Source organism: Sandarakinorhabdus glacialis (assembly GCF_014643455.1).
Lineage (GTDB): Bacteria > Pseudomonadota > Alphaproteobacteria > Sphingomonadales > Sphingomonadaceae > Sandarakinorhabdus > Sandarakinorhabdus glacialis.
Genome location: NZ_BMJM01000009.1, coordinates 1 through 110,810, shown reverse-complemented (window position 1 = coordinate 110,810; position 110,810 = coordinate 1). Strand labels below are relative to the sequence as shown.

The following is a 110,810-nucleotide window of genomic DNA, read 5'->3' as shown; positions in this document are numbered from 1 at the left end:
TGACCGAGCGCAGCGTAGAGTCATCCCGGGCTCGACCCGGGATCCAGGATCTGAGGAACTAGAATGGCCCGTCGTCGTCGCCCAGAAAAGCGTGAAATCCTGCCCGATCCCCGTTTCGGTGATGTGGTGCTCAGCAAGTTCATGAACCTCGTCATGTACGAAGGTAAGAAATCCGTTGCCGAATCGATCGTCTATTCGGCGCTCGAAACCATCGAGGCCAAAAGCCGCCGCGAACCCGTCGGCGTCTTCCACGATGCGCTCGCCAACGTTCGTCCCGGTATCGAAGTCCGTTCGCGCCGCGTCGGTGGTGCCACCTATCAGGTGCCTGTCGAAGTGCGCCCGGAACGGTCCCAGGCCCTCGCCATTCGCTGGCTGATCGGTGCCGCGCGCAAGCGCAGCGAGCACACGATGGCACAGCGCCTGTCGGGCGAACTCCTCGATGCCGCCAACAACCGCGGCGCCGCCGTCAAGAAGCGTGAAGATTCGCACCGGATGGCCGAAGCCAACCGTGCCTTCTCGCATTATCGCTGGTAGGCTGAAGGCACTCCGCTGGTAACAGCGGCGACTAAATGGGGGCGCCGCTTCGAAGCGGCGCCCCTGACCTCTCGCTGGTAGAAGAATCATGGCTCGCACAACCCCGCTCAATATGTACCGCAACATCGGGATCATGGCGCATATCGACGCCGGGAAGACGACGACCACCGAGCGGATTCTCTATTACACCGGCAAGTCCTACAAGATCGGCGAAGTGCACGAAGGCACCGCCACGATGGACTGGATGGAGCAGGAGCAGGAGCGCGGCATCACGATCACGTCCGCCGCGACGACCTGCTACTGGAACGATCACCGCATCAACATCATCGACACCCCGGGCCACGTCGACTTCACCATCGAAGTCGAACGCTCGCTGCGCGTCCTCGATGGTGCCGTTGCCTGTTTCGATGGCGTTGCCGGCGTCGAGCCGCAGTCCGAGACCGTCTGGCGCCAGGCCGACAAGTACAAAGTGCCGCGCATGTGCTTCATCAACAAGCTCGATCGCACCGGTGCCAACTTCATCCGCTGCGTCGAGATGATCAAGGACCGCCTCGGCGCCCGCCCGGCCGTGCTATACTTGCCGATCGGCCTCGAAGGTGACTTTATCGGCCTCGTCGATCTCGTCGAGAACCGCGCCATCGTCTGGCTCGAGGAATCGCTCGGCGCCAAGTTCGAATACAAGGACATTCCGGACCATCTCAAGGATGCCGCCGCCGTGGCGCGCTCCGAGCTGATCGAAATGGCCGTCGAGCAGGACGACGCACTGATGGAATCATACCTCGAAGGCACCGAGCCGACGACGGCCGAACTGAAGGCGCTGATCCGCAAGGGCACGCTGGCGTTCGCATTCGTCCCCGTGCTCTGCGGCTCGGCGTTCAAGAACAAGGGCGTCCAGCCTTTGCTCGACGCCGTTGTCGACTATCTGCCGAGCCCGCTCGACATTCCGCCGATGCACGGCATCAACTTGAAGGACGAGGACGAGATCCGCGAAGCGTCGGATGACGCGCCGTTCTCGGCCCTCGCGTTCAAGATCATGACCGATCCGTTCGTCGGCACGCTCACCTTCGCCCGCATCTATTCGGGCAAGATGGAAGCCGCCTCGACCGTGCTCAACTCGGTCAAGGACAAGCGCGAGAAGATCGGCCGCATGCTGCTCATGCATGCGAACAACCGGGAAGACATCAAGGAAGCCTTTGCCGGCGACATCGTCGCCCTCGTGGGTCTCAAGGACGTCACCACCGGCGACACGCTGTGCGCGCCGCTGAAGCCGATTATTCTTGAGCGCATGGAGTTCCCGGAGCCCGTCATCGAAGTCGCCGTGGAGCCAAAGACCAAGGCCGACCAGGAAAAGATGGGCATCGCGCTCAACCGCCTTGCCCAGGAAGATCCATCGTTCCGTGTCACCTCGGACCAGGAAAGCGGCCAGACCATCATCAAGGGCATGGGCGAGCTTCATCTCGAGATTCTCGTCGATCGCATGCGCCGCGAATTCAAGGTCGAAGCCAACGTCGGCGCGCCGCAGGTGGCCTACCGCGAATCGCTCGCCCGCAAGGTCGACGTCGATTACACCCATAAAAAGCAGTCGGGCGGCTCCGGCCAGTTCGGCCGCATCAAGTTCTCGGTCGAACCCGGCGAACGTGGCTCGGGCATCATCTTCCTCGACGAAGTCAAGGGCGGTAACATTCCCAAGGAATACATCCCGTCGGTCGAGAAGGGTATCCGCGAGGTCGCTGCCTCAGGCAGCCTGATCGGCTTCCCGATCATCGATTTCACCGCGCGGCTGTATGATGGCGCCTATCATGACGTCGATTCGTCGGCGCTGGCGTTCGAAATCACCGGTCGCGGCGGCATGCGTGAAGCAGCCACCAAGGCCGGCATCAAGCTGCTCGAGCCCGTGATGAAGGTCGAAGTCGTCACTCCGGAAGATTATCTGGGCGACGTCATCGGCGATCTCAACTCGCGCCGCGGCCAGATCCAGGGCACCGACACGCGCGGCAATGCCCAGGTCATCGAAGCTCAGGTGCCGCTCGCCAACATGTTCGGCTACGTCAACCAGCTGCGCTCGATGAGCCAGGGCCGGGCACAGTACAGCATGCAATTCAGCCATTATGACGAAGTGCCGTCGAACGTGGCAGAGGAGCTCAAGCTTAAACTGGCTTGATTTATTCCTGACGACCGCTAGTCAGCGCCCCTTCCGGTGGCGCTGATTCGGCCTATCGCGATCACTGACGAACGAAACAGATTTCACCAGAAAGAGGTTACGGCCATGGGTAAGGCAAAATTCGAGCGGAACAAGCCGCACTGCAACATCGGCACCATCGGTCACGTCGACCATGGCAAGACCTCGTTGACGGCTGCCATCACCAAGGTGCTCGCCGAAACCGGCGGCGCCACGTACACCAGCTACGCCAACATCGACAAGGCTCCCGAGGAGCGCGAGCGCGGCATCACCATTTCGACCGCACACGTCGAATATGAAACCGCTGCCCGTCACTACGCCCATGTCGATTGCCCAGGCCACGCCGATTATGTGAAGAACATGATCACCGGTGCCGCGCAGATGGATGGCGCGATCCTCGTCGTGTCGGCAACCGATGGCCCGATGCCACAGACCCGCGAGCACATCCTGCTCGCCAAGCAGGTCGGCGTCCCAGCCATGGTCGTCTTCATGAACAAGGTCGACCTCGTCGACGATGCCGAAATCCTCGAGCTCGTCGAAATGGAAATCCGCGAACTTCTTTCGAAGTATGATTTCCCAGGCGACGACATTCCGATCACCCAAGGTTCGGCTGTCTGTGCCCTCGATGGCAAGCGCGACGATATCGGTCATGACGCCGTCCTGGCGCTGATGAAGACCGTCGACGAATACATCCCGCAGCCAGAGCGTGCGCTCGATCGTCCGTTCCTGATGCCGATCGAGGACGTTTTCTCGATTTCGGGTCGCGGTACGGTCGTCACCGGCCGCGTCGAATCGGGTATCGTCAAGGTTGGCGAGGAAATCGAGATCGTCGGTATCCACGATACCCGCAAGTCGGTCTGCACCGGCGTTGAAATGTTCCGCAAGCTGCTCGACCAGGGCCAGGCGGGCGACAACATCGGCGCGCTGCTTCGCGGCGTTGGCCGTGAAGACGTCGAGCGTGGCCAGGTTCTCTGCAAGCCCGGCTCGATCAAGCCACACACCGAGTTCTCGGCCGAGGTCTATGTGCTGTCGAAGGACGAGGGCGGCCGTCACACGCCATTCTTCGCCAACTACCGCCCACAGTTCTACTTCCGCACCACGGACGTCACCGGCACCGTCGAGCTGCCCGAAGGCACCGAGATGGTCATGCCGGGCGACAACGTCCAGCTGAAGGTCAAGCTGATCGCTCCGATCGCCATGGATCCAGGCCTGCGCTTCGCGATTCGCGAAGGCGGCCGTACCGTTGGTGCCGGCGTGGTTGCAACGATCATCAAGTAAGGCTATAGGGCCGCTTCCTTCGGGACGCGGCCCGATTCGCCTGGGTTGCCGAATTAACGAAGTCACCGTTTTTCAGACCGGTGCATCCCGTCCGCGGGTAGTGCTGGTCTTGAGCCTTTTGAATAGAGTGTCATGGAAACGCAGAACATCCGCATCCGCCTGAAGGCGTTCGACCACCGGGTCCTCGACCTGGCCACGGGCGAGATCGCTGACACGGCCAAGCGCACCGGTGCTGCTATTCGTGGCCCGATCCCGTTGCCGACGCGTTTCGAAAAGTTCACCGTGAACCGCTCGCCGCACGTCGACAAGAAGAGCCGCGAACAGTTCGAAGTCCGGACCTACAAGCGTCTCCTCGACATCGTTGATCCTACGCCCCAGACGGTGGACGCGCTCATGAAGCTCGACCTGGCCGCTGGTGTCGATGTGGAAATCAAGCTCGGTAAATAATACTCGGGCAAAATACGCGGAGCGAATTTTGCAAGGGTCACGCCCACGATCAAGTGGGCCTCTGATGGAAAGGAATTGGTCATGCGCACAGGCGTGATCGCGAAGAAGATGGGAATGACGCGGGTATTCCGCGATGATGGCCGGCACGTTCCGGTCACCGTTCTCGCTCTCGAGAATAACCAGGTCATCTCGGTCCGCACCGCGGACAACGACGGTTACGTCGCTGTCCAGCTCGGTGCCGGCACGAAGAAGGCCAAGAACACCACCAAGCCGGAGCGCGGCCATTTCGGCAAAGCCGAAGTCGAGCCAAAAGCCAAGGTCGCCGAATTCCGCGTGTCGGAAGACGCGCTGCTGGAAACCGGCGCCACCATCTCTGCCGACCATTTTGTCCCCGGCCAGCTCGTCGACGTCACTGGCGTCACGCAGGGCAAGGGCTTCCAGGGCGGCATGAAGCGCTGGAACTTCGGCGGTTTGCGCGCCACCCACGGCGTCTCGGTCTCCCATCGCTCGCTCGGTTCAACCGGTCAGCGCCAGGATCCAGGCAAGGTCTTCAAAGGCAAGAAGATGGCCGGTCACATGGGTGACAAGCAGCGCACCCAGCAGAACCTCGAAATCGTTTCGACCGACATCGAGCGCGGTCTTCTTTTCGTCCACGGCTCGGTGCCGGGTTCGAAGGGTGGCTGGTTGCTGATCAAGGATGCAGTCAAGGTCGCGCGTCACGCCGATGCGCCTTATCCTGCGTCGTTGAAGACGGCAGCAAACGATGCCGGCAGCGATGCCGCAAACGATGCAGCGCCCGTCGAAGTGGCCGATGCCGCTTCGACCGATGTTGCCGCCGAAAACACGGAGGCCTGAGGCACATGAAAATTCAGGTCAAAACCCTGGCCGCGGCAGACGCCGGCGAAATCGAACTTTCGGATGCCGTTTTCGGCAAGGAACCGCGGCTCGACATTCTCCACCGCGTCGTCACCTGGCAGCTCGAAAAGCGTCGCGGCACGGCCCGCGGTGCCCGCGAGCGGTCGGACGTCCAGCGCACCGGCAAGAAGCTCGGTAACCAGAAGGGCGGCGGCGTCGCTCGTCACGGTAACCGCGCAGCTCCCCAGTTCACCGGCGGCGGCAAGGCCCACGGACCTCGCGTTCGTGATTTCAACCCCGGTCTCAACAAGAAGATCCGCACCCTCGGCCTCGCCACCGCTCTGTCGGTCAAGGCGTCCGAAGGCAAGCTGATGATCATCGAGGACTTTGCCCTTACCGAGGCCAAGACCAAGTCGATGATCGCCATCCTTGCCGGCTTGGGTGTCACCAACGGCCTGTTCATCGACGGCACCGAGGTCAACCTCGATTTCCGCATGGCGTCGGCCAATGTTCCACACATCGACGTGCTCCCCGCGATGGGCGCCAACGTCTATGACATTCTCAACCACGACACGCTGGTCCTGACCCGCGCTGCCGTCACGGCGCTGGAGGCGCGGGTCAATGGCTAAGCCGCAAACCAAGCCGATCGACCTGAAGCACTACGACATCGTGGTGAAGCCGGTGATCACCGAAAAATCCACCCTCGTCAGCGAATACAACCAGGTTGTGTTCAAGGTCGCCAACTCGGCTTCGAAGCCCGAGATCAAGGCCGCTGTCGAAGCGCTGTTCAGCGTCAAGGTGCTGAGCGTCAACACCCTCATCCAAAAGGGCAAGACCAAGCGCTGGAAGGGCAAGGAATACCGCCGCTCCGACGAAAAGAAGGCCATCGTCACGCTCGCCGACGGCGACCGTATCGATGTGACCACGGGGATCTGATCCGATGGCATTGAAGCATTATAATCCGACGAGCCCGGGCCGCCGCGGCCTGGTCCTCGTCGATCGTTCGGGCCTGTTCAAGGGTCGTCCCGTCAAGTCGCTGACCGAAGGTCTGCGCAAGTCGGGTGGCCGCAACAACATGGGTCATGCAACGGCCCGCGGCATCGCCGGCGGTCACAAGCAGCTCTATCGCATCGTCGATTTCAAGCGTCGCACCTGGGACGTCACGGCAACCGTCGAGCGCCTGGAATACGATCCTAACCGTTCGGCGTTCATCGCGCTCGTCACTTATCCGGACGGCAAGCAGACCTACATCATCGCGCCGCAGCGCCTCGCCGTCGGCGATGTCGTCACGGCCGGCAAGAAGGTCGACGTGAAGCCCGGCAATGCCATGGAAATCGGCTCGACCCCGGTCGGCACGATCGTCCACAACGTCGAACTGAAGCCAGGCAAGGGCGGGCAACTTGCGCGCGCCGCCGGCACGTTCGTCCAGGTGGTCGGCCGCGACAAGGGCATGGTCATCATCCGCCTCAACTCGGGTGAGCAGCGTTACGTGCGTTCGGATTGCATGGCCACCGTCGGTGCCGTGTCGAACCCGGACAACAGCAATCAGAACCTCGGCAAGGCCGGTCGTAACCGCTGGCTCGGCCATCGTCCGCTGACCCGCGGCGTCGCCAAGAACCCGGTCGACCATCCGCACGGCGGTGGTGAAGGCCGGACCTCGGGCGGTCGCCATCCGGTGACCCCATGGGGCAAGCCAACGAAGGGCGCCAAGACGCGTTCGAACAAGTCGACCGATCGGATGATCATCCGTTCGCGTCACGCCAAGAAGAAGAGGTAAGGCCAGATGAGCCGTTCCGTCTGGAAAGGTCCCTTCGTGGATCTGAACGTCCTGAAGAAGGCCGAAACAGCGCAGGCTGGCGGCGGTGGACGGGGTCCGATCAAGACCTGGTCGCGCCGTTCGACGATCCTGCCGCAGTTTGTTGGCCTTACCTTCAATGTCTATAATGGCAAGAAGTTCATCCCTGTCTCGGTCAACGAAGACATGGTGGGCATGAAGCTTGGTGAATTTGCGCCGACGCGCAACTTCCCCGGCCACGCTGCCGACAAGAAGGGCAAGCGCTGATGTCGAAGCCTAAATCCCCCCGCAAGGTCGGTGACCGTGAGGCGCTTGCTGTTGCAACCTCGATCCGTGGCTCGGCCTACAAGCTGAACCTCGTTGCCGGGCTCATCCGTGGCCGCAAGGTCGGTGACGCGCTCAACATCCTGACCTTCTCCAAGAAGGCCATGGCGATCGACGTTCGCAAGGTTCTCGCTTCGGCGGTCGCCAATGCCGAAAACAATCACAACCTCGATGTCGATGCTCTCGTCGTCAAGGAAGCCAGCGTCGGTAAGGCGTTGGTGATGAAGCGCTTCACGCCCCGCGCTCGTGGTCGTGCCGCGCGCATCGAAAAGCCATTCAGCCGCCTGCGTGTGGTCGTTCGCGAACTCGGCGACGACAGCGACAGCGCCGTTGGGAGTGATGCATAATGGGTCATAAAACCTCCCCGATCGGTCTGCGCCTGCAGATCAACCGTACCTGGGACAGCCGCTGGTTCGCCTCGGGTGACGATTACGGTCGTTTGCTTCTCGAAGATCTTCGCATCCGCGAATTCATCGTCAAGAACCACGCCCAGGCCGCGATCTCCAAGGTCGTCATCGAGCGTCCTGCCAAGCTTTGCCGCGTGTCGATCTATGCCGCCCGTCCAGGCGTCATCATCGGCAAAAAGGGTGCGGACATCGAGAAGCTGCGCAAGCAGATCGCTTCGATGACCCGTTCCGACGTGTCGCTGAACATCGTCGAGATCCGCAAGCCGGAAGTCGATTCCAAGCTTGTCGCCCAGGGCGTCGCCGACCAGCTCGAGCGCCGTATCGCCTTCCGCCGCGCCATGAAGCGTGCGGTCCAGTCGGCGTTGCGTCTCGGTGCCGAAGGCATCAAGATCACCTGCTCGGGTCGTCTCGGCGGCGCCGAAATCGCGCGCACCGAATGGTACCGCGAAGGCCGCGTGCCATTGCACACGCTGCGCGGCAACGTCGATTACGCCGAAGCCCAGGCCCACACCGCCTATGGCGTCTGCGGGATCAAGGTTTGGATCTTCAAGGGTGAAATCCTTGGCCACGACCCGATGGCGCAGGACCGTCTGATGATGGAATCGCAGACCTCCGGCGTGCGTCCGGCTCGCTAAGGGATATAGAAAATGTTGTCTCCCAAGCGGACCAAGTTCCGCAAGCAGTTCAAGGGCCGCATCCACGGTGATGCCAAGGGCGGCACCGCGCTGAACTTCGGCTCCTTCGGCCTCAAGGCCATGGAACCCGAGCGGATCACCGCGCGCCAGATCGAAGCCGCTCGCCGTGCCATCTCGCGCCACATCAAGCGCGCCGGCCGGTTGTGGATCCGTATCTTCCCCGACGTTCCCGTCACCTCCAAGCCTGCCGAAGTCCGCATGGGCAAGGGTAAGGGCAACCCGGAATTCTGGGTCGCCCGCGTCAAGCCAGGCCGGATCATGTTCGAGCTGGACGGTGTCCCGCACGATGTGGCCGTCGGCGCGTTCGAACGTGCGGCAGCCAAGCTGCCGATCAAGGTCAAGGTCGTCACTCGCCTCGGCGAACCGACCACGACACAGGACTGAGTATCATGGCACAGACCAAGCATTCGGACCTGATGGTCCAGACCGACGACCAGCTCGGCACGGCACTGCAGGAGCTCAAGCGCGAGCAGTTCAACCTGCGTTTCCAGTCGGCCACCGGCCAGCTGGAGAAGCCGGGTCGTATCCGCGAAGTGCGCCGCACTATCGCTCGTATCAAGACGCTTCAAGCCGGGCGTAGGCCCGCAACAGCAGCGCCCGGGCGCAAGCCTGTAACTGAAGCGCAGGGAGCCTAATATGCCCAAACGCGTCCTCCAGGGCACCGTCGTGTCCGACAAGGCCGACAAGACAGTGGTCGTGCTGATCGAGCGCAAGGTTGCGCATCCGGTCTATGGCAAGATCATTCGTCGGTCGAAGAAGTATCACGCCCACGACGAGGGCAACACGGTCAAGGCCGGCGATTTGGTCCGCATCGAGGAATGCGCCCCGATTTCCAAGCTGAAGACATGGAAAGTCATCGGTGCCGCTTCCGCAGCAGGCACCATTAAAGAAGAGGGATCGAACACATGATCCAGATGCAGACGAACCTTGATGTCGCTGACAACAGCGGCGCCAAAAGGGTGATGTGCATCAAGGTGCTGGGCGGATCGAAGCGTCGGTTCGCCGGCGTCGGCGATGTCATCGTCGTTTCGGTCAAGGAAGCGCAGCCCAAGGGCAAGGTCAAGAAGGGCGATGTGCACCGTGCCGTCGTTGTTCGCACCGCCAAGGACATCCGGCGCGCCGATGGCTCGGTCATCCGTTTCGACGGCAACGCCGCTGTGCTGATCAACAAGAACGAGGAGCCAATCGGCACCCGTATCTTTGGGCCAGTCGTTCGCGAGCTTCGCGCTTCGGGCCACATGAAGATCATCAGTCTTGCGCCGGAGGTGCTGTAATGAGCGCCGCAAAGATCAAGAAGGGCGACAAGGTCGTCGTCTTGTCCGGCAAGGACAAGGGCAAGCACGGCGAGGTCACCAAGGCGTTTCCGAAGGAAATGAAAATACTCGTCGGCGGCATCAACATGATGACCCGCCACAAGAAACCCTCGCAGACGAACCCCCAGGGTGGTCTTGAGCGCATCGAAGCGCCCATGCACATCTCCAAGGTCGCCATCGAGGACCCGAAGACCGGCAAGCCGACCCGCGTTGGCTTCAAGGTTCTTGAAGATGGTCGCAAGGTGCGAGTCGCCAAGCGGTCGGGAGAATTGATCGATGGCTGATTCAGCAAATCTGACCCGGATGCAGGCTCTGTACGTGGAAAAGATCCGCGCCCAGATGACCGAGCAGTTCGGCTACACCAACGTCATGCAGGTCCCCAAGATCGACAAGATCGTGATCAACATGGGTGTCGGCGAAGCGACGCAGGACAAGAAGAAGGTCGACAAGGCCGCCGAAGAAATGGCGCTGATCGCCGGGCAGAAGCCCGTCATCACGAAAGCCAAGAAGTCGGTTGCTTCCTTCAAACTCCGCGAAGGCATGCCGATCGGCTGCAAGGTTACCTTGCGCCGTGACAAGATGTACGAATTCCTCGACCGCCTGGTCACCGTGGCCCTGCCACGGGTTCGCGATTTCCGCGGGCTGAATCCCAAGTCGTTCGACGGCCGTGGCAATTATGCCATGGGCCTCAAGGAACAGATCATCTTCCCCGAGATCAACTATGACCGCATCGACAGCGTGCGCGGCATGGACGTGATCATCACGACGACGGCCAAGACCGACGACGAAGCCCGCGCGCTGCTCGCAGCATTCGGCCTGCCGTTCATCCAGCCTCCCGTTGAAACCAAGAAGGCAGCCTGACATGGCCAAGCTCTCCTCGATCAACAAGAACGAGCACCGCAAGGCACTCGTGGTGAAGTACGCCGGCAAGTTCGCCGTCCTCAAGGCCATCGCCAACGATGAAAGCCGCGACGACAACGAGCGTCTGATGGCGCGCCTGAAAATGGCCGAACTGCCACGCAATGCCAATCCGACGCGGGTACGCAACCGCTGCGAGCTTACCGGCCGCAGCCGCGCATACTACCGCAAGTTCAAGCTCTCGCGCATCATGCTCCGTGAATTGGCCAACAAAGGCCTGATTCCCGGCGTGACCAAGTCGAGCTGGTAGGACCGCAAGATGTCTTTGACCGACCCACTTGGTGACATGCTCACCCGCATCCGCAATGGCCAGCAGGCCAAGAAGGATTCGATCCTCACCCCGGCTTCCAAACTGCGCGCACGCGTTCTCGACGTGCTCCAGCGCGAAGGCTATATCCGCGGTTATTCCGAAGCCGATGGCGGCACTGCTGCGGCCGCACTTCGCATCGACCTGAAGTATTTCGAAGGCAAGCCGGCGATCCAGCACATCGCCCGCGTCTCGAAGCCAGGCCGCCGCGTCTATTCGGGTGCAACCGAACTGCCGCGGGTCCGCAACGGCCTCGGTATCGTCATTGTTTCGACGCCTAAGGGTGTTCTGTCCGACGCGGAAGCGCGTGAGCAGAATGCCGGCGGCGAAGTCCTCTGCCAGGTATTTTAAGCCATGTCGCGTATTGGGAAAAAGCCCGTGCCGGTGCCGGCCGGAGTTACCGCTTCCATCGGGGAGCGCACTCTGACCGTCAAAGGCCCTAAGGGCACGCTGACGATGCCGATGTCCGACGACATCAGCTATGCGATCGGCGAAGGCCAGATTGCCGTCACCCCGGCGAACGAAACCAAGCGGGCTCGCGCCTTCTGGGGCATGCAGCGCACGCTCGTTTCGAACCTCGTCGTCGGCGTCTCCGATGGTTTCACCAAGGTCCTCGAGATCACCGGCGTCGGTTACCGCGCCGCGGTGCAGGGATCGAACCTCAAGCTGCAGCTCGGCTACAGCCATGATGTCGATTTCACCATCCCCGAGGGCATCACCATCAAGACGCCCGACCAGACCACGGTTGAAATCACCGGCAGCGACAAGCAGGTCGTCGGCCAGATTGCCGCGGAAATCCGTCGCTGGCGCAAGCCCGAGCCTTACAAGGGCAAGGGTATCAAGTATCGCGGCGAGAAAATCTTCCGCAAGGAAGGGAAGAAGAAGTAATGGCCAGGCTCTCACTCTTCGATCAGCGCCGTCGGCGCGTCCGCACCTCGCTTCGCGCCAAGGGCGGCACGCGTCCCCGCCTGTCGATCCATCGCACGTCGCAGCACATCTACGCCCAGGTCATCGACGATGCCCGCGGCGTAACGGTGGCCTCGGCCTCGACGCTCGAAAAAGACGTCCGCGAAACCACTGGCGCCACCAAGGATGCAGCCGCATCCGTTGGCAAGCGCCTGGCCGAACGCGCCAAGGCTGCCGGCGTTTCCGCCGTGGTCTTCGATCGTGGCGGTTTCATCTTCCACGGCCGCGTCAAATCGCTGGCCGATGGTGCCCGCGAAGGCGGATTGGAGTTTTAATCGATGGCTGATGAAATCCAGAACGCCGGCACTCCCGGTGGCGGCGGACCCGGTGGTCCAGGCGGCCCAGGCGGCGATCGTCGTGGTCGCGGCGGTCCCGGTGGCCCTGGCGGCGGTCGTGGCCGCGGCCCCGGCGGGGGCAATGATCGTGATCGTGGTGGCCGTGGCCGCCGTGATGGCAACAATCCGATGGAGGCCGGCGGCGAAGAACTCGTCGAGAAACTGGTCCACATCAACCGCGTCTCCAAGACGGTAAAGGGCGGCAAGCGCTTCGGCTTTGCAGCACTCGTCGTCGTCGGCGATGCCAAGGGCCGCGTCGGCTTCGGCCACGGCAAGGCGCGCGAAGTGCCGGAAGCCATTCAAAAGGCAACCGCTGCTGCCAAGAAGGCAATGATCCGCGTGCCGCTGCGTGATGGCCGCACCCTGCATCATGATGGCTACGGCCATTTCGGCGCCGGCAAGGTCTATGTCCGCTCGGCCGCCCAGGGTACCGGCATCATCGCCGGCGGCCCGATGCGCGCCGTCTTCGAAGCTCTCGGCGTGGCCGATGTGGTGACCAAGTCGGTCGGCACCAACAATCCCTACAACATGATCCGGGCGACGTTCGCGGCGCTTGCGGAACAGACCAGCCCCAAGGCGGTAGCGCAGCGGCGCGGCAAGAAGATTGCCGATCTGATGGCGCGCCGCGGCGACGTTTCGGCCCGTGTGGCTGAAGCCGAAGCCGAAGCGGTCGCATAAGGACTAATCTGATGGCCAAAGTAAAAGATCCATCTGTATCCGGGGCGAAGGTCCGCGTGACGCAGACCGGTTCGCCGATCCGTCGTGCACCCGATCAGGAAGCAACCCTGATCGGCCTCGGACTCAACAAGATGAACCGTTCGCGCGAGCTCGAGGACACCCCCTCTGTTCGCGGCATGATCGCCAAGGTGGCGCACATGCTCAAGGTCGAAACGGTCGCCTGACCACCTGGCCCCGCTCCGGCGGGGTCACATCGTTGTCCCCGCTCCGGGGGGCCATTTCCCTATTCCTGCGCGCCCAAAGCGAAAGCGAGTGCATCTCATGACCAAGCTCAACGATCTCCACGACAATCCTGGTGCCCGCAAGTCACGCGTCCGCGTCGGCCGCGGCATCGGTTCCGGCTGCGGCAAGACCGGCGGCCGCGGTCAAAAGGGCCAGAAGTCCCGCTCGGGCGTCGCCATCAAGGGTTTCGAAGGCGGCCAGATGCCCCTTCACATGCGGCTGCCAAAGCGCGGCTTCAACAACATCTTCCGCAAGGACTATTCCGAGATCAACCTCGGCACTCTGCAGGCGATGATCGATGCCGGCCGCCTCGACGCCGGCAAGCTTATCGATCTCCAGGTTCTCGTCGACGCCGGCATCATCACCCACGGCCGTGACGGTCTCCGTCTCCTCGCCAAGGGCGTGCTGACCTCGAAGGTCACGCTCAAGATGGCCGGCGCCAGCGCCGCCGCCAAGGCCGCCGTCGAAGCCGCCGGTGGCAGCCTCGAACTCCCGGCACCAAAGCCCGAGCCGCTGACCCGCGACGAGCAGAAGGCGGCCCGTGCCGTCGCTCGCGAAGCCAAGGCTGCCAAGTTCAAGGCTGCAGCAACCGCTGCCAATTAAGCCAGTCTGCGGCATCAGCCGAAATGACTCATGGTAGAAACGCCGCGCACCGCCTATCTCAAGGCCTGTCGCGGCGTTTTGCCGTTTCGATGATCGGGTAATTAGATGGCGTCAGCCGCCGAACAGATGGCCGCGAACATCAGTTTCGCAAACTTTTCCAAGGCGACCGAGCTCAAGAAGCGCCTGTGGTTCACCCTCGGCGCGCTCATCGTGTTCCGCCTCGTCTCGTTCGTGCCGCTGCCCGGTATCGACCCGACTGCCCTCAACTCGCTGTTCCAGCAAACGCAGGGCGGCGTCCTCGATTTCTTCAACATGTTCTCCGGCGGCGCGCTCGAGCGCATGTCGCTGATTGCGCTCGGCGTCACTCCGTACATCACCGCATCGATCATCGTGCAGCTGCTTACCTCGCTGGTGCCCAGTTTCATCGCGCTGAAAAAGGAAGGCGACACCGGCCGCAAGACGCTCAACCAATATACCCGCTACGGCACCGTCTTCCTCACCGCGATCCAGGGCTATGGCATCGCCGTGGGTCTCGAAAGCTGGGGTTCGGGCCAGGGCGTCTCGGCGGTCATCGATCCGGGCGTGTTCTTCAGGGCCACGACCGTCATCAGCCTGATCGGCGGCACCATGTTCCTGATGTGGCTTGGCGAGCAGATCACCAGCCGCGGCATCGGCAACGGCATTTCGCTGATCATCATGGCCGGCATCGTCGCCAATCTGCCGCGCTCGATCGGCCAGCTATTCGAACAGGGTCGTACGGGCGCGCTTTCACCCGTCGCGCTGCTGCTGATCGTGATCGTCGCGCTCGCCACCATCGCCTTCATCTGCCTGATGGAGCGCGCCCAGCGCCGCATCCTGATCCAGTATCCCAAGCGCCAGGTCGGCACCCGCACTTTCCAGGGTGACAGCTCGCATCTGCCGCTGAAGCTCAACACCGCCGGCGTCATTCCGCCGATCTTCGCCTCGTCACTGCTGCTCATGCCGCTGACCGTCGCGCAGTTCGCAGCGCAGGGCAGCAGCAGCCCCGAATGGCTGCTGACAGTGACGACGGCGCTGCAACACGGCGCGCCGCTGTACATGCTCCTGTATGCAGCCGGCATCATCTTCTTCAGCTTCTTCTACACCGCGGTGGTCTTCAATCCCGAGGAAACCGCCGAAAACCTCAAGAAGTACGGCGGCTTTATCCCCGGCATCCGGCCCGGCGCGCGCACCTCCGATTATCTGGATTTCGTGCTCACTCGCATCACCGTCGTCGGCGCTGCCTATCTGACGCTGATCTGCCTGCTGCCCGAATTCCTGTCCGCCCGCCTCGGCACCGGCATGGCGCTGGGCGGCACTTCGATCCTCATCGTCGTCAACGTCACGATGGATACCGTCGCGCAAATTCAAAGTCACTTGCTCGCGCATCAGTATGAGGGTCTGATAAAGAAATCGAAATTGCGTGGGGGAGTGCGTCGTTGAACTTGATCTTGCTGGGTCCGCCCGGCGCGGGGAAGGGGACCCAGGCAAGCCGACTCGTCAAAGATCGAGCTCTTGTCCAGCTTTCCACGGGTGACATGCTCCGTGCCGCCGTCGCTGCCAAAACCGCCGTCGGCCTCCAGGCCCAGTCCGTGATGGCATCGGGCGGGCTCGTGTCCGACGATATCGTCAACGGTATCCTGTCGGATCGTCTCGACCACGACGACGCCCGCCGCGGCTTCATCCTCGATGGCTATCCGCGCACCAGCGTCCAGGCGCTGGCGCTCGACAAGATGCTCGCCGAAAAGGGCCTCGCCCTCGATCACGTCATCGAGCTCGAAGTCGACGAGGACGCGCTGGTCGATCGCATCACCGGCCGCTTCACCTGCGCCAAGTGCGGCGAAGGCTATCACAACCGCCACAAGCTGCCCAAGATCGCCGGCGTCTGCGATGTCTGCCGCTGCACCGAATTCAAGCGGCGTCCCGACGACAACGCCGAAACCGTCCGCACCCGCATGGCCGAATACCGTGCCAAGACCGCACCCATCCTGCCGCACTACGAAGCTCGGGGCCTGGTATCGCGTGTCGACGGCATGGCCGACATGGACGCTGTCGCCCGCAGCATCGACGCCATCCTCGACGCCTGACCGACGAACAAGGCTGTCATACCGGGCCTGATCCGGGACCCGGTTTCTTCTGCCGGCAAATTCTCCCCGACCTGTCATGCCAGCGCAGGCTGGCATCCAGCCTCCCCGCGCGATCACTCCCTCCGCGCCGAGCAACCTGATTGCCACCCACGCCATCACCGCGTAGCCACGCCGCCATGGTCCGCTACCTCTATCTCATCGCAGGGTTCGCATCGCTCGCGCTCGGCGCCGCCGGAGTCATCCTGCCACTCCTCCCCACCGTGCCCTTCGTGATCCTCGCCGCCTTCTGCTTCGCCCGCAGCAGCCCGCGCTTCGAGAACATGCTCCTCGAAAACCGCCATTTTGGCCCCCACATCGCCCGCTGGCGCGAACGCGGCGCAATCAGCCGCAAGGGCAAGAAGGCCGCGCTTTTCGCCTTCGCCATCTCGGCGATCATCGGGCTCCTGTTCGCCCCCTGGCCCTATGTCCTGTTTCCGCTCGCCGCCGCGGCCATCGGCGGCACCTGGATCTGGCGGCGTCCCGAGGCGTAGATATGCCGACGCCATCGCAGACTCGCGCGCGCTGCGCTAAACACCCGAAATCCAGCGCGCGACAAAGGATCATCCACCCATGAGGGCAATCTCCGGCCGCTACATCGCTTTCGCTATGTGCGTCGCCGTCCTTGTCGCCGGCCTGCTTCTCCAACCAAGCGGCACCGCCGGCCGCGGCGTCACCCTCGCCGCGTTTCTCCTCACCGCGCTTGGCATCCGCGACATGCTCCAGCCGCACCACTCGGTGCAGCGCAACTACCCCGTCATCGGCCACATCCGCTGGCTCATCGAAACCATCCGCCCCGAAATCCGCCAATACCTCCTCGAGGACGACAACGAGGCGCTGCCCTTCTCGCGCTCCCAGCGCAGCCTCGTCTATCGCCGCGCCAAGGGCGTCTCGTCCGAACACCCGTTCGGCACCATCATGGACGTCTATGCCGACGATTATGAGTTCATCCAGCACTCGATGCGTCCGGTCGCCGTCCCCGATCCCGCCGGCTTCCGCATCACCATCGGCAACGATCAATGCGCCCAGCCCTATTCCGCCAGCATCCTCAACATCTCGGCGATGAGCTTCGGCTCGCTGTCGGCCAACGCCATCCTCGCGCTCAACAAGGGCGCCGCGATGGGCAATTTCTACCACGACACCGGCGAGGGCAGCATCAGCCCCTATCACCGCGAAGGCGGCGGCGACATCGTCTGGGAAGTCGCCAGCGGCTATTTCGGCTGCCGCACGCCTGGCGGCTGCTTCGACCCCGACAAGTTCGCCGCCCAGGCCGTCTCGCCGCAGGTCAAGATGGTCGAGATCAAGCTCAGCCAGGGCGCCAAGCCCGGCCATGGCGGCATCCTGCCCGCCGCCAAGGTCACCCCCGAGATTGCCGCCACGCGCGGCGTCCCGCTCGGCCAGGACTGCATCTCGCCCGCCAGCCATTCGGCCTTCTCGACCCCGCTCGAGATGATGGATTTCATCACCCAGCTCCGCCGGCTATCGGGCGGCAAGCCCATCGGTTTCAAGCTTTGCGTCGGTCACCCCTGGGAATTCATGGCCATCGTCAAGGCCATGCTGAAAACCGGTGTCGTCCCCGATTTCATCGTTGTCGATGGCGGCGAAGGCGGCACCGGCGCCGCGCCGATGGAGTTCAGCGACCATGTCGGCACGCCGATGCGCGAGGGACTGCTCTTCGTCCACAACACCCTCGTCGGCGCCGGCCTGCGCGATCGCATCCGCATCGGCGTCGCCGGCCGGCTGATCAGCGCCTTCGACATCGCCGCTGTCCTCGCCATCGGCGCTGACTGGGCCAATTCGGCACGCGGCTTCATGTTCGCGCTCGGCTGCATCCAGTCGCTCAGCTGCAACACCAACAAATGCCCGACCGGCGTCGCCACCCAGGACCCCGGCCGCCAGCGCGCCCTCGTCGTCCCCGACAAGGCCACCCGCGTCCACCAGTTCCACGACCATACCGTCTCGGCCCTCGCCGACATGCTCGCCGCCGCAGGCATCTCGCACCCGGACGAGCTCCAGCCCCACCACGTCGCCCAGCGCGTCGACTCGAACCGCGTCCGCGGCCTCGATCAACTCCACCAGTTTCTGAAACCCGGCGAACTCATCGACCGCAGCTGCGCCTTCACCTTCTATAAGAGCAATTGGGACCGTGCGAGTGCCGACAGCTTTGGCCAGGTCATCGACATGAGCCAGCCGAATCGGATGGCGGATATGCCCGAGACGATCGGCAGGGCGGCGGAGTAGCTGTCCTACAGTGGGCGATTCTGCTACTCGTTGCTGGCTTCCAACCCGTACTTGACCTGCCCGCAAGAAAACGTGCGAAAGCGGAAAATGCGGAAAATGTTAACGATTGTAGGGAACCCCTTTTCGCTTCCCTCTCCCCCTGCGGGAGAGGGCGACTCGCACCCTTGTTCGAGCGGATGAGGGGTAGCAATCGCGCAGAAGAAGGAAGCCAGTAGGCAAGGGCATGGGCAAAGCCCATGCTGACGTCGGACGAGTTCAGCGCGCTTCGCCCGCGCTGCCTTACCGGCCGAGCTTGCGCCTGTCGGCGCGTAGCGAATTGCTACGCGCTCGCGGCCCTACGCCCTTGACTTATCCCCCTCATCCAGTTAGCAGCCCCTTTCCGACAACCGGAGAACTGACCCGGCGGCCGTCTCGGCTGTCCGGTTCTTGCTTTGAGATGGAATGCCTGCCCAGCGCATTCCGTGGAGCTTGGAAGGAAACAATCTGTGGCACGTATTGCGGGTGTTAACATCCCGACCAACAAGCGCGTTGAAATCGCTCTCACCTACATTCACGGCATCGGCCGGACCACCGCATCGCGGATCTCCAATGAATTGGGCTTCCCGATCGAGCGCCGCGTCCAGGACTTGACCGATTCGGAAGTCCTCTCGATCCGCGAAAAGATCGACAAGGAACTGACCGTCGAGGGTGATCTTCGTCGACAGACCGCGATGAACATCAAGCGCCTGATGGACCTCGCCTGCTATCGCGGCCTGCGTCATCGCCGTGGCCTCCCCGTTCGCGGCCAGCGGACCCACACCAACGCGCGTACCCGCAAGGGTAAGGCCAAGCCGATCGCCGGCAAGAAGAAGTAAGCCGCAAGGGCTCGCTTTTTCTCCAACGATCGACTGAAAGATTAGGATTTTTCGATGGCACGCGAAGTTGCACGCATCAAGCGCCGCGAGCGCAAGAACATTACCTCGGGCGTCGCTCATGTGAACGCCAGTTTCAACAACACCATGATCACCATCACCGATGCCCAGGGCAATGCGATTGCCTGGTCGTCGGCGGGCACCATGGGCTTCAAGGGCAGCCGCAAGTCGACGCCGTTCGCGGCGCAGATGGCCGCCGAAGACGCTGGCAAGAAGGCCGCCGAACACGGCGTCCGGACGCTCGAAGTCGAAGTCCGCGGTCCCGGTTCGGGTCGCGAATCGGCGCTCCGTGCGCTCCAGGCCGTTGGTTTCCAGATCACCGCGATCCGCGACGTTACGCCGATCCCGCACAATGGCGTGCGCCCTCCGAAGCGCCGCCGCGTCTGACGCCTCCGCGTTTTGGCGGCGTCTCGGCCGCGCTCTCCCCGGGCGCGGATTTCGAATTCAATAATGACGGGGACGGGCGGGTGACGATCCGCTCCTCTCCAATGATGAGGTGAGCCTGTGGCAGTGATCGCCAAGAACTGGACCGAACTGAAGAAGCCGAACCGGCTCGAAGCCCGGCCCAGCGCCGATAACCGCCGCAAGGCGAGCTTCGTCGCCGAGCCGCTCGAGCGTGGTTTCGGCCTGACGCTCGGCAATGCCCTGCGCCGCGTCCTGCTGTCGTCGCTGCAAGGCGCCGCGGTAACCGCCATCAAGATCGACGGCGTGCTGCACGAATTCTCGTCGCTCGCTGGCGTTCGCGAAGACGTGACCGACATCGTCCTCAACATCAAGCAGGTTGCCATCCGCATGCAGGGCGATCAGCCCAAGCGTGTGCATTTGACGGCGACCGGCCCGGGCGAAGTCACCGCCGGCCAGATCAACGTGTCGGGCGACATGGAGGTCCTCAACACGGACCTCGTCATCTGCACGCTCGATGAAGGCGCGACGCTCAACATGGAATTGACGGTCGAAGCCGGCAAGGGCTACGTCCCCGCCAGCGCCAACCGTCCGGCCGACGCACCGATCGGCCTCGTGCCCGTCGATGCGCTCTACTCGCCGATCCGCCAGGTCAGCTACAAAGTCGACAACACCCGCGTCGGGCAGGAACTCGATTACGACAAGCTGACCATCCAGGTCGAAACCGACGGCACCGTCACCCCGGACGACGCCCTGGCCTACGCCGCCAAGATTCTCCAGGACCAGCTCCAGCTGTTCGTCAATTTCGAGGATGTCGTGACAGCGGCTCCGGCACCGGCACCCGCTGGCGGTCCGATCGAAGTCGACGACAACACCGTCATCAACCGCTTCCTGCTGAAGAAGGTCGACGAGCTCGAATTGAGCGTGCGTTCGGCCAACTGCCTCAAGAACGACAACATCATCTACATCGGCGACTTGGTCCAGAAGACCGAGAGCGAGATGCTGCGGACCCCGAACTTCGGGCGCAAATCCTTGAACGAGATTAAGGAAGTGCTCGGCCACATGAACCTGCGCCTCGGCATGGAAATCAGTGGCTGGCCGCCCGAGAACATCGAGGAAATGGCGAAGAAGCTCGAACAGGAATTCTAGAGCTTCTTGACGACACGGTCGGGCAATTCTGCCCGACCTGATCCGGGGTACCTGACACGGCCCCCTTTCGAACGGAGTGAATATCATGCGTCACGGTAATGCCCATCGCAAACTTGGCCGGACCACCAGCCACCGCCTCGCCATGTTCCGCAACATGTCGGCCAGCCTCATCAAGCACGAGCAGATCAAGACGACCTTGCCAAAGGCGCGCGAAATCCGCCCGTACATGGAAAAGCTGATCACCCTCGCCAAGCATGGTGGCCTGTCGAACCGCCGTCTCGCTCACGCCCGCCTCGGCGACGATGTCCAGTTGATCAAGCTGTTCGACATCCTCGCCGCGCGCTATGCCGATCGTCCAGGCGGCTATGTCCGCATCATCAAGGCCGGCCTGCGTCGTTCGGACGCGACGCCGATGGCCTATGTCGAATTCGTCGACCGCGACACTTCGGCAAAGGGCCTCGATTCCGGCCCGGTCGAAGTCTTCGACGACGAAGGCTGATCTTCGACTGATTGCGCGCTTGCCGGCCCGGTGATAGCTGGCCCGGCAAATAGCGCTTCTCCCGAAATCTAGCGAAAGACGACCCGATCATGGCTGACGAATTCGACGTTGACGGCATCGACGCAGACGCCGGCGAAACCGGCCTCGACATGAGCGCCGAGCCGATGCCGCAGGTTTCGATCCTGACCCAGTACGTCAAGGACCTGTCGTTCGAGAACCCCAACGCCCCAGGTTCGCTCCAGTCGACCGAGCAGCCCCGCATCGAGATCAACGTCGCCGTCAACGCCAAGCGCGGCGGCGACAACGTCTATGAAGTCGAGCTCAAGATCAACGCGCGCGCCATGGCCGGCGACAGCCTCGCCTTCTCGATCGACCTGCTCTACGCCGGCCTCTTCGGCCTCGCCAACGTGCCCGAGGAGGCGCTCGAGCCGTTCCTGATCATCGAAGCGCCGCGGATCATCTTCCCCTTCGCCCGCCGCATCATCGCCGATTCGGTCCGCGACGGCGGCTTCCCGCCGCTCATGCTCGACCCCATCGATTTCGCGTCGCTCTACATGGCGCAGCAGCAAAGCGGCGCCGGCAACCAGGTCGGTAATGCCTAGTCTTCTTCCCTCTCCCCGTGCGGGAGAGGGCGACTCGCCAACGGCGAGCGGGGTGAGGGGCCCTGCCTCCGTCTCAACCCGATGAACCTCGTCCGCGCCACCGCCACGATCGGCGGCCTGACCCTCATCAGTCGCATCGCCGGTTTCGTCCGCGACATGCTGATGGCGCGCTTCGTCGGTGCCGGCATGGCCGCCGACGCCTTCCTCATCGCCTTCCGCCTGCCCAACCTCTTCCGCGCGCTGTTCGCCGAGGGCGCCTTCTCCGCCGCCTTCGTGCCCATGTTCAACCGCCAGGTCGGCGCCGACAACGGCGACCTTACCGGCGCCAAGCGCTTCGCCGAGGATGCCCTTGCCGTCCTCCTCCCCGTCCTCGTCATATTCACCATCATCATGGTCATCGCCGCCGGCCCGATCGTCTGGGGCCTGACCGGCGGCTTCCCCGAATCCGACCCGCGCAAGTTCGATCTCGCCGTCGATTTCACCCGGCTGACCTTCCCCTACCTCCTGCTCATCAGCCTCGTCTCGCTGATGGGCGGCATCCTCAATTCAATCGGCCGCTTCTGGGTCAACGCCGCCGCGCCAATCCTGCTCAACCTCGCCCTCATCGCCGGGCTGCTGCTGTTCCGCGGCGCCACCGACGTCGAGACCGCGCGCGTCCAGGCGGTCTGTGTCTCGATCGCCGGCATCCTGCAGTTCCTCTGGCTGCTCTGGTCGTGCCTGCGCGCCGACATCCGCCTCCGCCTCCGTCGCCCGCGCCTGACCCCCCAGGTCCGCCGCCTCATGTCCATCGCCGCCCCTGCCGCCATCGGTGCCGGCGCGATCCAGTTCAACATGTTGATCTCGACCGCCATCGCGGCGCGCTTCCTTCCCGAAGGCGCCATCAGCTTCCTCTACTATGCCGATCGCCTCAACCAGCTACCCCTCGGCCTGATCGGCATCGGCGTCGGTACCGCCATGCTCCCGGCCCTGTCGCGCCAGCTCGGCACCGGCAACGATGTCGCGGCCGCCCACACCCAGAACCGCGCCATCGAACTCGTCCTCCTGCTGACGCTGCCCGCTGCCGCCGCACTCACCGTCTCCGCCGCGCCGATCATCCGCGCCCTGCTCGAGCACGGCCGCTTCATGCCCTCGGATACCAGCGCCACAGCAACCGCACTCGCCGCCTTTTCGCTCGGCCTGCCGGCGTACGTCCTCATCAAGGTTCTCACCCCCGGCTTCTACGCCCGCCAGGACACCCGCATGCCGGTCCGCATCGCCATCGCCTCGATGCTGGTCAACCTCACCCTCAACCTCATCCTGATCTGGCCGATGGGCCATGTCGGCATTGCGCTGTCGACCGCCATCGCCGCCTGGGTCAACGCCATCGCGCTGTGGCTCGTCCTGCGCCGACGCGGGCATTTCGTCGTCGATCCGCGCCTCAAGCGCACCCTGCCGCGCCTGTTTGCCGCCGCCGCTCTGATGGTCGCCGCGCTGTTCTCCCTCAACCCGTTCCTTGCCCCCTTCACCGGCGGCAACCTTCTCGAACGTATCGTCTCGCTGTCGCTGCTGATCGGCGCTGGCAGCATCGTCTATCTCGTCGCCGCCCGGCTGCTCGGCGTCTTCACCCTTGCTGAACTCAAGTCCCAATTCTCGCGCAAAGGCACCGCCAAATGAGCCGCGTCTTCTCCGGAATCCAGCCGACCGGGAACCTCCATCTCGGCAACTACCTCGGGGCCATCCGCAACTGGGTGACGATGCAGGACGCGTACGAAGCGATCTTCTGCGTCGTCGACCTTCACGCCATCACCGTCCCGCAGGACCCCGCGGTCCTGCGCCGCGGCATCCGCGAGATGACCGCCGCGCTGCTCGCCAGCGGGCTGGACCCCGCCCGCTGCATCCTATTCCAGCAAAGCCAGGTCCGCGTCCACGCCGAGCTCGCCTGGGTGCTGTCGTGCAGCGCCCGCATGGGCTGGCTCGGCCGTATGACGCAGTTCAAGGAAAAATCCGGCAAGGATCGCGAAGGCGCCAGCGTCGGCCTGTTCACTTACCCGGTGCTCCAGGCCGCCGACATCCTCGCCTACAAGGCCACTCATGTTCCCGTCGGAGACGACCAGAAACAGCATCTCGAACTCGCCCGCGACATCGCCCAGAAATTCAACACCGACTACGGCGTCGACCTGTTCCCACTGCCCGAACCCGTCATCCAGGGTCCCGCTACTCGCATCATGAGCCTGCGTGACGGCAGCGCCAAGATGTCGAAATCGGACCCCAGCGACGCCGCCCGCATCAACATGACCGACGACGCCGACGCCATCGCCCAAAAGATCAAGCGCGCCCGCACCGACGACGACGCGCTTCCGTCCGAGCCAGCCGGGCTTGCCGGACGCCCCGAAGCTGCCAATCTCGTCGCCATCATGGCGGCGCTCGAGAATGTATCGGTTGCCGACGTGCTCACCCGCCATGGCGGCCAGGGCTTCGGGCAATTCAAGCCCGCCCTCGCCGATGTCATGGTCGCTGTCCTCGCGCCGATCACCGCGCGCTTCACCGAGCTGTGCAAAGACACTGCCTATCTCGACACAGTTCTCGCGGGCGGAGCTGTTCGCGCCCGCGCCATTGCGGAGCCTGTTCTTGCTCAGGTCCATCGCGCCATCGGTTTCACGTCCTGAGACCGTGTCAATCCGTGCCGGAGCCGAGTTCAGCAACAGTTAACTTGTAAATCATCATGTAAAGTCCATGTTTTCCGATAACAAAGCGTGTGCCGAGCACGGAAATATAAGGTTGCACCGATGATGTCGTCTGGTCGAGATGTCCTTCAAGGCCGCGCCCGCGTCCTTCTGCCCCTTGCAGGCCTGGCGCTTCTCGCGGGCTGCGCGCCGACTTTCGAAGCTCGGGTGGCGCGCTTTAATGCGCTGCCGCCACAGTCTGCCAAAAGCTTTGTCATCGAGGCCGGCAACCCCGACAAGGCCGGCAGCCTCGAGTTCGCAACCTACGCTGCCTTGGTTCGCCAGCAATTGCTGACCAACGGCTTTGTCGAGGCAGCGACGCCGTCGCAGGCTGCCGTTACTGTGCAGTTCGACTATAACGTCGGTCCACCGCGTGAACGTATTCAGACTCGGCCCGGCACTGGCTTCGGCGGCTGGGGCGGCGGTTGGGGAGGTGGCTGGGGCGGCGCCGGTTGGGGTGGTGCCGGTTGGGGCGGCGGCTGGGGTGGCCGTTACGGCGGCTACGGCTGGAATCCATATTGGGGCGGTGCCTGGGGTGGCGGCTGGGGCGCTCCCGAGGTTTATTCGGTTACGCAGTTCACCAGCCAGGTGGCGATGAAGATGTATCGCAGTGCCGACAAGGCCAGTGTCTTCGAAGGTCGCGCCGAGACTGTCAGCACCTCGAACAACCTGCCAAAGCTGGTACCAAACCTTGTCACTGCCATGTTTACAAAGTTCCCCGGGCAGAGCGGCGAAACCGTCCGTGTCCGTTTTGACCCGACCCGTCCGGACCGGCCGGCGACTGTCCGCCCAACGAGCTGACCGGCACGCCGGGTACGCCCCGACCGCTGTATAGCGTGCACCAAAAAGCCGCTGCCCCGGGGCAGCGGCTTTTTATTTGCCGGCAAATCCTACTGCGGCGGCACTTCTTCGCTCTGCCCCATGCGACCGGTCCGGTCCCGCGCCCAGGCGTCGATGTGATCCTGGTTGCAACCGCTTGCGCCGCCCGAACCGACAACCGAGCAGCTACCGATCGAACCGCCGGCGCCGCCGCTCGCATCACCGAGCAACAGGCTGCGGTTGGCCTGGAACGGGCTCGTGCGCTGGTCGTTGGCCGCGCGCAGCTGCTGTGGAATCCGGTAGATTTCCGAATCCGGCAGGCGGGCGCAGACGACGACCTCGTCGGGTGACGAAGGTTTGGGGCATTCCTCGGTGCCGAACACCGTCACCAGCCTCTCGCGCGGTTGGCTGGTATCACCGCCGGGCGCCGGAACCGGCTTCAACGTGCTGCGCGCCGGGGCGGGCGTCGCAGCTGGGGCGGGTGCCGCGGCCGGCGTTTCCTGTGCCGCTCTCCCCTGCTCCGGGCCGGCAACCAGTATGACCGCCGCCAAGGGCATCAGCATCAGCATCAGCATCGTTGCAGCCCGCATCGTCATCAACTCCCGTTATGGCGTCATCGCTTAAAGCCTTTATGCGATCCGTGTAACCATTGATTCCTGAACGGCCCCTGTTGGCGATATCCCGTGTTCTCGATGATCCGGACATTCGCTATCATCGACTTTTGACACCATCGACAGAAGTTGATCGGTGCCTCGAATATCCACAATATGTTGCTGCCGATGCGGCCGGGCACGGGGGATAGTGATGCACAATTTGACGATCGCCGAGATCCGCGCCGGTGACAGCGTGGCGATCACGGAGGCCTATATCGGGCGGATCGCCAATTTCAACGAAGAACTCAAGGCCTTCACGGCGTTGGACCTGGACAATGCGCGCGCCGCCGCCGCGGAATCGGCGATCCGCATCCGGCTAGGTGAAGCACGGCCGCTCGAAGGCGTTCCCTTTGGGATCAAAGCCAATATCGACGTGGAGGGACTCGCGACGACGGCTGGCCTGGCGGCACGCCGCGACGACATCGCCACCTCCGATGCCGCCGTCGTTGCCTTGCTCCGGAACGCGGGCGCCGTCATCCTCGGCCATCTCAACATGCATGAAGGCGCGCTTGGCGCGACGACCGACAACCCGGCATATGGTCGCACTGAAAACCCTCACAAATTAGGCCGGACGCCCGGCGGTTCGAGCGGCGGATCGGGTGCCGCCGTAGCGGCCGGGCTGTGTGCAGCGGCGCTGGGTACCGACACATTGGGCTCGGTCCGCATCCCGGCGGCATTCAACGGCGTCTATGGCTTGAAGCCGGGTACCGGCTTGATTTCCGACGATGGACTTGTGCCGTTGGCGCGTCGCCTCGACTGTATCGGACCCTTGGCACGGTCGATTGCCGACCTTGCTGCAGTGATGGCCGTCATTGCGCCATTGGCAGCGGAACGTCCGGTGACCCGGGCGGCGACGCTGCGCGCTGTGAATGAGGCGGACTGCGAACCTGCTGTAAAGCAATGCTTCCGGGCGGCGGTCGCTGCGCTAGAGGGGCTAGGGATCACCGTCGTCGAAGCAGCGACGCTGGGCCTCGATGTCAGGGCAGCCCGGCTCGGCGGCTATATCGAGTCATCGCGCGAGGCGGCCCTGACCTTTGCGGCGGATCGGCGTGCCGGCGGTATCAGCGCCGCGTTTGCCGCGGTGCTCGATTTTGGGGCCGAGGCATCGCCGGATACTGTCGCTGGCAGCCTCGCGGCCATGGCGTTGGCGCACAAGCTGTTGAACTCGCTACTGGAAACCTTCGACGTTCTGGTCACGCCGACAACGCCGCAGGTGGCTTTCGCGCACGGGCATGTGCCAAATACCCAGGGGCATTTTACCGCGCTGGCGAATATCGCCGGGGTGCCGGCGCTGTCGTTGCCGGCCGGGTTTGACGCGGATGGCATGCCGGTCGGGGTGCAGATCATCGGCCGGCGTGGATCCGAGGCGACCTTGCTGGCGTTGGGAGCAAGGCTGGATGCGGCGCTGGGTGGTTATCGGGCGCCGGCTGGCTTCCGCTAGAGGAAATACCGTATGAAAATCATAATGTTGTTCAATCTCAAGGTTGGTGTTTCGGCGGAGGATTACGAGGCTTGGGCCAAGGCGCGTGATATCCCCAGCGTGCGGGCCTTGCCTTCGGTGGATGATTTCCAGGTGTACCGGACGACCGGCGTGTTGGGAGGCAAGGGCGTGCCGCTTTATGCCTATGTCGAAGTGATCGATGTGCCTGATATGGAAGGCTTCGGGACCGATATGGCGAGTGCGGCGATCCAGGACGTGTTGAAAGAGTTCGAGGAATTTGCCGATACGCCGGCGTTTATCCTGACCGAACCGCTGAGCCTGGCGTGATTGCTGGATCGGGGCATTGCGGGATGATTTGCGGGCAGTTTCAGGCTGGTTGCCGGTAATTTTCGGGTATGTCGCGGGTTGTGGGCAGGGCTGTTTTGGCCTGAATTCGGGCGATTTGGGACGTTTTGTGATTTTCGTAGGCATTCGCCGGCATCGTCCGTAACAATCGCCGGGTGACATCCGCCACCGCTCCCTACCGCCTTGCCCTGCCGCTGCGGCCGCTATTCACGGCGACGATCATGCTGGGGTCGTTCCTGCTCTTCCTGATCCAGCCGATGTTCGGTCGGTCGGTGCTGCCGCTGCTCGGCGGTTCGCCGTCGGTGTGGAACACCGCGATGCTGTTCTACCAAGTGACGCTGCTGCTCGGCTATCTTTACGCCCATCTGATCCGGCGGCTGCCGTTGTCGCGGCAGTTGCTGCTCCACCTGCTGCTGTTCGGCGCCGCGGCGCTGACCCTGCCGGTCGGTGTGGCGCGCTGGGTTCCTGCCGCTGCCGACACGCCGCCGGCGCTGTGGCTGCTCGGGCTGCTGGCGGCGTCGATCGGGCCGGTGTTTTTCGTCGCGTCGGCGCAGTCACCTTTGATGCAGGCCTGGTTCGGCCGGTCGCAGCACCCCGATGCGTCGAATCCGTATTTTCTCTATGCCGCGTCGAACCTCGGCAGCTTTGCCGCGCTGATTGCCTATCCGCTGCTCGTCGAACCGACGCTGGCGCTGGGTACCCAGTCGCTGCTGTGGTCGCTGGGATTTGTCGTGCTGGCAGGCCTTGTAGCGCTGTGCGGGCTGTCGGTGATGCAGGGTGGCCCGGTAGCAGTGCAAGCCGCCGCCGCGCCGGGGGTGCAGGTCACCTGGGCCCGGCGCGGCCGCTGGACGTTGCTGGCGTTCGTCGCGTCCGGGTTGCTGCTGTCGACGACGACCCATTTGACCACCGATATCGCCGCGACGCCGCTGCTCTGGGTCATCCCGCTGGGTGTGTATCTGCTGAGCTTCGTGCTTGCCTTCGGCGCGTCGGGGGAGCGCTGGGCCAGATGGGCGCAGCTGATCGCCCCGGGGGCGTTGCTGGCGCTCGGCATATGGGTGTGCCTGCGTTCGGGGCCCGGAGCGGCGACGCTGTTCGCCGCGGCCGGCGTGGTGGTGCTGTTCATCGTCGCGCTGGCGCTGCACGGCACGCTGGCGATGGACAAGCCCGATGTCGGCGGGCTGACCGATTTCTATCTGTGGATCTCGGTCGGCGGTGCGCTCGGCGGCGTGCTGTGCGCGCTGGTCGCGCCGGTGCTGTTCGATTGGCCTTACGAGCATCCGCTGCTGCTTATACTCGCGGCGGTCGTCATCCCGGCGCCGCAACTGTCGCCGCGGCTGGGCGCGCTGTGGCAGGACCGGCGCATCCGGGTGCTGGTGATCGTCGTTGCAACGATCCTGGGTGTCGCCGCCGGCTTCAGGATCGCGCAGATGACACCCGGCAAGATGGTGCCCGACAGCCTGAGTTTCGAACTGTTTGCCGTCGCGGCGCTGTGGCTGCTGGCGGTGGTGGCGATCGGCCGGCGCGGGCTGTTCGCCTATGTCTTTGCCATGCTCCTGCTTGCATTCGGCGGTGTCGGCCAGCTCAAGGTATCGGCAACCGAAGGCGCGCGCGAGCGCAGCTTTTTCGGCGTCTATGCGATCTACAACGAGCCGGAGAATGTGCGGCGCACGCTGGTCCACGGCACGACCTTGCACGGGGTCCAGTCGCTCGATCCGCTGCGCTCGGCGATCCCGATGACCTATTATGCGCCCGAAAGCGGCGTCGGCATGGTGATGCGGCGCACTGACCGCTTCGGCGACGACGCGCATATCGCCTTCGTCGGCCTCGGGACCGGCACGCTCGCCTGTTACGCCGAGCCCGGGCAGCAATGGACCGCGTACGAGATCGACCCGGCGGTCGCAGCGATCGCCAAAAAGCGCTTCAGCTATATAGGGCAATGCCGGCCCGACCTGCCGATCGTGCTCGGCGATGCGCGGCTGACGCTGCTGAAGGCAAAGCCCGGCGACCTCGACATCCTCGCCGTCGATGCCTTCTCGTCGGATTCGATCCCGCTCCATCTCGTTACCCGCGAGGCGTTCCGCGTCTATGGCCGGGCGCTGCAACCGGAGGGCGTGCTGCTCATCCATGTCTCGAACCAGTTTCTCGACCTTGAACCGATGATCGCGGCGATCGGCGCTGCCGAAGGCTGGACGGTCAGGGTGCGCGACTATGCGCCCAAGGGCGACCAGCCTGCTGGCCAGCTGTTCACGCGGTCGGTCTGGATCGCGCTCACCCGGACGCCCGAAGCGATGGTGGCAATGACCGCGGAACTGCCGGCGGGAGCGTGGACGGCGCCGCGGCGGCAGGCGGGGCTGGTGGCGTGGACCGACGATTTTGCCAGCATCTTGCCGGTGGTGAAGGTGTTCCGGGGGAAGGAGAAGTAGCGCCTTCCGCGGCTGGGGCGTTGGCCACAGACCCCTCGGGCAGGGTAGAGGGGCGGCGCTTTTGTTTCTGCGGGGGACCACCCCCACCCGCCGTGCCAAACGGCACGAGTCGCCTCCCCCCTTGAGGGGGAGGACAAGCAGCTAATTGACGATGGCTGCCTGCATCGCTTCGAAACGTGCAATCGCGACTTCGTCCTTGGCGGCGCGGGCGGCGACGAGGTCGACGGCGATCCTGGCGGGGTCGAGGTCGGTGACGGGCGTCGCGCTTTCGGCGAGGATGGTCAGGCCCTTGTCGTTGACCTCGGCAAAGCCGCCGTCGACGAAGATGCGGCGGGTCAAGGTGTTGGAGTCGGCTTCGTAGATCGAGATCGCGCCGGGGCGGATGGTGCTCATCATCGGGGCGTGGCCGGGGAGGACGCCGAAGTCGCCCTCGGAGCCGGGGACGACGACCATGGCAACCTGGCCCGAGCTGAGCAGGCGTTCGGGGGAGACGAGTTCGAAGTTAAGGAGGTCGGCCATGGTTCGTCCTGTGCTGGTGGGGCGGGAGAGACCCCTCACCCCGCTCGCCAAGGGGCGAGTCGCCCTCTCCCGCAAGGGGAGAGGGGAAGAAGGTTACGCGGCTTCGGCTGCCAGGCGCTGGGCCTTGGCGACCGCGTCTTCGATGGTGCCGACGAGGTAGAAGGCGGCTTCGGGCAGGTGGTCGTATTCACCGGCGACGATGGCCTTGAAGCCTTTGATCGTGTCTTCGACCTTGACGAAGACACCGGGGGTGCCGGTGAAGATTTCGGCGACGTGGAAGGGCTGCGAGAGGAAGCGCTGGATCTTGCGGGCGCGCGAGACGGTCAGCTTGTCCTCCTCGGACAGCTCATCCATGCCGAGAATGGCGATGATGTCCTGAAGCGACTTGTACTTCTGCAGCACTTCCTGGACCGAGCGGGCCACGGCGTAATGCTCTTCGCCGACGGTGCGGGGTTCGAGAACGCGGCTGGTCGAATCGAGCGGATCGACGGCCGGGTAGATGCCGAGCTCGGCGATCGAGCGGCTGAGCGTCGTGGTCGCGTCCAAATGCGCGAACGAGGTGGCAGGCGCTGGATCGGTGAGATCGTCGGCGGGAACGTAGATCGCCTGAACGGACGTGATCGAACCCTTGTTGGTCGAGGTGATGCGCTCCTGCAGCTGGCCCATGTCGGTGGCAAGGGTTGGCTGGTAGCCCACGGCCGACGGGATGCGGCCCAGAAGTGCCGACACTTCGGAACCGGCCTGGGTGAAGCGGAAGATGTTGTCGACGAAGAACAGCACGTCCTGGCCTTCGACATCGCGGAAATATTCGGCGTTGGTCAGGCCGGACAGGGCGACGCGGGCGCGGGCGCCTGGCGGCTCGTTCATCTGGCCGAAGACGAGCGCGACCTTGGAGCCCTTGGAGGTGGCGTTGCCGTTCTCGTCCTTGGCGATGACGCCGGCTTCGAGGAATTCGTGGTAAAGATCATTGCCTTCGCGGGTGCGCTCGCCGACGCCGGCGAACACCGAGGTGCCGCCATGGCCCTTGGCGATGTTGTTGATCAGTTCCTGGATGAGCACGGTCTTGCCGACGCCGGCGCCGCCGAACAGCCCGATCTTGCCGCCCTTGGCGTAGGGGGCGATGAGATCGATGACCTTGATGCCGGTGACGAGGATCGAACTTTCAGTCGACTGGTCGACGAACAGCGGTGCCTCGGCGTGGATCGGCATGGTGGTTTCGGCGTTCACAGGCCCCATTTCGTCGATCGGCTCGCCGATGACGTTGAGGATGCGTCCGAGCGTGGCAGGACCGACGGGAACGCGGATCTGCGAGCCGGTGTCGGTAACTTCCTGCCCACGGACAAGCCCGTCGGTGGCATCCATGGCGATAGTGCGGACGGTGTTCTCGCCGAGATGCTGGGCGACTTCGAGGACCAGGCGGCGGTTCTCGATGCGGGTTTCCAGCGCGCTCAGGATGGCGGGCAGGTCGGTATCGAAATGGACGTCGACGACGGCGCCGATGACCTGCGAGACGCGGCCGACGTTATTGGTGGTGGGGGTGGTGGCCATGTGGCGTGCTCCTTAAAGCGCTTCGGCGCCCGAGATGATCTCGATCAATTCCTTGGTGATCGCGGCCTGTCTCGTGCGGTTGTAGGTTATGGTCAGCTTGTTGATCATGTCGCCGGCGTTGCGGGTCGCATTGTCCATCGCGGTCATGCGGCTGCCCTGTTCGGAGGCGGCGTTCTCGAGGAGGGCGCGGAAGACCTGGACGGCGAGGTTGCGCGGCAGGAGTTCGGCGAGGATGGCTTCCTCGTCGGGCTCGTATTCGACCGCGGCGGGGACGGCGTCCTTGGCGACTGCGACATCGGTGGTACCGAGTGCGGGCAGGGCGGCCGGGATGATCTGGATCTCGGTCGGTTCCTGGACGAGCGCAGAGCGGAAGCGCGCGAAGAACAGGTGGGCGACGTCGAATTCGCCGGCCTCGTAGCGGGTCGTGACCTCGTCGGCGATGACCTTGGCATCGGCGAAGGCGACGTTCTTGATGTGCGACTGGTCGAGGTAGCCGATGATCAGCTCCTTGTGGGTCCGCATGAACGGCGCGCGGGCCTTCTTGCCGACGAACAGCAGCTTGACGGTCTTGCCGGCGGCGAGGAGCGATTCCATCTTCTTGCGGGCAAGACGCGCGATGTTGGTGTTGAAACCACCCGCGAGGCCGCGCTCCGACGAGGCGATGACGAGCAGGTGGACCTGGTCCTTGCCTGTGCCCGCCAATAGCCGCGGCGATTCGGGGCCGACCTGAACGGTGGCGCCGAGGCTGGCCATCACCGATGCCATGCGCTCCGAATAGGGGCGCGCGGCTTCGGCGGCTTCCTGGGCACGGCGCAGCTTGGCCGCGGCGACCATCTTCATCGCCTTGGTGATCTTCTGCGTCGACTTCACCGAGGTGATGCGCATCTTGAGGGCTTTGAGGCTTGCCATCTACTCTCTCTTTGCCGTCACCGCCTGCGAAGGCGGGCCCATCTCCGTGATGTTGAGGAGATGGGCCCCGGACTTCGCCGGGGTGACGAGATCTGGTTTACGCAAACGTCTTGGCGAAAGCGGCGATCAGCGTCTTCAGGCTGGCGGTCGTATCGGCCGACAGGTCCTTGGAATCGCGGATGGCGGTCAGCACGCCGGCGTGGTCGGCGCGGACATGGGCCAGCAGCGATGCCTCGAAGCGGGTGACTTCCTTGGCGGGGATGGTGTCGAGATAGCCGTTAACGCCGGCGAAGATCGAAACGACCTGCTCCTCGAACGGCATCGGCTTGTACTGGCCCTGCTTGAGCAATTCGGTCAGCCGGGCGCCGCGGTTGAGCAGGCGCTGGGTCGAGGCATCGAGATCCGAGCCGAACTGGGCGAAGGCGGCCATCTCGCGGTACTGGGCGAGCTCGAGCTTGATCGTGCCGGCGACCTTCTTCATCGCCTTGGTCTGGGCTGCCGAACCGACGCGGCTGACCGACAGGCCGACGTTGATGGCCGGGCGGACGCCCTGGTAGAACAGCTCGGTTTCGAGGAAGATTTGGCCATCGGTGATCGAGATGACGTTGGTCGGGATGTACGCCGAGACGTCGCCGGCCTGGGTCTCGATGATCGGCAGGGCAGTGAGCGAACCGCCGCCATTGTCGTTGTTCATCTTGGCGGCACGCTCGAGCAGGCGCGAGTGGAGATAGAAGACGTCGCCGGGATAGGCTTCGCGGCCGGGAGGACGGCGCAAAAGAAGCGACATCTGGCGATAGGCGACGGCCTGCTTGGTGAGATCGTCATAGACGATGACGGCGTGCATGCCGTTGTCGCGGAAATATTCGCCCATGGTGCAGCCGGTGTACGGTGCGAGGAACTGCAGCGGCGCCGGCTCCGAAGCAGTCGCGGCGACGACGATGCTGTATTCCATCGCGCCGTTTTCCTCGAGCGCACGGACGATCTGGGCGACGGTCGAGCGCTTCTGGCCGACGGCGACGTAGATGCAATAAAGCTTCTTCGACTCGTCGGTGCCGGCGTTGGCGGCCTTCTGGTTGATGAAGGTGTCGATGGCGACGGCGGTCTTGCCGGTCTGGCGATCGCCGATGATCAGCTCGCGTTGGCCGCGGCCGACGGGGACGAGGGCATCGAGCGCCTTGAGGCCGGTCTGCATCGGTTCGTGGACCGAGGTACGCGGGATGATGCCGGGGGCCTTCACTTCGACGCGCGAGCGGGTGACGTCGGTCAGAGGGCCCTTGCCATCGATCGGGTTGCCGAGGCCGTCGACGACGCGGCCCAGAAGGCCCTTGCCGACGGGAACGTCGACGATGGTGCCGGTGCGCTTGACGGTGTCGCCTTCCTTGATGCCCGCATCCGAGCCGAAGATGACGATGCCGACGTTATCGGCTTCGAGGTTGAGCGCCATGCCCTTGATGCCGCCGGGGAATTCGACCATTTCACCGGCCTGGACGTTGTCGAGGCCATGGACGCGGGCGATGCCGTCGCCGACCGACAGCACCTGGCCGACTTCGGAAACTTCGGCGTCATTGCCGAAATTGGCGATCTGGTCCTTGATGACCCGCGAGATTTCAGCGGCGTTGATGTCCATGGATTAGCCCTTCAGTGCCTGGCCGAGCGAATCGAGCCGGGTTTTCAACGATGAATCGATCATGCGGCTGCCGACGCGGACGATGAGTCCGCCAAGGATCGCAGGGTCGACGGTGATATCGAGCGCCACATCGCGGCCGAGACCAGCCTTGAGCTTGGCGGCGAGCGCCTGCTGCTGGTCGGCGGATAGCGGGTGGGCAGCGGTGACGCGGGCGCTGATCTCGCCGCGGCGAGCGGCGGCGAGGGCGGTGAAATCGCGGATGATGGCGGACAATGTTCCCAGCCGCCGGTTGCCGGCCAGGACGCCGAGGAAAGCGGTGGTCAGCTTGTCGAGACCAAGCGAGCCGGCGACCGCGGCGATGCCGGCGGCCGCCTGCTTGCGCGATACCATCGGGCTGTTGGTCAGCGCCTTGAGGTCGTCGGAGCCGGCAAGGGCATCCTTCAACGTGGCAAGGCTGGTGCCGACGGTGTCGAGGCTGCCGGCATCGACGGCGAGGTCGAACAGCGCGGTCGCGTAACGGCCCGACAGGCCGAGCGCTACGCTCGAACGTCCCGCAGCATTTGCCGGGGCGATTGCAGAATTTGGTTCCAAGGGCCCTGTGTCCAGCGGCAAGAGTTACGATGACGAGCGCCTGGGGCAAAGGCCCGGCAGACGCGGCGGCGGCTAGCACGAGGCTGGGGATGTTGCAAGGCAGGAGGGTGGATTTGGAGTGATCTCGCCGCGGCGATGATGCGAATCGGGGCGGCGGTGCCAGTCACTCGTCGCCCTCATTCGTCGCCCATCGGGCCGGCGTCGGGGATCGCCGCGCACAGGGTGTCGATACTGTCGATGATGGCGCCGCTGTAATCGAGGAACGGGCGTTCGGCGGCAAGGATGGCGCGAAATGCCTGTTTCTTGAGGGCATCGATCGTGCCGGGCGCCAGCAGGGTGCCGGCATCGGGCAGCGCCGAGGCGACGATGTCGATCATGCGCTCGGCGCCGTGGAGGCGGCCCCAGAGATAGTCGTGCTCGCGAAAGCTGCGACTGAAGAACGCGCCAAAGGCGTTGAACTGGGCGCCCTTCAAGGCGCCGCCGCCCGCCACGCGCAGCGACAGGGAATCGTCGGGGGACAACCGGTCGACGAGGATCTCGTCGAACTCGTCGATGCCGTCGCCCTGCAGCAGGGGCAGCATGGCGATGTCGAAGAACGGGAAGCCGAGATAGGCGCTGAGCATGGCGCGGCGCAGCGGGCGCGGCAGCGGGGCACCGAACAGGGCGACGAGGCCGATGTCGCTGCGGGTGTCGAGATTCTTGAGGTCGAGCGCCGCCGCCAGCGCCGCCAGCGCCGCGTCGGGGTCGTCGCCCGCTGCGAGGGCGGCGGCGTGCATGTGCGGGCCGTAGAACACCGGCTGGCGGCGCAGCATATAGGGGCCAACGATTTCGTAGAGGCCGGTCTTCACCGCCTCGAGCGCGGTGCGGCTGGCGTCATCTGTGGCGGCCTCGCTAAGGGTGTTGGCGCGGCGGATGAGGAAGCGCAGCCGGCGGATGCGGAATTCGAGATCGAAGTTGCGCAGGAAGACGACATAGTCCGAATCCGCACCGCCGCGTGCAATCGCCTGTGCCGGCTGGTCGAGCCCGCGGGCGCCGACGGCGCCCCAGATCGCGGCGCGAATCCGCGCGGAGCCATTGGCACCTCCGCCGTCGCCATGCCCCTTCAGCGCCGCGTTGTCGGCGAGCTGGGTCAGCCGGGCGGCGATTCCCTCGACGAGCTGTGCGGTCTTCAGCTGGCCATAGGCGGCATAGGCGAAGCCGGCCTCGCGCGCCGCGGTGCTGTGGGTTCGCGAGCGCCATTCCGACAGCCGCAGCGGTGTGGGTTTCCACATGAAGACGCGGATGCCGACGGCGCGTTCGATGGCGGCGTCGACTTCGGGGGTCATGCCATCGACGACATAGCGCATCCGCCGGATGCGCACCGAGAGCGCGTCGATGGCCGCCAGATTGTCGTTGATCGGTTGCTGGCGCGGGATGTCGGCCAGGCTGCGCAGGACGGTCGCGAAAAAGCCCGGCAGGATCGCCGAACCGCGCGGCGTCATGTCGTGCATGCCGGGCTTTGGATCGACATAGACGAAGCGGCGGTCGACTTCGCGGTGCGCCGGGCGGCGGGCGAGCGCTTCGATGGCGGGGCCGAAGGGGCGGTTGTTGAGCACGGCGCCGTCGATGAGGGTGATGGTCTCGGGATTGCTGCGGCCGGGGAAGATGCGCGCCAGGAAGGCGGCGCGGCCGGGCCAGCCGGCCTTGCGATCGGCGACGATCCTGTCGATCTCGCCGATCCGCGCCGGGGGAAAGGCGCCGGGGAACGAGGCGGTGGCGCGGGCGGCGAAGCTGAGCTCGGCGATGTCGGCGAGGTGGCGATGGCCGTCGGACAGCGGGCCGGGATCGGAAAAGCCGATGACGAGGCGGTGCTCGTTCTCGATGATCTCGGGCGGCGAGTGGAGGTGGAGCTTTTCGGCGACGCCGTGATAGTCGGTGACGGTGACGAACAGGTCGAGGGGCTGCAGCGGCGGGATCAGCGGCGGCGTGCGGACGCCCGCCGCCATCGCCGCCATCGCGTCGTACAACAGCCCGGAAAAGACGACGCCCGAAAACGGCGGCTTGAACCAGCGCGACCGCATCAGGCGCGACAGCTTGCGCGACACTTCGCTGCGCGCGCCAGGATCGCGCATGTCGTCCATGACCAGGCCCTTCCGGCGTGCCCACCAGACCAGCGGCGTCGCCCACCATTTCGAATAGCGGGTCGAGGCGCCGGCGGGTTCGAGCAGCCGGTCGCTGTCGGCGCCTTCGAGCCACAGGTCGCGCAGCGGCTCCATGTCGGAGCCTTGCGAGATCGCCTGGGCGAGCAGGATGCCGTTGATGCCGCCCGCCGACGCCCCGGCGACGATATCGACGAGAACGCGAATATCGACGTGCGCGGCAAGCGTATCGAGCAGCCGGCCGTAGACGATCTCGCTGTCGTCAGCCGGGGGCAGGGCCGTGGCAGGTGAAGCATGGCGGCGCATCGAGGCGCGGCACAGCTTCCAGACTTCCTTGGTGGTGCCGTGCATGTAGACGGCGAGGCTGACGCCGCCATAGCAGACCAGCGCGAGCCGCAGTTCCTTTTCGCGCATCTGTGGCCCGCCTTTCAGCCACGCTTCTAAAGCGGGTTGCTGGCATTTGGAAAGTCGTGACCGGCGGCCGTTGCCGGAACCGATTGGCATCGTGTTCGGCGCAAGTCAGGGGATGAAGACGCGGCGCCGATCCGTCAGCGTAACCGACGGCAAGTCGATGAACAACAAGCTCACGGGCACCGTATAGGTCACCGCGATCTCTGTGTAGGGTGCGCCCTGGGAGACGCCATGGGTGACGACAGGATTTTCGAGCTGCGCCTGCACGATCCCGAAGGATTGGCTGCGCACAGCCGATGCGAGCGTTTCGTCGCTCCGTGCCGGCCACAGGGTCGCCGTGCGCGCCGCCTCGCCCAGCCCGTGCTTCAGCCCTGCATTGGCGAAGAACACGATGCCGATCTGGAAGATGCCGAATATCAGTACCAGCAGGATGGGGATGATCAGGGCGAATTCGGCAGCCATGGCGCCGCGCTTGTCGAGCCGACACCAACGGGAGGTGCCGCCGGTCACTGGATGCGCACCACGGCATCGCCGGTGGTGATGAAGCCGCCGTTCTCGCCGCCGCCATGCAGAAGGCCGCCGTAACCGAAGTGAGGGACATATTCGGCCGAGATGGCGACCGATACATAGCGGGAAATCTGTTGCCCAGCCGGGCAGATGGCGGTCCAGCTGCTAGCGCGCACGCCGTTGCATTCCAGCCAGTTATCCACGTTCGCCGCCCGGTAGGTGCGCCCATAGGCGGCGATGACCTCCTGGCGCAGATTGGCATAGGTGCCGGAGACGGTACCCGGTGCGGTGGCGAGTTCCGCCGCCCGGCCGGCAGCCTGTTCGAGATCGAGCTTCTGGGCATAGGCACTGCCAAGGTCGATGGCACTGAAGACCAACACCGAGACCATCGGCGCGATCAAGGCCAGCTCCACGGCGGCGGCGCCGCGGCAGTCGCGGCCGAGACGGGCGATGAGCGTGCGGATCATGCGACCAGTTTTACCCGCGTGCCGGAAAACGAGCCGGCGCCCGAGCCGGGCGGGCAGACATTGGTGATGTGGCTGTTGCCGATGAAGGTAACACGCCGCGTGACGATCTGGACGCATCTGACGTCCTGGCCGCTGGTGCCGGTGAATTCGACATGCTGGCCGGGAAAATAAAAGGTTCCTTGGTAGCGCGATGCGGAATTGCCGTTGATCTTGTTGTCCCCCTGGTCAAGGGCGCGACGATCCTGGTAGAATACTACACCGGCATAGGTGCCCGAGGTCGGCGCGGTCAGGTTGATCGTGGCACCGCCGTTGATGCTGACATGGGCTATCAGACCCGGGCTGGACTCGGCGCTGTGGTGGGTCAGGATTATGACCACGCCGGTGCCGCTGACCGTGGCCTGCGACCCGGCGCTGAAGCTGCCGCCATCGATGTAGTAGATGCCGGGCCGCAGTTCGACCTGGCCTTTCAGGTCCATCCCGCCCCGGTATACGCCGGGGTCGAGGATCGAATGCTGATTGGGGCCGACATTGCCGCCATTCCGGTTGGCCACGCCGGCCAGATTGGGGCTGGGCAGGTTGGCGAGCGGATCGAATTGCGGCACGGAATAGGGGATGAGCTGGGTCCCCGCAGCATAGTTGCTGGGCGCCGCCGGCACGCCGCCGACCGCAGCAACTGGCGTGGCGTTGATCCGGCTGCTGCCGCCGGCGGTGACCGAGACCGCCGATGGCGAGTTCGACATCATGCCGCAGCCGAGATCGACATTCGTATTGCCGCCCATGTTGATGCCGGTGACGTTGGTGTTTTCGAGCGACAGCACGCAATATTCGCCTTGGGACACGACCTTGGCGGTGGCCTCGGCCGGAATGCGGATTGCGCGCTGCATCAGGAAGGCGACGAACGGCAGCCGGAGATCGGTTGCGAGCGCGACGCGGACGGCGCGCGTATCGCCGGAAAAAGCCCCCGCCGTCGGAGGCGTCTGGATTACAGGGGCGATCGTCATCGCGACATTGTTGTTCCGCGAAAGGTCGGCAGTGACGGTCGCGGCGACGGTATTCTGCTGCGACTGCGACAGGGCAAAGGCGCCGGCCAGCGCGCCGCTGTCGGCCTGGCGCTGCATGGCGCGCTTGGTATAGCTCCATTGGATGGTATCGGCGGCAAGACCGGCGCCGCCGATAATTACCGGCATGCTGATTGCAGTGATCATAGCAAGAGCGCCGCGCCGGTCGCCCCACAGCTTCTGGACAATGGTTCCTATATGCATCGCATCAAGCCCTGCCTGCGACGGCCCCCCGTCATTCTGCTTAGCAATAAAACAGTAGAGTTGTGATTACAAACGCATTTTAACGCCCTATTATTTCTATTAATCTTAAACATGCATTAATTTATTGAATAAGTTGACACCGCACATGCGCCATCGAACTGGGATAATGTCAGGCGACGCCCTTCCTTGCGATGATCTGCAACTGCCAGGATGCTCGAGACCCCGGAAATAGTATCGGGCTCATCACCCTGGCAGATTTTGTGCGATCGTGGTTCGGCGGCCGGACGGCCTATGGCGGCACGCGGACAGTGCGACTTGCGCGAGGAGATATCGGTGCTATGTTCACTTTCCGTTCGCATTCTTGAAAGCTGCCCATGGCCCGTGCCGCTACGCGATATGTCTGCCAGGCGTGCGGATCGGTGAGCAGCCGCTGGCAAGGCCAGTGCGGCGATTGCGAGGCGTGGAACACCATCCAGGCCGAGGCGGCACCGGTGGTGACGGCGTTCACGGCGAAACACTCGCTGAGTGGTGGCGGGCGCAAGTTCGCGATGGCGTCGCTGGCGGATGATGTGGAGTTGCCGAAGCGGCTGTCGACGGGGATCGGCGAGCTCGATCGGGCGCTGGGTGGGGCGATTGGTGGGCCTGCAGCGAATGCAGGCGGACTGGTGCCGGGATCGGTGGTGCTGATCGGCGGCGATCCGGGGATCGGCAAGTCGACGTTGCTGTTGCAGGCTGCGGGGCGGATGGCGCGCGATGGTCATGTGGTGGCCTATGTGTCGGGCGAGGAGGCGGCGGACCAGGTGCGGCTGCGGGCGCGGCGGCTGGGGCTGGCGAAGGCCGACGTCCAGTTGGCGAGCGAGACATCGGTGCGCGATATCCTGACGACGCTGGGCGCGGGCAAGCCGCCGGCGATGCTGGTCATCGATTCGATCCAGACGATGCATTCGGACACGCTCGAGGGCGCGCCGGGGACGGTTTCGCAGGTCCGGGCGAGCGCGCAGGAACTCATCCGCTATGCCAAGACGACGGGATGTGCGCTGATTCTGGTCGGGCATGTGACGAAGGACGGCCAGTTGGCGGGGCCGCGCGTACTCGAGCATATGGTCGACACGGTGCTGTATTTCGAGGGCGAGCGCAGCCACCAGTACCGGATCCTGCGCCCGGTGAAGAACCGCTTTGGCGGCACCGACGAGATCGGCGTGTTTTCAATGGGCGCCGACGGGCTCGAGGAAGTCACCAACCCGTCGTCGCTATTCCTGACCGACCGCGATGGCTCGGTCAGCGGCGCGGTGGTGTTCCCGGCGATGGAGGGGACGCGGCCGGTGCTGTGCGAAATCCAGGCGCTGGTGGTCAAGGTCGCGTCGGGCGCAACGCCGCGGCGAGCGGTGGTGGGGTGGGATTCGGGGCGGCTGTCGATGCTGCTGGCGGTGCTCGAGGCGCGCTGCGGGCTGGGGTTCGGCACGCACGAGGTCTATCTGAACGTGGCGGGCGGGTTGAAGGTCCAAGATCCCGCCGCCGATCTGGCCGTGGCGGCGGCGCTGATTTCGGCGTTGACCGACCGGCCGGTGCCGCATGATGCGGTGGCTTTCGGCGAAGTCGCGCTGTCGGGGGAGTTGCGGCCCGCGGGCCTGGCGTCGCTGCGCCTGAAGGAGGCGGCGAAGCTGGGTTTCGCCTCGGCTTTTGCGCCCAAGGGCACCGCGAGCGGCGCGATGCGGGTGGAAGCGATGCCGACTTTGGCGGCGCTCGTTGACCGGCTGGCGGGGCAGCCCTAAGGCGCGTTGATGGGCGCACTCACCGCATTCGACGTCGTCGTTGGAATCCTCGTCGTGATCGCGGCGCTGGCCGGGCTGGCGCGCGGCTTCGTCGGCGAGGTGGTGTCGCTGCTGGCCTGGGTAGCAGGCATCGTCGCGGTGCGATTTTTCTATACGCCGGCGAAGGCGCTGGCGGCCGGCTTCGTCGGCACGGAGTCGGGCGGCGCGATCCTGGCGCTGGTGGTACTGTTCCTCGGGGCGTTCATTGCGGTTCGATTGGTCGGCGGCCAGATCAGTTCAGGCACGCGCAACTCGATCGTCGGTCCGGTCGACCGCATCCTCGGGCTGGGGTTCGGCGCGGCAAAGGGCGTGCTTGGCGCGGCGCTGTTGTTCCTGCTGGCGAACATGACCTTCGAAACGATCGACCCGGGCGAGCCCAAGCCCGAATGGCTGCAGGAGGCCCGGACGGCGCCGACGCTGGCGATGGTATCGAAGGCGCTCGTCGATTTTGTCGAAGAACGCCGCCGGGTGGCGCCCGATACGGCATCGCTGGAGCCGCATGCCGGGATTGCGCTGCCCGGCGATGACGGCAACGCCGACGACGGCGACGGCTATGGCCGCAAGGAACGCGGCGCGCTCGAGGCGCTGCTCGACAAGCAGGAGAAGGCGTCGCCATCGACGCCGATATAATGACGATCCGCCTGTATAATACGCTGTCACGCGCCAAGGACGTGCTGGCCCCGGGCGACCCCGACCGGGTGACGATGTACGTCTGCGGCCCGACGGTCTATGGCCGCGCGCACATCGGCAATTTCCGGCCGGCGGTGGTGTTCGACCTGCTGCAACGCCTGCTCCGCCACACATATGGCGCCGACAAGGTGCTTTACGCGCGTAACATTACCGATATCGACGACAAGATCATTGCCGGCGCTGCCGAGGAAGGTGTGTCCATTGAGACCATCACCGAGCGCTATGCCGGGCTTTATCGCGCCGATGGCGCCGCGCTGGGCGTCCAGCGGCCCGATTTCGAGCCGCGGGCGACGACGAGCGTGCCGGCGATGATCACCATGATTGATGCGCTGGTGACGCGCGGCTCGGCGTATGCGGCGCAGGGACATGTGCTGTTCGATGTGCCGGCGTTCGCGGGTTACGGCGCGCTGTCGCGGCGGCCCCTGGATGAGATGATCGCCGGAGCGCGGGTCGAGGTGGCGCCGTACAAGCGGTCGCCGGCCGATTTCGTGCTGTGGAAGCCGTCGGATGCGGATCAGCCGGGGTGGGATTCGCCGTGGGGGCGCGGGCGGCCGGGCTGGCATATCGAATGCTCGGCAATGATTGCCGAGGCGCTGGGCACCACGATCGATATCCATGGCGGCGGGCAGGACCTGCAGTTCCCGCATCACGAGAACGAGCTGGCGCAATCGACCTGCGCGCACGACGGCGCGCCGCTGGCGCGGATATGGATGCACAACGGCTTCCTCAACATGGGCAGCGCGGCGAAGATGTCGAAGTCGCTGGGCAATATCGTGACGGTCGGTGAATTGCTGGCGCAGGGCTGGCACGGCGAGGTGCTGCGGCTGGCGCTGCTTAGCGCGCATTACCGCCAGCCGCTTGAATGGAACGACGATCTGCTTGCCGATTCGAAGGCGCGGCTCGACCGATTTTATGGCCTGCTGCGCGGGCAGATGGTGCCGGATGCGGCGCCCGATGCGGACTTCGTTGCCGCGTTGTGCGACGATCTCAACACGCCGCAGGCGCTCGCGGTGCTGGCGCGGCTGGGCAATGCGCGCGACCTGGGGGGGCTGCTGGCATCGGGGCGACTGCTCGGGCTGCTTGGTGAGACGCCCGAGGACTGGTTCAAGGCACAGGCGGGCGGCAGCGGGGACGATGCCGCGATCGAGGCGATGATCGCGGCGCGGACGGCCGCGCGAGCGGCGCGCGATTTCGCCGAATCGGATCGTATCCGTGACGCATTGACGGCGGCGGGGGTGGTGCTTGAGGATGGCGCGGCGGGCACGAGCTGGCGGCGGGCATAGCTGCGCGGGCGTGACGGGAGTGGGCACGATGCGCGGGGTTCTTGCGGCGGCGTTGTTGCTGGCCGGATCGAGTGCGCTGTCGGCAAGGGTGCCAGCGCCCGTGCCGGCGTCCGACCTGATGATCCGCCAGGCCTCGCCGGGTATCGAGTGGCGCTGGCGGATGGCGCCGGAAACGGCGACCCAGCAGGCGTTGCTGCGATCGATGCGCACCGAGGCGCTGGGCGAGGCGGCCAAGGCGCGGCGGGCAGCGGCGAAGGATCTCGCCAGCGCGCAGGCGGCAGGCTTTCCGTTCCGGCCGTACGAGACGATCAACGACTGGACGCTGGCGGCGGACACGCCGCGGCTGTTGTCGCTGGCGCTCGAGACGTGGAGCCATACCGGCGGCGCCCATGGCAACACCGGTTTTGCGGTCAGGATCTGGGACAAGACGGCACGGCGCAGCATCGGCATCGACGCGCTGTTCACCGACTGGCCGCGTGCGCGTAAGCTGATCGAGCCGCAATATTGCCGGATGCTGGCGGAGGAACAGCGCCGCCGCCGTGGTGAACCAACCGGTGGCGCCTTCGATGCCTGCCCCAGCCTTGCCGAACAGCCAATCCTGCCCTGGGCCGGGCTCGGGCAGGTGGCGAGCCAGTACCGGGTCTTGCTCGGGCCGTATGTGGCGGGGCCTTATTCGGAAGGGTCGTATTTGGTGACCGTACCTTGGCCCGACGGTATCGAGACATTGGTCAAGCCGGAGTACCGCGCCGATCTTTTCGGGCCGGCACGCTAGAACGTTTTTGTGAGTGCCACCCGCAAGTGCGCCGTCTCTGCCTCCCCCTCTAGGGGGAGAGAAAGCGGGTTTGCCCTAGCGACACCGCCAGCCTTGACCTATATCGGCTGGCATGTCCGAAGCGCTTTACAACACGCAGATTCTGCGGCTTGCCGCGTCGACGGCCGACCTTGCGCGGCTGGCCGCGGCCCAAGGTAGCGCGATCAAGGTGTCGCCGGTGTGCGGCAGCAAGGTAACGGCCGATATCGACCTCGATGACGCCGGCCGGGTAGCACGCGCCGGGTTCGAGGTGCGCGCCTGCGCGCTCGGCCAGGCATCGGCCGCGCTCGTCGCCGCGGAAATCGCCGGCAAAAGCGCCGCGGAGCTGGCGGCGGCGCGCACCGAACTGGCCGATTGGCTCGGCGGGCGCAGCGAGGCCGTGCCGGAATGGCCGGGGATGGCGGTGTTTGCGCCGGCGCGGCCGCACCGGGCCCGGCACCCTTCGATCCTGCTGGCGCTGGATGCCGCCATAGCCGCGGGTGAAAAAGCGGCCGATTCCGTTATTATGTCCGCGACCTGATCTTGGCGGGGAGTCATATCCCGGCGTTCCTGCCGGAAGCCGTCGTCTATCTTGGTGCCAGCGTCGTCCTCGTGCCGTTGTTCACTCGTTTCAAACTGGGTGCCGTGCTCGGTTATCTGGCCGCCGGCATCATCATCGGGCCGTCGCTGCTCGGGCTGGTCAACGAGCCCGAGCGCGTGCTGCAATTCGCCGAATTCGGCATTGTCCTCCTGCTGTTCGTCATCGGCCTCGAACTCCAGCCTTCGCGTCTCTGGGCGCTACGGCGCGATATCTTCGGGCTGGGCGCCGCGCAGGTCGTTCTGTCCGGGCTGGCGCTGACCGGGCTGGTGCTGATGCTGACCAGTTTCACCTGGCAGGCGGCGCTCGTCGTTGGCCTGCCGCTCGGCCTGTCGTCGACGGCGCTGGTCATGCAGTTGCTCAACGAGCGCAAGATCGCCGGCACCGAATTCGGCGAGCGCAGTTTCTCGATGCTGTTGTTCCAGGATCTCGCTATCGTGCCGCTGCTGACCATTGTCGCCGCACTGTCGCGGGTGCCCGATCCGGATGCGCTGCCGGGCTGGCAGATGGCGCTGATGACGGTGGGGGCGCTGGCGTTCCTGGTTGTCGTCGGGCGTTTCGCGCTGCCATGGGTGTTCCGCATCATCGGCACGCTCGGCGCGCGCGAGGCTTTTGTCGCCGCCGCGCTGTTGTCGGTGCTCGGCAGCGCGTTGCTGATGGCGTCGCTCGGCCTGTCGATGGCACTGGGCGCGTTCGTCGCCGGCGTCATGCTTGCCGAATCGCCGTATCGCCATGCGCTCGAGGCCGATATCGAGCCGTTTCGCGGGCTGTTGCTGGGGTTGTTCTTCGTCGCCATCGGCATGACGCTCGATCTCGGCGTGGTCGCCGGGCAATGGGCATTGGTGGCAGCCCTGGTGGCCGGCGTGATGGCGATCAAGACTGGCGTCGTCTTCGTGTTGGCGCGCGGCTTTGGCACCGGCACCATCCGCGCCTTCCAGATGGGGCTTTTGCTCAGCCAGGGCGGCGAATTCGGCTTCGTGCTGTTCGCCGAGGCGGCGCGCGGCATGCTGATCAGCCGCGAGGCGGCACAACTGTTCGGCGCCGTGGTAACGATCTCGATGGCGCTGACACCGCTGTTGTTCCTGCTGGCGTCGCGGTTGCAGGTGGCGCGCACCGGCGCGGCGCTCGACGGCCCCGAAAACGCCGTCCACGGCGACGAGGCCGAGGGCCGCGCCATCATCGTCGGCGTCGGGCGCTTTGGGCAGGTGGTGGCGCAGATGCTGCGCGGCCGCGGCATCGAGGTCCTCGCAATCGATCTCGATTCCGAGCTGATCGAAGTCTCGCGCAGCCTCGATATCGCGGTCTATTACGGCGACGGACGCCGCATCGAGATCCTGCGCGCGGCGGGCATCGAACGCGCTGACTTGCTGGTCATCGCCATCGAAGGCGCGTGGGACCCCGCCGCGACGCTGGCGCCGATCCGCGGGCAGTGGCCCGACCTGCCGATCATGGCGCGCGCCTTCGATCGCACGCATTGGGTGACGCTGCGCCGATCGGGCGTCGAGACGGTTGTGCGCGAGACCTTCGACAGCGCCATTCATATGGGCCGCGAGGCGCTCGGCGTGTTCGGCACCTCCGATTCGATGATCGACGCCATCGAGGCCGAATATCGCCGGCGCGACGGCGATCGGCTCGACCTGCAGCTGGTCAGCGGCGATTTCCGCGCCGGGGCGGACCAGCTGATCCGCGGGCGGTTGAGTTTCGATCCCGCAGCGCTCGGCGAAATCCCCTTCGACGACGAGATGGAAATCGTCCCCTAGGCCTGAAACTGGCGGAAAGTGATGGGGTGACGGGTTCGGCGGCCGGGCCTAGACGATGATGGTAGCCAGGAGACCCACCATGACCCAGTCCCGTGAAATCCGCCTTAAATCGCGCCCGGACGGCTTGCCCTCGGCGGCCAATTTCGAAGTTGCAACCGTCGATGTAGCGGCGCCGGGCGCCGGCGAGGTGCTCGTCCGCAACACCTGGATGTCGGTCGATCCGTACATGCGCGGCCGCATGACCGACCGCGCCAGCTATGTGCCGCCGTTTGCCCTTGGCGAAGCGCTCCAGGGCGGCGCGCTTGGCGAAGTCGTCGCCTCGAACGCCGAAGGCTTTGCGCCGGGCGACCTTGTATCGTCGTTCTTCGGCTGGCGCGAGAGCTTCGTCGCCCCCGCCGCCGCGCTCGAAAAACTGGCGCGGGCCGCCAATGTCCCCGACCAGGCGTATCTGGGTGTGCTCGGCATGCCCGGCCACACTGCCTATGCGGGCTTGCTCGAGATCGGCCAGCCCAAGGCCGGCGAGACCGTGTTCGTTTCGGGCGGCGCCGGCGCCGTCGGGTCGGTCGTCGCGCAGATCGCCAAGATCAAGGGCTGCACCGTCGTCGCAACGGCGGGCACCGACGCCAAGTGCGACTGGCTGCGGGCGCGCGGCGTCGACCATGCCATCAACTACAGGACCTGCGGCGACCTGCTCGGGGCGGTGCGCGCCGCCGTGCCCAAGGGCATCGACATCTATTTCGACAATGTCGGCGGCGAACATCTCGAAGTCGCCATCGAGGTCGCGCGGCCCTATGCGCGCTTTGCCGAGTGCGGGATGATCTCGGGTTACAACGCCGCGGAAATGACCGGGCCACGTAACATCATCCAGGTCGTCGGCAAGTCGCTGCGGATCCGCGGCTTCATTGTCAGCGAGTTCGCGGCGCTGCGGCCGCAGTTCCTTGCCGACATGACCGGCTGGATCGCCGATGGCCGGATCAAGTGGGAAGAGACCGTCCTCGACGGCGTCGAAAAGGCGCCGGATGCCTTTATCGGACTGTTTTCGGGAGGCAATACCGGCAAGATGCTGGTGAAGCTCTGACCCTTAAAGCCGCGCAAGCGCCGAACCCGATTGTCGCGGGCGGCGTCGCCGTCGCCGCGCTGTCGGCAGCGTCGCAATTCGAATTTGCCATCGGCCCGGTGCCGATCACGTTGCAGACGCTAGTCGTGACGATGGTCGGCGGCTTGCTCGGCTGGCGGCTGGGGATGGCGGCGGTCGTCGCCTGGCTGGCGCTGGGCGCGGCGGGGCTGCCGGTGCTGGCGGGTGGCAGTGGTGGGTTAGCCAAGTTTGCCGGGCCGACGGCGGGCTACCTGCTGGCGTTTCCGGTTGCCGCTGGGCTTGTGGGTTGGCTGGCCGAGCGCGGCTGGATGCGCGGGCTCGGGCGGGCGCTGGCGGCGATGCTGCTGGGCAATGCGGTGTGTTTGGTGATGGGGGCTGCTTGGCTGGCGGCTGTTATCGGGGGGCCGCAGGCTTTGGCGGCGGGGTTGTGGCCGTTTTTGCCGGGGGCTGTGGTGAAGTCGCTGGTGGCGGCGGGTCTGGTTTGGCGGTCGCGGAGGCGGGTGGAGCGGTTGGCGTAGCTTTGCCGAGACGGTGCTGCGGGGTGATCACCCCCACCCGCCGCTCCAAGAGGAGCGAGTCGCCTCCCCCCTCCAGGGGGAGGACCAGGTCAGTCGTGTTTGGGTTGGAGCCTGGTGGGCCAGGGGGCGGCGATGTCTTCGAGGATGACCTCGAGGACTTCGGTGCGGGCGCGCAGGGCAGGGCCGCCGGCAAAGGTCAGGATGACATGGTCGGCGTCGCGCGTCAGGCTGAGCAGGTCGAGGACGGCGTCGGGCGTGCGCGGCCAGTTCTGGCGCTGGACAGCCTCGACGGTCTCGATCCGGAGCGCGCTGCGCACCCGGCTGGGGGCGGTCGCTTCCCAGCGATAGCGGTTGACCAGCAACACCAGCCGGCGGCCGCGCTTGTCGAAGGCGAGGTCCTCGGCGCGCAGGGTCGCGTCCTGGAGCAGCGCCGAAATGGCGGGCAGATCCTCCGGGGTCTGGCCGAGCAGCGTCAGGCGTTCATCGCGCATTGGTCAGCCGTCCGAGATGCGTTCGATATCGGCGCCGACGGCGGAAAGCTTTTCCTCCAGCCGTTCATAGCCGCGATCGAGGTGGTAGACGCGCGACACGGTGGTCTCACCGCTGGCCGCCAGCCCGGCGAGAACGAGGCTCATCGAAGCGCGCAGGTCGGTCGCCATGACCTGTGCCCCGTGCAGCCCGCCGACGCCGCGAACCACCGCCGAACGCCCGCGAACGGTGACGTCGGCACCCATTCGCGCCAGTTCGGGCACGTGCATGAAGCGGTTCTCGAAGATCGTCTCGGTCAGCAGCGAGGTGCCCTCGGCGACCGCCAGCATCGCCATGAACTGCGCCTGCATGTCGGTGGCGAACCCCGGATAGGGCGCCGTCGAGATATCGATGCCGCGCATCGCGCCCGGCCGCTTGACGATGAGGCCGCCCTTGACCGGGGTAATCTCGACGCCGGCCTCGCGCAGTGCCTCCAGCGTAGAACCGAGATCGGCTTCGGTGGCGCCGACGAGTTCGAGCTCGCCGCCGGTGATGGCTGCGGCGCACGCGTAGGAGCCGGCCTCGATGCGGTCGGGCATGACGGCGTAGGTCGCGCCGTGAAGGTCGCGGACGCCTTCGATGTGGAGGGTTTCGGTGCCGATGCCCTCGATGTGTGCGCCCATGGCGACAAGGCAGTTACACAGGTCGACGATTTCGGGCTCGCGAGCGACGTTTTCGAGCACCGAAGGGCCGCGTGCGAGGACGGCGGCCATGACGGCGTTTTCGGTGGCGCCGACGCTGACCATCGGGAAGGTGTAGCGGCCACCTGGCAATCCGTTTTTGGCGCTGGCCTTGACGTAACCGGCGGCCAGTTCGATTTCGGCGCCAAGGTGCTCGAGCGCCTTCAGGTGAAGATCGATCGGGCGGTTGCCGATGGCGCATCCGCCGGGAAGCGAGACGGTGGCCTCGCCGGCGCGGGCGACCAGCGGGCCGAGGACGAGGATCGAAGCCCGCATCTTGCGGACGATGTCGTAGGGCGCCACCGTCGAGGTGATGCGGTTGGCGCGGAGCGTCATGACGCGGCCGAATTCATCGGGATGCGTGCCCTCGATGGTCGTCGAGACACCGTGGTTGTTGAGCAGGTGGCCGAAGGTATCGATATCGGCGAGGCGCGGCAGGTTGCGCAGCGTCAGCGGCTCGTCGGTCAGCAGCGCGCACGGCATCAGCGTGAGCGCTGCGTTCTTGGCACCGGAGATAGGAATGCGGCCTTTGAGCGGGCGGCCACCGCGTATGACGATCTGATCCATCAACGCGTGTTAGCGCGTGTCGCGGGGCTGCGCTACTGCGCGGTAAACACCGCCATCTGGCTGGCGCCGCCGAGCACGGGGTGGGCGCCGGCGATGTTGGTGCAGGCGACGCCATAGCCACGGCGCGCGGCGACCCCGTTTGCCCAGCTGCGGAACTTTGCCCGGTCCCATTCGAAGCGGTGGCCGGGGTGGCGGAAACGATGCGCCGGCACGCCCAGCAAGCCATTGAACTCGGCGTTGGGGGTCGTGACGATGACGCTTTGGGGGCGGATATGCACGAAGATTGCGCGCTCGAGCACCGATAGCTGGCCCGGATCGATATGCTCGATCGTCTCGATCAGGATCGCGCAATCGAAACCGCGCAGCCCGCTGCCGTCGGTCATCGAGCGCTGGATGATCTCGATCTGAGCTGTCGCCAACGCGCCCAGCGCCGCCAGCCGCACCCTCAGCCGGTCGAGCACGCTGCGGTCGAGATCGATCGCGGTGATCCGCCGGACATGGGGCTCGACGGCCAGGCGCACCAGCAAGTCGCCATCGCCGCACCCGAGGTCGACGATATCGGTCGCACCGCAGTCGAGCACGGCCTTGTGGGCGGCCTCCAGCCGTTGCTCATGCCACCAGGTCGTCATGCTGGCCTCTGCGGGCGTGTCGCCTTCGAGTGATAGTGGTGCTGCTGGGTCAAGCCGGTAAACTGTCTTAACATCTTAGTGTCTTACGTGAATGGAGGGCGCTCGGTCGCGAAGTCACAGGCGGTATTCAGCGCCAGGATCTGGCGCGAGCCGCGGCCTCCTGTGCGGCGTCGAGCGGGGTCCCGGCCATCGCGGCATCGACCGCGGCCAGGACCTGCGGACTGTTGCCGGATGCCATGCGATAATCGCCGCCCGGGCCTGGCTGCGCCGTTTCCAGCGTCCTGATCGTCCAGCGGTCGTCGGCGCGACAGGCGATGCCGGCCTGTGTCGGGGCAGACCAGGTTCGGCACAGCTTTCCGTCATGGGCCCGGAATGTCAGGACGAGCCGAATGGCGCCGGTCTGTTCTGCGGAGGCAAGTCGGGTATCGAGCAAATGGGCCAGATTGCCTTGCGCGAGCACGGCATTGGAAGGCGAAGTCGAGCTTGGGACGTTGCGACCGATCAGCGTGCCACCGATCATGCCGAAAAACAGCGTCGCGGCGAGTGCGGCCCAAGTCGGCATGACGAAACGGCGGCTCAGGCCCGGCGATGCACGCCGGCGGAAAGCGACGACAGTATCGGGAGCCGTCCCAGGGTCGGCGTTCGTTGTCGGTTCTGCCAGCAACGGCGCGAAGCCCTTGCGCAGGCGATCGGCAATCTTGCGGTGGGTGTCGGCCAATCGCGCCAGTGCCGGGTCGGCAGCGACGGCGGCGGCAACACGCGCTGCTTCCGTCGGCGCGAGTTCGCCGTCCAGCCACGCCAGCAGTTCGGCTTCGTCAACGGTCATGATCGGATCCCAGCAATGCGACCAGCGCCTGCCGGCCGCGCAACATTCGGCTCGACACGGTGCCGATCGGCAGGTCGAGCACCGCGGCTGCCTCGGCATAGCCCAGGCCCTCGATCGTCACGAGCGCCAGCACTTCGCGTTGTTCGTCGGGCAGTTGGTTGAGCGCCCGCACCAGTGCCGCCAGTTCCGACCGCGCCTCGAGTTCGGCGAGGGGATAGACACCGACCGCCAGCCCGTCTTCCTCGGGCGACAGCTTGCCGTCCTGCCGGCCCCGCGCTCGCACCGTGTCGATCCACTGGTTGCGCACGATGCGAAACAGCCAGGCATCGAAGCGTGTCCCGGGCTGCCATTGGTCCCGCGCCCGCAAGGCGCGCTCGACGGCGCCCTGCACCAGATCGTCGGCATCGGCCGACGAACGCGCCAGTGCGCCGGCGAACCGTCGCAGGCGCGGCAGCAGCGCGGTCAGTTCGCAATCGAACGCATTCAAAGGCAGTCCTTGGCAGCATCGTGGAAGAAACGCTGGCGGCGCATCGTTTATTCCCTCGATATGCCGCAAAAGGACCTTTCATGCGAAGAATCATCGTCATCACGGCACTGGTGCTGGCGGCCGCGCCCGCTTCGGCCCAGCTGTTGCCGGGCGGAATCGGCGGCCTGACCGGCGGGCTGACGAGTGGTTTGCCGCTTCCCGGTGGCCTGCCCGGCGGTTTGACCGGAGCGGGACAGGCGGGGGCGATCGCTGGCGAGCCCCTGGGCGCGCTCGGCGGTTTTGCCGGGCGCGAGATTCCCGCCGCGCGCGAACTGCTCGACCTGCGGCGGCTGCGCTTGCGGACGCTGGTCCGTGACAACGACAAGGCACTCGATGTCGATACTGAGCGCAATCCCGTGCGCCGCGGCGAGCTGATCGCCATCGATCTCGACGCGGCGCAGACCGAAAAGGTGAGCGCCGCCGGGTTCACGCTGCTGCGCGCCGACAGCGACACGGGCGTGCCGACGACCATCCTGCGACCGCCGGCGAAGATGCCGTTGAAGCGCGGCCTTGCCGCGCTGCGGGCCCTGCTGCCCGAAGCCAGCTTCGACTATAACCATGTCTATGAACCGGCCGGCGCGGCGCTGCAGACGGGTGGTACGGCGCGGGCCGGCACGGCGGTCGGCGGTGTCATCGGCCTGATCGATGGTGGCGTTGCGGCACATTCGTCACTCACCAAGGCGAATATCGAGCAACGAGGCTTTGCCGGGCCGGTCACCGCGACGGGACACGGCACCGCGATCGCGTCGCTGCTCGTCGGGCAGGCCGACAGGTTCACAGGGGCAGCCCTGGGCGCGAGCCTGTTGGTGGCCGATGTCTATGGCGGGTCGGCGGCCAATGGCTCGGCCGAGGCGATCGCCCGCGCGCTGGCGTGGCTCGATGCGCGCGGCGTTCGCATCGTCAATATCAGCCTTGTCGGACCGCCGAACATCCTTGTCGAGCGCGCCATCGCCGCCAGCCGCAAGCATGGCATGCTGGTCGTCGCTGCCGTCGGCAATGACGGACCTGCCGCGCCGCCGCTCTATCCCGCCTCCTACGACGGGGTCATCGCCGTCACCGGAGTCGATGGCCGGGAACGCGCGCTTGCCGAGGCCGGCCGGGCGAGCCACCTCGATTTTGCGGCACCCGGCGCCGACTTGGCGGCGGCGATTCCGGCCGGCGGTTTTGCGCTGGTTCGCGGCACGTCGTTCGCCGCGCCGCTGGTTGCGGCACGTCTTGCCGTTATGCCCGGCGGCATCGCGGCGGTTTCGGCCGAAGCGCGGCCGGCACGCGCCGGCAAGGTCGGACGCGGCATCGTCTGCGGTGACTGCCGCAACAACGATCCCGTGCTTTTGAAAAAAGTGCGGCGCTGACGGGAAGAAGCGCCGGTCCCGCGTCGTTAGCCTGATGTAGCCGGTCGCCGATCGGCACAAGCAGGAGACACTCGATGCGAAATTCAATGATCGCAGTTGCCGCCGCAACTGTCGCGCTTGGCGCGATGCCGGTGGCGGCTCAGTTATTCGGCGGTGCCGGCGGCGCCGGCGGCGGGATCGGCGGGGCCGTAAGCGGCGTCGTCGGCGGCGCCGGCAATTTGGGCGGCAGTTCCGGCCTCGGCAGCGTGACGCAATCGGTGACCGGGTCGGTTACGGGCAACGGCAGCGGCAGCGTCAGCAAATCCGTCGACACACGCAGCGGCACGGCCAGCGCCGGTGGCGGCATCGCCGGAACGATCAGCGGCGCGGTTGCGGGCGTTACATCGGTTGCCGGGCCAGCCGGTGCGATCGGCGGCGGCACCGCGCTTGCGGGCTCGCAGTCGGTGGAGCGGAGCGGCAGCGGGTCGGTTACCGCAATCGGTACGGACGGTGTCGGCAGCCTGGCCGGGCAAGCTGCCGGGGCTGCAAATGGTGGTGCGAACAGCGCCCTCGTCGGCGCCGCCAGTGCCGGGCAGGCAGCGCAGGGCCAGACTGCGGCCTCCGGCCAGGCCGTCGGCGATGGCGCCTTGGCCGGCGCGACCCGCGCCGACGGCGTTGCCGCAAACGCGGGCGGGATTGCCGCAAACGCTGGCGAACCGGCCAGCCTGTCGGGAAGCGGTTCGGGCAATGCCTCGGGCAACGGCGCGATCGCTGCCCGCGGACCGGCAAGGGCCTCGCGCAACCCGCCAGCCTGAGCATATCAGGGGCAGGCTGCGATTTGGCGGCCTGCCCCTGTTTTTGAATGGCTACGGACCGCGTCGCGCCAAGCCAGCCCCGACAAGCTAGGACCCCTTGGGCGGGATTGCGCGGCAGGCGGTGAAGTCTTAATGATTTGTGCGGGACTCAGAATTCCCGGGGGGATCATTCATGACCGAGCTGCATTTCACGACATTGTTTCCGCTGTCGACGCTGGCGATCATCCTGGCGGTGTTGGTGTATTTCGGGCTGGGCTTCGTTGCAGCCAAGGCGCGCGTGACGTGGAATGTGCCGGCGCCGATGCCGTCGGGCCATGTCGAGTATGACAAGCGGTTCCGGGTGCACATGAACACGCTCGAGCAGCTGGCGCTGTTCCTGCCGGCGATGTTCCTCGCGGCGCCGGTGCTGGGCGATGCGATTGCCGGCGGGCTGGGGCTGGTGTGGTCGATCGGGCGGCTGGTTTATGCACGCGCTTATTATGCCGATGCCGCCAAGCGTGGGCCGGGGTTCGGGCTGACATTCCTGCCGACTTTGGTGCTGCTGGTGTCGGCAGCCTATGCTGCGGTGCGGGCCTTGATCGGATAGGGGGGACACCCCCACCCGGGCCGGCGGAGACGCCGTCTCTCGCCTCCCCCCTCGAGGGGGAGGACAAGACTATCTGGGGTCGATCGGGGTCAGGTGGCCCAGCCTTGCCTCGATGGCTTCGCCGGCGCCCAGGCAGAGGTCTTCGCGGAAGCGGTCGCCGATGATCTGGACGCCCAGGGGCAGGCCACCCGCCATGCCGGTGGGGACGCAGACGACGGGGAGCCCGAGCAGGTTCATCGGGACGACGAAGCGCATGAGCTCGCCGACTTCGGTTGAGCTACCCGGGCCGGCGATGTCGAAGCCATGGGGGAATTGCGGCTGGCACCACGTCGGCCCCAGGATGAGCGGATAATCGGCGAGGAACGCGCTCCAGGCGCGGGCAACGGTGTGGCGGCGGACCTGGAGCTGGACGCTGCCGGGGAAGTCCTGGGAGCCCTGGACCGACAGGAAGGATTTGAGGAAGCCCATCGCATCGGGCGACAGGATCTGGCCGAGCAGGTCGGACATCAGGCCGAATTCCCATGCCAGCCACTGGCTCCAGACGGCGATGGCTTCCTCCACCATCGGCGGCGTGATTTCGGACACGTCATAGCCGGCGTCGGACAGCGCGTCGGCGGCGGCACGGACGCCGGCGCTGATGCTCGGGTGAGTGGCGCCGCCGGGCGGCGCGGTGACGACGGCGACCTTGATGCGGCCGGCGAGGCTGGGGCCGGTGAGGGGCGCCGGGACCGAGACAGGGTCGCGCGGATGGGGGCCGGCGAGAACCGATAGCGCGAGGCGGAGATCGCCGACGTGGCGCGCCATCGGGCCCTCGACGGCCATTAGCTGGGCGGCGAGGACAGGGCTACGCGGTTCGATGGCGCTGGCCCAGGGGATGCGGCCGAGGCTGGGCTTGAGGCTGGCGATGCCGCAGGCGAACGCGGGGTTGCGCAAACTGCCGCCGATATCGTTGCCGAGGCCGAGGGGGGACATGCCGGTGGCAAGGGCAGCACCTTCGCCGCCGCTCGAACCGCCGCTGGTGCGGCTGCCGTCGAAGGGGTTGCGGGTGAGGCCGTAAAGGCCCGAATCGGTGTGCACGCGGAGCCCCATGTCGGGCATGTTGGTGCGGCCGATGGGTATGGCGCCGGCGGCCTTCATGCGCTGGGTGACGGGAGCGTCTTCATCGGGGAAGGCCTGCGCGAAGGCGGGGACTCCGTGGGTGGTCGGGGTGCCGGTGAGGTCTATGTTGGATTTGACGGTGATCGGGACGCCGTGGAGCGGGCCGAGTTCGCCGCCGGACGCGACCGCGGCATCGGCGGCATCGGCGGCGGCGAGGGCCGAATCGGTGAGCACCGTGACGATGGCGTTGACGGCGGGATTGACCGCGGCGATGCGCGCCAGATGCGCCTCGATGACGGCGCGGGAAGTTGTCTGCCGGGCGGCGATCATCGCGGCGAGGCTGGTGGCGGATTGCTGCCAGAGTTCGATGGCCATCACGGAGTCTCCCCAATTTTGGGTGATTATGGCGCGATTCGTTGCGGAGGATACCTGTTCAAATCCGGCTGGCGGCGGCGCATCGGGAAGCCTAGCCTGACGCAAAAATGGGGAGAGACGGAATGACACGGTTGGTTGGGCGGGTAGCCTATGTGACGGGGGCGGCAAGCGGCATCGGGCGGGCGGCGGCAGTGGCGCTGGCGCGCGAGGGTGCCGGGGTGTTCCTGACCGATATCGACATGGACGGCGGCCGCGAGACGGCGAAAATGATCGAGGATGCCGGCGGACGCGCCGAGTTTCGCGGGCAGGATGTGGTCGAGGAGGACCGCTGGGCCGAGCTGGTGGGCAAGGTGATGCGGATCTTCGGGCGACTCGACGTGCTGGTCAACAATGCCGGTATCGGCACCGGCTGCGCCGTTACCGAGATGACGCTCGACCAGTGGAACCGGCAGGTGGCAATCAACCTCACGGGCGTGTTCCTCGGCACCAAGCACAGCATCCCGGCGATGCGCGCCGACAAGCCCGAGGGCAGCTATCGCGGCGGGTCGATCATCAATATCTCGTCGGTGGCCGGATTGGGCGGGTCGGCGGGGCTGGCGGGCTATTGCGCCACCAAGGGCGGCGTGCGGCTGTTCACCAAGGCGGTGGCGATGGAATGTGCGGCCGCCAAGGACGGTATCCGCTGCAATTCGGTGCATCCGGGGATCATCGACACGCCGATCTGGACGAAGATCGACGAAGTCGGGACGTTATCGGCCGGGCTTGGCCTGCCGGCGGGGTCGAACACCATCGATCCAGGGCTGCTCGGCATGGCGGCGCCGCTGGGTTATCCGGGACAGCCCGAGGACATCGCCGACGGGATCGTGTTCCTGGCGTCGGACGAATCGCGGTACATGACGGGGACCGAACTGGTCATCGATGGGGGATGGACGGCACACTAGGGTCGGGTCAGACCTTCAGCGGGGCGACGTTGAGGCCGTTGTCGGGTGCGCAATCGGGAAGTTCGGCGTAGCGGGCGCTGCGGCCGTCGCGGCTGATCCAGACGCGGAGCGAGGCGAGTTCGGGGCAGGGCAGGTAGCGCCAGCGGAATTCCCAGCCGTCGGCCCATTGCATGTCCTCGCGGCCGGTGAAGGCGCGGGGTGGTTGACCGCTGGTGCGGGCGTACTGGACCTGCAGCTTGTCGGCGATCTTGGCGGCGGTCGGCGCATCGATGTCGCGGTGGAAGACGCCCATGGCGATGGCGATGACAAGTGCCAGTGCGATACCGGCAAGGACCAGGCGGCGAATCGTGATTGCGGAGAGGCGCGCCATCATGGGCGCGGGAGCGCCGGCGTACTGCTGGTGGGGATGCCAACGCCTTTGGCCAGTGCGGCGAACAGGGCGGCGACGAGGGTTCGGGCGGGGCAGACGGTCATTTCGGGCAACACTAGCCGGGGCGAGGGCGGGTGGCGAGGGGGGCGGGGTGCGTCAGGCGGGCGCGGGTAATTCGGCTCGAGCTGGCGTATTCGTGCCGGCTGGGGGGTGTCGCTCGTTGACAGGACGGAGATGTTGCCTTATCGCCCCGCCTTCGCATCGGCAGGACTTTCGAGTCTCGCTGCTCACGAGATTTGCATTCAAGGTTTCTAACGATGTTCGCAGTTGTGCGCACCGGCGGCAAACAATATCGGGTCGCCACCGATGACAAGATTCTCGTCGAGAAGATCGACGGGGAAGCCGGCACGAGCGTCCAGCTCGAGACGCTGATGTTCGGCGATGCCGGCGCCATCACCACCGGTGGCTCGGTTACCGCCGAGATCGTCGCGCAGACGAAGGGTGACAAGGTCATCATCTTCAAGAAGCGTCGTCGCCACAATTATCGTCGCAAGAACGGTCATCGCCAGCAGCTGACCGTGCTCAAGATCACCAGCGTAGGTTAAGAGACAATGGCACATAAGAAAGCAGGCGGTTCATCGCGCAACGGTCGTGATTCGGCCGGTCGTCGCCTTGGCGTGAAGCGCTTCGGTGGGCAGGAATTGCTCGCCGGCACCATCATCATTCGCCAGCGCGGCACGCGCGTCCATCCGGGCCGTAACGTCGGCCTCGGTGTCGATCATACGCTCTATGCCACGGCGCACGGCGTCGTCGTGTTTCACGAGGGCAAGCTGGGCCGCAAGTACGTCAGCGTCGACCCGAAGCCGGAAGCAATTGCGGCCGAATAGGCCCGACCGGCTGATACCTTTTGGGTTTTGAAGGGGGGAGCCGGGCGACCGGCTCCCCCTTTTTCTTTGGCGCTTTCCCGGCGTCGTCTTAGAATCGATTTCGCGATGCAGTTTCTCGACCAGGCCAAGATTTTCGTTTCGTCGGGTGTCGGCGGTGACGGGGCTGTGTCGTTCCGGCGCGAGAAGTTCGTCGAATACGGCGGCCCCGATGGCGGCGACGGCGGGCGCGGCGGCGATATCATCTTCGAATGCGTCGGCGGGCTGAATACGCTGATCGATTTTCGCTACACCCAGCATTTCCGCGCCGGTCGCGGCGGGCATGGCATGGGCCGCAACCGCACCGGGCCGGGCGCCGACAACAAGACCATCAAGGTGCCGGTGGGCACGCAGGTGCTCGCGGACGACGACGAGCGCACGCTGATCGCCGATCTGACCCGGCCGGGGCAGCGCGTCGTGCTGCTGCGCGGCGGCGATGGCGGCAAGGGCAACTCGCACTACAAAAGCAGCACGAATCGGGCGCCGCGGCAGTTCCAGCCGGGATTTCCGGGCGGCGAGATGTGGGTATGGCTGCGGTTGAAGCTGATCGCCGATGCGGGTTTGCTCGGCGCGCCGAATGCCGGCAAGTCGACCTTCATCAATGCGGTTTCGAATGCGGCGGCAAAGGTTGGCGCCTATCCGTTCACGACATTGAAGCCGCAGCTTGGGGTCGTCGGCCACAAGGGCAAGGAACTGGTGATGGCCGATATTCCCGGGCTTATCGCCGGGGCGGCCGAGGGTGTCGGCATCGGTGATCGCTTCCTCGGCCATGTCGAGCGTTGCCGGGTGCTGCTGCACCTCGTGGATGCGAGTGCGGCGGCGCCGGTCAAGGCGTGGCGGACGGTGCGCGACGAGCTCGAGGCCTATGGCGGCGGGTTGGTCGACAAGCCCGAGATCCTGGCACTGTCGAAAGCCGACCTGGTGACGCCATCGGCGTTGGCGGCGAAGCAGCGCGCATTGGAGAAAGCCAGCGGCGTGCGGGTTTATGTGATGTCGGCGGCGACGCGGCAGGGGGTCGATGTGGTGCTCGATGCACTCATCGAGCTCGCCGGGCACGAAGCCGGCGAGGCGACCGCGGATGTGCAGACGTGGAACCCGCTGTAGCCGAGGCTTTGGTCGGCGAAGCAGCGGCGCGGTTCAGGCCGGGTCGCTGTTTGCGACTCGTGGTCAAGATCGGCTCGTCGTTGCTGGTCGATGGCGCCGGCGCGGTAAGGCGGGAGTGGCTGGCGAGCGTTGTCGGCGATATCGCGGCACGGCGGGCGGCGGGGCAGGAAATCATCGTCGTTTCGTCGGGCGCCATTGCATTGGGCGCGCGGCGGTTGAAGCTCGAACGCGGCGGGCGGGCGAGCCTGGAGGATGCGCAGGCGGCGGCGGCTGTCGGGCAAGTGGCTTTGAGCGCGGTCTGGGAGGCGTTGCTGGCGGGTGCCGGGATGACGATGGCGCAGGTGTTGCTGACATTGGGCGATCTCGAGGACCGGCGGCGATATCTGAACGTGTCGGCGACGATCGACCGGTTGCTGGCGCTCGGCGCGGTGCCGGTACTCAACGAGAATGATACCGTGGCGACGACCGAGATTCGGTTCGGCGACAATGACCGGCTGGCGGCGCGCGCGGCGCAGGCGGCGGGCGCGCGCGGGGTCGTGCTGCTGAGCGATGTCGATGGGCTTTATACGGCGAACCCGGCACGGGATCCGGACGCGCGACTGGTGACGGTGGTGGAGGCCGTGACGCCGGCGATCGAGGCGATGGCCGATGCGGGAAGTGGATCGGGGCTGGGCACCGGCGGCATGGCGGCGAAGCTAGCGGCAGCGAAGATTGCCGGGGCGGCGGGAATTCACCTGGCGATCGCCGATGGCCGGGTGATGGCGCCGCTGACGCGCTTTGCCGAGACCGGGCGCGGGACGGTTTTCGTGGCGGGCGAGGGTGCCGGCCGACGCAAGGCTTGGCTGGCGGGGCGGTTGACGGTGGTAGGCACGCTGACGGTCGATGCGGGTGCCGAGGCAGCTTTGCGGCGGGGCAAGAGCTTGCTCGCAGCGGGTGTGGTTGGCGTTGTGGGGAATTTTGCGCGGGGTGATGTTGTTGCGGTGGCGGGGCCGGATGGGGTGATTGCGCGCGGTCTGGCGGGGTATGATGCCGGGGACGCGGGGTTGATCTGCGGGTTGCGCAACGAGGCGCAGGCGGCGGTGCTGGGTTATGCGCCGCGCGCGGCGATGGTGCATTGCGATCATCTGGTGATGCTGTGAGCGCAGCCGAGACCATCGGCGAGATGGCGCGGGCGGCGCGGGGGGCGGTTGCCGGACTGGCGGGCGCCGGGACTGCGGCGAAGCGGGCGGCGATTCGTGCGGCGGCTGGGGCGATTCGCGTGCGGGCCGAGGATTTGCTGGCGGCCAGTGCGGTGGATGTGGCGGCGGCGCGCGCTGGCGGGACTTCGGAGTCGTTGATTGACCGGCTGATGCTTGATACGGCGCGGATCGAGGGCATTGCTTCGGGGCTGGAGACGGTTGCGGGGCTGGATGATCCGGTTGGCGAGGTCATCAAGGCCTGGGAGCAGCCGAACGGATTGCGGTTCGAGCGGGTGCGGGTGGCCCTGGGGGTCATCGGGATTATTTACGAGAGCCGGCCGGGGGTTACGGCGGATGCGGCGGCGCTGTGCCTGATGGCAGGCAACGCGTGTTTGATGCGCGGCGGGTCGGAGGCGGCGCGGTCGAACCGGGTGCTGCTCGACTGCGTGGCGGCGGGACTGGCGGCGGCGGGGTTGCCGGCGGCGGCAGTGCAGATGGTGCCGGCGGGGGACCGGGCGCTGGTTGGGGCGATGCTGGCGGCACATGGGTTGATCGACGTGATCATTCCGCGCGGCGGCAAGGGGTTGGTGGCGCGGGTCCAGGCCGAGGCCAAGGTGCCGGTGTTGGCGCATCTCGATGGCATCAATCATGTTTATGTCGATGCGTCGGCGGACCTGGCGACGGCGGCGGCTGTGGTGGTCAATTCCAAGCTGCGGCGGACGGGGGTTTGCGGGGCGATGGAGACGGTTTTGATCGACCGCGCGGCTTCGGCGGACCTGGCGCGGGGCGTGGTGGCGGCGTTGCTGGACGGCGGGTGTGCGGTGCACGGCGATGCCGGGGTGATGGAGCTCGATACGCGGGTGACGGCGGCGGCGGATGCGGATTGGGATACCGAATGGCTCGATGCGGTGGCTTCGGCGGCGCTGGTCGATGGCGTGGCCGGGGCGATCGCGCATATCGGGCGGCATGGGTCGGCGCATACCGATGCGATCGTGGCGGGCGATGCGGCGGTCGCGGCGCGGTTTCTGGGCGAGGTCGATTCGGCGATCGTGCTGTGGAACGCGTCGACGCAGTTTGCCGATGGGGCGGAGTTCGGGTTCGGGGCGGAGATCGGGATTGCGACAGGCCGTCTTCACGCCAGGGGCCCGGTCGCGCTCGAGGGGCTGACGACGTACAAGACGCGGGTTTACGGTGCGGGGCAGGTTCGGGCGTGATTTGATGGCGGCGTTGGGATGGGGTATTGGTTGTGGATGAGCACCCGCCCTGCCCCTGACACCGAGCTGGATTCCGAGGTTTTCGGCGTGCCGGTTGACTGGGCGACACTGTCCTCGGAGGAGCAGGCCTTCCTGCAGGAGGGCATCGACGACCTCGATCGCGGGGCGTTTGTCAGCCACGCGGAAATGAAGCTCGAGTTCAAGCGGATGCGCGAAAAATACGCCCGGAAGTGACGTTGCATCAGTGACATTGCTTCGATGGGCGCCACGATCGCTGCGCGATATTCGCAGGATCGAGATATATCTCGATTCGGTTGAACCGGTCCTGGCTGGGCGGATCATCGCGGAAATCGAACGAAGGACTGACCAACTGGTCGCGTTTCCGTTGTCGGGTCCGGCGATCGGGGAGGGACGCTATCGTAAACTGACGATCACGCGGTTCAACTACATCATTGTCTATCGCGTCGTCGGCGAATGGGTCGAAGTTGTTCGCGTGCGGCATGCTCATGTAGACTGGTTGTCGCGGTGAAGCGCGTCGGTATCCTTGGTGGATCGTTCAACCCGGCGCATGCGGCGCATCGGCATATCAGTGTCGAGGCGATGCGGCGGTTGGGGCTGGATGAAGTCTGGTGGCTGGTCAGTCCGCAGAACCCGCTGAAATCGCCGGCGGGGATGGCAAGCCTGGCGGCGCGACTGGGGTCGGCGCGGGCGGCGGCGCGGCATCCGCGCATCAAGCCGTTGGCGATCGAATCGGAAATGCGGACACGCTTTGCTGTCGATACAGTGGCGGCGTTGCAGCGGCGTTTCCCCGAAATCGCGTTCATCTGGTTGATGGGGGCCGATATAGTGCCCCAATTGCATCGCTGGCACCGGTGGCGCGATTTCATGCGCTTGCTGCCGATTGCCGTTTTGGCACGTCCGCGCTATATGGGAGGGGCTTTGATCTCGCCTGCAATGGTTTGGGCAAGGCGATGGCGGCAGCCGATCGGGTCTGCCCGCCGCTGGACGGCTTGGAAACTGCCGGCGATCATTGTCCTCGATATTCGCCAGACGGCGCTTTCGGCGACGGCGATCAGGGCCGCCGATCCGGATTGGGCATCACGATATGACGATGGGACTATAGCTTGACGACGACGGAAAAACTGGCGGCCGTGGACGCCCACATCGAGGCGCTGCATGCCATGGTGATGAAAACCCTGGACGACGACCAGGCGGTGGAGGTGGTTTCCATCCCGCTTGCGGGCAAGACCAGCATTGCCGATTACATGGTGATCGCCAGCGGCAAGTCGGGCCGGCAAGTGGCTTCGATGGCGTACAAGATCGCCGAGAAGTGCAAGAACGAGTTCGGTCGTCCGGCGCGGATCCAGGGCCTGCCGACCGCCGACTGGGTGCTGATCGATGCGGGCGATGTCATCGTCCATATCTTCAAGCCCGACGTGCGGCAGTTCTATAACCTCGAACGCATGTGGGCGTTCGACACGTCGCCAGATGCCGAGCCCAATCCCGGCGAGCCGCGGATGGGCGTGCTGCGGGTCGAGCCGCGCAATGGCGGCCTTGGTTAAACGCCGGAACTGGCGCTGAAGCTTGGTATCATCGCGCGCGGCCGGATCGGCGCATCGCCCGAGGCCGAGCTTGTCGATCGTTATGCCAAGCGCCTGCGCGGTGAGCTGACGGTCACCGAGATCGGCGACACCGCGCCATGGCCGGCGTTCGAGGGTGGCCGAACCGTTGCTCTCGACGAGACCGGGCGCGACCTGGGATCGGCGGCGCTGGCGGCGCAGCTCGGGCGCTGGCGCGACGATGGCGTGCGCGAGGTGCGGTTCCTGATCGGCGCGGCCGATGGCCATGATGCGGCGACGCGGGCCGGGGCAGATTTGCTGTTGAGTTTCGGCAAGGCGACCTGGCCGCATATGCTGGTTCGCGCGATGCTGGCCGAGCAGCTTTATCGCGCGGCGACGATCATGGCGGGGCATCCGTACCACCGCGCCTGAATCACCGCACCTCAATCACCGCATCCGTACCACCGCAGCTGAGCGCTACCAGAAGCGTCTGGCGTCGATCAGTCCGGCGTGCGCGGCGGCGGCATCGCGAATCATGGCGCCGCGATCGGCGGGAGGGGCCTCGGCCGGGGCAATGCCGAGGCTGGCGAGGACTTGCGGCGCGGTGGCGAGGTCGTTGAGATCGCCGAGGCGGGACTGGAGTTTTTCAAGCTTGTCCTGGAAGTTACGACGGCGCTTGCCGGCCTTGCCGCCAGAGTAGAGCGCGCTGAAGAATTCGGAGGCGTAGCGCAGTTTCTTGGCCGTGATGCGGGCTTCGTGGCGGGTTTCGTCGTCGGCATCGGTCATCCCGTCGCCGCGTCGCTTTAGCTGCTTTCGCAGATTCTGCAGGCGGTCGGCGGCGAAGGGCAACAAAGGTTGGTCGCGGCTATCGACGTTGGCAGGATTGACCAGCCAGTCACCGAGCGTCAGCCATTCGGCAAAATCGAGCATCAGGCTGTGCGTTGCCGGTGATTCGAGGGCTGTGCGGACGGCGGCATAGGCGTCGGCGTGCGGCGCTTGCAGGCGTTCGCGAAGTGCGGGGTCGGTGGTTCGGTCAAGCAGGACGTCGAGATTGCGGGCTTCGCCTAAGACGGCCGCCAGATCGCGCAGGGCAGCGCGAAAGCGTTCGAATTGGTCGTCGGCAATGACCGACCGGAACAGCGAAAGCGCCGAGCGCAGGCGGCGGAGGGCGACGCGTGCCTGGTGAAGTGCGCCGGAAGCCGCGCGCGCGTCGGCGGCTTCGAGCAGGATGGTTTCATTGAGGCGGAAATGCTTGAGGCACGACCAGGCGATAGTCCGGAAGGCGGGCGCGGTTGTCATTGCGGGCTGCAGCGCGATCGGTTCGGCCCGGGCTGATTTTTCGGCATCCGCCTCGAGCAGGCGATAGCCGCGTTCGGATTTGGTCAAGACCCCCAGGCGGACCGGCGCGGCGGCATTGCAGCGCCGGGCAAGGTCGAACAGCGCCGCGGCGGGACCGCGTATCAGTTCGAGTTCAAGTTCGGCGAGGTCCGCAATGATGCCGGAATTCGAAGCTTCGCCGCCGACAGCATTGCGGACCTCGCCGATATCGATCGCCGCCTCGATTTCAGCGCTGTCGGTCTGGACGAGTGATTTCTTGCGCTCGACGTTCGACGCGAAGATCGCTGCGACCGGTACGTCGGCGAGGGCCTTGACCAGCCGCCGTGGGGCGATGTCGAGGACGGGGAAATCGCCTTCGATATCGCGTTCCCATTCGATGCGGTCGAACAGCCCGACGCTTTCGCGCCCGTCCGACTTGACCGTCTGGATGCGGCGTTCGCCGTCGCGCCGAACGCGCAGCGTCAGGTCGGCGCGGCGGATCTCATGCCCCGGCGTGTCGAAATAATCCGAACGCAGGAACGTCGACACCGGCTCGCTGCCGACTTCGGCGAGCGCGGCCTCGAGCCGGGGCAGGTCACAGCGCCGGAATTCGAGTTTGAGTTCGACCTCGCGGGGGAGTGGCATCGCGCACCTCAAAGCTTGGCGACCGAAAGGACCGCCAAGCTAGGCCAACGCACAACCTTTGTCATTCGGTCAGGCGATGTGGATTATCTCGCTGCCGAGTGGCTGCGGGACGGCGTAGGTCAGGTCGACGCCGAGCATGTTTTCCCAGTAATTGTTGCTGGCGAAGCCATAGGCGTCGAGCACATGGACCTGTTGTGTGCCGGCTGCCGACGACAGTGTCAGCACCAGGTCGATCGAGCGGGCGCCGTTGCGGACATCGAAGCCGTTGACGGTGGCTTCGGTGCTGAGGAAGGCGAACTTGACGTCGGTGACAAAGACGCCAGGGCCGAAGAGGACGGTGTCGCCGCTGCCGACACCGAAATCGGTGATGATGTCGATGGCGCCGTTGTCGACAATGTCGAACGAGAAGACATCGGCATCGACGCCGCCCTGGAGGATGTTGGTGCCGCCGCCGCCCGACAGGATATCGTTGCCGCGTGCCGCGATGATGATGTCGTTGCCGGCGCCGCCATCGATGCGGTTGTTGCCGGTATCGCCGTAGAGAAGATCGTCGAACGCCGAGCCGAGCAGGTTTTCAAAGCCCGTCAGCGTGTCGGTACCGGCGCCGCCGGTGGCCTGTGGGCGGGTGTTGGCAAGGGTGACGGTCGCGCCGGCGGTGGCGCTGGCATAGCTTGCGGTGTCGATGCCCTCGCCGCCGTTCAATAGGTCGTTGCCGGCGCCGCCGTCGATGATGTCGTTGCCGCCATTGCCATTGATGACGTCGTTGCCGCCGCGGCCGTTCCAGCGCTCGCCGTCGGCGCCGCCGTAGATGACGTCGTCGCCTTCGCTCTGGGTCTGGACCGAATAGAGGGTGACGGTGTTGCTGATTTCCTGTCCGCTGAGCAGCAGCGCTTGGCCGGTCGGGCTGTTGGCGGCCGAGATAAAGACGCTGGTTTCGGGGCCGAGGTCGGCACCGGTTTGCGGCTTGTAGGTAACGAACACGGCGTTGGCGGGATCGGTGACGTCATAGACCATATAGCCGCCGACGCGCTCGAGGCCGACAAAGGCGTAGGTGCGGCCATTGACGACGCCGATCGTGACGCCTTCGGGCTCGGGCCCCTTGTCGTCGGAGCGGGCGTCGACCGAACTGGCGGCGATGCTTTGGTTGCTGTTGAAGATCGTCGGGTGGTTGGCGGCGATGATCGCTTCGAATTCGCCGCCGGTTTCGCGGACCTTGGTGATGCTGCCGTCGGCTTCCTGCTTGAAGATCGAGATGCCGCGGCCGCCCAGCGTGTGGATGACGTCGAAATCACCGTCGCCGTCGGTGTCGCCCACCGTCGTCAGTACGTTGAGGCGGCCGAGATCGGCATTGGCCTTCATCGCGGCGGCGTTGGGGAACAGGGTGGGGTCGAGGACATAACCGGCCGAGCCCAACCGCACCGAGTCGGTGATGTTGACGCGGGCATCGCCTTCGTTGGCGGTGATGAAGTAGGTCGCGCCGCCGACATCGAAGCTGGCGATGGCATCGGGCTGGAGCAGGCTGTGGACATCGACGTTGCGGATGCTGATGCCGCCGTCCTGGTCGCTGGTGTCGAGGGCGTTGCCGGCGAGGTTGCGATCGATGGTGCCGAGCGGCTGGATCGACAAGGGCTTGTCGGCAGTCGGGTCGGCCAGGTCGATGACGGCGACGCCGTTGACTTCCTGGAGGGTGACATAGGCCCGGGTGCCATCGGCCGAGATGGTGATGTATTCAGGCTCGATATCGCCGGCAGCAGGCTGGCCTGGCGCGATGGCGAGGCCGCGGTCGCGAAGGGCAGCCTCGGCGCCATTGAGCGACGCGAAGCTGATGGTGTTGGTGACGGTGGCCGAGGCGGCGCCGCCCGACAGGTCGATGATGCTGATGGTGCCCTGGGCCGACAATGCCTCGCCTTCGTTGGCGACGAGCAGCTTGGTGCCGTCGGGGGAGAAGGTGACGTCATCGGGCAGCACGCCGACCTGGATGGTCTTGATCAGGCTGTTGTCGGCGGCGTTGAACAGCGCGACGAAACCAGCGAGCGCCGGGTTTATGTTCTCATAGCCGACCGCGATGATGCCGTTCTTGATGTCGACGGCATTGACGCCGCCGGGCAAATACGATGGCAGCGCCGACAGCAGGATCGGGCTTTCGTTGACGAGGGTGCCGGCGGCGGTGACCGAATGGACGTTGATGGCGTTGCCCGGGATGTTGGTCGCATAGACGCGCCCGCCTTCATAGGCAATGCTTTCGGCGCCGGCGACGGTGCCGGCTATCGAGCCCATGCGGACGAGGACGATGTCGTCGCTGGCGGTGGGAGTAACGGCGCTGCCGGCGAGCGACGGGGCAGCGTCGTAAACATTGATGCCGCCGATCGCGAGCGGGAAGTCGTCGTTGACGATGGTGCCGGTTGCCGCCGTATTGGCATTGAGCGCGACCGGGGTGCCGGCGCTGTTGGTGACGCCGTTGAGGGTCAGGCTGAAGCTCTCACTGGCTTCGACGAGCGTATCGCCGGCGACATTGATGGTGATCGTCGCGGAGGTTGCGCCGGCGGCGATGCTGCCGCTGAAGCTGGTCGGCGGGGTGCCGCCGGCATAATCGGCGGTATCCGTCGTGCCGGGGGCGAAGCTGCCGCTGAAATCGACCTGGCCGGTGGTGCCGCCGCTGCGGACGATGGTGAAGGTATAGGCGGTGGTGCCGGCATTGTCCTCGGCGACCGATACACCGGTGTTCTGGAAACCGACCGTCTGGGTTTCGACTGTGCCGATGGTGAAGCCCGACAGGCTGAACGGCAGGTCGGGCCCGATGCCATCGAGCGACTGGTCGCCGGTGCCGTCCTGGGTCAGCCAGTTGGCCGGGTTGTTGATGGCAGCGAGATAGCCTGCAAAGGTCGTGGCACCATCGCGGGCGCCGTTGAACATGGCGACGTCTTCGCCGGGGTTGGTGCCGCCGTTGCCGAGGTCGATCGCGGTCTGGCCGACGACCAGCCCGGTGCCGGCGAGGGTGCCGCCCGAAACCGCAAAGCCGTCATTGGCGACCGCGGCGAGGAAGGTTGTCGGGGCGAAGGCGGCGCCGACATAAGCGTAGACGATCTCGCCGTCGCTGCCGAGGCCGGAGCTGCCGGCAGTGGTGCCGAAGTTGCTGACGGGCGCCGAGCTGAAGCTGTTGATTGTGACGATGGTGCCGGCGGCGATGTCGCTGGTGGCGGTCCAGGTGACCTGGCCTTCGCCGGTATTGAAGGCGCTGCCCAGCCATTCCTGGTCGTTGAAGTAGATGACGGTGCCGGTGGCGATGGTCTTGAGCGCGACAAAGGCCAGGTCGTCGTTGCCATCGGCGTTGAAGCCCACAAAGGCGATGTCGCCGGCGGCGATCCCCGACGGCGCGGCGTCGTCGTTGACGATGGTGGCGGTTGCCGTGGCGGTGCCGGCGGGGATGGTCGCCGTGACGCCGGCGCTGTTGGTGACGCTCGACAAGGTCAGTGCGAAGTTTTCATTGGCTTCGACAAGCGTGTCGCCGGCGACGTTGATGGTGATTGTCGCGGTCGTGGCACCGGCAGCGATCGAGCCGCTGAAGCTGGTCGGCGCGGTGCCGCCGCTGCGCGCAACGGTGAAGGTGTAGGCGGTGGTGCCCGCATTGCCTTCGCTGGCGGAGACAGTGGCGGCCTGGAAACCGACGGTCTGGGTCTCGATCGAGCCGGTGGTGAAGCCGGCCAAGCTGAACGGCAGGTCGGGACCGATGCCGTCCAGCGACTGGTCGCCGGCGCCGTCCTGGGTCAGCCAGTTAGCGGGATTGTTGATGGCGGCGAGATAGCCGGCAAAATTCGTGGCGCCGTTGCGGACGCCGTTGAAGATGGCGACATCTTCGCCGGGATTGGTGCCGCCGTTGCCGAGGTCGATGGCAGTCTGGCCGACGACCAGCCCGGTGCCGGCAAGGGTGCCGCCCGAGACGGTGAAGCCGTCATTGGCGATCGCAGCGAGGAAGGTCGTCGGGGCGAAGGCGGCGCCGACATAGGCGTAAACAATCTCGCCATCGCTGCCGAGGCCCGAGCTGCCGGCGGTGGTGCCGAAGTTGCTGACCGGGACCGAGCCAAAGCTGTTGATGGTGACGATGGTGCCGGCGGGAATGTCGCTGGTGGCGGTCCAGGTGACCTGGCCCTCGCCGGTGTTGAACGCGCTGCCCTGCCACTCCTGGTCGTTGAAATAGATGACCGTGCCGGCGGCGAGGGTCTTGAGCGCGACAAAGGCAAGATCGTCGTTGCGATCGGCGCTGAAGCCGACGAAGGCGATGTCGCCCGCGGCGGGGCCGGGGGCGGCGAAGTTGAGCGCGAGGACCGAGGGATCATGCTCCGAGGCGGTCATCGCGGTCTGGACGAATTCGGAATTCACATGGACGATGTCGAGCGTTGCGACGGCGGTGAGGTTGCCGCTGACATAGACCTGGTCGAGCTCCTGGGCATTGCCTTCGAAGCTGTACGAATAGCGTTCGGTCTCGGCGAGTGTCAGCGACATGGCGGCGAGACCGACGGCGCCGAGCGGCGCGAGCGATTCCTCGTTGGTGAACTCGTTGAGATCGCCGAGCACGACGACATTGGCGTCGCTACCGAGGCTGGCGACATAATCGGCGACGTTCTGCGCCTAAATCAGCCGTTCGGCGGCGCTGCCGTTGATCGATGGCTGTATCGCGCCGAACAGGCCGGTCGAGCCGCCCTTGGAGCTGAAATGATTGTTGATGAGGGTGACGTTCTCGTCGTTGAATTCGAAGGTGGCGACCAAAGGCTGGCGCGAGCCGGCGAAATCGGCGGCGGCGTCTGGCGTGGTCGAGACCGAGCCGGCGACCAGCGAGACGCGCGAGGCGTCGTAGAGATAGGCGACGCGGATGTTGCCGCCGGGCTCGCCGCCGTTGGTGTTGTTGGTGATGAAGCTGTTGTCGATGAAGCTGTAGGTCGGCCCGCCGGCGAGGGCGATGGCGTCGACGAGCATCTGCAGCGTGATGCTGGCGGAGACGGTGCCGTCGTTGGCCGAGCCGCTGTTGTCCTGCATTTCCTGCAGCGCGATGATGTCAGGCGAGCCGAGCGCGTCCTTGATCTGCAGCGCGATCGAATTGAAGCGGCCATCGGCGACATCGGTGTCGCCGTCGCTGTCGTTGGGATCGAGGTTGAGAACATTGTAGCTGGCGATGGTCAGCGTGTCGGCGCCGGCGGAAAGGCTCGTCACTTCGCCGGTCAGGATCGACGGGGCGGCGACGGTGACGGCCGACGTGGCGAGGACTTCGTAGCTGCCGAACGCATAGCTCATGATGCCGGTGACATCATTCAGCGTCGTGCCGGCGTTGACGAGGGGGATGCCGCCCGGGGTGAAACTGTCGGCGTCGATCTGGATGCGCTCGGGGTTATAGTCCGAGCCGGGGCCGGTGTTGGTGACTGACAGGCCGTCGCCGACGCTGCCCTTGGTGACGATGGTGCCGCGTGCCGACAGGCCGGTGGCGCCCGCTCCGCCATCGGCGACTGTGTAGAGTTCGCCGAAGCTGGTCGTTGGCGCGACGACGAGGGGGGTCGGCACGGTGACGAGCATGCCCTCGAGGCTCTCGTAGAAGTCGATGCCGTCGCTAGCGGGGTCGAAGGTGCCGAAATTGTCGTTGTCGATGATCTCGGTTGGCGCTGTGCGGCCACCGGCGCCGAGAATGATCGCGGTAGGCAGGGCATTGTTGCTGCTGAGGATAGAGATCACCGGGCTGACAATCTCGGTGGTCGACAGATTGCCGCTCGAGGCGCCGCCGGGGATGAATTCGGTGACGGTGACGGTGCCGGTGACGTTGATCCGGTCGCCGATGGTGACGGTCGGCGCGGTGCTGGTGAAGATGAGGATGGCTTCGGAGGTGGCGTCGTTGCCATCGGCGTCGGCGGACTGGATGTAGAAGCCGTTGGTGTCGACGGCGGTGACGATGCCGGTCGTCGTCACGACCTGGCCGGCGAAAGTCGAGACATGGCCGGCGCCCTGGATGTCGTGGATGGCGATGACGCTGATATCGTCGTTGGTGATGGTGCCTGTCGCGGTGGCGTCGGCGATTGCGGCGGACCCGGTGGCGTTGACGAGGTTCGACAGCCCGAGGGTGAAGCTCTCATTGGCTTCGGTGGCGACGTCGCCGTTGATGGTGACCGAGACCGTCTGCGTCAGCGCGCCGCCGGCGGTGAAGGCGATAGTACCGGCGACGGCGGCATAGTCGCTGCCGGCAGTGGCGGTGCCGTCGGCGCTGGCATAATCGACGGTGAAGGCACCGGTGGCGTCGCCGCGGGTGACGGTGAAGGTCAGGACGCTGGTGCCGGCATTGCCTTCGGCGATCGAGACGTCGGCGATTGTGACGGCGGTGTCGCCGGCACCCCCTACGGTGAAACCGGGAGCGTAGGACACCGGCATCGCGTCATCGAGAGTCCAGTTGGCCGAACTGGCGATGTTGGCGAGGATTTCGGAGCGGCTGCCGGACAGGGGGCCGGTGTAGGCGCCGTTGTCGAGGGTGAAGGCGAGGGCGGTTTGACCAAGGTAAGCCCCGTTGGGACCGCCGAGGTGTTCGAGTTGCTGGCGTCGCCCGCATAGGTCGAATTGTTGTCGGCAAAATCGAGTGCGAACAGGAAGGTCGGGGCGGTAACGCTGCCGACATAGGCGAGGATCTGGTCGCCGCCGGTCGACGGATTGAAGCTGCCGGTCAGTCCCGAAATGGTGATGACGGTGCCGACCGGCGTGTCGGCGGGGACGACGTAGCTGGTCGTGCCTTCGTTGGCGCGAAAGCCGCCGGCGGCGAGCCAGCCATTGTCGGTGAAGTTGATGGTTTCGCCCGACAGGTCGGCGAGGAGGACGAACGAGAAGGACTTGCCGGCTGCATCGGCGGCGAAACCAACGAGCGCGATGTCACCGAGAACAGCCATGGGGAAATCCTTGAAACCGGGGGAAGGCGCAAAAAAGCCGGCGCGCGGCCGGGTGTGTCAGATCTGGAACGCGGTGCTGGAGCGGGCCGGACGCCCGGCGCCGGACGCGCCCACGAACGCAGCGCGGAATGCAGTTTCAGATGTCATCCCCCGCCCACCCCTGGTTCGTTGCCGCGAATTAAGCTGGCGGCAACGCGGCCGTCATCCTGTCTCGCGGAACGATGTAGGAAAGGTTTGTTAAATCTCGATGACAGTCGGGCGCGACTTCAAAGCTTTTCGCGAAAGGCAGTGTCGCGGAGGCGCGTGACGGGGGTGAGCAGGTAGCTGAGCACGCTGCGTTCGCGCCCCAGGACATCGACGTCGGCGGTCATGCCGGCGCCGATCGGCAGGCGGGTGCCGTCGGAGCCGATCAGCGCGGTGGCATTGGTGCGGACCCGGATGGTGAAGTGCGAATCGCCGGTGCGCTCGTCGGTGACGGCATCGGGGGCGATGCGCTCGACGACGCCGGGCAGGGTGCCATAGATCGAATAATCATAGGCACTGATCTTGATGTTGGCTTTTTGCCCCAGGCTGATGAAGGCGATGTCGGACGGGTTGACCATGGCTTCGACCACCAGCGTGTCGCCTTCGGGGACGACCTCGACCAGCGGTTCGCCGGGCCGGATCGAGCCGCCGACCGTGGCGACGAGGACGCGGTTGACCAGCCCTGCAACCGGGGCGGTGAGCACCGTCCGGCGCAGGCGATCGGCAAGCGCGGGCAGCGATTCGCTTTGCGAGGCGATGTCGGCGCGGGTGGTGGCGAGCGCTTCGGCGGCCTGGGCGCGGAACTTCTGGTCGGTGTTGCGGATGGCGACGATGGCTTCGGCGCGGGCGGCTTCGGCGCGGCGGGTGGCCTGCGAGGCGGCGTCGCGGCCGCTTTCGGCCTGGCGCTCCTCCGACCGCGCGCGGATCAGCGACATTGCCGGCTCGACGCCTTTTTCGACGAGCGGCGCGAGGATTTCGACTTCGCGGCGGGCCTGCGCCAGCACTTCGGCGAGCGCGGCGGTTTCGGCCAGCGCCTGACCGGCGGCGCGTTCGGCCTGGAGCAGCCGCGAGCGGGCGATCTCGCGCTCAGTCTCGATGCTCGAAAGCTGGGCATTGTGAAGGGCGCGCTCGTTGGCGACCAGCGCCGGGGCGGCCTTTTCGAGTGCCGCCGGGAAGACCAGCGCGCGGCCGCGGGCCTCGGCATCGAGGCGGGCGGCGCGGGCGAGCAGGGCGCCGACCGACGTGTCGTTGCGGGCGAAATCGGCGGTCGAGGCCTTGTCGTCGAGGCGAAGCAGCGGTTGCCCGGCCTTGACCCGGTCGCCCGCCTTGACGAGGATTTCGGCGACGATGCCGCCCTCGAGGTTGGAAACGACCTGGAGCCGGCTGGAGGGGATGACCTTGCCGTTGGCGTGGACGACTTCCTCGACCTTGGCGAGCCCCGCCCAGAGCAGCATCGAGGCGGTGAGGGCGACGACGACCCAGAGCAGCACGGTGGCGAAATCGCGCTCGAGCAGGCCGTCCGGTGCGCGGACCAATGCGGTTTCGATGATGTTGGCGTCGCTGGTAGTGGTCATCACGCCTGCCCCGTTGCCAATGACCGCAGCACGTCGTCGCGCGGGCCCTGCACGGCGATCTTTCCGGCGTTGAGGATGATGATGCGATCGACCAGCTTGAGCAACGGCTGGCGGTGGGTGACCAGCAGCAGCGTGCGGCCGGCGAGCTCAGTTTCGAGACGCGAGACAAGGGCGTTTTCGGACTGGCTGTCCATGGCGCTGGTCGGCTCGTCGAAGACGAAGATCGGCGGCGCGTTGCCCAGCGCGCGGGCGATGGCGATCGACTGGCGCTGACCGCCGGACAAGCCCTCGCCGCGATCGGCAAGGCGGAGGTCGAATCCGTTGGCGAGTTGTCCGACGAAATCATGGGTGCCGCTGACCCTGGCCAGGCGGAGCAGCTCGGCGTCGTCGATGGCGGGATCGCCGAGCGCGATATTGTCGCGGATCGACCCCGAGAACAGAGTGACGTCCTGGAGCACCGAGCCGATGTTGCGGCGCAGGTCATCCGGGTGAAGCTGGCGAACGTCGGCGCCGTCGATGAGGACCTGGCCTTCGGTCGGCTGGTAGAGGCCGAGCACAAGGCGCGCGACGGTCGATTTGCCCGAGCCGACGCGGCCGACGATGGCGACTTTCTCGCCGGGCGCGATATCGAACGAGACGTCATCGAGGACACGGGTGGTGGTGCCGGGATAGTGGAAGACGACGTTGCGAAAGGCGATGCGGCCCTCGAGGCGTTTGCGCCGCACCGGGTTGGCGTCGGCCGCGACTTCGCCGCCCGCCGACATGAAGGCATCGAGGCGGACGTACGCGGCGCGGGTGCCGCTGAGCCGGGTCAGCAGCGCCGCGACCTGGCCGAGCGGCGCGACGCAGCGGCCGGCGAGGATCGAGGCAGCGATCAAGGAGCCGCTGGTCAGCTTGCCGTCGGCGATGAGGAAAACGCCATAGAGGACGACGCCGACATAGACGATCTGCTGCGCCGAGGCGGCGACGTTGATGGCGAAAGCCGACAGCAAACGGCTGCGCAGCGCGGTGTCGGCGCTTTCGTCGACAGCGGCCTGCCAGCGGCGTTCGAGCATCGCGCCGGCAGCGGTGGCCTTGACGGTCTCGAGGCCAGCGATGGTCTCGACCATGACGCCCTGCTTCGAAAAGCCGAGCCCGAGGACGCTGCCGGCCATGCGATCGAGGCCGGGTTGCACCGCCATCGAGGCAGCGACGACGACCGGAATCATCAGCAGCGGCACCAGCACGACGGGGCCGGCGATGGCCCAGATGACGAACAGGAACAGGATGACGAACGGCACGTCGACGATGGCGACGATCGTTGCACTCGCGAAGAAATCGCGCAGTGTCTCGAACTCGCGAAGCAGGCCCGCGAACGCCCCGGCCGAGCCCTGCTTGTTGGCAAGGCGCATCGAGGTGAGCGTCTTGAACACCGCGGCGCCGAGCTTGGCATCGACTTCGCGGCCGGCGACATCGATGAAATAGCCCCGCAGCATGCGCAGGATGAAATCGAAGACGAGGATGATGCCGATGCCGATCGACAGCGCGATCAAGGAGCCGGTGGCGTTGTTGGGGACGATGCGATTGTACACCGTCATCGAATAAAGCGACGTCGCCAGCGCGAAGACGTTGGTGAGGATCGCGGCGATGCCGACCTTGATGAAGGTAGCGCGGTGCTCGGCGAGCGGGGCCGCCAGCCAAGGCGACAGCCAGGCGTCACGCGGGCGCATCATCGGCCGGTCTCCGGATTGTCGGCAATCACGGCAGGGGTCATGCCGAAGCGCTCGATCAGCCCCCCGCTGCGCGCCAGCAGGGTAAAGCGCGCGATATCGAGGTCGTAGTTGGCGCGGGCCAGCGCGAGCGCGGCTTCGAGCAGGTCGCGTTCGGCGCGGAGGACATCGAAGAGGGTGCCGCGCGAGACGCGGAACTGTTCGGCGAACAGGTCGCGGGCGCGGCGGCTGTCGAGATAGGCGGCCTCCAGCGGTGGCAGCGAATCGGCGAGGCCATCGACATCGGCGGCGGCAACAGCGCGCTCGCGATCGGTGGCGGCGGCGACGCGATCGACGGCGAGGCTGGCGGCGCGGCGGCGGGCCGTCAGCTCGGCCACGCGCGCCGCCTCGCCGCCGCCGGTCGAAAAGCGTTGCCGCAAGGTGACGAGGGCACGGACATCATAGGCGGGAGTGGAGCCGCGCAGCACGTCGTAGCCGGCGCTGGTGACGCGCGCGTCGATGCGGGGCAGGCGGTCGGATTTGGCGGCATCGAGGACGGCGCTCGCGGCGCGTTCGTCGGCGCGCGCGGCGACGAGCTCGGGGCGGACGGTGTCGGTGCCGGGGGCGGTTTCGGCGCCAATATCGGGACGGGCGACGGCGCCGGGCAGTCGGCCGAACAGCTCGACGAAGCGTGCCTCGGCCGAGCGCAACCGGCGTTCGAAGCCGACCTGCTGGCTTTGCGCGGCGGCGAGGTAGGAGCGGGCACGGGCGACATCGCCGCCGCTGTCGACGCCGCGTTCGAAACGCAGCGCGGCGCCGTCGGCCAGCGACTGGAGGCGCGCGACATTGCCCTGCGCCAGCGCGGTCGCGGTCTGCGCGGCAAGGACTTCGTACCAGGTGGCGACCAGCTGGAGCAGTGCGGCGTTGCGCTCGGCATCGAGGTCGGCGCGGGCAGCGTCGGTGGCGGCATTGCCGGCGCGGATGCGCGCCGAGGTGGCGCCGAAATCGAGCAGCAACTGGTCGACCGAGCCGATGACATCGTTGCGGCGCAGCGGCGACAGGTTTTCGACCTGGGTCAGCGGCGATTGCAGGTCGCGGGTGATGGTGCGCGCCGCGATGACGTCGACGTCGACGCCGATGCCGGGGAACAGCCGCGACCGCGCCTGGTCGCGGGCGGCACCGGCTGCAAGGACGTCTTGGGCGCGTTCGCCGAGGATGGGGAGAGCCTCGGCGGCGGTGGACGTCCGGGCGGTGAAATCGGCGGCGCCGCTGCGATCGGCGAGGGCGCGGAGGAACGGGTCGGTGGCGGCGCTGATGGCTTGCGGGCGTTCGGACGGCAGCGGGATGGTGATGACGGGCGTTGGTGCGGCGACGATGGTTGCCGATTGCGGGGCAATTGCGGCGGATGGACCAGACGCGAGCGCCAGGACCAGGGGCAGCAATAGACCCGTCGATGCCATTGTCACAAAGTTCCAAAGGCGCGAATCGCTGTCCGCCCTTTGGCGCTCCTTAGCGATGCTTCCGGCAAAGCGTCCAGCCGGTTTCTGTTGCGATGCGAAACGATGGCCTCGGGAGGGTGGCAACCGCCCGGAAACGATCGCGCCGGCTTATGCCAGCGAAAGGCCGGCCGCGACGGGCGAACGAAGCGGCGGCATCAGCATTTCGGCATTGCGCACGGCCCGGGTGATCAGCGTGCGGGTGGCCATGACATCGCGCTCGGCGCGGTGTCGGCGGCTGACCGAGAATGCGCCGCGATGTCAGCCAGCCAGCACGATATGGAAACTGCAACGGCCGCTGCCGCGCTGCCCGTCAAAGCTGCACGCGGCGATGCGCCTGTCGAGGAGTGCCCAGGCGATAATGTCGTCCGGGGACACCAGGGCTTCGGCGAATCGGCTGGCCATATCGCTGCAATCCTTGGAAAACCCGGCGACTCGGCAAATTACCCCCGGCGCGGCGCCATCATATATCGGCGCTGGTAGCTATAGCAATTGCACTGCGACCGATCAGGCCGAGGGCACGACGAATGAAGGCCGGAGGCGCTTCGTCAGGCCTGAGTGGCGGCGGCGCGCGCCAGACCGGTCAGTCGCGGAATTGCCCGGCGCGCTTGGCGAGGCGCGAGTTGACCGCCTCGACCTGGTTGGGCGCGCCGATAAGCCGGCCTTGCTCGTCGCTTTCGGCGATGAGGATGGCCGACTGGGTTTCGTCCTGCGCAAGGTTGAGCAGGCGCTTGGCGGCGCGCACGGCGTCGGGATTGCGGCCGGCGATCTCGGCGGCATAGGCGAGGGCCTCGGCGAGCGGATCGGCGCAGACGCGGGTGACGAGGCCGATCGCGGCGGCCTCGGTGCCCGAAACGATGCGGGCGCCATAGACGAGATCGCGGGCGACATCGTCGCGGACGAGGCCGCGGAGCAGCGCGATGCCGGCCATGTCGGGTACCAGGCCCCAGTTCATCTCGAAGGCAGCGAAGCGCGCGTCGGGGGTGACGAAGCGCAGGTCGGCGCCGAGCGCGAGCTGGAAGCCGGCCCCGAAGGCGACGCCGTGGACGGCGGCGATGACCGGGACGGCGAGTTCGCGCCACAGCATGACGACCTGCTGGGCGCGGTTGGCGCCATTGGGAGTGCGCGCGCCGGCGATGATGGGGGTGCCCCCATTGTCGCCAGCGCCGCGCTCGCCGCTCGCCATCTCGCCGAACTTGCTCATGTCGAGGCCGGCGCAAAAGGCGCGGCCTTCACCCGACAGCACCACGGCGCGCAGGCCCGGCGTTGCAGCAAGCTGCGCGCCGGCCTCGATGATGCCCGCGAACATGGCGTCGTCGAAGGCGTTCATCTTGTCGGCGCGGATCAGCCGGACATCGGCGACGCCGGCCTCGATCGATATGGAAACGCGGTCGTTCATCGATTTTCTCCGGTTGCCGGCGCCGCCGGGCATCTGGCTTTCATGGCAGGTTGTCGGCGCCGCTGAATTGGCGGCAAGTGAAACGACCTTAGGGAGGGCGGACGTGGTTCAGGACTATCGGAACAGGCAGGCTTTGCCCGGCCGCGATGCGGTCGTGCACTATGTCGGAGGGTAGCCCGACCGGGCCGGTATCGGCGGTACACCGGTTCGACGAGGCGCGGCTCGACCGGTGGCTGGCGGCGAATTTGCTCGAATATGCCGGCGATCTGCAGGTCAGCCAGTTTGCCGGCGGAGCATCGAACCCCACCTTCCTGCTCGCCTCGGGCGACCGACGCTATGTGCTGCGCAAGAAGCCGCCGGGCGTGCTGCTGTCGAGCGCACACCAGGTCGATCGCGAATACCGGGTGATGGCGGCGCTGCGCGATACCGGCGTCCCGGTGCCGGTGATGCGCGGCATTTGCGACGATCCCGAAGTGGTCGGCACCGGCTTTTACGTGATGGATTATCTGGAGGGCCGGATTTTCCGCGATGCGCGGTTGCCGGGCCTGCCGCCGGCCGAGCGCACAGCGATCTACGACCAGCTGAATGCCGTGCTGGCGACGCTCCACGGGGTCGATTGGCAGGCGGTCGGGCTGGAAGGTTTCGGGCGGCCGGGCAATTATTTCGAACGGCAGATCGCGCGCTGGACGCGGCAGTACCGCGAAACGCCGCTGCCGCCGGTGCCGGCGATGGAGACTCTGATCGAGCAATTGCCGCTGCATATCCCGAGCGACGATTCAGTGACGATCGCGCACGGCGATTACCGGCTCGAGAATGTGATGTTTCACCCTACCGAGCCGCGATTGATCGCGGTGCTTGATTGGGAGCTGTCGACGATCGGCCATCCGCTGGCCGATCTCGCCTATTCGGCATTCCTCTGGCATTCGGATTCGCCGGGTTGGGGGACCCTCGATGGCGTCGATTTCGCCACCAGCGGCATTCCGACCGAGCAGGAATGGATCGACGCCTATCGGGCGCGTACGGGGCGCGGCCCCATCGAGGGCTGGAACTTCCTGATCGCCTTTTCGGTCTTTCGCCTCGCTTCGATTTCGCACGGCGTCCATGCGCGGGCGCTGGCCGGCAACACGCCGATCGCGCAGGCGGCGGGCGGCCCGACCGAGAGCGGCACGGGGCATCTGGCGGACATTGCGCTGCGGTTGCTGCATCGTTCCTGAAGGATCAAGCCATGTCAGAAGACGTGCTTTACGCGGTCGCCGACAATGTCGCGGTGATCACGCTCAACCGGCCCGAGCGGCGCAACGCGCTTAACTGGAACGCCTATGCGATGCTCGAGGCAGCACTCCGCCGGGCTTCGGCCGACGAGGAGGTCCGCTGCGTCATTGTTACCGGCGCCGATCCGGCATTCTGTTCAGGCGACGATGTGCATGAGATCATGGCCGGGCCGAAAAACTTCGCGGCTACGCACGCGGCACGGACGACGGTGACCTTTCAGCCGACCCCTGCTGCGATGGCGGCGCTCGAATGCGAAAAGCCGATGATCGCAGCCGTCAACGGCGCGGCGATCGGCTGGGGCATAGAACTGGCGCTGTATGCCGATATCCGCATCGCGTCGGAGGCGGCGCGGTTCAGCGAGATGTTCATCAAGCGCGGGCTGGTCTGCGATGTCGGCGGCTTCTACCGGATGCCGGCGATCGTCGGCCCCGCCAAGGCGGCGGAACTGCTGTTCACCGGCGATGTCATCACTGCCGCCGAGGCACTGCGGATCGGCTTGGTGCGCGAAGTCGTGCCGCATGCCGAGCTAATGACGGCGGCGCAGGCGTTGGCCGCGCGGATCGCCGCCAACCCGCCGCTGGCGCTGCGTTTCATGAAGCAGGGGCTGGCGCGCGCGGCCTATGGCGACCCGCGCGAGATGGGGGCCTGGGCGATCGAGACGATCCGCCGGCTGATGGATACCGAGGATCACAAGGAGGGCGTCGCCAGCTTCATCGAAAAGCGCGCGCTGGTGTTTACGGGGCGATAAGGCCGACCTGTCAGATTCGGGCAATTACGGCCGCGGGTTTCTGTGCGCATTGAACGCATCGGGTGCCGGGAGACTGACCAATGCAATTCGATTTTTCAAGCGAGCAGAAGGAGTTGCAGACCAGCGTCCGCCGCTTTTTCACCGATAACAGCCCCAACAGCGCGGCGCGCGGCGTGCTCGAAAGCACCGCCGGGCACGACGAGTCGCTGTGGAAAAAGGTCGGCGAGCAGGGCTTCCTTGCCGCCGCCATCCCCGAGGCACAGGGCGGTGTCGGCGCCGGTTATCTCGAGCTTTGCGTCGTCGCGCAGGAGGCCGGGCGCGCGCTCGCCGCCTTGCCGACCGTGTCGTCGATCTACCAGGCCGCCGAGTTCCTGATGGCGGTCGGCACGCCCGAGCAACAGGCCAAATGGCTACCGCGGCTGGCTTCGGGCGAGGCGATCGGCACCGTCGCCGTCACCGAAGCCGCTGGCCCGCTCAACCCCAAGGCGATCACGACGCGCGTCACCAACCAGCGGCTGACCGGCACCAAGCTGCCCGTCGCCGATGGCAGCGCCGCCGATTTCGCCATCGTTGCCGCCAAGGACGAGCATAGCGGCATCTCGCTGTTCATCGCCGAACTCGCTGCCGATGGTGTCGAGCGCACGCCGGTCGAGACGGTCGACCCGAGCCGCAAACACGCCCGGCTCGATTTCGATGGCGCCGTCGTCGAACCGCTCGGTGCGCCGGGCGAGGGCCTGGCGCTGATCGAGCGCATCCGCGACCGTGCCGCCGTGCTCACCGCATTCGAACAGATCGGCGGCGCACAGGCGGCGCTCGACATGGCGCGCGATTATGCGCTGCAGCGCTTTGCCTTCGGCCGGCAGATCGGCTCGTTCCAGGCGATCAAGCATATGCTCGCCGACATGTACGTGTCGCTCGAACTGGCGCGCTCGAACGCCTATTACGGCGCCTGGGCCTTGTCGGTGGACAGCGATCGCCTGCCTGCCGCCGCCGCCAGCGCGCGGGTTGCTGCGACACAGGCTTATCAACTGTGCGCCGCCAACAATATCCAGGTCCATGGCGGCATGGGCTTCACCTGGGAGTTCGACTGCCACCTCCATTATCGCCGCTCGAACTATCTTGCGCTGGCGCTCGGCGGGCCTTCGCACTGGGAAGAACGGCTGATCGAAAGCGTTCGCGTGAATCCCGCGCTCAAAGCCGCCTGAGAAAGGAACCGAGATGAATTTCGACGATACCCCCGAAGAAGCCGCATTCCGTTCCAAGGCGCGCGACTGGATCAGCGCCAACGCGCCGCGCGAACTTCACGCTGGGCTGTCGAAGCTGGGTTTCGGTCAATCCGATGCCGGCGTCGGCGACCCGATGCAGGCCGCCAAGCAATGGCAGAAAAAGAAGCAGGAAGGCGGCTGGGCGGCGCTGCGTTGGCCCAGGGAATATGGCGGCGCCGGCGCCAGCGCCATCGAGCAGGTGATCTGGCAGTCCGAGGAAGGCGCCTATGCCAAGCTGGGCGGCGCCTTCACGATCGGGCTCGGCATGTGCGGTCCGACGCTGATGACCTGGGGCACCGAGGAGGACAAGCGCAAGCGCCTGCCCAAGCTGGCGAGCGGCGAGGAAATCTGGTGCCAGCTGTTTTCCGAACCGATCGCCGGGTCGGATCTGGCCGGCATCCGGACGCGCGCCGCGCCGGAGGGCGACGAATGGGTCGTCAACGGCCAGAAGATCTGGACGTCGGGCGCCAAGGAATCCGATTGGGGGCTACTGATCGCCCGCACCGATACCGGCGTTGCCAAGCACCGCGGGCTGACGATGTTCTTCCTCGACATGAAATCGCCCGGCGTCGAAGTCCGCCCGATCAAGCAGATGAACGGCGACGCGCACTTCAACGAAGTCTATTTCACCGATGTCCGCATCCCCGACGCCCAGCGCCTCGGCGCGGTCGGCCAGGGCTGGACCGTCGCGCTGACGACGTTGATGAACGAGCGCATGTCGATCGGTGGCAGCATGCCGACCGGCTTCGACGAGTTGCTCAACTATGCCGAGGAAATCGAGACCGAGCACGGCCGCGCCATCAACGATCCGCGCGTGCGGTCGCGGCTGGCCAGCTATGCGGTCAAGGCGACGGGGCTGCAATATTCGGCATATCGCTCGATCTCGGCGCTTTCGCGCGGCGAGGAGCCCGGTCCCGAAAACTCGATCGGCAAGCTGGTCGCCGGCTCGATGCTGCAGGACGTGTCGCGGTTCGCGCTCGACCTGCAGGGCGAATACGGCCTGATCATCGACGAGAAACTGTCGCCCGACAATGCGCGCTTCCAGCGGATGCTGATGCGCTCGCCGGCCACCCGCATCGAGGGTGGTTCGGACGAGATCCTGCGCAACATCATCGCCGAGCGCGTGCTCGGGCTGCCGGCCGATATCCGCGTCGACAAGGACGTGGCGTTCGACAGGATCCCGACCGCGGCAAGCGCCGGGGGGCGGTAGGGATCAGCCGGCGACGATCTCGAACGCCGCGCTGGCCATCGTCTTGCCGTTGACGATGAGCTCGACATCGTGGCGGCCGGGATGGTGGCGGCGGGTGCTGAAGTCGCGGATCGACTGGCGGAGCGCGAGGTTCGCCGTGTCACCGGCGGCGAGGTCGAAACTCTTCCATTTGAAGACCTTGGCGGAAGTCCTGCCGGCGGCCCGGGCGTAGGTGATGCGATAGTCGACGACGAGGCGCTGGGGCTCGGGCACGGTGGAGAACAGCCCGGCGGTAAGCGCGATGCTGTCGCCAAGGCGGACAATTGTCGGCGCGATCGCGAATGACGCCTCGACCTGTGCACCGTGACCGACGCCGATCAGCGCGAGCGCGCGCGGGCCGCCTTTCTTGATCAGCGTGCGCAGCGCGTGGCGGATGATCCAGACCGTGCGCGGATCGTCGCCGGTCCAGCCGGCAAGGTGATCGAGCAGCCAGTCGGGCCGATCCTTTGCGATATCGTTCAGATGATTGGCCACCGACTTGCGCACATACAGGCTGTCGTCGGACTTGAGCGTGCCCAGGATCGGCGCGGCCAGAGTCGGATCGGCCTTGAGCGCCGAGATGCGCGCCGCCCACGGCAAGCGCGGGCGGCTGCCTTCGCTGGCCAGGCGGCGGACGTGCGCGTCGGGGCTGGTCGCCTAGACGGCCATGACGGCGAGAGTGCGCTCGGGTTGGGCGGCAAGGAACGGCCGGATGGCGAATTCGGCCGAGCCGTAGCGGGTCAGGTCGGCAAGGGCGGCGAGCGATGTGTCGATGTCGTCAAGGCCGTGGCGCGGGACGAACTCGGTGATCGCGATCGCCTGGAAGCCCGGGCGCAAACGCGGTGCCATGGCGCGGACGATGGCAATCGCCGCCGGATAGTCGGCGGGCAGTGCGGGTTTCAGCGCATCGGCGATGTGGCGGACGCGCTCCATGATCGACAGCGCGGCGAGGCCGTTGCTGGCGGCCTCGAGGAATGCGGCGCGGCCGAAATGCGGTGACGCGGCGCTTCCGGCTTCTGCGATCACTGTCAATGCCTTGGGACCGAGGAGGTCCTTGAGCAGGGCCGGGGCCGCATCGGTCATCGGGGCATCGCTGGCGTCCATTACCCGCGGCGGCTCCAGGCGCGGATGGCGATGACGACGGGGACGCCGAGAGCGGCCCAAGAGACGATGTTGCGCAGGCCGTCGCCGGTCAGCGCGCTGACAAGGCCGATGAGGCTGATGACGGCAATGACGGCAGGCGCGGCGAAGACCTGCCGCAGGGATTTGCGGGCCGCGCGCGGCAGTCGGCGGGGCTGCGACGGGATCTCCTGGGGCCGCGCGCGGATACGTTCGGGCCGGTTCATGGGACGGGGACGGCGGCGCCGCTCTCGATTTCGGTGATGTGTGCGGCGACCGACGCGCGGCGGCGGCCGAGCCAGAGGTAGAGCCCCGAGCCGAGCACGATGATGGTGAAGACATCGAGCACCGCCCAGAGTAGCTTCAGGGGCAGGCCGCCATAGTCGCCGAAGTGGAGCGGCTGCGAGATCAGCAGCGCCTGGGCATACCAGGGCATCGGGCGGATATCGGTAAGCGTGCCGGTTTCAGCGTCGATGAGAGCGGGGGTGAGCAGGCGCTCGGTGAGCGGCGTGTCGCCTTGCAGGAACACGGCGTAGTGATGCCCCGAGCTGAAGGTGCCGCCGGGGAACGCGATGAACTGCGGATTGGTGCCGGGGCGGGCGGCGCGCGCGGCGGCCATGGCGCGATCGAGCGAGCCGTAGCGATCGGGGGCGAGCGCCGGGCGGCCGGCATAGGCGGCGGTCATCGACGCCAGCTCGCCGCGCTGCCAGAGCTGGATGATCGGGGTCGCCAGCGTGTTGATGACGCCCGTCAGGCCGACGACGACCGCCCAGGCGAGCACGACGGCGCCGAGAAGATTGTGATAATCGAGCCATTTGACCCGGGTGTTGCGGCGGGTGCGGATGGTGCCGAAATCGAGCTTGCGCATGAACGGGGCGTAGAGGACGAGGCCCGAGACGATGGCGGTGCAGAAGAGCAATCCCATGACGCCGAGGAACAACATGCCGGGCAGGCCGAGGAACATGTCGGTGTGGAGTTGCAGGAGGAAATTCATGACGACGCTATCGTCGGCGGCGCCGGTCAGCTTGCCGGTGCTGCGGTCGAAGATCTGCAGGGTCATGGCGCTGGCGGGCGCATCGGGGGCGGGGCCGGTGGTGACGGTGAGCTGCGGGCCGGCATTGTCGAAGGCCATGAACAGCGGCACTTCGCCGGGACGCTGCGCCAGCGCCTTGGCGAGCATGACGTCGAGCGGCAGCAGGCCGGGGCCGCTGCCCGACGAAGCGATGCCGGTGGCGGCGACGGTTTCGCCCGCGAGCCGGTCGATTTCCTCGTGGAATATGAGCGGCAGCCCGGTGATGCAAAGCATGAGCAGGAAGGCCGTGCAGACAATGCTCGACCATTTGTGGACGAGGAACCAGGCGCGCACCGCGGCTTGCGTCATGTTGGCCTCATGGCGCGACCATGATCGACGGGGCAAAGCTGATACTCACTATCAATAGCGCAGTATATGACGATGGCGTGAACTTCAATCCCGGTGAGGTCGTTGTTGGACGCAGCCGGCGATGACATAGAGGTAGGTGAATGCTGGTGGAGGCGGGACCATGGCTGCGCAGGTCGTCGTTGTCGGGGCGGGACCGACCGGGCTGACGATGGCGGCGGAGCTGGCGCGCTACGGTGTTCCGGTGCGCGTCATCGACCGGGCGGCGGCGCGGTCGGCGACGTCGAAGGCGCTGGTGTTGTGGAGCCGGACGCTCGAACTGCTCGATCGCGCCGGTTGCACGGAATCGTTCGTCGCTGCCGGGCACAAGGTGGTGGCCGCCAACATCATCGCCGGTGGCAGGCCACTCGGGCGGGTGTGTTTCGGCGGCGTCGACAGCCCCTATCCGTTCGCGCTGATGCTGCCGCAATCGGAGACCGAGCGGCTGCTCGAGCTGCATCTGGAGGGGCTGGGTGTCGTCGTCGAGCGGCAGGTCGAATTGACCGGGCTGCGCGACAACGGCGATGGCGTCGTCGTCGCGCTGGGCCATGCGGGTGGCCGGTCGGAGCTGCTCGATGCCGGCTGGGTGATCGGTTGCGACGGTGCCCATAGCGCGGTTCGCCATTCGCTCGGGCTGGCCTTTGACGGGGAGACGCTGGGTTCGGACTGGATCCTCGCCGATGTGCAACTGGCGGGGAACCGGGTGCCGACCGACGAGATCGCCACCTGGTGGCACGAGGACGGGGTGATTGCGGTGTTTCCGATCACGGCAACGCGGTTCCGGGTGATCGCCGATCTGGGGGTATCGCAAGGCGCCGAACCGGTGGCGCCCACGCTGGCGGTTGTGCAGGCGATCCTTGATCGGCGCGGGCCGCAGGGCTTGACGGCGTCCGACCCGGTGTGGCTGTCGGGTTTCCGGATCAACGAGCGCAAGGTTGCCGATTATCGCCGGGGGCGGGTGTTCCTTGCCGGCGACGCGGCGCATGTGCACAGCCCGGCAGGCGGGCAGGGCATGAACACCGGGATGCAGGACGCCATCAACCTCGCCTGGAAGCTGGCGCTGGTCTGGCACGGGGCGGCGTCCGATGCCTTGCTCGACAGTTATTCGGCGGAGCGCGGCGCGGTCGGCGAGCAGGTGCTGCGCGCTGCCGGGAGGTTGACGGCGCTGGCGACGATGCGCAATCGCTTCGGGCAGAGGCTGCGCAACTTGCTGGGACGCTTTTTGCTCGGGCTCCGTCCGGTGCGCCGGGCGCTGGTGGCGCAGATTACCGAGGTGGCGGTGAACTACAGGCATGGTGGACCGGGCGATGGCGCGGGTGTCTCGGGACCCCGGCGGGGCGACCGCATTGCACCCAAGGCGGGGCAGCGGCCGTTCGGCACGGGGGCACGGCCGCGGTTCGCGCTGCTCGGGGTCGACAGCGATGCGCTGCGCCGGCTGGCGGCGCGGTTTCCGGATCTTGTCGATCCGGCGCCGATGCCGCCGCCCGATGCGGCGGGGGTGTGGCTGGTGCGGCCCGACGGCTATGCGGCGTGCCGGGCACGGGCGGGCGACCTGACGGGTATAACCGACTATCTCGATCGCGTTGCCGGGCTGGGCGGCGTGCGATGAACGATCCGACCAGCGCCGACCGGTTGCGCACGCGCATCGAGGGGTTGCGCGCCAAGACCCTCGAGAACGGCTGCACCGAGGCCGAGGCAATGCTGGCGGCCGCCAAGGTCGCCGAGATGCTCGATCGCTACAGCCTGTCGCTGAGCGATGTCGAAGTGCGCGCGGCGGTGTGCGAGCGCCGTAGCTGGGAAGCCGGTCGCAAGAAGCGCGTGCCGCTCGATGGCTGCATCGGCGAAATTGCCGCCTTTTGCGACTGTAAGGTCTGGCGCGAGAAAAGCGCCACCAAGGAGGTGCGCCACGTCTTTTTCGGGCTGCCGGCCGATGTCGATGCGGCGCTGTTCCTGGCCGAACTTGTCGATCATGCCGTGCGCTCGCAGCTCGGGGTGTTCAAGACCTCGCCGGCCTATCGCGAATTCCGGCACACCGAGCGTCATCTCGCCAATGCGTCGTTCGTGCTCGGAATGGTGGCGTCGATCGGCGACAAGCTGATGGCGATGAAGGCCGAACGCGACCGGGCGCAGGCCAGCAGTGGCCGGGACTTGGTGGTGCTCAAGATCTCAGTGGTCGCGGCCGAACTCGACAGGCTCGACGTGCAATGGCGCGAGATCGAATCGACCTCGCGGATGATTTCGCCGGCGGCGTATGAAGCGGGCGAAGCGGCGGGGGCCGAGCTGCCGATTGCCGGGCGGGAACGCTGAGCACCTGCAACTTATGACATTGGCACGCGGCGCGCCGGCGGAACATGATGCCGCCCGACAGGCCGCTGGGCCGGTGCTGGCGGGATCGAGCATGACCAATTTTCGGACGATCGAGACCAACGGCATCCGGCTTCGCGCGGCGGTCGCCGGCGAGGGGCCGCTGGTGGTGCTGGTCCATCGCTTTCCCGAAAGCTGGGCGGCTTGGCGCCACCAGATCGGGCCGATTGCAGCGGCTGGCTTCAAGGTCTGCGCCATCGATTGCCGGGGCTATGGCGGCAGCGACAAGCCCGAGGCGATCGAGGCCTACGACCTCGAGAATATGACCGCCGACATCGCCGGGGTCATCGATGCCGAGGGCGGCGGCGCGCCGGGCGTCATCATCGGGCATGACTGGGGCGCGCACCTGGTGTGGCACACGGCGCTCTGCCATCCCGCCAAGGTGCGTGCCGTAGCGGCCCTGTCGGTGCCCTTTGTCGGCGTCGCCGAGACCGCGCTGATCGACGCGGTGAAGCCGGTCTACGCCGACCGCGGCAAGTTCTTTTACCAGACCTATTTCCAGCAACCGGGGGTGGCGGAAGCCGAGGCCGAGGCCGACCTGACCGGGTTCATCCGCAAATTCTATTACTGGCTGTCGGGCGAGGCGCCCGATGGGCTGGGGCATGGCCGGGCTTCGACTTCGGCATTGCTCGATGGTTTGCCCGACCCGCAGCCCTTCCCGGCGTGGATGGGCGACGCCGATATCGGATACCTCGTCAGCGAGTTCCGCCGGTCGGGGCTGCGCGGGCCGATCAACCGCTATCGCAACCAGCATCGCGACGTCGAGTTCCTCAAGCCCTGGCGCGGGCGGACGATCGACCAGCCGGCGCTGTTCATCGGAGGGACGCGCGACCTCGTGCTGTCGATGCGACCGGGTTACGACATGGTCGCGGCGATGCGCGCCGCGGTGCCCAACCTCGAGGAGGCGATGCTGCTCGAGGGGTGCGGGCACTGGACCCAGCAGGAGCGGCCCGAGGCGGTGACGGCGCGGCTGACGAATTGGTTGTGTGGGCTTTCGGGAAGCCGGGCATGATGCGGCGGGTGCAACTATGGCGGTGAACGAGCCGCCGGCGATGGGCACTGGCCGGGCAGTGCTAATGACCGCCGGCATCCTGGTGCTGCTCGCGGGGTTTCTCGGCATCGGCCCGGCGCTCGGGCTGGTGCCGCTTTATACCGCCTTACTGCTGCTCTGGTATTTCGGCAGCGTCGACGAATTTACTGGCGCGCCTTCCAGTCGCGCTTGATCTTCTTGGCGAGGCTCCATTTATGGACCTCGGTGGGGCCGTCGTAGATGCGGAAGGCGCGGATCTCGCGGAACACCTGCTCGACGATGGTGTCGGAGGTGACGCCGCTGCCGCCCATGACCTGGACGCAGCGGTCGGCGATCCGCATCAGGGCCTCCGACACGGCGACCTTGGCCATCGAGCTTTCGGCGGTGCCGAGCGCGCCGGTATCGAGGACGGCGGCGCACCAGTCGATCATCAGCTCGGCCTGTTTGAGGTCGATCAGATTCTCGGCGAGCATGAAGCCGACGCCTTCATGGTCGATGAGCGTCTTGCCGAACGCTTGCCGGCGGTTGGCATAGTCGGCGGCGATCTCGTCGGCGCGGACGCAGGCACCATACCACCGCATGCAGTGTGAAAGCCGCGCCGGGGCGAGGCGGATCTGGGCGTATTTGAAACCCTCGCCGGGCTGGCCGAGCATCTGGTCGGCGGAAACGCGCAAGTTTTCGATGCGGACGGTGGCGTGGCCGCCGGGCATCGAGCTGTCGATGGTGTTGGGGACGTGCTCGATGGTGATGGCGGGGTCGGGTAAATCGACAAGGAACATGCTGGCGCCGGCATCGCCCTTGGCCATGACGATACCGACCTTGGCACCCTGCGCGCCCGTGATGAACGCCTTGCGGCCGTCGATGACCCAGTGGTTGCCATCGAGGCGGCAGGTGGTCAGCATCATCGACGGGTCGGAGCCGGCGCCGTTTTCGCTGGCGGGTTCGGTCATGAAGAAGGCCGAGCGGGCGTCGCCGTCGACCAGCTGCTTGAGGAAGCGCGCCTTGATGTCGTCGCTGCCGACCTTGCCGAGGAGGTACATATTGCCTTCGTCGGGGGCTGCGGTGTTGCACGCCAGCGGGCCGAGGGGGGAAAGGCCGGTGCGTTGCAGGACTATGGCGGTCTCGCGCTGCGACAAATGGCTGCCGTCGGCGAGGATATGCGGGGTGAGCACCCCGGCAGCGCGGGCTTTGCCACGCATTTCGGTGACGAGTTCGTCGGTCGGGGTGTCGTGGTGGTCGCGGCGGCTGTCCTGCTCATAGGGGACGACGACATTGCGGACGAACGCTTCGACGCGGTCGGCGATCTCGCGGGTGCGTTCGGCGCCGATGCCGATATTTGTGTGGTTTTCCATGGCCGGTCCTGTCTAGAGCGCGCGCGCGATGATCATGCGCTGAATATCCGACGTGCCCTCGTAGATCTGGCAGACGCGAACGTCGCGGTAGATCTTGGCGAGGCCGAAATCCTCGAGATAGCCATAGCCGCCGAGCGTCTGGATGGCACCTGATACAATCGCTTCGGCTGCTTCGGAGGCGAACAGCTTGGCCATCGCCGCCTCGCGCAGGCACGGTGCGCCGGCGTCCTTCAGCGCGGCGGCGTGGAGGACCATCTGCCGCGCCGCCTCGAGCCGCGTCGCAAGGTCGGCCAGCCGGAAACCCACCGCCTGGTGCTCGATGATGGGCTTGCCGAAGCTGATCCGGTCGCGGGCATAGGCGATGGCGATCTCCAGCGCCGCCTGCGCCATGCCGACCGATTGCGCCGCGATGCCGATGCGCCCGGCCTCGAGATTGGACAGCGCGATGCCATAGCCGCGACCTTCTTCGCCGAGCAGCGCGTCATCGCCGACGAAACAGTCCTCGAAGCGCAGCGCACAGGTGTCGGAGGCGGCCTGGCCGAGCTTGTGCTCGGTCTTGTCGACGAAATAGCCGGGCGTATCGGTCGGCGCCAGGAAGGCCGAGATGCCTTGCGGCCAGCGGCGGGATCGGTGACGGCGATGACCATGGCGACGCCGGCGATGCGCCCTGAGGTGATGAACTGCTTGGTGCCGTCGAGCCGCCAGCCGCCGTCGACGCGCCGCGCGCGCGTGCGGAATCGCCGCGGCGTCGGACCCGGCATCGGCCTCGGTCAGCGCAAACGCCCCGATGGCGGTCCCGCCGATCATCGCCGGCAGCCAGCGCGCCTGCTGCGCCGAATTGCCGTCCTTGAGCAGCCCCGAGACCATGATCGAATTCTGGATGCTGACGATCGTCGACAGCGCGCCATCGGCGGCGGCGACCTCGATCAGCGCCAGCGCATAGGAGACGTAGTCCGCGCCCGCCCCGCCGACTTCCTCGGGCGCGGTCATGCCCATCAGGCCGAGCCCGGCCATTTCGGCGAACAGCCCGGCGGGATAGCCGCCGGCAGCCTCAAACGCCGCACTTCGGGGCCGAATCCGGTCCTGCGCAAAGGCGCGGACGGCCTCTTGTATCGCCGTCTGGGTCGCGTTCAGGAGCATGGAACCATCCGGAAAATCATCTGCGGTCACTATTGGCGTTGCGCGGTCGTCGTCAAGGATTGCAGCTCGATGCAACACAGTCGCAATAGCATTGCGATGCGCCGCCGATTTCGCTACGCATGCGGCTCGGCAACCTGGTCGATCGTGCGGCCGGGCGCAGGCGAAGGTGCAGGCTTTGGGGTATCAGGAACGAAACGGGGCTTTCAGGCAGATCGAGGCGCTGGACGCGGTCGTCGCCGAGCCGGCAGCGCCGGTGGCTGGTCGCCGCGCCGAATATACCGGGACGAAACCGAATTTCGCGGTCATTTCCGGGCTGGTCGCGGCCCATGCCCTGTTGCTGGTCGTGCTGGTCCAGACCAACATCGTGCAGCTCGACCAGCCCGAGGCGAAACCGCTCGTTGTCGCCTTGATGCCGATGGACGAGCCGCCACCGCCGCCGCCCGCTGAGCCGATCGTGACGCCGATCGAGGTCGTCATCCCCACCATGACGGCGCCCGAGCGGGTCATCGAAGTCCCGGCACCGCCGGCGCAGATGGCCGTCACCGACGTGCCGGCACCGCCGCCGCAAACGGTCGTGTTCGCCGCGGTCAAGCCGAGCGCGCCAGCCAGCGGCCCCGCCACCGCCGCCGATTTGTCGTCGACGATGATCGAGGCGGTGCCGCCGCGCTATCCGATCGAGTCGCGGCGCCGGCGCGAGTTCGGCGCCGTGCTGCTGATGGTCCTGCTGCGCGCCGATGGCCGCGTCGACAATGTCTCGGTGTCGCGGAGCAGTGGCTTCGAGCGCCTCGACCGCGCGGCGCTCGACGCCGTCCGCCGCTGGCGCTGGTCGCCGACCCTGCGCGGCGGCGAGGCGATGATGGTCCGCGGCGTCGTCGAGATCCCGTTCGTCCTGCAAGGCTGAGAAGCAACAGCTTCTCGCAGACGACGCCTTGACCCGTCGCCGCAAAGACGATCGTATCGGCCGTGATCAAATGATTTCAGGGAACCCCGTGATGACTCGAATCCGCGTTCTTTCCGTCGCCGCCGGTGCCGTATTGGCTGCCTATGGCGGTGCCGCCGCAGCCGCTCCGGTGGCCAAGCCCTTGCCGACCTTCACCTATAAATGCACCCCGGCGATGCCGCTGGTGGTCAAGTACGACAATGCCGCCGGCATCAACGGGCAGGCGGTCGTGACGCTCGGCAGCAAGACCTTTACCCTCGACCAGGCCGGGTCGGCTTCGGGGGCGCGGTACGAGACCCGGGCCGGACGCAGCCCCGGCGCCACCCTGATATGGTGGAACAAGGGCCGCGGCGGCACGCTGTATGAAGGCAGCGCCGCCGATCCGAAGGCCGCCGAAAAACCTATCGCGACCTGTACCCAGGCCGGTTGACGCCCGCTTCAGCTGACGGTGCCGAGCGTATCGAAGCGACTGTCCTGCCACTCGCCGGTGTCGAGGATGGTGCGCAGGATCTGGACGGCGTCCCAGGTGTCGGTGAAGCGGGTATAGAGCGCCGGAAAGCCGAAACGCAGGCGATCGGGCGGGCGGAAGTCGCCGATGACACCCCGGGCAATGAGAGCGGTCATGATCCGGCGGCCGTGGGGATGGCGGAGGACGATCTGGGCGCTGTGACGCGGGACCGGCGGCTGGACGGCGAATTCGGGGCAGGTCTGCGCGACGAGGGCGGCGAAGGCAGCGACAAGCGCGGTGGATTTTGCCTCGGCCACGCGCATGTCGACGCCGGCGAAGGTGGCGACGCCGGCGGCGAGGGCGGCCATGGCGAGGATCGGCGGGGTGCCGGCGAGCAAGCGGCGGACGCCGGGCGCGGGGGTGTAAGCTGCGGCGAAATCGAAGGGGGCAACGTGCCCCATCCAGCCGTTGATCGGGGGATGGAAGCCGGCGCGGTGGCGGGCGGCGACATAAGCGAAGGCCGGCGCGCCGGGGCCGCCGTTCAGATATTTATAGCCGCAGCCGATGGCGAAATCGGCGCCGTCGCGGTCCAGGTGCAGATCGAGGGCGCCGGCGGAATGGCTGAGATCCCAGAGGATGAGCGCGCCGGCGGCGTGCGCGGCGGTGGATAGCGCGGCCATGTCGTGGACCTCGCCGGACGCATAATGGGCGTGGGTGAGGACGAGGAGGGCGGTGCCTTGGTCAAGTGCGGCAGCGATTTCGGCGCGGCGGACGGCGCGGATTTCGGCGTCGGCGAGTGTTGCCAGGCCTTCGAGAATATAGCGGTCGGTGGGGAAATCTTCGGTCTCGCAGACGATGACGCGGCGGCCGGGGCGCATCCCCAGCGCGGCGGCGGCGAGCTTGAACAGGTTCACCGAGACCGAGTCGCAGGCGATGACGCTGTCCGGCGCGGCGCCGATGATCGGGGCGATGGCGGCGCCGATACTGGCGGGCAGGTCGATCCAGGCTTCGTCGTTCCAGCTGCGGATGAGGCCCTGGCCCCATTGGCGGGTGACGGCGTCGGCGATGGCGGCGGGCGTCGCGGCGGGCAGCGGGCCGAGCGAATTGCCGTCGAGGTAGAGGATGTTTTCGGGCAGGGCGAAGCGATCGCGGCAGGGCGCGAGGCTGTCGGCGGCGTCCGCGGCGGCGAGGGACTGGCGGGTGATGGGAGAATGGGGCACGCGGTGGTTCTGCCTCGGGGTGGATGCCGAGACAAGTTCGGCATTGCTTGTAGAGCCGGACCGGCTTATCGTCGGGCACGTGCAGCCGCTCCGAAAAGGGGCGGCTGTTTCTGTTTTCACCGTATAAGGTATGCCCCTATGGCTGCTCCCACGACGCCCCTGATGCCGCATGCGACCGCCGCCTGGCTGGTCGACAATTCGGCGCTGACCTTCGACCAGATCGCGACCTTCTGCGGGCTGCATATCCTCGAGGTCCAGGCGATCGCCGACGATACGGCGCAAACGAAGCTGACCGGCCGCGACCCGGTCCGCAGCGGCGAGCTGACCCAGGACGAGCTCGATCGCGGTGCTGCCAACCCCGATCACGTGCTCAAGCTGTCGCGCCAGCCCGAACAGTCGCGGCGCACGACGGGGCCGCGCTACACGCCGGTGTCGAAGCGCCAGGACAAGCCCGACGGCATCCTGTGGATCATCAAGAACCATGCCGAAATCACCGACAACCAGATCTCCCGGCTGATCGGCACGACCAAGACGACGATCTCGGCGATCCGCGACAAGAGCCACTGGAACTACGCCAACCTCGCCCCGAAGGACCCGGTGACGTTGGGCCTGACCAGCCAGCGCGAGATGGATGCGCTGGTTTCGGCGGCGGCGAAGAAGGCCGGCATCGATATCTCGCCCGATCTCGGCAAGCTGGGCGAGGATCGCGCGGCGCTGATCGAGCAGCTGCAGGCGGAGCGGACGGCGGCGGCGCATATTGCCGAGCATGGCGAGCCTGTTCAGCATGGTGGGACTGCGCTGGAGCAGGGGGAGGCGTTATTTCGTCGATGAGCCGCGGAGCGTAGCCCTTCGCTACGCGCCGACAGGCGCAAGACCGGCCGGCGAGGCGAGGCGATCTTCACGCCTCAAACTCGTCCGACGCCAGCATGGGCTTTGCCCATGCCCCTTGCTTGCTGAGTTGCCCCTGTCCTACAACCAACCATATCGGTTACAACCCCGATATGGACACCAGCCTCACCCCCCTCGCGACCAGACCACATCCCCCGATGCGACCCAATCGAAACGGCTGGACCGCGTCCCGGCAAGCCATTTTCATCGACGCCCTCGCCGACACCGCGTCAGTCACCCAGGCCGCGCTGCGCGCCGGTATGTCCCGCCAGGCGGCGAACTGGCTGCGCCGACACCCCGCCGCGCATGACTTCCGCCTCGCCTGGGATGCCGCGCTCACCTTTGCCTGGCAGCACGTCGAGGCAAGCGCCCTCGAACGCGTCATCAACGGCGAAACCGAAACCATCGAGCGCGATGGCGTCGTCGTCACGCGTCACCGGCCCTGCAGCCCGCGCCTGCTCACCCATATGGTCGACCGCGCCGTCGCCGGGCGCGAGAAGTCCGAACTCGCCGCAAAGCCGGGACGCCCCGCTCCAGGCGTGGTCGAGCAGATGCGTGAAGCGATCCGTGCGCTGGGCGCAGGGCGGGACCGCGCTCCCGATGAAGCCGTCATCTACGCCGAGGATGGCTGCACCATCGTTCGCAAGGTCGTGATCGACAACGAGCCCGAAGCCCGCCCCGCTCGCCCCGCAAATGCCGGCGATCGCGCCGTGCAGGCCCTTGACGACCTGACTCATGGTTTCACCGACCAGCCGGGATGGGAAGATCGCGCCGGCGGCGACCCCGGGTAAAAACCGCCGAAAGCGGAAAATGCGGAAAATATTAACCCTTGTTGGAAAGCCGGGGATGGTGCGGCGGGTGGTCGCTGGAACTGTCGGCGTTCGCGGCGGTTTTGCTGGTCATCCTCGATCAACCAAGGTGATTTCCGATGACCGATCTCGCTGACTCGCGTCGTAATTTCGTCATTGGCGCGGGGGTCGCTGTCGCGGCCGCCGGCGCGGCTTCTTCGGTGTCGGCGCAGGAACCAAAGATGCCCGGCCAACCGACGACGCCGGCGGCCGCGGCCTATCCCAAGCCGCCATTTGCACCGCAAAAGCAGGAATGGCCGGGGCTGGCGAGCAAGATGAACCCGCGGCCCGATCACGGCGAGACGAGCTACAAGGGCTCGGGGCGCCTGGCAGGCAAGCGCGCGCTGATCACCGGCGGCGACAGCGGCATCGGGCGAGCGGCGGCGATCGCCTATGCACGCGAGGGTGCCGATGTGGCGATCAACTATCTGCCCGCCGAGGAGCCCGATGCCCGCGAGGTGATCGCGCTGATCAAGGCCGAAGGGCGCAAGGCGGTGGCGATCCCGGGCGACCTTCGCGACGAGGCGTTCTGCAACAAGCTGGTCGAGTGCGCGGCCCGCGAACTGGGCGGGCTCGATATCCTCGTCAACAACGCGGCGCGCCAGCAGACGCGGCCGGCGATCGGCGATATCTCGAGCGCCGATTTCGAAGCGACCATGAAGACCAATGTCTATGCGCCGTTCTGGCTGACGCGGGCGGCGGTGGCGCGGATGGCGGCGGGGGCGGTGATCGTCAACACGTCGTCGGAACAGGCGGGTGATCCTTCGGAGGACTTGGTCGATTATGCGATGACGCGGGCGGCAATGCTCAATTTCACCAAGTCGATGGCAAAGCAGCTGGCGCCAAGGGGCATCCGCGTCAACGCCGTGACCCCGGGGCCGTTCTGGACGCCGTTGCAGGTCAGCGGCGGCGCGACGCAGGAGAAGTTGCAGAAATTCGGGTCGCAGGCGCCGCTCGGACGGCCAGGGCAGCCGGCGGAGATTGCCGGGCTGTATGTGGCGGCGGCGGATCCGGGGTTGAGCTTTTCGACGGGGCAGATTTTCGGGGCTACGGGGGGTGGCGGGCAGCCTGGGTAGGGCGGCGCGCGAAGGGCCCTCACCCGGGCCGCGCCAAGGGGCGCGTCTCTCGCCTCTCCCGCAAGCGGGAGAGGGGCAGGAAGTCAGAAAAGCGTCGTTATCGTAGCGATGGCGCGTTCGGCTTCGGCGCGGTCGGGGGTTTCGTCGGCGATGTCATAGCCGGTCATTTCGGTGCCGGTGTCCTGGACGACGATTCCGTCGGGCCGGGGCAGGACCGAGATGCCGCGGTAGTAGACGCCGTAGCGGACCTCGGGTTGGGGCGCGAGCCAGGCGATCTGGCCGCGGACGGGGACGATGCTCTCGTCCTTCATCAGGGCGCGGGCGCCGTAGCCGGTGCAGTTGACGATGACCGGCTGTTTGAGGCGGGCGAAGTCGGGGGGAGAGCGAAAAATTAGCTGCTCGATATGGCCGCCTTCGATGAGGAAATCCTCGGTCAGGCGGTGGCCGAGTTCGGCGACGTTGAACTGCATCGAGACGCCCTGGCGGACGCGATCGACGGGGAAGGGATGCTCGGCGCGGGTCAGGCTGCGCGAATGGGGGACGATGTCGTCAATACGCTCGTCATATTCGGCGAAGTGGATGGCGCCAGGGGCGGGGACGTGACGGGCAGCGTTGGATTCGAGGAGCGTGTAGCGATCGGACCAGGACACCGGCTCGCCGGGTAGGCCGACATAGCTGCGGTGGGCGGCGTAGGAATGACGCGCCATTGCCTCCCACAGCGCCGGGAATTGCGGGGTGACTTGGGCAAGGTCGGCGACGCGCGAATCGGGGGACCAGGTGCCGGTGGCGCGGGCCGAGCGGGTGAGGGGCAGGCGTTCGCTGGCGTAGATGGTGACGCGGGCGCCGGCACGCTGGAGGGTGAGCGCAGCGGTGAGGCCGAGGGCGCCGCAGCCGATGACGGCGATGTCGCGGTGGCCGTCTTGCATGGCGTTGCGGGCGGCTATGGCGGCGGAACCCCAGGACAGCGACCAGCCGCTGCCGCCATGGCCGTAGTTGTGGACGACGCGCTTGCCGGCGATGGTTTGGACATCGAGGCGCGGGCCGGCGGCGCGGAAGGGCCGCAGGCAGACGGTGATGTGAGTGAGGCGGGTGGGGTCCATGCGCAAAGGGGCGAGTTTGGGGGCGAAGGAAGGTTGGGTTTTTTGGGGTGGTGGTGGCACAGGCTGGGAGGGCGAGGGTCGCGGCGAGGAGAGTTCGGCGTGAGGGCATTTATCGTCCTTAGCTGGGCGGAAGCGCCCCCTCACCCGGGCCGCGAAGGCGCGTCTCTCGACCTCTCCCGCGAGGGGAGAGGTGTTTTTAATCGTCCGTGCTTGAGAAAGGCAAGGCGAGTTCGCGGGGCGGTTCGCGATCCAGAAGCCCGGCGGCTTTTAGGTCGGCGAGGCCGGGGAGGTCGCGGCGGTGGATGAGGTTGAAATGCGCGAGGAAGCCGGGGGTGGTGGCGTATTGCAGCGGGCGCCCGGGGGTTTCGCGGCGGCCGGCGGGGCGGATCCAGCCGGCCTCCATGAGGACGTCGATGGTGCCGCCGCTGACCGCGACGCCGCGGATTTCCTCGATTTCGGGGCGGGTCACGGGCTCGTGATAGGCGATGACCGACAGGGTCTCGACGGCGGCGCGGGAGAGTTTGCGGACGGCCTCGCGGCTGGGGCGGAGGTGGTGGGCGAGATCGGGGGCGGTCTGGAAATGCCAACGGCCGCCGCGTTCGACGAGGTTGATCCCGCGATCTGCGTAAGCTGCGGCGAGGTCGCGGAGGAGGTGGGGCAGGTCGCCGCGCTCGCCGATGTGCTTGGCGATGTCGGCGAGGGTGAGGGGGGCGGCGGCGGCGAAGATTATGGCTTCGAGGGCGCGCAGAGGGCTTTCGGTGCTCATTGCGTGCTCCGGACGAGAATCGGAGCGAAGGCGGCGCCCTGGGATAGACTCATCTTGCCGAGGCGGGTGAGTTCGAGGGCGGCGACGAAGGTGCTGGCGAGGACCGAGCGGGCGTAGCTTTCGTCGGCGAGGTCGGTGGGGAGGAAGCGCGACAGTTCGGTCCAGTCGATGCTCTTGCCGAGCAGGGCTTCGAGGCATTCGATGGCTTCGTCGAGCGCCATCACCGGGCGGCGGCGGACGATGTGGGCGGCAGGGCCGGAGCGGGCTTTGATGGCGCCATAGGCGGAGATGAGGTCGAACAGGCTGGTGTCGTAGCGGGCGATGGTTTCGAGCTTCAGGCCCTCAGGGTCGGCGCGGCCGAAGCTGTCCCAGCCGAGTTGCGGGCGGGCGAGGAGCCTGGCGCCGGCATCGCGCATGGCGTCGAGGCGCCGAAGCTGGAATTGCAGCTTGAGCGCCATGTCGTGGGGGTCTGGCTCGGCCTCGGGATCGGGCGGGAGGAGGAGGGCGGATTTGAGGTAGGCGAGCCAGGCTGCCATGACGAGATAGTCGGCGGCGAGCTCGAGGCTGAGGGCTTTGGCTTCGCGGATGAAGACCAGATATTGATCGACGAGGGCAAGGATCGAGATCTGGGCGAGGTCGACCTTCTGCGAGCGGGCGAGGGTGAGGAGAAGGTCGAGGGGGCCCTCCCAGCTGCCGAGTTGCAGGACGAGGGTGGCGGGGCCGCTGCGATGGGGGGCGTCGAAGGGGTCCTCGGCCAGCATCTCAGGCGAAGGCGAGGAGTTCATCGCGGGCTTCGGCCCATTGGGCTGCGGGAGTCGTGTCGGCGGCGGGAAGGTCCATGGCGGCGGTCAGGCGTGTCTGGGCGGCCTCGGTGATCTCAGGAACGGCTTCGCAGATGGCGCGCATTTCGGCAAAGTCGCCCGAGCAGTGGAGGGCGATGTCGCAGCCTGCGGCGAGGCTGGCGAGGGCGCGGGCGCCGAAATCCTCGAGGGCGTTGCTGCCGGGAGGGTAGCCGCCGGCGGATGGGTGGCCGAGGGCGTGCATGCCGAGGTCGTCGGACATGAGGAGGCCGGTGAAGCCGATGTCGGTGCGGATGAGGTCGATGACGATGGGCGAAAGCGTGGCGCAGCGGTTGGGGTCGAGGGCGGTGTAGGTGACGTGGGCGGTCATCGCCATCGGTGCCCAATGAAGCGTGCGGAATGGTTCGAGGTCGCGCTCGAGTTCTTCGCGGCTGGCGGTGACGATGGGAAGCTCGAGGTGGCTGTCGGCGGTGGCGCGGCCGTGGCCGGGGATGTGCTTGACGACGCCGCAGACGCCGCCTTCGCGCAGGCCGTCGAGAGTGGCACGGCCGAGTGCAGCGACTTTCATCGGTTCAGCGCCGAAGGCACGGTCGCCGATGATGTCATGGCCTTGCGGGTCGCGGACGTCGAGGAGGGGCAGGCAATCGACGGTGATGCCGAGGTCGCGGAGCATCGCGGCGAGCGAACGAGCGTTGAGGCGGGCGGCCTCGATCGCGGTGATCGGGGCGACTTCGTACAGGCGGTCGAAGGCTTCGCCGGTCGGGTATTCGGGCCAGTGCGGCGGGCGCAGGCGGGCGACGCGGCCGCCTTCCTGGTCGATGAGGATGGGCAGCGCGCGGCCGGCGAGATCGGTGAGCGATGCGGTGAGGGCGCGGACCTGCTCGGGGGTGTCGATGTTGCGCTTGAAGAGGATGTAGCCGGCGGGGTTGGCGGACTGGAACAGCGCGCGTTCTTCGGCAGTGAGAGCCAGGCCGGCGAGGCCGAGGAAGGTCGGTTGCAACGGGGTTACTCCACGGGGCTGCAGGCGTCGCCGGCGGCCTTCATTTTCGCGCAGGTGGCGGCGGTGTCGGGGCTGACGGCGCGCAGGCGGAACAGGGTCTTGCCGTTCGATTCGACGGGGATGATGCGTTTGCCGGACAGGCCGTGTTTCGCCGCCAGCGATCCCCAGGCAGCGAGGGCTTTTTCCTCCGACGAGAAGGCGCCGAGCTGGACGCTGCCGGGCTTGTGGGCGGCGGTTGGCTTGGGCGTTGGCGGCGGCAGGACGACAAGGGGAGGCGCGGCGGGCTTGGGAATCACCAGCTTGGGGACGGCAGGTTTGGGGGAGGGCTTGATCGCGGCCACGGGAGGGGCGGCGGGCCTGAGCGTGGCGGGCGGCATGGTCGCCGGCGGCTGGATAGCGGCTTCGGGGACGAGTTCTTGCGGTGGGCCGGGGGGCAATGCGGGTTCCGAGCCGGGGCGGGGCATGACTTCCTCGGGGCCGCCGGCCTGGTCGATGACGCTGCCCTGGTCGATGCCGAGGCCGGTGGTGTACATCGACTGGTCGCCGCCCTCGCCGTCGATGCCTTCGACGTCCATACCCTTGGGATCGACCGGCGCGATCTTGTAGGGGCCGATTTCGGCGGCGATGATCGGCGCCTGTTCGGCGTTCATATAGCCTTGCGTCGAGCCGCCGTTCTTTTTCGACAACAGCATGATCAGGCCGACCGCGGCGACCGCGGCGAGGGCGAGCAGGATGAAGATCGTCCAGAACAGCGACCGCTTGCTGACGCTGGTGTGCGTCTCTGCTTCCGCCAGCCAGGGCGCATCGTCATCCGTGTCGCGCCTTGCCATCAGTGCAACTCGCTGGCGGCTTCGACGCCCATGACGGCGAGGCCGTTGCGGATGACCTGGCCGACGGCTTGCGCCAGTGCGAGGCGCGCGGCGGTCAGCGCCGGGTTGTCGGCGAGCACGAAGCGGCGGGCGGCGTCGTCGTTGCCCATGTTCCACTGGGTGTGGAAGGCGGCGGCGAGATCGGCGAGGTAGAAGGCGATGCGGTGCGGCTCGCGCGTGGCGGCGGCCTGTTCGACGATGCGCGGCCATTGCGCCGCGACTTTGACGAGCGCGAGGTCGGTGTCGTCGAGCAGCGACAGGTCGGGGGTGGGAAGGTCGATGCCGGCCTCAACGGCCTTGCGGCCGACCGAGGCGATGCGAGCATGGGCGTATTGAACGTAGAAGACCGGGTTGTCGCGCGATTGCTCGACGACCTTGGCGAAGTCGAAATCGAGCTGCGAATCGCTGCGCTTGGTCAGCATGATGAAGCGCACGACGTCCTTGCCGACTTCCTCGACGACATCGGCGAGCGTGACGAAATTGCCCGAGCGCTTCGACATTTTCTCGGGTTCGCCGGCGCGCATCAGCTTGACCATCTGAACGATCTTGATGTCGAGCGGGACTTGCCCGTCCGAAAGCGCGCGGACGGCGGCCTGCATGCGCTTGACGTAGCCGCCGTGATCGGCGCCGAACATGTCGACGAGCGCCGTATAGCCACGTTGCAGCTTGTCGTAGTGATACGCGACGTCGCCGGCAAAATAGGTCCAGCTGCCGTCGGATTTCTTCAATGCGCGGTCGGTGTCGTCGCCGAATTGGCTGGCGCGGAACAAGGTCTGCGGGCGGGGTTCCCAATCTTCGGCGGCGTCGCCCTTCGGCGCTTCGAGGACGCCTTCGTAGATCAGGCCCTTGGCATCCAAGGTGTCGAGCGCCTGCTGGACGCGGGACCCGAGCGAAGCTTCGGAGAAGAACACGTCTTGGCGGATGCCCAGCATCGCAAGATCGTCGCGGATCAGGTCCATCATCAGCGCCACGGTGCGCTGGCGGAAGGGGACGAGCCATTCGGCTTCGGGGGCGGATACCAGGCTGTCGCCGAATTCCTGCGCCAGCGCCTTGCCGACCGGGACCAGATAGTCGCCGGGGTAATAGCCTTCGGGAATTACGATGGTTTCGCCGAGCGCTTCGCGATAGCGCAGATGCGCCGAGCGGGCGAGGGTATCGACCTGGCCGCCGGCGTCGTTGATGTAATATTCGCGGGTGACGTCGAACCCCGCATAGTCGAGCAGGCTGGCGAGCGCGTCGCCGACGACGGCACCGCGGCAATGTCCCATGTGCATCGGGCCCGTTGGGTTGGCCGAGACATATTCGACGTTGACGCTGCTGCCGGTGCCCATCGTGCTGCGGCCGTAATCGCCGGCGCCGGCCTTGATGGCGCCGAGTTCATCGCGCCAGACCTGGGGGTCGAGGCGGAGGTTGAGGAAGCCCGGCCCGGCGACTTCGGCTTCGGCGATATCGGGCAGCCGCGCGAGTTTCTGCGCCAGCATGACGGCGATTTCGCGCGGCTTCATGCCGGCGGGCTTGGCGAGGACCATCGCGGCGTTGGTGGCGAGGTCGCCGTGGGTCGAATCGCGCGGCGGTTCGACGGTGACGTTGCTGAAATCGAGGCCGGCGGGCAGGTCGCCGCTCGCCGTGAGGGCGCCCAGGGCGTCGGCGACATGAGCGGCAAAGCGTGGGTAGAGGTTCAATTTCAGGTCCGGTCCGGCAAGTGTCTTGCTTCCCTCCTAACGGGCGACGTGGCCGGCGTCATCAGGGTATCGAGTTTTAGGATCCGCGGGGCCTGCCGGAAGCGATGTGGCAAGCAGGGGCAACGATATCGGCAGGGGTTCGTTTCCGGGACTGGAGACGCTGCATCGATGTTCGAATTTCAGACCTATCATGTCCTGCTGGTCGGCCTTGGTGGGGCGACGATCCTTGCCTATTGGCTGCCGCGCTTCGTTTCGGGGCGCGAGCCGGCGGCATCGGCGCTGTTGATCCTGCTGGGGTTCGCGGCATTTTCGCTGGTGCCGGGCATGCCGGCGGCGATCGATCCCATCGGGCGGCCGGGGCCGTGGGAGCTCGTCAGCGAATTGTGCGTCGTCGTCGGGCTGTTCGGCGTCGGGCTGCGGATCGACAAGTTGCGCGGTTGGCGGCAATGCCGGCCGACAGTGCGGTTGCTGCTGTTCGGCATGCCGTTGACGATCGCCGCGGTGGCGATGCTCGGGGTGTTCCTGGGCGGGATGACGGCGGCGGCGGCGGTGCTGCTCGGGGCGGTGCTGGCACCGACCGATCCGGTGCTGGCGGGCGATGTGCAGGTCGGGCCGCCATTGGAGGGCGGCGAGCACCCGGTGCGGTTCACGCTGACGACCGAGGCCGGGCTGAACGACGGGCTGGCGTTTCCCTTCGTCCACCTGGCATTGGCGATCATGGTGGCGGGTGGCGCGGCGGGGAGCGTGGTGGGCGAGTTCCTGTGGCGCGACCTGCTGTACCGGACCATCGTTGGCGGTATCGGCGGGGTGGGCGTCGGCTGGCTGCTCGGCAAGATCATGTTTGCGTTTCCGCGCGAGAATGCGCTGGCGAAGACCGAGTCGGGGGTGATCGCGCTGGCCGGGGTGATGATGGCTTATGGATTGACCGAACTGGCCGAGGGCTATGGCTTTGTCGCGGCGTTCCTTGCCGGGCTGACGCTGCGCCAGGCCGAGGCCGACCATGAATTCCACACGCGGCTGCACAATTTTTCGGAGAGCATCGAGCACGTGCTGACGGCGTTGTTGCTGATCGGGCTGGGCGCTGCCTTGCCGGCGCTGCTGCCGGCGCTGGGGTGGCGCGAGGCGGCGATCGGCCTCGCGCTGATCCTCGGGGTGCGGCCGCTGGCGGGTTGGCTGGCGCTGACCGGGGTGATGAAGAACCCGCAGCGCGCGGTGGTGGCATTTTATGGCGTGCGCGGCGTTGGGTCGATCTATTACCTGGCCTATGCGGGAAGCCATGTGGCGCTCGGCAACGCGGCGCAATTATGGGCGATCGTTGCGTTTACGGTGGTGGTTTCGACCGTAGTGCACGGGTTTACGGCGGCGGCGGCGGTGGAGGGGGTTACCGGGCGGGGTGGGGGGAAGGCGAAGGAGGATTCCGGCGCAGTGTGAAGTGGTATTCCGGGTGAAGCTGGCTGGCGGGACGATGGATGCTGAAACGAGTTCAGCATGACGACTGCTTTGGTGGATCAGCCGGTGACGGTCTGTTCGATGGCACCGAAGATCGAGTGATTGCGGGCGTCGAGCATTTCGATGCGGACAGTGTCGCCGGGCTGGAGGAACGGCGAGGTCGGGGCACCGGCTTCGATCGTTTCGATCATACGGATTTCGGCGATGCAACTGTAGCCGCGTCCGCCAGCGGCGACGGACTTGCCGGGTCCGCCATCGGGGCCGCGGTTCGAGACGGTGCCTGAGCCGATGATGCTGCCGGCGCCGAGGCTGCGGGTTTTGGCGAGGTGGGCGATGAGCGTGCCGAAATCGAAGGTCATGTCGTCGCCGGCGTCGGCGCGGCCAAAGGGTTGCCCGTTGAGGTCGACGCAGAGGACGCCGCTGAGCTTGCCGTCGCTCCAAGCGGCGCCGAGGCTGTCGGGGGTGACGAGGACAGGGGACAGCGCCGAGGCGGGTTTCGACTGGACGAAGCCAAACCCCTTGGCGAGTTCGTCGGGGATGAGACCGCGGAGCGAGACGTCGTTGACGAGACCGATGAGGCGGATGGCGGCGATGGCCTGTTCGCGGGTGGCGCCCTGCGGAACATCGCCGGTGACGACGACGATTTCGGCTTCGAGATCGAGGCCCCAGCCGGCATCGTGGAAGGGGATGGGGTCGCGGGGGGGCAGGAAGCTGTCGCTGCCCCCCTGGTACATCAGCGGATCGGTCCAGAAGCTGGCGGGCAGCTCGGCGCCGCGCGCCTTTCGGACGAGCTCGACGTGATTCACATAAGCGCTGCCGTCGGCCCATTGATAGGCGCGAGGCAAGGGCGCGGCGGCGTCGCGCTCGTGGAAGCGGGCGTGTGGGACAGCATCGTGCGCGAGGCTGTCGGCGACGCCGCGCAGGATCGGTTCGGCATGGGCCCAGTCGTCGAGGGCGGATTGCAGGGTGGGAAACATCGGGGGCGGGGCAGCGCACCAGGCTAGATCATCGGAGACTACGACGAGGCGGCCGTCACGGCCGTGCTTGAGCGAGGCTAATTTCATGGGGGTATGGTGGCCGTGCGCGGGGCCGGGCGCAAGGGGGAGGCTGTGCTGCGGTGCGGCGCGAGAGAAGGATAGAAGAAAGCAAGGAACCCGCCCCCGACCCCTCCCTAGAAGTAGGGAGGGGAGCAGAGGGAGCTACGCGGCGAGATCGGCTTCGGGGATGGCGTAGAGGAGGGCGGCACCGCGGGTTACGGGGCCGGACAGGGCGGCGACCTGGGGCAGGATTTGTTCGGCGTAGAAGCGCGCGGTGGTGATCTTGGCGGTGAGGAACGCGGGGTCGCCGTTGCCGGAGGCGAGGTAGGCGGCGGCGGTTAGGGCTTGTTTGGCGAGGAGCCAGCCGCCGAGGGTCAGGCCCATCATGCGGAGAAAGGGCGTGGCGCCGGCGGCGATGTCGTCGGGGTTGTTGGCGCCGGTCATCCAGATGGTGGCGGCTTGCGTGGCGGCGAGGGCGTCGTCGAGCCACGGGGCGATGGTCTTGAGGTCGGCATGGGCGGTGAGGTCGCCGATGGTATCGCGGATCTGGGCGAAAAGCTCCTGCCAGTGCGCGCCGCCGTCCAGCCCAAGCTTGCGGCCGACGAGATCGAGCGCCTGGATGCCGTTGGTGCCTTCGTAGATGGGCGCGATGCGGGCGTCGCGGAGGAACTGGGCGGCGCCGGTTTCCTCGACATAGCCCATGCCGCCGAAGACCTGCAGCGCGAGGCTGGCAACTTCAACGCCGGTGTCGGTGGCCCAGGCTTTCGATATCGGGGTGAGGAAATCGGCCAAACCCGTGCCCGCGACGTCACCGGCGTGGCTGCGGTCGACTGCAGAGGCGTTGAGATAGACCAGCGCGCGGGTGGCCTCGGTGAGGGCGCGGCAGGTCATCAGGGTGCGGCGGACGTCGGCGTGGTCGATGATGCGGACGGGGTCGCGGCCGGCACCGAACTTGGCCGACTGGACGCGTTGGCGGGCGAAGTGGACGGCGTGCTGGGTGGCGGCTTCGGCGATGGCGACGCCTTGCAGGCCGACCTGGACGCGGGCGTTGTTCATCATGGTGAACATGGCGCGCATGCCGGCCCCCTCCGCGCCGACGAGGTAGCCGGTGCAATTGTCATTGTCGCCGAAGCTCATGGTGCAGGTGGGGGAGGCGTGGATGCCGAGCTTGTGCTCGAGGCCGGTACAGACGAGGTCGTTGCGCGAGCCGTCGGGGCGGAATTTGGGGCAGATGAACAGGCTGATGCCCTTGATGCCGGGAGGCGCATCGGGCAGGCGGGCGAGGACGAGGTGGACGATGTTTTCGGCGGCGTCGTGTTCGCCCCAGGTGATGTAGATCTTGGTGCCCTTGATGCGGTAGCTGCCGTCTGGGGCGGGCTCGGCGCGGGTTTTAAGGGCGCCGACGTCAGATCCGGCGCCGGGCTCGGTGAGATTCATCGTGCCGGTCCACTCGCCCGAGACGAGCTTGGCCAGGTAGCGGTCCTGGAGGTCGGGGGAAGCGTGGACGGCGAGGGCCTCGATGGCGCCCTGGCTGAGCATCATGCAGAGTGCGAAGGCCATGTTGGCGGAGGTCAGCTGCTCCTGCACGGCGACGGCGACGGCGAAGGGGAGCCCCTGCCCGCCGTGGGATTCGGCGACGCCGAGCCCGGCCCAGCCGCCTTCGATGTAGAGTCTATAGGCGTCGGCGAAACCGGGTGGCAGGGTGACGACGCGGTTTGCCAGTTTGGCGTGAGTCTTGTCGCCGATGGGGTTGAGCGGGGCGAAGACGTTCGATGCCAGCTTGGCCGATTCGGAAAGAATGGCGTCGACCATGTCGGGGGTCGCGTTGGCGTATTGGGGCAGCGCGGCGAGGCCGGGAAGATCAGCGATGACGTCGAGGACGAAGCGTTGCTCGGCGAAGGGGGCGGTATAGGGCATCGGCGGGGCCTTGGGCTGTGAGGGCTTCCGCTATAGACGGGGGACATGGTGGACAAAAGCCGCATCCTTGTCGCTGACGTTGCTGCTATCGCCGAGGCGACGGCGGTGTTGCTGGGCGGCGGGATCGTCGCGGTGCCGACCGAGACGGTTTATGGGCTGGCGGCGCGGGCCGGCGATGCGGCGGCGGTGGCGCGGATTTATCAGGCGAAAGGACGGCCGAGTTTCAACCCGTTGATCGTGCATGTTTCCGGGGTGGCGCAGGCTGCCGAGTTGGTGGAGATCGATGCGGTTTCGGCGCGGTTGATGGCGGCGTTCTGGCCGGGGGCGCTGACGTTGGTGCTGCCGTTAAAGGCGGGGGCTGCTGTGGCAGGGCTGGTTACGGCGGGGCTTTCGACGTTGGCGGTGCGGTGTCCGGCGCATTTCGTGATGCAGGCGCTGATTGCGGGGGCGGGGCCTTTGGCGGCGCCTTCGGCCAATGCGAGTGGGCGGATTTCGTCTACGACGGCGGCGCATGTAGCGGAGTCGCTGGGTAAATGGGGCGGGTTGATCCTGGATGGCGGGGCGTGTGCTGCGGGGGTTGAGTCGACGATTTTGGCGGTGGGCGTGGGGGGTGTGAGGTTGTTGCGGGCGGGGGCTATGGCGGTCGAGGACATCATGGCTGTGCTTGGGGAGATGGGGACCCCCACCCCGCTCGCCCTGGGGGGCGAGTCGCCCTCCCCGCAGGGGGGAGGGCGTTTGCTGGCGCCGGGTATGATGGCGAGTCATTATGCGCCGCTTCAGCCGTTGCGGATGAATGTCGTGGCGGCGGATGTTGGGGAGTTTCATGTCGGGTTTGGGGATATTGTGGGGGACTTGAATCTTTCAGCGGTGGGGGATGTGGTCGAGGCGGCGGCGCGGTTGTTCGATGTGCTGCATATTGCCGAGGCGAGTGGGCGGGCGGGAATCGCGGTGGCGCCGGTGCCGATTGCGGGGTTGGGGCTGGCGATCAATGATCGGTTGAGGCGGGCCGCAGCGCCGAAATAACTTGCGAACGTGTCGCATTAGCATAATCTTCCGGCCATTGGTTGGGAGTTGCAAGGTTATGTACAGCGAGTTCGAAGGCGGCGAAGGGCCTTGGACGGGACGCGGCGGGATGGTCGCCGACCTGTCCGACACGCAGCAGCGGATTCTATGGGCAGTTCGGCGGCTGGCGTTGATGCAGCCGATCGGTGCGGCGCGGTGCCAGGCGGTGCATGTCGCGCTACAACGCGATTTCGGCGAGGTCGGCATGGGCATCGAGCATCTTTTGCGCTGCTGGCTGGTTGGGCTGTCGCGGCAGGCAGCGCGGCGTGTGGTGCTCGGCGAGCCGGCGTGCCCGATCGTGCTGCCCGACGAGGTACAGTTGTTGCGGGTGATTGACATGGCCGAGGATCAGCCGGCCCAGGCGCGCGATGCGCTGGCGGCGATTGCGGGAACGCCGTGTGCGGCAGCGTTGTTGCCGTTGTTTGCCGGGGTGGCAGAGATGACGCGACACTGAGGCTTCTGCGGAAAAAATCTTCGGGCAGCCCTTGCATAAGATACTTCAAGATATATCTTGATGCTATGAAGACAACCAAAGGCGGTCCAAGTGCATAGCTTCAAACATCAACACGGCGGCTGCGGTGCTAATGCCGGCCAGCGTCGCTCGCACCGTTTCGGCAATCGCTTCGAGGCTTTTGCGCGAGAAATGGGTGACCAGATCAGCGCCGGCTTCGGTGACGGCGGCCCGGGGCGTGGCGGACCACGCCGCGGTGGTCCGGGCGGCTTCGGTCGCCGCGGCCGCGTTTTCGACGGTACCGAATTGCGGCTCGTGCTGCTCAAGCTGGTCGAGGAGGCGCCTCGGCATGGGTACGAGCTGATCAAGGAAATCGAGGCCCGCAGCGGCGGCGTTTATGCGCCCAGCCCCGGCATGGTCTATCCGATCCTGACGCTCATCGCCGACCAGGACCTGGTCGATGAACAGGCCGATGGCAGCCGCAAGCGCTTCGCCATCACCGATGCCGGCAGGGCGTTGCTGACCGAGGAAGCGGCCACGGTTACCGAAGCCATGGCGCGGCTCGAGGCGCTGGCCAAGCTGCGCGAACCGACCGACGCGGCGCCGATCCGGCGGGCGATGCGCAATCTGCACAGCGCGGTGCATGACCGCTTGTCGGCCGACGGCGTCGATCGGGAGGTGCAGTTGCAGGTCTCGGCGATCCTCGACGAGGCGGCACAGCGAATCGAACGCCTGTGAGCGTCGAGACTCGGGCGAGCGTGCCGACAGTTAGTGGCAGCCGGTATCTGCAGCAGCTCTGCAAACATTGGGCGCACAAGTTCGCGGTGGCGTTCGACGCCACCGCGGGCACGGTGCCGTTCACCAATGGGGCGGTGCTGACGATGACGGCGGAGGCCGAAGTGCTGCAGGTGCAGGTGACTGCGCCGGATGCGGAGACAGCGGTTTCGATGCAGGGCGTGGTCGCACGGCATCTGGATCGTTTTGCGTTTCGGGAGGCGCCTTTGGCTTTTGATTGGTCTGAGCCGGTTTAAAAGCCTCCGGCGGCTGGGGCCTTGGCCCCAGACCCTGTTTGTGGGGTCTCGGCTGCCCGAATTCACTCAGGATTAGCAGCACTGATGTTTTACGATCGTGTCGTTTCTCAGAACTAGGGCCGAGACTCATAACCACCACATGATGGCGGCGGCGAGGTGGATGTTGCCGAGGAAGTTGGCGGCGAGTTTATCGTAGCGGGTGGCGAGGCGACGGCAGT

Annotated in this window: 120 protein-coding genes and 1 pseudogene (1 of these 121 running past the window's edge); 80 read left to right on the top strand and 41 right to left on the bottom strand. The window is 66.4% G+C overall.

From position 1 onward, the window contains the following. From rpsL to IEW98_RS12590, 37 genes are all read left to right on the top strand, one after another. Positions 1-3: the end of a 30S ribosomal protein S12 gene (gene rpsL / locus IEW98_RS12770; RefSeq protein WP_152577498.1), read on the top strand. 369 nt of this gene lie to the left of the window's left edge; only the last 3 of its 372 coding nucleotides appear in the window; its start codon lies off the left edge, out of view; the stop codon is at positions 1-3. A gap of 60 nt (positions 4-63) precedes the next feature. Next, the gene (rpsG, locus tag IEW98_RS12765; protein WP_188763338.1) at positions 64-534 is read left to right on the top strand and encodes a 30S ribosomal protein S7; all 471 of its coding nucleotides are present in this window, start codon (positions 64-66) and stop codon (positions 532-534) included. Between the two features lie 88 nt (positions 535-622). After that, positions 623-2,695 (top strand): elongation factor G, encoded by a 2,073-nt coding sequence (fusA, locus tag IEW98_RS12760; protein ID WP_188763337.1) that lies wholly within the window; start codon positions 623-625, stop codon positions 2,693-2,695. Positions 2,696-2,800: 105 nt separating this feature from the next. Beyond that, positions 2,801-3,991 carry an elongation factor Tu gene (gene tuf, locus IEW98_RS12755; protein ID WP_188763336.1) on the top strand — a complete coding sequence of 397 codons (1,191 nt, stop codon included), beginning with the start codon at positions 2,801-2,803 and terminating at the stop codon, positions 3,989-3,991. 132 nt (positions 3,992-4,123) lie between these two features. Continuing rightward, on the top strand, positions 4,124-4,438 hold the full coding sequence (rpsJ, locus tag IEW98_RS12750; RefSeq protein ID WP_188763335.1) for a 30S ribosomal protein S10: 315 nt from the start codon (positions 4,124-4,126) through the stop codon (positions 4,436-4,438). An 81-nt stretch (positions 4,439-4,519) separates the two neighbouring features. Further along, positions 4,520-5,293: a 50S ribosomal protein L3 gene (rplC, locus tag IEW98_RS12745; protein WP_188763334.1), complete on the top strand. Its 774-nt coding sequence runs from the start codon at positions 4,520-4,522 to the stop codon at positions 5,291-5,293. A 5-nt stretch (positions 5,294-5,298) separates the two neighbouring features. After that, the gene (gene rplD, locus IEW98_RS12740) at positions 5,299-5,922 is read left to right on the top strand and encodes a 50S ribosomal protein L4 (RefSeq protein ID WP_188763333.1); all 624 of its coding nucleotides are present in this window, start codon (positions 5,299-5,301) and stop codon (positions 5,920-5,922) included. Then, a complete protein-coding gene (locus IEW98_RS12735) occupies positions 5,915-6,229 on the top strand; it encodes a 50S ribosomal protein L23 (RefSeq protein WP_188763332.1) in 315 nt (104 codons plus the stop codon). The genes rplD and IEW98_RS12735 overlap by 8 nt, the downstream gene beginning before the upstream one ends. A 4-nt stretch (positions 6,230-6,233) precedes the next feature. Continuing rightward, positions 6,234-7,070 carry a 50S ribosomal protein L2 gene (rplB, locus tag IEW98_RS12730; protein WP_188763331.1) on the top strand — a complete coding sequence of 279 codons (837 nt, stop codon included), beginning with the start codon at positions 6,234-6,236 and terminating at the stop codon, positions 7,068-7,070. Positions 7,071-7,076: 6 nt separating this feature from the next. Then, positions 7,077-7,355 carry a 30S ribosomal protein S19 gene (gene rpsS / locus IEW98_RS12725; RefSeq protein ID WP_188763330.1) on the top strand — a complete coding sequence of 93 codons (279 nt, stop codon included), beginning with the start codon at positions 7,077-7,079 and terminating at the stop codon, positions 7,353-7,355. Beyond that, entirely contained in the window at positions 7,355-7,759 is a 405-nt protein-coding gene (gene rplV, locus IEW98_RS12720) for a 50S ribosomal protein L22 (RefSeq protein ID WP_188763329.1), read from the top strand. The genes rpsS and rplV overlap by 1 nt, the downstream gene beginning before the upstream one ends. Continuing rightward, entirely contained in the window at positions 7,759-8,454 is a 696-nt protein-coding gene (gene rpsC, locus IEW98_RS12715; RefSeq protein WP_188763328.1) for a 30S ribosomal protein S3, read from the top strand. Before rplV ends, rpsC begins: the two co-directional genes overlap by 1 nt. 12 nt (positions 8,455-8,466) lie before the next feature. Then, positions 8,467-8,898: a 50S ribosomal protein L16 gene (gene rplP, locus IEW98_RS12710; RefSeq protein ID WP_188763327.1), complete on the top strand. Its 432-nt coding sequence runs from the start codon at positions 8,467-8,469 to the stop codon at positions 8,896-8,898. Between the two features lie 5 nt (positions 8,899-8,903). Continuing rightward, positions 8,904-9,149, top strand: coding sequence for a 50S ribosomal protein L29 (gene rpmC / locus IEW98_RS12705; protein WP_188763326.1), 246 nt, complete (start codon positions 8,904-8,906; stop codon positions 9,147-9,149). Position 9,150: 1 nt separating this feature from the next. Further along, the gene (gene rpsQ, locus IEW98_RS12700) at positions 9,151-9,423 is read left to right on the top strand and encodes a 30S ribosomal protein S17 (RefSeq protein ID WP_188763325.1); all 273 of its coding nucleotides are present in this window, start codon (positions 9,151-9,153) and stop codon (positions 9,421-9,423) included. Further along, entirely contained in the window at positions 9,420-9,788 is a 369-nt protein-coding gene (gene rplN, locus IEW98_RS12695; protein WP_152577513.1) for a 50S ribosomal protein L14, read from the top strand. Before rpsQ ends, rplN begins: the two co-directional genes overlap by 4 nt. Then, positions 9,788-10,111: a 50S ribosomal protein L24 gene (gene rplX, locus IEW98_RS12690; protein ID WP_188763324.1), complete on the top strand. Its 324-nt coding sequence runs from the start codon at positions 9,788-9,790 to the stop codon at positions 10,109-10,111. The genes rplN and rplX overlap by 1 nt, the downstream gene beginning before the upstream one ends. Beyond that, complete coding sequence (gene rplE / locus IEW98_RS12685; RefSeq protein ID WP_188763323.1) at positions 10,104-10,688, top strand: 50S ribosomal protein L5; 585 nt, start codon at positions 10,104-10,106, stop codon at positions 10,686-10,688. Before rplX ends, rplE begins: the two co-directional genes overlap by 8 nt. Before the next feature lies 1 nt (position 10,689). Continuing rightward, positions 10,690-10,995, top strand: a complete 306-nt coding sequence (gene rpsN / locus IEW98_RS12680; RefSeq protein WP_152577516.1) for a 30S ribosomal protein S14 — start codon at positions 10,690-10,692, stop codon at positions 10,993-10,995. A gap of 9 nt (positions 10,996-11,004) precedes the next feature. Beyond that, complete coding sequence (rpsH, locus tag IEW98_RS12675; protein ID WP_188763322.1) at positions 11,005-11,403, top strand: 30S ribosomal protein S8; 399 nt, start codon at positions 11,005-11,007, stop codon at positions 11,401-11,403. A gap of 3 nt (positions 11,404-11,406) precedes the next feature. Further along, a complete protein-coding gene (rplF, locus tag IEW98_RS12670; protein ID WP_188763321.1) occupies positions 11,407-11,940 on the top strand; it encodes a 50S ribosomal protein L6 in 534 nt (177 codons plus the stop codon). After that, positions 11,940-12,293, top strand: coding sequence for a 50S ribosomal protein L18 (rplR, locus tag IEW98_RS12665; RefSeq protein ID WP_188763320.1), 354 nt, complete (start codon positions 11,940-11,942; stop codon positions 12,291-12,293). Before rplF ends, rplR begins: the two co-directional genes overlap by 1 nt. Positions 12,294-12,296: 3 nt before the next feature. Next, the gene (gene rpsE / locus IEW98_RS12660) at positions 12,297-13,031 is read left to right on the top strand and encodes a 30S ribosomal protein S5 (protein ID WP_243450750.1); all 735 of its coding nucleotides are present in this window, start codon (positions 12,297-12,299) and stop codon (positions 13,029-13,031) included. A gap of 11 nt (positions 13,032-13,042) precedes the next feature. Further along, positions 13,043-13,255 (top strand): 50S ribosomal protein L30, encoded by a 213-nt coding sequence (gene rpmD, locus IEW98_RS12655; RefSeq protein WP_188763319.1) that lies wholly within the window; start codon positions 13,043-13,045, stop codon positions 13,253-13,255. A 97-nt stretch (positions 13,256-13,352) separates the two neighbouring features. Continuing rightward, positions 13,353-13,916: a 50S ribosomal protein L15 gene (gene rplO / locus IEW98_RS12650; protein ID WP_188763318.1), complete on the top strand. Its 564-nt coding sequence runs from the start codon at positions 13,353-13,355 to the stop codon at positions 13,914-13,916. 105 nt (positions 13,917-14,021) lie between these two features. Further along, positions 14,022-15,377 (top strand): preprotein translocase subunit SecY, encoded by a 1,356-nt coding sequence (gene secY, locus IEW98_RS12645; protein ID WP_188763317.1) that lies wholly within the window; start codon positions 14,022-14,024, stop codon positions 15,375-15,377. Further along, positions 15,374-16,021: an adenylate kinase gene (locus IEW98_RS12640; RefSeq protein ID WP_188763316.1), complete on the top strand. Its 648-nt coding sequence runs from the start codon at positions 15,374-15,376 to the stop codon at positions 16,019-16,021. The genes secY and IEW98_RS12640 overlap by 4 nt, the downstream gene beginning before the upstream one ends. Positions 16,022-16,197: 176 nt before the next feature. After that, positions 16,198-16,551 (top strand): YbaN family protein, encoded by a 354-nt coding sequence (locus IEW98_RS12635; protein ID WP_188763355.1) that lies wholly within the window; start codon positions 16,198-16,200, stop codon positions 16,549-16,551. Positions 16,552-16,630: 79 nt separating this feature from the next. Beyond that, entirely contained in the window at positions 16,631-18,298 is a 1,668-nt protein-coding gene (locus IEW98_RS12630; RefSeq protein WP_188763315.1) for an FMN-binding glutamate synthase family protein, read from the top strand. A 485-nt stretch (positions 18,299-18,783) separates the two neighbouring features. Beyond that, entirely contained in the window at positions 18,784-19,152 is a 369-nt protein-coding gene (rpsM, locus tag IEW98_RS12625; RefSeq protein WP_188763314.1) for a 30S ribosomal protein S13, read from the top strand. 54 nt (positions 19,153-19,206) lie between these two features. Further along, the gene (gene rpsK, locus IEW98_RS12620) at positions 19,207-19,596 is read left to right on the top strand and encodes a 30S ribosomal protein S11 (RefSeq protein WP_152577529.1); all 390 of its coding nucleotides are present in this window, start codon (positions 19,207-19,209) and stop codon (positions 19,594-19,596) included. A gap of 117 nt (positions 19,597-19,713) precedes the next feature. Further along, positions 19,714-20,760, top strand: coding sequence for a DNA-directed RNA polymerase subunit alpha (locus IEW98_RS12615; RefSeq protein WP_188763313.1), 1,047 nt, complete (start codon positions 19,714-19,716; stop codon positions 20,758-20,760). A gap of 85 nt (positions 20,761-20,845) precedes the next feature. Further along, entirely contained in the window at positions 20,846-21,259 is a 414-nt protein-coding gene (gene rplQ / locus IEW98_RS12610) for a 50S ribosomal protein L17 (protein ID WP_188763312.1), read from the top strand. A gap of 89 nt (positions 21,260-21,348) precedes the next feature. Beyond that, complete coding sequence (gene secB, locus IEW98_RS12605; RefSeq protein ID WP_188763311.1) at positions 21,349-21,861, top strand: protein-export chaperone SecB; 513 nt, start codon at positions 21,349-21,351, stop codon at positions 21,859-21,861. An 81-nt stretch (positions 21,862-21,942) separates the two neighbouring features. After that, on the top strand, positions 21,943-23,514 hold the full coding sequence (murJ, locus tag IEW98_RS12600; RefSeq protein WP_188763310.1) for a murein biosynthesis integral membrane protein MurJ: 1,572 nt from the start codon (positions 21,943-21,945) through the stop codon (positions 23,512-23,514). After that, positions 23,511-24,506, top strand: a complete 996-nt coding sequence (gene trpS / locus IEW98_RS12595; RefSeq protein WP_188763309.1) for a tryptophan--tRNA ligase — start codon at positions 23,511-23,513, stop codon at positions 24,504-24,506. Before murJ ends, trpS begins: the two co-directional genes overlap by 4 nt. A gap of 225 nt (positions 24,507-24,731) precedes the next feature. Further along, complete coding sequence (locus IEW98_RS12590) at positions 24,732-25,364, top strand: DUF4136 domain-containing protein (RefSeq protein ID WP_243450749.1); 633 nt, start codon at positions 24,732-24,734, stop codon at positions 25,362-25,364. 89 nt (positions 25,365-25,453) lie between these two features. Here the strand turns inward: IEW98_RS12590 and IEW98_RS12585 are convergent, their stop codons facing one another. Then, positions 25,454-25,978, bottom strand: a complete 525-nt coding sequence (locus IEW98_RS12585; protein ID WP_188763308.1) for a hypothetical protein — start codon at positions 25,976-25,978, stop codon at positions 25,454-25,456. 208 nt (positions 25,979-26,186) lie between these two features. On the opposite strand from IEW98_RS12585, the gene IEW98_RS12580 reads away from it, so the two are divergent. The 3 genes from IEW98_RS12580 (at position 26,187) to IEW98_RS12570 (ending at position 30,244) form a co-directional block, all read left to right on the top strand. Continuing rightward, positions 26,187-27,476: an amidase gene (locus IEW98_RS12580; RefSeq protein WP_188763307.1), complete on the top strand. Its 1,290-nt coding sequence runs from the start codon at positions 26,187-26,189 to the stop codon at positions 27,474-27,476. Positions 27,477-27,488: 12 nt separating this feature from the next. Continuing rightward, on the top strand, positions 27,489-27,803 hold the full coding sequence (locus IEW98_RS12575; protein ID WP_188763306.1) for a RedY/HapK family protein: 315 nt from the start codon (positions 27,489-27,491) through the stop codon (positions 27,801-27,803). A 173-nt stretch (positions 27,804-27,976) separates the two neighbouring features. Further along, on the top strand, positions 27,977-30,244 hold the full coding sequence (locus tag IEW98_RS12570) for a fused MFS/spermidine synthase (RefSeq protein ID WP_188763305.1): 2,268 nt from the start codon (positions 27,977-27,979) through the stop codon (positions 30,242-30,244). A gap of 141 nt (positions 30,245-30,385) precedes the next feature. Here IEW98_RS12570 and IEW98_RS12565 read toward each other — a convergent pair whose 3' ends face one another. From IEW98_RS12565 to IEW98_RS12525, 9 genes are all read right to left on the bottom strand, one after another. Beyond that, positions 30,386-30,763, bottom strand: coding sequence for a F0F1 ATP synthase subunit epsilon (locus tag IEW98_RS12565; protein ID WP_188763304.1), 378 nt, complete (start codon positions 30,761-30,763; stop codon positions 30,386-30,388). Between the two features lie 93 nt (positions 30,764-30,856). Continuing rightward, a complete protein-coding gene (gene atpD, locus IEW98_RS12560) occupies positions 30,857-32,311 on the bottom strand; it encodes a F0F1 ATP synthase subunit beta (RefSeq protein ID WP_188763303.1) in 1,455 nt (484 codons plus the stop codon). 12 nt (positions 32,312-32,323) lie between these two features. Further along, positions 32,324-33,220: a F0F1 ATP synthase subunit gamma gene (locus tag IEW98_RS12555; RefSeq protein WP_188763302.1), complete on the bottom strand. Its 897-nt coding sequence runs from the start codon at positions 33,218-33,220 to the stop codon at positions 32,324-32,326. Between the two features lie 97 nt (positions 33,221-33,317). Then, positions 33,318-34,847 carry a F0F1 ATP synthase subunit alpha gene (gene atpA, locus IEW98_RS12550; protein ID WP_188763301.1) on the bottom strand — a complete coding sequence of 510 codons (1,530 nt, stop codon included), beginning with the start codon at positions 34,845-34,847 and terminating at the stop codon, positions 33,318-33,320. Between the two features lie 3 nt (positions 34,848-34,850). Beyond that, complete coding sequence (locus IEW98_RS12545) at positions 34,851-35,438, bottom strand: F0F1 ATP synthase subunit delta (RefSeq protein WP_371870777.1); 588 nt, start codon at positions 35,436-35,438, stop codon at positions 34,851-34,853. Positions 35,439-35,614: 176 nt separating this feature from the next. Further along, positions 35,615-37,990, bottom strand: a complete 2,376-nt coding sequence (locus IEW98_RS12540) for a patatin-like protein (RefSeq protein ID WP_188763300.1) — start codon at positions 37,988-37,990, stop codon at positions 35,615-35,617. A gap of 105 nt (positions 37,991-38,095) precedes the next feature. Next, positions 38,096-38,449 (bottom strand): TadE/TadG family type IV pilus assembly protein, encoded by a 354-nt coding sequence (locus tag IEW98_RS12535; RefSeq protein ID WP_207792570.1) that lies wholly within the window; start codon positions 38,447-38,449, stop codon positions 38,096-38,098. A gap of 44 nt (positions 38,450-38,493) precedes the next feature. Further along, positions 38,494-38,961 (bottom strand): TadE/TadG family type IV pilus assembly protein, encoded by a 468-nt coding sequence (locus IEW98_RS12530; protein ID WP_188763298.1) that lies wholly within the window; start codon positions 38,959-38,961, stop codon positions 38,494-38,496. Further along, positions 38,958-40,166 carry a pilus assembly protein TadG-related protein gene (locus tag IEW98_RS12525; RefSeq protein ID WP_243450748.1) on the bottom strand — a complete coding sequence of 403 codons (1,209 nt, stop codon included), beginning with the start codon at positions 40,164-40,166 and terminating at the stop codon, positions 38,958-38,960. The genes IEW98_RS12530 and IEW98_RS12525 overlap by 4 nt, the downstream gene beginning before the upstream one ends. A 431-nt stretch (positions 40,167-40,597) precedes the next feature. Here IEW98_RS12525 and radA point away from each other — a divergent pair, with 431 nt between their 5' ends. The 8 genes from radA (at position 40,598) to IEW98_RS12485 (ending at position 48,769) form a co-directional block, all read left to right on the top strand. After that, positions 40,598-41,995 (top strand): DNA repair protein RadA, encoded by a 1,398-nt coding sequence (gene radA, locus IEW98_RS12520; protein ID WP_188763296.1) that lies wholly within the window; start codon positions 40,598-40,600, stop codon positions 41,993-41,995. Between the two features lie 9 nt (positions 41,996-42,004). After that, a complete protein-coding gene (locus IEW98_RS12515) occupies positions 42,005-42,664 on the top strand; it encodes a CvpA family protein (protein ID WP_188763295.1) in 660 nt (219 codons plus the stop codon). Then, positions 42,664-44,007 (top strand): cysteine--tRNA ligase, encoded by a 1,344-nt coding sequence (gene cysS, locus IEW98_RS12510; protein ID WP_188763294.1) that lies wholly within the window; start codon positions 42,664-42,666, stop codon positions 44,005-44,007. The genes IEW98_RS12515 and cysS overlap by 1 nt, the downstream gene beginning before the upstream one ends. 28 nt (positions 44,008-44,035) lie before the next feature. Continuing rightward, positions 44,036-44,779 carry a DUF4163 domain-containing protein gene (locus IEW98_RS12505; protein ID WP_188763293.1) on the top strand — a complete coding sequence of 248 codons (744 nt, stop codon included), beginning with the start codon at positions 44,036-44,038 and terminating at the stop codon, positions 44,777-44,779. A 112-nt stretch (positions 44,780-44,891) separates the two neighbouring features. After that, the gene (locus tag IEW98_RS12500; protein ID WP_188763292.1) at positions 44,892-45,338 is read left to right on the top strand and encodes an iron-sulfur cluster assembly scaffold protein; all 447 of its coding nucleotides are present in this window, start codon (positions 44,892-44,894) and stop codon (positions 45,336-45,338) included. 2 nt (positions 45,339-45,340) lie between these two features. After that, positions 45,341-47,155 (top strand): monovalent cation:proton antiporter-2 (CPA2) family protein, encoded by a 1,815-nt coding sequence (locus IEW98_RS12495; protein ID WP_243450747.1) that lies wholly within the window; start codon positions 45,341-45,343, stop codon positions 47,153-47,155. 79 nt (positions 47,156-47,234) lie between these two features. Continuing rightward, the gene (locus tag IEW98_RS12490) at positions 47,235-48,233 is read left to right on the top strand and encodes an NADP-dependent oxidoreductase (protein WP_188763291.1); all 999 of its coding nucleotides are present in this window, start codon (positions 47,235-47,237) and stop codon (positions 48,231-48,233) included. Then, a complete protein-coding gene (locus tag IEW98_RS12485) occupies positions 48,134-48,769 on the top strand; it encodes a biotin transporter BioY (protein WP_503826711.1) in 636 nt (211 codons plus the stop codon). Before IEW98_RS12490 ends, IEW98_RS12485 begins: the two co-directional genes overlap by 100 nt. Before the next feature lie 89 nt (positions 48,770-48,858). On the opposite strand, the gene IEW98_RS12480 is transcribed toward IEW98_RS12485, so the two are convergent. The 5 genes from IEW98_RS12480 to IEW98_RS12460 form a co-directional block, all read right to left on the bottom strand. After that, entirely contained in the window at positions 48,859-49,260 is a 402-nt protein-coding gene (locus tag IEW98_RS12480; RefSeq protein WP_188763290.1) for a DUF2948 family protein, read from the bottom strand. A gap of 3 nt (positions 49,261-49,263) precedes the next feature. Next, entirely contained in the window at positions 49,264-50,544 is a 1,281-nt protein-coding gene (gene murA / locus IEW98_RS12475) for a UDP-N-acetylglucosamine 1-carboxyvinyltransferase (RefSeq protein WP_188763289.1), read from the bottom strand. Between the two features lie 32 nt (positions 50,545-50,576). Then, positions 50,577-51,173, bottom strand: coding sequence for a methyltransferase (locus IEW98_RS12470; RefSeq protein WP_188763288.1), 597 nt, complete (start codon positions 51,171-51,173; stop codon positions 50,577-50,579). 127 nt (positions 51,174-51,300) lie between these two features. Next, positions 51,301-51,999: an anti-sigma factor gene (locus IEW98_RS12465; protein WP_188763287.1), complete on the bottom strand. Its 699-nt coding sequence runs from the start codon at positions 51,997-51,999 to the stop codon at positions 51,301-51,303. Continuing rightward, a complete protein-coding gene (locus IEW98_RS12460) occupies positions 51,989-52,486 on the bottom strand; it encodes an RNA polymerase sigma factor (protein ID WP_188763286.1) in 498 nt (165 codons plus the stop codon). The genes IEW98_RS12465 and IEW98_RS12460 overlap by 11 nt, the downstream gene beginning before the upstream one ends. 80 nt (positions 52,487-52,566) lie before the next feature. Between IEW98_RS12460 and IEW98_RS12455 the strand changes: the two genes are divergently transcribed. The 3 genes from IEW98_RS12455 to IEW98_RS12445 all read left to right on the top strand — a co-directional run bounded on the left by IEW98_RS12455 (position 52,567) and on the right by IEW98_RS12445 (position 55,257). Then, positions 52,567-53,877 (top strand): S8 family serine peptidase, encoded by a 1,311-nt coding sequence (locus tag IEW98_RS12455; RefSeq protein ID WP_188763285.1) that lies wholly within the window; start codon positions 52,567-52,569, stop codon positions 53,875-53,877. An 86-nt stretch (positions 53,878-53,963) separates the two neighbouring features. Then, on the top strand, positions 53,964-54,671 hold the full coding sequence (locus tag IEW98_RS12450; protein ID WP_188763284.1) for a hypothetical protein: 708 nt from the start codon (positions 53,964-53,966) through the stop codon (positions 54,669-54,671). Between the two features lie 172 nt (positions 54,672-54,843). After that, entirely contained in the window at positions 54,844-55,257 is a 414-nt protein-coding gene (locus IEW98_RS12445) for an MAPEG family protein (protein WP_188763283.1), read from the top strand. 69 nt (positions 55,258-55,326) lie between these two features. Here IEW98_RS12445 and IEW98_RS12440 read toward each other — a convergent pair whose 3' ends face one another. Then, complete coding sequence (locus tag IEW98_RS12440) at positions 55,327-56,730, bottom strand: amidase (protein ID WP_188763282.1); 1,404 nt, start codon at positions 56,728-56,730, stop codon at positions 55,327-55,329. A 122-nt stretch (positions 56,731-56,852) separates the two neighbouring features. Between IEW98_RS12440 and IEW98_RS12435 the strand changes: the two genes are divergently transcribed. Then, a complete protein-coding gene (locus IEW98_RS12435) occupies positions 56,853-57,671 on the top strand; it encodes an SDR family NAD(P)-dependent oxidoreductase (protein WP_188763281.1) in 819 nt (272 codons plus the stop codon). Between the two features lie 7 nt (positions 57,672-57,678). Here IEW98_RS12435 and IEW98_RS12430 read toward each other — a convergent pair whose 3' ends face one another. Then, a complete protein-coding gene (locus IEW98_RS12430; protein ID WP_188763280.1) occupies positions 57,679-58,044 on the bottom strand; it encodes a hypothetical protein in 366 nt (121 codons plus the stop codon). 314 nt (positions 58,045-58,358) lie between these two features. Here IEW98_RS12430 and rplU point away from each other — a divergent pair, with 314 nt between their 5' ends. The 10 genes from rplU (at position 58,359) to IEW98_RS12380 (ending at position 64,451) form a co-directional block, all read left to right on the top strand. Further along, on the top strand, positions 58,359-58,646 hold the full coding sequence (gene rplU / locus IEW98_RS12425; RefSeq protein ID WP_188763279.1) for a 50S ribosomal protein L21: 288 nt from the start codon (positions 58,359-58,361) through the stop codon (positions 58,644-58,646). Between the two features lie 6 nt (positions 58,647-58,652). Beyond that, on the top strand, positions 58,653-58,928 hold the full coding sequence (rpmA, locus tag IEW98_RS12420; RefSeq protein ID WP_188763278.1) for a 50S ribosomal protein L27: 276 nt from the start codon (positions 58,653-58,655) through the stop codon (positions 58,926-58,928). Between the two features lie 105 nt (positions 58,929-59,033). Next, complete coding sequence (gene obgE, locus IEW98_RS12415; RefSeq protein WP_188763277.1) at positions 59,034-60,068, top strand: GTPase ObgE; 1,035 nt, start codon at positions 59,034-59,036, stop codon at positions 60,066-60,068. Continuing rightward, complete coding sequence (proB, locus tag IEW98_RS12410; protein WP_371870776.1) at positions 60,053-61,207, top strand: glutamate 5-kinase; 1,155 nt, start codon at positions 60,053-60,055, stop codon at positions 61,205-61,207. The genes obgE and proB overlap by 16 nt, the downstream gene beginning before the upstream one ends. After that, positions 61,204-62,460, top strand: coding sequence for a glutamate-5-semialdehyde dehydrogenase (locus IEW98_RS12405; protein ID WP_371870775.1), 1,257 nt, complete (start codon positions 61,204-61,206; stop codon positions 62,458-62,460). Before proB ends, IEW98_RS12405 begins: the two co-directional genes overlap by 4 nt. Positions 62,461-62,496: 36 nt before the next feature. Further along, positions 62,497-62,694 (top strand): hypothetical protein, encoded by a 198-nt coding sequence (locus tag IEW98_RS12400; RefSeq protein WP_188763276.1) that lies wholly within the window; start codon positions 62,497-62,499, stop codon positions 62,692-62,694. Positions 62,695-62,704: 10 nt separating this feature from the next. Continuing rightward, complete coding sequence (locus tag IEW98_RS12395; protein ID WP_188763275.1) at positions 62,705-62,989, top strand: type II toxin-antitoxin system RelE/ParE family toxin; 285 nt, start codon at positions 62,705-62,707, stop codon at positions 62,987-62,989. Then, positions 62,986-63,588 carry a nicotinate-nucleotide adenylyltransferase gene (locus IEW98_RS12390; RefSeq protein WP_243450746.1) on the top strand — a complete coding sequence of 201 codons (603 nt, stop codon included), beginning with the start codon at positions 62,986-62,988 and terminating at the stop codon, positions 63,586-63,588. Before IEW98_RS12395 ends, IEW98_RS12390 begins: the two co-directional genes overlap by 4 nt. A 35-nt stretch (positions 63,589-63,623) precedes the next feature. Next, complete coding sequence (rsfS, locus tag IEW98_RS12385; protein ID WP_503826712.1) at positions 63,624-64,022, top strand: ribosome silencing factor; 399 nt, start codon at positions 63,624-63,626, stop codon at positions 64,020-64,022. A 15-nt stretch (positions 64,023-64,037) separates the two neighbouring features. Then, a complete protein-coding gene (locus tag IEW98_RS12380) occupies positions 64,038-64,451 on the top strand; it encodes a 23S rRNA (pseudouridine(1915)-N(3))-methyltransferase RlmH (protein WP_188763347.1) in 414 nt (137 codons plus the stop codon). Between the two features lie 45 nt (positions 64,452-64,496). Here the strand turns inward: IEW98_RS12380 and IEW98_RS12375 are convergent, their stop codons facing one another. From IEW98_RS12375 to IEW98_RS12335, 9 genes are all read right to left on the bottom strand, one after another. After that, positions 64,497-65,981, bottom strand: a complete 1,485-nt coding sequence (locus IEW98_RS12375) for a CYTH and CHAD domain-containing protein (RefSeq protein ID WP_188763273.1) — start codon at positions 65,979-65,981, stop codon at positions 64,497-64,499. Positions 65,982-66,050: 69 nt separating this feature from the next. Further along, entirely contained in the window at positions 66,051-70,553 is a 4,503-nt protein-coding gene (locus tag IEW98_RS12370; protein WP_188763272.1) for a choice-of-anchor I family protein, read from the bottom strand. Positions 70,554-70,607: 54 nt separating this feature from the next. Then, complete coding sequence (locus tag IEW98_RS12365; protein WP_188763271.1) at positions 70,608-72,386, bottom strand: DUF8508 domain-containing protein; 1,779 nt, start codon at positions 72,384-72,386, stop codon at positions 70,608-70,610. Next, entirely contained in the window at positions 72,353-72,892 is a 540-nt protein-coding gene (locus tag IEW98_RS12360; protein WP_188763270.1) for a hypothetical protein, read from the bottom strand. Before IEW98_RS12360 ends, IEW98_RS12365 begins: the two co-directional genes overlap by 34 nt. Positions 72,893-73,158: 266 nt before the next feature. After that, entirely contained in the window at positions 73,159-74,490 is a 1,332-nt protein-coding gene (locus tag IEW98_RS12355) for an HlyD family type I secretion periplasmic adaptor subunit (protein ID WP_243450751.1), read from the bottom strand. After that, a complete protein-coding gene (locus IEW98_RS12350) occupies positions 74,490-76,202 on the bottom strand; it encodes a type I secretion system permease/ATPase (RefSeq protein ID WP_188763268.1) in 1,713 nt (570 codons plus the stop codon). The genes IEW98_RS12355 and IEW98_RS12350 overlap by 1 nt, the downstream gene beginning before the upstream one ends. Beyond that, entirely contained in the window at positions 76,199-77,638 is a 1,440-nt protein-coding gene (locus IEW98_RS16795; protein WP_188763267.1) for a TolC family protein, read from the bottom strand. The genes IEW98_RS12350 and IEW98_RS16795 overlap by 4 nt, the downstream gene beginning before the upstream one ends. Positions 77,639-77,935: 297 nt before the next feature. Then, positions 77,936-78,079 carry a hypothetical protein gene (locus IEW98_RS12340; RefSeq protein ID WP_188763266.1) on the bottom strand — a complete coding sequence of 48 codons (144 nt, stop codon included), beginning with the start codon at positions 78,077-78,079 and terminating at the stop codon, positions 77,936-77,938. A 178-nt stretch (positions 78,080-78,257) separates the two neighbouring features. Further along, positions 78,258-79,073, bottom strand: coding sequence for a crotonase/enoyl-CoA hydratase family protein (locus IEW98_RS12335; protein ID WP_188763265.1), 816 nt, complete (start codon positions 79,071-79,073; stop codon positions 78,258-78,260). Between the two features lie 161 nt (positions 79,074-79,234). Here IEW98_RS12335 and IEW98_RS12330 point away from each other — a divergent pair, with 161 nt between their 5' ends. From IEW98_RS12330 to IEW98_RS12315, 4 genes are all read left to right on the top strand, one after another. Next, entirely contained in the window at positions 79,235-80,287 is a 1,053-nt protein-coding gene (locus IEW98_RS12330) for a phosphotransferase (RefSeq protein WP_188763264.1), read from the top strand. An 11-nt stretch (positions 80,288-80,298) separates the two neighbouring features. Next, a complete protein-coding gene (locus tag IEW98_RS12325) occupies positions 80,299-81,093 on the top strand; it encodes an enoyl-CoA hydratase/isomerase family protein (RefSeq protein WP_188763263.1) in 795 nt (264 codons plus the stop codon). An 80-nt stretch (positions 81,094-81,173) separates the two neighbouring features. Further along, positions 81,174-82,298: an acyl-CoA dehydrogenase family protein gene (locus IEW98_RS12320; protein WP_188763262.1), complete on the top strand. Its 1,125-nt coding sequence runs from the start codon at positions 81,174-81,176 to the stop codon at positions 82,296-82,298. Positions 82,299-82,311: 13 nt separating this feature from the next. Then, positions 82,312-83,568, top strand: a complete 1,257-nt coding sequence (locus IEW98_RS12315) for an acyl-CoA dehydrogenase family protein (RefSeq protein WP_188763261.1) — start codon at positions 82,312-82,314, stop codon at positions 83,566-83,568. Between the two features lie 3 nt (positions 83,569-83,571). On the opposite strand, the gene IEW98_RS16535 is transcribed toward IEW98_RS12315, so the two are convergent. From IEW98_RS16535 to IEW98_RS12300, 4 genes are read right to left on the bottom strand one after another with little or no spacing between them, the layout of a single operon-like run. After that, the gene (locus IEW98_RS16535; protein ID WP_243450745.1) at positions 83,572-84,186 is read right to left on the bottom strand and encodes a YhaZ family DNA alkylation repair protein; all 615 of its coding nucleotides are present in this window, start codon (positions 84,184-84,186) and stop codon (positions 83,572-83,574) included. 57 nt (positions 84,187-84,243) lie between these two features. After that, positions 84,244-84,669, bottom strand: coding sequence for a hypothetical protein (locus tag IEW98_RS16530; RefSeq protein ID WP_243450744.1), 426 nt, complete (start codon positions 84,667-84,669; stop codon positions 84,244-84,246). A 20-nt stretch (positions 84,670-84,689) separates the two neighbouring features. Continuing rightward, positions 84,690-84,932 carry a hypothetical protein gene (locus IEW98_RS12305; protein WP_207792571.1) on the bottom strand — a complete coding sequence of 81 codons (243 nt, stop codon included), beginning with the start codon at positions 84,930-84,932 and terminating at the stop codon, positions 84,690-84,692. After that, positions 84,929-86,086, bottom strand: coding sequence for a PepSY-associated TM helix domain-containing protein (locus IEW98_RS12300; RefSeq protein WP_188763260.1), 1,158 nt, complete (start codon positions 86,084-86,086; stop codon positions 84,929-84,931). Before IEW98_RS12300 ends, IEW98_RS12305 begins: the two co-directional genes overlap by 4 nt. Before the next feature lie 160 nt (positions 86,087-86,246). Here IEW98_RS12300 and IEW98_RS12295 point away from each other — a divergent pair, with 160 nt between their 5' ends. From IEW98_RS12295 to IEW98_RS12280, 4 genes are read left to right on the top strand one after another with little or no spacing between them, the layout of a single operon-like run. Then, complete coding sequence (locus tag IEW98_RS12295; protein WP_188763259.1) at positions 86,247-87,731, top strand: FAD-dependent monooxygenase; 1,485 nt, start codon at positions 86,247-86,249, stop codon at positions 87,729-87,731. Next, complete coding sequence (locus IEW98_RS12290) at positions 87,728-88,429, top strand: DUF2786 domain-containing protein (RefSeq protein ID WP_188763258.1); 702 nt, start codon at positions 87,728-87,730, stop codon at positions 88,427-88,429. The genes IEW98_RS12295 and IEW98_RS12290 overlap by 4 nt, the downstream gene beginning before the upstream one ends. Before the next feature lie 13 nt (positions 88,430-88,442). Next, complete coding sequence (locus tag IEW98_RS12285) at positions 88,443-89,498, top strand: alpha/beta fold hydrolase (RefSeq protein ID WP_243450743.1); 1,056 nt, start codon at positions 88,443-88,445, stop codon at positions 89,496-89,498. 16 nt (positions 89,499-89,514) lie between these two features. Then, positions 89,515-89,709 carry a hypothetical protein gene (locus tag IEW98_RS12280; RefSeq protein WP_188763257.1) on the top strand — a complete coding sequence of 65 codons (195 nt, stop codon included), beginning with the start codon at positions 89,515-89,517 and terminating at the stop codon, positions 89,707-89,709. Here the strand turns inward: IEW98_RS12280 and IEW98_RS12275 are convergent. Both IEW98_RS12275 and IEW98_RS12270 read right to left on the bottom strand, forming a co-directional pair. Beyond that, entirely contained in the window at positions 89,681-90,868 is a 1,188-nt protein-coding gene (locus IEW98_RS12275) for an acyl-CoA dehydrogenase family protein (protein WP_188763256.1), read from the bottom strand. The two genes, IEW98_RS12280 and IEW98_RS12275, sit on opposite strands and share 29 nt — an antisense overlap. Positions 90,869-90,880: 12 nt before the next feature. Then, a pseudogene (locus IEW98_RS12270) lies at positions 90,881-92,008 on the bottom strand (acyl-CoA dehydrogenase family protein). Positions 92,009-92,183: 175 nt separating this feature from the next. On the opposite strand from IEW98_RS12270, the gene IEW98_RS12265 reads away from it, so the two are divergent. After that, on the top strand, positions 92,184-92,909 hold the full coding sequence (locus IEW98_RS12265) for an energy transducer TonB (protein WP_188763255.1): 726 nt from the start codon (positions 92,184-92,186) through the stop codon (positions 92,907-92,909). Between the two features lie 91 nt (positions 92,910-93,000). Beyond that, complete coding sequence (locus IEW98_RS12260) at positions 93,001-93,378, top strand: MliC family protein (protein ID WP_188763254.1); 378 nt, start codon at positions 93,001-93,003, stop codon at positions 93,376-93,378. Between the two features lie 8 nt (positions 93,379-93,386). Here IEW98_RS12260 and kynU read toward each other — a convergent pair whose 3' ends face one another. Then, a complete protein-coding gene (kynU, locus tag IEW98_RS12255) occupies positions 93,387-94,616 on the bottom strand; it encodes a kynureninase (protein ID WP_243450742.1) in 1,230 nt (409 codons plus the stop codon). A 138-nt stretch (positions 94,617-94,754) separates the two neighbouring features. Here kynU and IEW98_RS12250 point away from each other — a divergent pair, with 138 nt between their 5' ends. From IEW98_RS12250 to IEW98_RS12240, 3 genes are all read left to right on the top strand, one after another. Continuing rightward, on the top strand, positions 94,755-95,447 hold the full coding sequence (locus IEW98_RS12250; RefSeq protein ID WP_243450741.1) for a cell cycle transcriptional regulator TrcR: 693 nt from the start codon (positions 94,755-94,757) through the stop codon (positions 95,445-95,447). Between the two features lie 215 nt (positions 95,448-95,662). Beyond that, complete coding sequence (locus IEW98_RS12245; protein ID WP_188763251.1) at positions 95,663-96,295, top strand: hypothetical protein; 633 nt, start codon at positions 95,663-95,665, stop codon at positions 96,293-96,295. 137 nt (positions 96,296-96,432) lie between these two features. After that, entirely contained in the window at positions 96,433-97,428 is a 996-nt protein-coding gene (locus tag IEW98_RS12240) for an SDR family oxidoreductase (protein WP_188763250.1), read from the top strand. A gap of 83 nt (positions 97,429-97,511) precedes the next feature. Here the strand turns inward: IEW98_RS12240 and IEW98_RS12235 are convergent, their stop codons facing one another. The 6 genes from IEW98_RS12235 to argS form a co-directional block, all read right to left on the bottom strand. Continuing rightward, positions 97,512-98,528 (bottom strand): FAD-dependent oxidoreductase, encoded by a 1,017-nt coding sequence (locus IEW98_RS12235; protein ID WP_188763249.1) that lies wholly within the window; start codon positions 98,526-98,528, stop codon positions 97,512-97,514. Positions 98,529-98,724: 196 nt separating this feature from the next. Next, positions 98,725-99,294 carry an SMC-Scp complex subunit ScpB gene (gene scpB, locus IEW98_RS12230; RefSeq protein WP_188763248.1) on the bottom strand — a complete coding sequence of 190 codons (570 nt, stop codon included), beginning with the start codon at positions 99,292-99,294 and terminating at the stop codon, positions 98,725-98,727. Next, positions 99,291-100,079 carry a segregation and condensation protein A gene (locus IEW98_RS12225; RefSeq protein WP_243450740.1) on the bottom strand — a complete coding sequence of 263 codons (789 nt, stop codon included), beginning with the start codon at positions 100,077-100,079 and terminating at the stop codon, positions 99,291-99,293. Before IEW98_RS12225 ends, scpB begins: the two co-directional genes overlap by 4 nt. Continuing rightward, complete coding sequence (nagZ, locus tag IEW98_RS12220) at positions 100,057-101,094, bottom strand: beta-N-acetylhexosaminidase (protein WP_188763247.1); 1,038 nt, start codon at positions 101,092-101,094, stop codon at positions 100,057-100,059. Before nagZ ends, IEW98_RS12225 begins: the two co-directional genes overlap by 23 nt. Before the next feature lie 5 nt (positions 101,095-101,099). Next, a complete protein-coding gene (locus tag IEW98_RS12215) occupies positions 101,100-101,924 on the bottom strand; it encodes an SPOR domain-containing protein (protein ID WP_188763246.1) in 825 nt (274 codons plus the stop codon). Next, positions 101,924-103,645, bottom strand: coding sequence for an arginine--tRNA ligase (gene argS / locus IEW98_RS12210; protein ID WP_188763245.1), 1,722 nt, complete (start codon positions 103,643-103,645; stop codon positions 101,924-101,926). The genes IEW98_RS12215 and argS overlap by 1 nt, the downstream gene beginning before the upstream one ends. A 168-nt stretch (positions 103,646-103,813) precedes the next feature. On the opposite strand from argS, the gene IEW98_RS12205 reads away from it, so the two are divergent. After that, positions 103,814-105,076, top strand: coding sequence for a cation:proton antiporter (locus IEW98_RS12205; protein ID WP_188763244.1), 1,263 nt, complete (start codon positions 103,814-103,816; stop codon positions 105,074-105,076). Between the two features lie 77 nt (positions 105,077-105,153). Here IEW98_RS12205 and IEW98_RS12200 read toward each other — a convergent pair whose 3' ends face one another. Both IEW98_RS12200 and IEW98_RS12195 read right to left on the bottom strand, forming a co-directional pair. Beyond that, entirely contained in the window at positions 105,154-106,158 is a 1,005-nt protein-coding gene (locus IEW98_RS12200) for a fumarylacetoacetate hydrolase family protein (RefSeq protein WP_188763243.1), read from the bottom strand. Positions 106,159-106,293: 135 nt separating this feature from the next. After that, a complete protein-coding gene (locus IEW98_RS12195) occupies positions 106,294-108,048 on the bottom strand; it encodes an acyl-CoA dehydrogenase family protein (protein ID WP_188763242.1) in 1,755 nt (584 codons plus the stop codon). A gap of 45 nt (positions 108,049-108,093) precedes the next feature. Here IEW98_RS12195 and IEW98_RS12190 point away from each other — a divergent pair, with 45 nt between their 5' ends. The 4 genes from IEW98_RS12190 (at position 108,094) to IEW98_RS12175 (ending at position 110,592) form a co-directional block, all read left to right on the top strand. Next, on the top strand, positions 108,094-109,071 hold the full coding sequence (locus IEW98_RS12190; RefSeq protein WP_188763241.1) for an L-threonylcarbamoyladenylate synthase: 978 nt from the start codon (positions 108,094-108,096) through the stop codon (positions 109,069-109,071). Positions 109,072-109,129: 58 nt separating this feature from the next. Continuing rightward, positions 109,130-109,564, top strand: coding sequence for a hypothetical protein (locus IEW98_RS12185; protein ID WP_188763240.1), 435 nt, complete (start codon positions 109,130-109,132; stop codon positions 109,562-109,564). 189 nt (positions 109,565-109,753) lie between these two features. After that, on the top strand, positions 109,754-110,299 hold the full coding sequence (locus IEW98_RS12180) for a PadR family transcriptional regulator (RefSeq protein WP_188763239.1): 546 nt from the start codon (positions 109,754-109,756) through the stop codon (positions 110,297-110,299). Continuing rightward, on the top strand, positions 110,296-110,592 hold the full coding sequence (locus IEW98_RS12175) for a DUF2218 domain-containing protein (RefSeq protein WP_188763238.1): 297 nt from the start codon (positions 110,296-110,298) through the stop codon (positions 110,590-110,592). The genes IEW98_RS12180 and IEW98_RS12175 overlap by 4 nt, the downstream gene beginning before the upstream one ends. Positions 110,593-110,810 lie beyond the last annotated feature (218 nt).

Excerpts from the sequence above, each read along its gene's own strand:
- rpsG (WP_188763338.1), top strand. The coding sequence starts at position 64 with ATGGCCCGTCGTCGTCGCCCAGAAAAGCGTGAAATCCTGCCCGATCCC.
- fusA (WP_188763337.1), top strand. The coding sequence starts at position 623 with ATGGCTCGCACAACCCCGCTCAATATGTACCGCAACATCGGGATCATG.
- tuf (WP_188763336.1), top strand. The coding sequence starts at position 2,801 with ATGGGTAAGGCAAAATTCGAGCGGAACAAGCCGCACTGCAACATCGGC.
- rpsJ (WP_188763335.1), top strand. The coding sequence starts at position 4,124 with ATGGAAACGCAGAACATCCGCATCCGCCTGAAGGCGTTCGACCACCGG.
- rplC (WP_188763334.1), top strand. The coding sequence starts at position 4,520 with ATGCGCACAGGCGTGATCGCGAAGAAGATGGGAATGACGCGGGTATTC.
- rplD (WP_188763333.1), top strand. The coding sequence starts at position 5,299 with ATGAAAATTCAGGTCAAAACCCTGGCCGCGGCAGACGCCGGCGAAATC.
- IEW98_RS12735 (WP_188763332.1), top strand. The coding sequence starts at position 5,915 with ATGGCTAAGCCGCAAACCAAGCCGATCGACCTGAAGCACTACGACATC.
- rplB (WP_188763331.1), top strand. The coding sequence starts at position 6,234 with ATGGCATTGAAGCATTATAATCCGACGAGCCCGGGCCGCCGCGGCCTG.
- rpsS (WP_188763330.1), top strand. The coding sequence starts at position 7,077 with ATGAGCCGTTCCGTCTGGAAAGGTCCCTTCGTGGATCTGAACGTCCTG.
- rplV (WP_188763329.1), top strand. The coding sequence starts at position 7,355 with ATGTCGAAGCCTAAATCCCCCCGCAAGGTCGGTGACCGTGAGGCGCTT.
- rpsC (WP_188763328.1), top strand. The coding sequence starts at position 7,759 with ATGGGTCATAAAACCTCCCCGATCGGTCTGCGCCTGCAGATCAACCGT.
- rplP (WP_188763327.1), top strand. The coding sequence starts at position 8,467 with ATGTTGTCTCCCAAGCGGACCAAGTTCCGCAAGCAGTTCAAGGGCCGC.
- rpmC (WP_188763326.1), top strand. The coding sequence starts at position 8,904 with ATGGCACAGACCAAGCATTCGGACCTGATGGTCCAGACCGACGACCAG.
- rpsQ (WP_188763325.1), top strand. The coding sequence starts at position 9,151 with ATGCCCAAACGCGTCCTCCAGGGCACCGTCGTGTCCGACAAGGCCGAC.
- rplN (WP_152577513.1), top strand. The coding sequence starts at position 9,420 with ATGATCCAGATGCAGACGAACCTTGATGTCGCTGACAACAGCGGCGCC.
- rplX (WP_188763324.1), top strand. The coding sequence starts at position 9,788 with ATGAGCGCCGCAAAGATCAAGAAGGGCGACAAGGTCGTCGTCTTGTCC.
- rplE (WP_188763323.1), top strand. The coding sequence starts at position 10,104 with ATGGCTGATTCAGCAAATCTGACCCGGATGCAGGCTCTGTACGTGGAA.
- rpsN (WP_152577516.1), top strand. The coding sequence starts at position 10,690 with ATGGCCAAGCTCTCCTCGATCAACAAGAACGAGCACCGCAAGGCACTC.
- rpsH (WP_188763322.1), top strand. The coding sequence starts at position 11,005 with ATGTCTTTGACCGACCCACTTGGTGACATGCTCACCCGCATCCGCAAT.
- rplF (WP_188763321.1), top strand. The coding sequence starts at position 11,407 with ATGTCGCGTATTGGGAAAAAGCCCGTGCCGGTGCCGGCCGGAGTTACC.
- rplR (WP_188763320.1), top strand. The coding sequence starts at position 11,940 with ATGGCCAGGCTCTCACTCTTCGATCAGCGCCGTCGGCGCGTCCGCACC.
- rpsE (WP_243450750.1), top strand. The coding sequence starts at position 12,297 with ATGGCTGATGAAATCCAGAACGCCGGCACTCCCGGTGGCGGCGGACCC.
- rpmD (WP_188763319.1), top strand. The coding sequence starts at position 13,043 with ATGGCCAAAGTAAAAGATCCATCTGTATCCGGGGCGAAGGTCCGCGTG.
- rplO (WP_188763318.1), top strand. The coding sequence starts at position 13,353 with ATGACCAAGCTCAACGATCTCCACGACAATCCTGGTGCCCGCAAGTCA.
- secY (WP_188763317.1), top strand. The coding sequence starts at position 14,022 with ATGGCGTCAGCCGCCGAACAGATGGCCGCGAACATCAGTTTCGCAAAC.
- IEW98_RS12635 (WP_188763355.1), top strand. The coding sequence starts at position 16,198 with ATGGTCCGCTACCTCTATCTCATCGCAGGGTTCGCATCGCTCGCGCTC.
- IEW98_RS12630 (WP_188763315.1), top strand. The coding sequence starts at position 16,631 with ATGAGGGCAATCTCCGGCCGCTACATCGCTTTCGCTATGTGCGTCGCC.
- rpsK (WP_152577529.1), top strand. The coding sequence starts at position 19,207 with ATGGCACGCGAAGTTGCACGCATCAAGCGCCGCGAGCGCAAGAACATT.
- rplQ (WP_188763312.1), top strand. The coding sequence starts at position 20,846 with ATGCGTCACGGTAATGCCCATCGCAAACTTGGCCGGACCACCAGCCAC.
- secB (WP_188763311.1), top strand. The coding sequence starts at position 21,349 with ATGGCTGACGAATTCGACGTTGACGGCATCGACGCAGACGCCGGCGAA.
- murJ (WP_188763310.1), top strand. The coding sequence starts at position 21,943 with ATGAACCTCGTCCGCGCCACCGCCACGATCGGCGGCCTGACCCTCATC.
- trpS (WP_188763309.1), top strand. The coding sequence starts at position 23,511 with ATGAGCCGCGTCTTCTCCGGAATCCAGCCGACCGGGAACCTCCATCTC.
- IEW98_RS12585 (WP_188763308.1), bottom strand. The coding sequence starts at position 25,978 with ATGACGATGCGGGCTGCAACGATGCTGATGCTGATGCTGATGCCCTTG.
- IEW98_RS12580 (WP_188763307.1), top strand. The coding sequence starts at position 26,187 with ATGCACAATTTGACGATCGCCGAGATCCGCGCCGGTGACAGCGTGGCG.
- IEW98_RS12575 (WP_188763306.1), top strand. The coding sequence starts at position 27,489 with ATGAAAATCATAATGTTGTTCAATCTCAAGGTTGGTGTTTCGGCGGAG.
- IEW98_RS12565 (WP_188763304.1), bottom strand. The coding sequence starts at position 30,763 with ATGGCCGACCTCCTTAACTTCGAACTCGTCTCCCCCGAACGCCTGCTC.
- atpD (WP_188763303.1), bottom strand. The coding sequence starts at position 32,311 with ATGGCCACCACCCCCACCACCAATAACGTCGGCCGCGTCTCGCAGGTC.
- IEW98_RS12555 (WP_188763302.1), bottom strand. The coding sequence starts at position 33,220 with ATGGCAAGCCTCAAAGCCCTCAAGATGCGCATCACCTCGGTGAAGTCG.
- atpA (WP_188763301.1), bottom strand. The coding sequence starts at position 34,847 with ATGGACATCAACGCCGCTGAAATCTCGCGGGTCATCAAGGACCAGATC.
- IEW98_RS12540 (WP_188763300.1), bottom strand. The coding sequence starts at position 37,990 with ATGCGCGAAAAGGAACTGCGGCTCGCGCTGGTCTGCTATGGCGGCGTC.
- IEW98_RS12535 (WP_207792570.1), bottom strand. The coding sequence starts at position 38,449 with ATGGCTGCCGAATTCGCCCTGATCATCCCCATCCTGCTGGTACTGATA.
- IEW98_RS12530 (WP_188763298.1), bottom strand. The coding sequence starts at position 38,961 with ATGATCCGCACGCTCATCGCCCGTCTCGGCCGCGACTGCCGCGGCGCC.
- IEW98_RS12525 (WP_243450748.1), bottom strand. The coding sequence starts at position 40,166 with ATGATCACTGCAATCAGCATGCCGGTAATTATCGGCGGCGCCGGTCTT.
- radA (WP_188763296.1), top strand. The coding sequence starts at position 40,598 with ATGGCCCGTGCCGCTACGCGATATGTCTGCCAGGCGTGCGGATCGGTG.
- IEW98_RS12515 (WP_188763295.1), top strand. The coding sequence starts at position 42,005 with ATGGGCGCACTCACCGCATTCGACGTCGTCGTTGGAATCCTCGTCGTG.
- cysS (WP_188763294.1), top strand. The coding sequence starts at position 42,664 with ATGACGATCCGCCTGTATAATACGCTGTCACGCGCCAAGGACGTGCTG.
- IEW98_RS12505 (WP_188763293.1), top strand. The coding sequence starts at position 44,036 with ATGCGCGGGGTTCTTGCGGCGGCGTTGTTGCTGGCCGGATCGAGTGCG.
- IEW98_RS12500 (WP_188763292.1), top strand. The coding sequence starts at position 44,892 with ATGTCCGAAGCGCTTTACAACACGCAGATTCTGCGGCTTGCCGCGTCG.
- IEW98_RS12490 (WP_188763291.1), top strand. The coding sequence starts at position 47,235 with ATGACCCAGTCCCGTGAAATCCGCCTTAAATCGCGCCCGGACGGCTTG.
- IEW98_RS12480 (WP_188763290.1), bottom strand. The coding sequence starts at position 49,260 with ATGCGCGATGAACGCCTGACGCTGCTCGGCCAGACCCCGGAGGATCTG.
- murA (WP_188763289.1), bottom strand. The coding sequence starts at position 50,544 with ATGGATCAGATCGTCATACGCGGTGGCCGCCCGCTCAAAGGCCGCATT.
- IEW98_RS12470 (WP_188763288.1), bottom strand. The coding sequence starts at position 51,173 with ATGACGACCTGGTGGCATGAGCAACGGCTGGAGGCCGCCCACAAGGCC.
- IEW98_RS12465 (WP_188763287.1), bottom strand. The coding sequence starts at position 51,999 with ATGACCGTTGACGAAGCCGAACTGCTGGCGTGGCTGGACGGCGAACTC.
- IEW98_RS12455 (WP_188763285.1), top strand. The coding sequence starts at position 52,567 with ATGCGAAGAATCATCGTCATCACGGCACTGGTGCTGGCGGCCGCGCCC.
- IEW98_RS12450 (WP_188763284.1), top strand. The coding sequence starts at position 53,964 with ATGATCGCAGTTGCCGCCGCAACTGTCGCGCTTGGCGCGATGCCGGTG.
- IEW98_RS12445 (WP_188763283.1), top strand. The coding sequence starts at position 54,844 with ATGACCGAGCTGCATTTCACGACATTGTTTCCGCTGTCGACGCTGGCG.
- IEW98_RS12440 (WP_188763282.1), bottom strand. The coding sequence starts at position 56,730 with ATGGCCATCGAACTCTGGCAGCAATCCGCCACCAGCCTCGCCGCGATG.
- IEW98_RS12435 (WP_188763281.1), top strand. The coding sequence starts at position 56,853 with ATGACACGGTTGGTTGGGCGGGTAGCCTATGTGACGGGGGCGGCAAGC.
- IEW98_RS12430 (WP_188763280.1), bottom strand. The coding sequence starts at position 58,044 with ATGATGGCGCGCCTCTCCGCAATCACGATTCGCCGCCTGGTCCTTGCC.
- rplU (WP_188763279.1), top strand. The coding sequence starts at position 58,359 with ATGTTCGCAGTTGTGCGCACCGGCGGCAAACAATATCGGGTCGCCACC.
- rpmA (WP_188763278.1), top strand. The coding sequence starts at position 58,653 with ATGGCACATAAGAAAGCAGGCGGTTCATCGCGCAACGGTCGTGATTCG.
- obgE (WP_188763277.1), top strand. The coding sequence starts at position 59,034 with ATGCAGTTTCTCGACCAGGCCAAGATTTTCGTTTCGTCGGGTGTCGGC.
- IEW98_RS12400 (WP_188763276.1), top strand. The coding sequence starts at position 62,497 with ATGAGCACCCGCCCTGCCCCTGACACCGAGCTGGATTCCGAGGTTTTC.
- IEW98_RS12375 (WP_188763273.1), bottom strand. The coding sequence starts at position 65,981 with ATGCCACTCCCCCGCGAGGTCGAACTCAAACTCGAATTCCGGCGCTGT.
- IEW98_RS12365 (WP_188763271.1), bottom strand. The coding sequence starts at position 72,386 with ATGCCGGTGTCCTACGCTCCCGGTTTCACCGTAGGGGGTGCCGGCGAC.
- IEW98_RS12360 (WP_188763270.1), bottom strand. The coding sequence starts at position 72,892 with ATGGCTGTTCTCGGTGACATCGCGCTCGTTGGTTTCGCCGCCGATGCA.
- IEW98_RS12355 (WP_243450751.1), bottom strand. The coding sequence starts at position 74,490 with ATGACCACTACCAGCGACGCCAACATCATCGAAACCGCATTGGTCCGC.
- IEW98_RS12350 (WP_188763268.1), bottom strand. The coding sequence starts at position 76,202 with ATGATGCGCCCGCGTGACGCCTGGCTGTCGCCTTGGCTGGCGGCCCCG.
- IEW98_RS16795 (WP_188763267.1), bottom strand. The coding sequence starts at position 77,638 with ATGGCATCGACGGGTCTATTGCTGCCCCTGGTCCTGGCGCTCGCGTCT.
- IEW98_RS12340 (WP_188763266.1), bottom strand. The coding sequence starts at position 78,079 with ATGGCCAGCCGATTCGCCGAAGCCCTGGTGTCCCCGGACGACATTATC.
- IEW98_RS12335 (WP_188763265.1), bottom strand. The coding sequence starts at position 79,073 with ATGAACGACCGCGTTTCCATATCGATCGAGGCCGGCGTCGCCGATGTC.
- IEW98_RS12330 (WP_188763264.1), top strand. The coding sequence starts at position 79,235 with ATGTCGGAGGGTAGCCCGACCGGGCCGGTATCGGCGGTACACCGGTTC.
- IEW98_RS12325 (WP_188763263.1), top strand. The coding sequence starts at position 80,299 with ATGTCAGAAGACGTGCTTTACGCGGTCGCCGACAATGTCGCGGTGATC.
- IEW98_RS12320 (WP_188763262.1), top strand. The coding sequence starts at position 81,174 with ATGCAATTCGATTTTTCAAGCGAGCAGAAGGAGTTGCAGACCAGCGTC.
- IEW98_RS12315 (WP_188763261.1), top strand. The coding sequence starts at position 82,312 with ATGAATTTCGACGATACCCCCGAAGAAGCCGCATTCCGTTCCAAGGCG.
- IEW98_RS16530 (WP_243450744.1), bottom strand. The coding sequence starts at position 84,669 with ATGACCGATGCGGCCCCGGCCCTGCTCAAGGACCTCCTCGGTCCCAAG.
- IEW98_RS12305 (WP_207792571.1), bottom strand. The coding sequence starts at position 84,932 with ATGAACCGGCCCGAACGTATCCGCGCGCGGCCCCAGGAGATCCCGTCG.
- IEW98_RS12300 (WP_188763260.1), bottom strand. The coding sequence starts at position 86,086 with ATGACGCAAGCCGCGGTGCGCGCCTGGTTCCTCGTCCACAAATGGTCG.
- IEW98_RS12295 (WP_188763259.1), top strand. The coding sequence starts at position 86,247 with ATGGCTGCGCAGGTCGTCGTTGTCGGGGCGGGACCGACCGGGCTGACG.
- IEW98_RS12290 (WP_188763258.1), top strand. The coding sequence starts at position 87,728 with ATGAACGATCCGACCAGCGCCGACCGGTTGCGCACGCGCATCGAGGGG.
- IEW98_RS12285 (WP_243450743.1), top strand. The coding sequence starts at position 88,443 with ATGACATTGGCACGCGGCGCGCCGGCGGAACATGATGCCGCCCGACAG.
- IEW98_RS12280 (WP_188763257.1), top strand. The coding sequence starts at position 89,515 with ATGGCGGTGAACGAGCCGCCGGCGATGGGCACTGGCCGGGCAGTGCTA.
- IEW98_RS12275 (WP_188763256.1), bottom strand. The coding sequence starts at position 90,868 with ATGGAAAACCACACAAATATCGGCATCGGCGCCGAACGCACCCGCGAG.
- IEW98_RS12260 (WP_188763254.1), top strand. The coding sequence starts at position 93,001 with ATGACTCGAATCCGCGTTCTTTCCGTCGCCGCCGGTGCCGTATTGGCT.
- IEW98_RS12250 (WP_243450741.1), top strand. The coding sequence starts at position 94,755 with ATGGCTGCTCCCACGACGCCCCTGATGCCGCATGCGACCGCCGCCTGG.
- IEW98_RS12245 (WP_188763251.1), top strand. The coding sequence starts at position 95,663 with ATGCGACCCAATCGAAACGGCTGGACCGCGTCCCGGCAAGCCATTTTC.
- IEW98_RS12240 (WP_188763250.1), top strand. The coding sequence starts at position 96,433 with ATGACCGATCTCGCTGACTCGCGTCGTAATTTCGTCATTGGCGCGGGG.
- IEW98_RS12235 (WP_188763249.1), bottom strand. The coding sequence starts at position 98,528 with ATGGACCCCACCCGCCTCACTCACATCACCGTCTGCCTGCGGCCCTTC.
- scpB (WP_188763248.1), bottom strand. The coding sequence starts at position 99,294 with ATGAGCACCGAAAGCCCTCTGCGCGCCCTCGAAGCCATAATCTTCGCC.
- IEW98_RS12225 (WP_243450740.1), bottom strand. The coding sequence starts at position 100,079 with ATGAACTCCTCGCCTTCGCCTGAGATGCTGGCCGAGGACCCCTTCGAC.
- IEW98_RS12215 (WP_188763246.1), bottom strand. The coding sequence starts at position 101,924 with ATGGCAAGGCGCGACACGGATGACGATGCGCCCTGGCTGGCGGAAGCA.
- IEW98_RS12205 (WP_188763244.1), top strand. The coding sequence starts at position 103,814 with ATGTTCGAATTTCAGACCTATCATGTCCTGCTGGTCGGCCTTGGTGGG.
- IEW98_RS12200 (WP_188763243.1), bottom strand. The coding sequence starts at position 106,158 with ATGAAATTAGCCTCGCTCAAGCACGGCCGTGACGGCCGCCTCGTCGTA.
- IEW98_RS12195 (WP_188763242.1), bottom strand. The coding sequence starts at position 108,048 with ATGCCCTATACCGCCCCCTTCGCCGAGCAACGCTTCGTCCTCGACGTC.
- IEW98_RS12190 (WP_188763241.1), top strand. The coding sequence starts at position 108,094 with ATGGTGGACAAAAGCCGCATCCTTGTCGCTGACGTTGCTGCTATCGCC.
- IEW98_RS12185 (WP_188763240.1), top strand. The coding sequence starts at position 109,130 with ATGTACAGCGAGTTCGAAGGCGGCGAAGGGCCTTGGACGGGACGCGGC.
- IEW98_RS12180 (WP_188763239.1), top strand. The coding sequence starts at position 109,754 with ATGGGTGACCAGATCAGCGCCGGCTTCGGTGACGGCGGCCCGGGGCGT.